Annotated in this window: 110 protein-coding genes and 1 pseudogene (2 of these 111 running past the window's edge); 35 read left to right on the top strand and 76 right to left on the bottom strand. The window is 63.5% G+C overall.

Annotated features, from left to right (window positions below; all coding sequences use genetic code 11):
- A protein-coding gene (locus ACK4FK_RS09950; protein ID WP_409744642.1) for a hemerythrin domain-containing protein crosses the window boundary here: on the bottom strand, positions 1-196 show its start. Its footprint begins 395 nt before the window's first position; 196 of the gene's 591 nt are visible here — the first part of the coding sequence; it begins with the start codon at positions 194-196; its stop codon lies beyond the left edge, outside the window.
- Positions 197-295: 99 nt separating this feature from the next.
- Entirely contained in the window at positions 296-508 is a 213-nt protein-coding gene (locus ACK4FK_RS09945) for a heavy-metal-associated domain-containing protein (RefSeq protein ID WP_409744639.1), read from the bottom strand.
- A gap of 203 nt (positions 509-711) precedes the next feature.
- On the opposite strand from ACK4FK_RS09945, the gene yajC reads away from it, so the two are divergent.
- From yajC to ACK4FK_RS09925, 4 genes are all read left to right on the top strand, one after another.
- Positions 712-1,062: a preprotein translocase subunit YajC gene (gene yajC, locus ACK4FK_RS09940; protein ID WP_409744637.1), complete on the top strand. Its 351-nt coding sequence runs from the start codon at positions 712-714 to the stop codon at positions 1,060-1,062.
- A gap of 77 nt (positions 1,063-1,139) precedes the next feature.
- Positions 1,140-2,759 carry a protein translocase subunit SecD gene (gene secD, locus ACK4FK_RS09935; RefSeq protein WP_409744634.1) on the top strand — a complete coding sequence of 540 codons (1,620 nt, stop codon included), beginning with the start codon at positions 1,140-1,142 and terminating at the stop codon, positions 2,757-2,759.
- Positions 2,760-2,771: 12 nt separating this feature from the next.
- Positions 2,772-3,728: a protein translocase subunit SecF gene (secF, locus tag ACK4FK_RS09930; protein WP_409744631.1), complete on the top strand. Its 957-nt coding sequence runs from the start codon at positions 2,772-2,774 to the stop codon at positions 3,726-3,728.
- Positions 3,729-3,742: 14 nt separating this feature from the next.
- Positions 3,743-4,117: an Mth938-like domain-containing protein gene (locus ACK4FK_RS09925; protein WP_409744628.1), complete on the top strand. Its 375-nt coding sequence runs from the start codon at positions 3,743-3,745 to the stop codon at positions 4,115-4,117.
- Between the two features lie 6 nt (positions 4,118-4,123).
- Here the strand turns inward: ACK4FK_RS09925 and ACK4FK_RS09920 are convergent, their stop codons facing one another.
- Positions 4,124-4,702 carry a urate hydroxylase PuuD gene (locus tag ACK4FK_RS09920; protein WP_409744625.1) on the bottom strand — a complete coding sequence of 193 codons (579 nt, stop codon included), beginning with the start codon at positions 4,700-4,702 and terminating at the stop codon, positions 4,124-4,126.
- 218 nt (positions 4,703-4,920) lie between these two features.
- On the opposite strand from ACK4FK_RS09920, the gene ACK4FK_RS09915 reads away from it, so the two are divergent.
- The gene (locus ACK4FK_RS09915; protein ID WP_409744622.1) at positions 4,921-5,748 is read left to right on the top strand and encodes a phytoene/squalene synthase family protein; all 828 of its coding nucleotides are present in this window, start codon (positions 4,921-4,923) and stop codon (positions 5,746-5,748) included.
- On the opposite strand, the gene trmFO is transcribed toward ACK4FK_RS09915, so the two are convergent.
- The 4 genes from trmFO to uvrA are packed head-to-tail and all read right to left on the bottom strand — an operon-like array spanning position 5,745 to position 11,008.
- A complete protein-coding gene (gene trmFO, locus ACK4FK_RS09910; protein ID WP_409744619.1) occupies positions 5,745-7,115 on the bottom strand; it encodes a methylenetetrahydrofolate--tRNA-(uracil(54)-C(5))-methyltransferase (FADH(2)-oxidizing) TrmFO in 1,371 nt (456 codons plus the stop codon). The genes ACK4FK_RS09915 and trmFO overlap by 4 nt on opposite strands.
- Positions 7,102-7,641 carry a regulatory protein RecX gene (locus ACK4FK_RS09905; RefSeq protein ID WP_409744616.1) on the bottom strand — a complete coding sequence of 180 codons (540 nt, stop codon included), beginning with the start codon at positions 7,639-7,641 and terminating at the stop codon, positions 7,102-7,104. The genes trmFO and ACK4FK_RS09905 overlap by 14 nt, the downstream gene beginning before the upstream one ends.
- Positions 7,642-7,691: 50 nt before the next feature.
- Positions 7,692-8,096 carry a GlcG/HbpS family heme-binding protein gene (locus ACK4FK_RS09900; protein WP_409744613.1) on the bottom strand — a complete coding sequence of 135 codons (405 nt, stop codon included), beginning with the start codon at positions 8,094-8,096 and terminating at the stop codon, positions 7,692-7,694.
- Positions 8,097-8,119: 23 nt separating this feature from the next.
- Positions 8,120-11,008 (bottom strand): excinuclease ABC subunit UvrA, encoded by a 2,889-nt coding sequence (uvrA, locus tag ACK4FK_RS09895; protein WP_409744610.1) that lies wholly within the window; start codon positions 11,006-11,008, stop codon positions 8,120-8,122.
- A gap of 111 nt (positions 11,009-11,119) precedes the next feature.
- Between uvrA and ssb the strand changes: the two genes are divergently transcribed.
- Positions 11,120-11,629, top strand: a complete 510-nt coding sequence (gene ssb, locus ACK4FK_RS09890; RefSeq protein ID WP_409744607.1) for a single-stranded DNA-binding protein — start codon at positions 11,120-11,122, stop codon at positions 11,627-11,629.
- Positions 11,630-11,704: 75 nt separating this feature from the next.
- Here the strand turns inward: ssb and ACK4FK_RS09885 are convergent, their stop codons facing one another.
- The 10 genes from ACK4FK_RS09885 to ACK4FK_RS09840 form a co-directional block, all read right to left on the bottom strand.
- On the bottom strand, positions 11,705-12,121 hold the full coding sequence (locus ACK4FK_RS09885) for a hypothetical protein (RefSeq protein WP_409744604.1): 417 nt from the start codon (positions 12,119-12,121) through the stop codon (positions 11,705-11,707).
- 8 nt (positions 12,122-12,129) lie between these two features.
- Positions 12,130-12,441: a hypothetical protein gene (locus ACK4FK_RS09880; RefSeq protein ID WP_409744602.1), complete on the bottom strand. Its 312-nt coding sequence runs from the start codon at positions 12,439-12,441 to the stop codon at positions 12,130-12,132.
- A 28-nt stretch (positions 12,442-12,469) separates the two neighbouring features.
- Complete coding sequence (locus tag ACK4FK_RS09875; RefSeq protein ID WP_409745017.1) at positions 12,470-12,691, bottom strand: CsbD family protein; 222 nt, start codon at positions 12,689-12,691, stop codon at positions 12,470-12,472.
- Positions 12,692-12,780: 89 nt separating this feature from the next.
- On the bottom strand, positions 12,781-12,999 hold the full coding sequence (locus tag ACK4FK_RS09870; protein WP_409745016.1) for a CsbD family protein: 219 nt from the start codon (positions 12,997-12,999) through the stop codon (positions 12,781-12,783).
- A gap of 298 nt (positions 13,000-13,297) precedes the next feature.
- On the bottom strand, positions 13,298-14,119 hold the full coding sequence (mazG, locus tag ACK4FK_RS09865) for a nucleoside triphosphate pyrophosphohydrolase (protein ID WP_409744599.1): 822 nt from the start codon (positions 14,117-14,119) through the stop codon (positions 13,298-13,300).
- An 81-nt stretch (positions 14,120-14,200) separates the two neighbouring features.
- Positions 14,201-14,845, bottom strand: a complete 645-nt coding sequence (locus ACK4FK_RS09860) for a phosphoribosyltransferase (RefSeq protein WP_409744596.1) — start codon at positions 14,843-14,845, stop codon at positions 14,201-14,203.
- Complete coding sequence (locus ACK4FK_RS09855) at positions 14,832-15,470, bottom strand: dienelactone hydrolase family protein (RefSeq protein ID WP_409744593.1); 639 nt, start codon at positions 15,468-15,470, stop codon at positions 14,832-14,834. The genes ACK4FK_RS09860 and ACK4FK_RS09855 overlap by 14 nt, the downstream gene beginning before the upstream one ends.
- A 117-nt stretch (positions 15,471-15,587) precedes the next feature.
- Complete coding sequence (locus ACK4FK_RS09850) at positions 15,588-17,450, bottom strand: ABC transporter ATP-binding protein/permease (protein WP_409744590.1); 1,863 nt, start codon at positions 17,448-17,450, stop codon at positions 15,588-15,590.
- A gap of 11 nt (positions 17,451-17,461) precedes the next feature.
- Entirely contained in the window at positions 17,462-18,415 is a 954-nt protein-coding gene (gene glk / locus ACK4FK_RS09845) for a glucokinase (RefSeq protein WP_409744587.1), read from the bottom strand.
- Entirely contained in the window at positions 18,412-19,755 is a 1,344-nt protein-coding gene (locus ACK4FK_RS09840; protein WP_409744584.1) for a GH1 family beta-glucosidase, read from the bottom strand. Before ACK4FK_RS09840 ends, glk begins: the two co-directional genes overlap by 4 nt.
- A 206-nt stretch (positions 19,756-19,961) precedes the next feature.
- On the opposite strand from ACK4FK_RS09840, the gene ACK4FK_RS09835 reads away from it, so the two are divergent.
- Positions 19,962-20,912 (top strand): hypothetical protein, encoded by a 951-nt coding sequence (locus ACK4FK_RS09835; RefSeq protein ID WP_409744582.1) that lies wholly within the window; start codon positions 19,962-19,964, stop codon positions 20,910-20,912.
- Between the two features lie 59 nt (positions 20,913-20,971).
- On the opposite strand, the gene ACK4FK_RS09830 is transcribed toward ACK4FK_RS09835, so the two are convergent.
- Positions 20,972-21,880, bottom strand: coding sequence for a LysR family transcriptional regulator (locus ACK4FK_RS09830; protein ID WP_409744579.1), 909 nt, complete (start codon positions 21,878-21,880; stop codon positions 20,972-20,974).
- A gap of 113 nt (positions 21,881-21,993) precedes the next feature.
- Between ACK4FK_RS09830 and ACK4FK_RS09825 the strand changes: the two genes are divergently transcribed.
- Entirely contained in the window at positions 21,994-24,141 is a 2,148-nt protein-coding gene (locus tag ACK4FK_RS09825) for a malate synthase G (protein WP_409744576.1), read from the top strand.
- Positions 24,142-24,261: 120 nt separating this feature from the next.
- On the opposite strand, the gene ACK4FK_RS09820 is transcribed toward ACK4FK_RS09825, so the two are convergent.
- The 13 genes from ACK4FK_RS09820 to ACK4FK_RS09760 all read right to left on the bottom strand — a co-directional run bounded on the left by ACK4FK_RS09820 (position 24,262) and on the right by ACK4FK_RS09760 (position 37,758).
- Entirely contained in the window at positions 24,262-25,356 is a 1,095-nt protein-coding gene (locus ACK4FK_RS09820; protein WP_409744573.1) for a DUF1513 domain-containing protein, read from the bottom strand.
- A 1-nt stretch (position 25,357) separates the two neighbouring features.
- Complete coding sequence (locus tag ACK4FK_RS09815) at positions 25,358-26,437, bottom strand: imelysin family protein (RefSeq protein ID WP_409744570.1); 1,080 nt, start codon at positions 26,435-26,437, stop codon at positions 25,358-25,360.
- 13 nt (positions 26,438-26,450) lie between these two features.
- Positions 26,451-27,905 (bottom strand): di-heme oxidoredictase family protein, encoded by a 1,455-nt coding sequence (locus tag ACK4FK_RS09810; RefSeq protein WP_409744567.1) that lies wholly within the window; start codon positions 27,903-27,905, stop codon positions 26,451-26,453.
- Positions 27,877-29,154, bottom strand: a complete 1,278-nt coding sequence (locus tag ACK4FK_RS09805) for an imelysin family protein (RefSeq protein WP_409744564.1) — start codon at positions 29,152-29,154, stop codon at positions 27,877-27,879. Before ACK4FK_RS09805 ends, ACK4FK_RS09810 begins: the two co-directional genes overlap by 29 nt.
- Before the next feature lie 23 nt (positions 29,155-29,177).
- Positions 29,178-29,945, bottom strand: coding sequence for an energy transducer TonB (locus ACK4FK_RS09800; RefSeq protein WP_409744561.1), 768 nt, complete (start codon positions 29,943-29,945; stop codon positions 29,178-29,180).
- A gap of 5 nt (positions 29,946-29,950) precedes the next feature.
- Positions 29,951-30,415 carry an ExbD/TolR family protein gene (locus ACK4FK_RS09795; protein ID WP_409744558.1) on the bottom strand — a complete coding sequence of 155 codons (465 nt, stop codon included), beginning with the start codon at positions 30,413-30,415 and terminating at the stop codon, positions 29,951-29,953.
- Positions 30,416-30,423: 8 nt separating this feature from the next.
- The gene (locus ACK4FK_RS09790; protein ID WP_409744555.1) at positions 30,424-31,119 is read right to left on the bottom strand and encodes a MotA/TolQ/ExbB proton channel family protein; all 696 of its coding nucleotides are present in this window, start codon (positions 31,117-31,119) and stop codon (positions 30,424-30,426) included.
- 128 nt (positions 31,120-31,247) lie between these two features.
- Positions 31,248-32,225 carry a mitochondrial fission ELM1 family protein gene (locus tag ACK4FK_RS09785; RefSeq protein WP_409744552.1) on the bottom strand — a complete coding sequence of 326 codons (978 nt, stop codon included), beginning with the start codon at positions 32,223-32,225 and terminating at the stop codon, positions 31,248-31,250.
- A complete protein-coding gene (locus ACK4FK_RS09780) occupies positions 32,219-32,974 on the bottom strand; it encodes an MBL fold metallo-hydrolase (protein ID WP_409744550.1) in 756 nt (251 codons plus the stop codon). Before ACK4FK_RS09780 ends, ACK4FK_RS09785 begins: the two co-directional genes overlap by 7 nt.
- Before the next feature lie 9 nt (positions 32,975-32,983).
- Complete coding sequence (locus tag ACK4FK_RS09775; RefSeq protein ID WP_409744547.1) at positions 32,984-33,793, bottom strand: TatD family hydrolase; 810 nt, start codon at positions 33,791-33,793, stop codon at positions 32,984-32,986.
- A 1-nt stretch (position 33,794) separates the two neighbouring features.
- Positions 33,795-35,348, bottom strand: coding sequence for a methionine--tRNA ligase (metG, locus tag ACK4FK_RS09770; protein WP_409744545.1), 1,554 nt, complete (start codon positions 35,346-35,348; stop codon positions 33,795-33,797).
- Positions 35,349-35,401: 53 nt separating this feature from the next.
- The gene (locus ACK4FK_RS09765) at positions 35,402-37,213 is read right to left on the bottom strand and encodes a tetratricopeptide repeat protein (RefSeq protein WP_409744542.1); all 1,812 of its coding nucleotides are present in this window, start codon (positions 37,211-37,213) and stop codon (positions 35,402-35,404) included.
- Positions 37,210-37,758 (bottom strand): hypothetical protein, encoded by a 549-nt coding sequence (locus ACK4FK_RS09760; RefSeq protein ID WP_409744540.1) that lies wholly within the window; start codon positions 37,756-37,758, stop codon positions 37,210-37,212. Before ACK4FK_RS09760 ends, ACK4FK_RS09765 begins: the two co-directional genes overlap by 4 nt.
- 74 nt (positions 37,759-37,832) lie before the next feature.
- Between ACK4FK_RS09760 and ACK4FK_RS09755 the strand changes: the two genes are divergently transcribed.
- The 6 genes from ACK4FK_RS09755 (at position 37,833) to chrA (ending at position 44,208) form a co-directional block, all read left to right on the top strand.
- Positions 37,833-38,843: an aspartate carbamoyltransferase catalytic subunit gene (locus tag ACK4FK_RS09755; RefSeq protein WP_409744537.1), complete on the top strand. Its 1,011-nt coding sequence runs from the start codon at positions 37,833-37,835 to the stop codon at positions 38,841-38,843.
- A gap of 12 nt (positions 38,844-38,855) precedes the next feature.
- The gene (gene pyrC / locus ACK4FK_RS09750; RefSeq protein ID WP_409744535.1) at positions 38,856-40,160 is read left to right on the top strand and encodes a dihydroorotase; all 1,305 of its coding nucleotides are present in this window, start codon (positions 38,856-38,858) and stop codon (positions 40,158-40,160) included.
- Positions 40,161-40,163: 3 nt separating this feature from the next.
- On the top strand, positions 40,164-40,808 hold the full coding sequence (gene plsY, locus ACK4FK_RS09745) for a glycerol-3-phosphate 1-O-acyltransferase PlsY (protein WP_409744532.1): 645 nt from the start codon (positions 40,164-40,166) through the stop codon (positions 40,806-40,808).
- On the top strand, positions 40,780-41,898 hold the full coding sequence (gene dprA, locus ACK4FK_RS09740) for a DNA-processing protein DprA (protein WP_409744529.1): 1,119 nt from the start codon (positions 40,780-40,782) through the stop codon (positions 41,896-41,898). Before plsY ends, dprA begins: the two co-directional genes overlap by 29 nt.
- Positions 41,899-42,040: 142 nt before the next feature.
- Complete coding sequence (locus ACK4FK_RS09735; RefSeq protein WP_409744525.1) at positions 42,041-42,865, top strand: chromate resistance protein ChrB domain-containing protein; 825 nt, start codon at positions 42,041-42,043, stop codon at positions 42,863-42,865.
- 17 nt (positions 42,866-42,882) lie between these two features.
- Positions 42,883-44,208, top strand: a complete 1,326-nt coding sequence (gene chrA / locus ACK4FK_RS09730) for a chromate efflux transporter (protein ID WP_409744522.1) — start codon at positions 42,883-42,885, stop codon at positions 44,206-44,208.
- A 51-nt stretch (positions 44,209-44,259) separates the two neighbouring features.
- Here the strand turns inward: chrA and ACK4FK_RS09725 are convergent, their stop codons facing one another.
- Positions 44,260-45,693, bottom strand: coding sequence for an NAD-dependent succinate-semialdehyde dehydrogenase (locus ACK4FK_RS09725; RefSeq protein WP_409744519.1), 1,434 nt, complete (start codon positions 45,691-45,693; stop codon positions 44,260-44,262).
- 89 nt (positions 45,694-45,782) lie between these two features.
- Positions 45,783-46,445 carry a 2OG-Fe(II) oxygenase gene (locus ACK4FK_RS09720; RefSeq protein WP_409744516.1) on the bottom strand — a complete coding sequence of 221 codons (663 nt, stop codon included), beginning with the start codon at positions 46,443-46,445 and terminating at the stop codon, positions 45,783-45,785.
- 88 nt (positions 46,446-46,533) lie between these two features.
- Between ACK4FK_RS09720 and ACK4FK_RS09715 the strand changes: the two genes are divergently transcribed.
- Positions 46,534-47,475 (top strand): ATP-binding protein, encoded by a 942-nt coding sequence (locus ACK4FK_RS09715; protein WP_409744513.1) that lies wholly within the window; start codon positions 46,534-46,536, stop codon positions 47,473-47,475.
- Between the two features lie 3 nt (positions 47,476-47,478).
- Here the strand turns inward: ACK4FK_RS09715 and ACK4FK_RS09710 are convergent, their stop codons facing one another.
- The 14 genes and pseudogenes from ACK4FK_RS09710 to argS all read right to left on the bottom strand — a co-directional run bounded on the left by ACK4FK_RS09710 (position 47,479) and on the right by argS (position 60,637).
- Entirely contained in the window at positions 47,479-48,702 is a 1,224-nt protein-coding gene (locus ACK4FK_RS09710; protein WP_409744511.1) for a peptidoglycan DD-metalloendopeptidase family protein, read from the bottom strand.
- A 55-nt stretch (positions 48,703-48,757) separates the two neighbouring features.
- Positions 48,758-49,407 (bottom strand): annotated as a pseudogene (locus tag ACK4FK_RS09705) (protein-L-isoaspartate(D-aspartate) O-methyltransferase).
- A 37-nt stretch (positions 49,408-49,444) separates the two neighbouring features.
- Entirely contained in the window at positions 49,445-50,200 is a 756-nt protein-coding gene (gene surE, locus ACK4FK_RS09700; RefSeq protein WP_409744508.1) for a 5'/3'-nucleotidase SurE, read from the bottom strand.
- Positions 50,200-51,486, bottom strand: a complete 1,287-nt coding sequence (serS, locus tag ACK4FK_RS09695; RefSeq protein WP_409744505.1) for a serine--tRNA ligase — start codon at positions 51,484-51,486, stop codon at positions 50,200-50,202. The genes surE and serS overlap by 1 nt, the downstream gene beginning before the upstream one ends.
- Positions 51,487-51,498: 12 nt before the next feature.
- Positions 51,499-52,347 (bottom strand): twin-arginine translocase subunit TatC, encoded by an 849-nt coding sequence (gene tatC, locus ACK4FK_RS09690; RefSeq protein WP_409744502.1) that lies wholly within the window; start codon positions 52,345-52,347, stop codon positions 51,499-51,501.
- Positions 52,344-52,751 carry a Sec-independent protein translocase protein TatB gene (gene tatB, locus ACK4FK_RS09685; RefSeq protein WP_409744499.1) on the bottom strand — a complete coding sequence of 136 codons (408 nt, stop codon included), beginning with the start codon at positions 52,749-52,751 and terminating at the stop codon, positions 52,344-52,346. Before tatB ends, tatC begins: the two co-directional genes overlap by 4 nt.
- A 62-nt stretch (positions 52,752-52,813) precedes the next feature.
- On the bottom strand, positions 52,814-53,080 hold the full coding sequence (locus ACK4FK_RS09680) for a twin-arginine translocase TatA/TatE family subunit (protein WP_409744496.1): 267 nt from the start codon (positions 53,078-53,080) through the stop codon (positions 52,814-52,816).
- Positions 53,081-53,208: 128 nt separating this feature from the next.
- Positions 53,209-54,261, bottom strand: a complete 1,053-nt coding sequence (locus ACK4FK_RS09675; protein WP_409744492.1) for an ABC transporter ATP-binding protein — start codon at positions 54,259-54,261, stop codon at positions 53,209-53,211.
- Complete coding sequence (gene scpB / locus ACK4FK_RS09670) at positions 54,254-55,339, bottom strand: SMC-Scp complex subunit ScpB (RefSeq protein WP_409744490.1); 1,086 nt, start codon at positions 55,337-55,339, stop codon at positions 54,254-54,256. Before scpB ends, ACK4FK_RS09675 begins: the two co-directional genes overlap by 8 nt.
- A 6-nt stretch (positions 55,340-55,345) precedes the next feature.
- Entirely contained in the window at positions 55,346-56,218 is an 873-nt protein-coding gene (locus ACK4FK_RS09665; protein WP_409744487.1) for a segregation and condensation protein A, read from the bottom strand.
- Positions 56,219-56,248: 30 nt separating this feature from the next.
- Complete coding sequence (locus ACK4FK_RS09660) at positions 56,249-56,944, bottom strand: site-2 protease family protein (protein ID WP_409744485.1); 696 nt, start codon at positions 56,942-56,944, stop codon at positions 56,249-56,251.
- A 1-nt stretch (position 56,945) separates the two neighbouring features.
- A complete protein-coding gene (nagZ, locus tag ACK4FK_RS09655; protein WP_409744482.1) occupies positions 56,946-57,995 on the bottom strand; it encodes a beta-N-acetylhexosaminidase in 1,050 nt (349 codons plus the stop codon).
- A 1-nt stretch (position 57,996) separates the two neighbouring features.
- Positions 57,997-58,881 carry an SPOR domain-containing protein gene (locus tag ACK4FK_RS09650; protein WP_409744479.1) on the bottom strand — a complete coding sequence of 295 codons (885 nt, stop codon included), beginning with the start codon at positions 58,879-58,881 and terminating at the stop codon, positions 57,997-57,999.
- 4 nt (positions 58,882-58,885) lie between these two features.
- Complete coding sequence (argS, locus tag ACK4FK_RS09645; protein WP_409744476.1) at positions 58,886-60,637, bottom strand: arginine--tRNA ligase; 1,752 nt, start codon at positions 60,635-60,637, stop codon at positions 58,886-58,888.
- 292 nt (positions 60,638-60,929) lie between these two features.
- On the opposite strand from argS, the gene erpA reads away from it, so the two are divergent.
- The 3 genes from erpA to xth are packed head-to-tail and all read left to right on the top strand — an operon-like array spanning position 60,930 to position 62,630.
- A complete protein-coding gene (erpA, locus tag ACK4FK_RS09640; RefSeq protein ID WP_409744474.1) occupies positions 60,930-61,250 on the top strand; it encodes an iron-sulfur cluster insertion protein ErpA in 321 nt (106 codons plus the stop codon).
- A 46-nt stretch (positions 61,251-61,296) separates the two neighbouring features.
- Positions 61,297-61,842 (top strand): cysteine hydrolase family protein, encoded by a 546-nt coding sequence (locus tag ACK4FK_RS09635; RefSeq protein ID WP_409744471.1) that lies wholly within the window; start codon positions 61,297-61,299, stop codon positions 61,840-61,842.
- Between the two features lie 20 nt (positions 61,843-61,862).
- Positions 61,863-62,630 (top strand): exodeoxyribonuclease III, encoded by a 768-nt coding sequence (xth, locus tag ACK4FK_RS09630; protein WP_409744469.1) that lies wholly within the window; start codon positions 61,863-61,865, stop codon positions 62,628-62,630.
- On the opposite strand, the gene recQ is transcribed toward xth, so the two are convergent.
- The 3 genes from recQ to ACK4FK_RS09615 form a co-directional block, all read right to left on the bottom strand.
- Positions 62,627-64,477 (bottom strand): DNA helicase RecQ, encoded by a 1,851-nt coding sequence (recQ, locus tag ACK4FK_RS09625; protein ID WP_409744466.1) that lies wholly within the window; start codon positions 64,475-64,477, stop codon positions 62,627-62,629. The genes xth and recQ overlap by 4 nt on opposite strands.
- Before the next feature lie 66 nt (positions 64,478-64,543).
- Positions 64,544-65,221, bottom strand: a complete 678-nt coding sequence (locus ACK4FK_RS09620; protein WP_409744463.1) for a glutathione S-transferase family protein — start codon at positions 65,219-65,221, stop codon at positions 64,544-64,546.
- A 91-nt stretch (positions 65,222-65,312) separates the two neighbouring features.
- Positions 65,313-65,744 carry a hypothetical protein gene (locus ACK4FK_RS09615; RefSeq protein WP_409745022.1) on the bottom strand — a complete coding sequence of 144 codons (432 nt, stop codon included), beginning with the start codon at positions 65,742-65,744 and terminating at the stop codon, positions 65,313-65,315.
- On the opposite strand from ACK4FK_RS09615, the gene ACK4FK_RS09610 reads away from it, so the two are divergent.
- Entirely contained in the window at positions 65,631-67,250 is a 1,620-nt protein-coding gene (locus ACK4FK_RS09610; RefSeq protein ID WP_409745015.1) for an ATP-binding protein, read from the top strand. The genes ACK4FK_RS09615 and ACK4FK_RS09610 overlap by 114 nt on opposite strands.
- Before the next feature lie 135 nt (positions 67,251-67,385).
- Here ACK4FK_RS09610 and ACK4FK_RS09605 read toward each other — a convergent pair whose 3' ends face one another.
- Positions 67,386-67,853 carry a nuclear transport factor 2 family protein gene (locus tag ACK4FK_RS09605; protein WP_409744460.1) on the bottom strand — a complete coding sequence of 156 codons (468 nt, stop codon included), beginning with the start codon at positions 67,851-67,853 and terminating at the stop codon, positions 67,386-67,388.
- 80 nt (positions 67,854-67,933) lie between these two features.
- Positions 67,934-68,779 (bottom strand): helix-turn-helix domain-containing protein, encoded by an 846-nt coding sequence (locus ACK4FK_RS09600; RefSeq protein WP_409744457.1) that lies wholly within the window; start codon positions 68,777-68,779, stop codon positions 67,934-67,936.
- Positions 68,780-68,975: 196 nt separating this feature from the next.
- On the opposite strand from ACK4FK_RS09600, the gene katG reads away from it, so the two are divergent.
- Positions 68,976-71,135, top strand: coding sequence for a catalase/peroxidase HPI (gene katG, locus ACK4FK_RS09595; RefSeq protein ID WP_409744454.1), 2,160 nt, complete (start codon positions 68,976-68,978; stop codon positions 71,133-71,135).
- A gap of 65 nt (positions 71,136-71,200) precedes the next feature.
- On the opposite strand, the gene ACK4FK_RS09590 is transcribed toward katG, so the two are convergent.
- The 6 genes from ACK4FK_RS09590 to ilvD form a co-directional block, all read right to left on the bottom strand.
- Positions 71,201-72,403 (bottom strand): MFS transporter, encoded by a 1,203-nt coding sequence (locus ACK4FK_RS09590; RefSeq protein ID WP_409744451.1) that lies wholly within the window; start codon positions 72,401-72,403, stop codon positions 71,201-71,203.
- 379 nt (positions 72,404-72,782) lie between these two features.
- Entirely contained in the window at positions 72,783-73,340 is a 558-nt protein-coding gene (locus ACK4FK_RS09585) for a hypothetical protein (protein ID WP_409744448.1), read from the bottom strand.
- 184 nt (positions 73,341-73,524) lie between these two features.
- Positions 73,525-75,078 carry a P-loop ATPase, Sll1717 family gene (locus ACK4FK_RS09580; protein ID WP_409744445.1) on the bottom strand — a complete coding sequence of 518 codons (1,554 nt, stop codon included), beginning with the start codon at positions 75,076-75,078 and terminating at the stop codon, positions 73,525-73,527.
- Between the two features lie 61 nt (positions 75,079-75,139).
- Complete coding sequence (locus ACK4FK_RS09575) at positions 75,140-76,141, bottom strand: fatty acid desaturase family protein (protein WP_409744443.1); 1,002 nt, start codon at positions 76,139-76,141, stop codon at positions 75,140-75,142.
- Between the two features lie 564 nt (positions 76,142-76,705).
- The gene (locus tag ACK4FK_RS09570; protein WP_409744440.1) at positions 76,706-78,223 is read right to left on the bottom strand and encodes a M81 family metallopeptidase; all 1,518 of its coding nucleotides are present in this window, start codon (positions 78,221-78,223) and stop codon (positions 76,706-76,708) included.
- A 127-nt stretch (positions 78,224-78,350) separates the two neighbouring features.
- Positions 78,351-80,075: a dihydroxy-acid dehydratase gene (gene ilvD, locus ACK4FK_RS09565; RefSeq protein WP_409745014.1), complete on the bottom strand. Its 1,725-nt coding sequence runs from the start codon at positions 80,073-80,075 to the stop codon at positions 78,351-78,353.
- Positions 80,076-80,264: 189 nt separating this feature from the next.
- On the opposite strand from ilvD, the gene ACK4FK_RS09560 reads away from it, so the two are divergent.
- Both ACK4FK_RS09560 and ACK4FK_RS09555 read left to right on the top strand, forming a co-directional pair.
- Positions 80,265-80,627 (top strand): hypothetical protein, encoded by a 363-nt coding sequence (locus ACK4FK_RS09560; protein ID WP_409744437.1) that lies wholly within the window; start codon positions 80,265-80,267, stop codon positions 80,625-80,627.
- 61 nt (positions 80,628-80,688) lie between these two features.
- Positions 80,689-81,609 (top strand): AEC family transporter, encoded by a 921-nt coding sequence (locus ACK4FK_RS09555; RefSeq protein WP_409744434.1) that lies wholly within the window; start codon positions 80,689-80,691, stop codon positions 81,607-81,609.
- 5 nt (positions 81,610-81,614) lie between these two features.
- On the opposite strand, the gene era is transcribed toward ACK4FK_RS09555, so the two are convergent.
- From era to folK, 9 genes are all read right to left on the bottom strand, one after another.
- Positions 81,615-82,541 (bottom strand): GTPase Era, encoded by a 927-nt coding sequence (era, locus tag ACK4FK_RS09550; RefSeq protein WP_409744431.1) that lies wholly within the window; start codon positions 82,539-82,541, stop codon positions 81,615-81,617.
- Positions 82,538-83,287, bottom strand: coding sequence for a ribonuclease III (gene rnc / locus ACK4FK_RS09545; RefSeq protein ID WP_409744428.1), 750 nt, complete (start codon positions 83,285-83,287; stop codon positions 82,538-82,540). The genes era and rnc overlap by 4 nt, the downstream gene beginning before the upstream one ends.
- Positions 83,288-83,294: 7 nt before the next feature.
- The gene (gene lepB / locus ACK4FK_RS09540; RefSeq protein WP_409744425.1) at positions 83,295-84,086 is read right to left on the bottom strand and encodes a signal peptidase I; all 792 of its coding nucleotides are present in this window, start codon (positions 84,084-84,086) and stop codon (positions 83,295-83,297) included.
- A 45-nt stretch (positions 84,087-84,131) separates the two neighbouring features.
- Positions 84,132-84,590 carry a holo-ACP synthase gene (acpS, locus tag ACK4FK_RS09535; protein WP_409744422.1) on the bottom strand — a complete coding sequence of 153 codons (459 nt, stop codon included), beginning with the start codon at positions 84,588-84,590 and terminating at the stop codon, positions 84,132-84,134.
- A gap of 11 nt (positions 84,591-84,601) precedes the next feature.
- Complete coding sequence (locus ACK4FK_RS09530; protein ID WP_409744419.1) at positions 84,602-85,354, bottom strand: pyridoxine 5'-phosphate synthase; 753 nt, start codon at positions 85,352-85,354, stop codon at positions 84,602-84,604.
- 21 nt (positions 85,355-85,375) lie between these two features.
- On the bottom strand, positions 85,376-85,963 hold the full coding sequence (pyrE, locus tag ACK4FK_RS09525; protein ID WP_409744417.1) for an orotate phosphoribosyltransferase: 588 nt from the start codon (positions 85,961-85,963) through the stop codon (positions 85,376-85,378).
- 26 nt (positions 85,964-85,989) lie between these two features.
- Positions 85,990-88,161: a RelA/SpoT family protein gene (locus ACK4FK_RS09520; protein WP_409744414.1), complete on the bottom strand. Its 2,172-nt coding sequence runs from the start codon at positions 88,159-88,161 to the stop codon at positions 85,990-85,992.
- A gap of 133 nt (positions 88,162-88,294) precedes the next feature.
- The gene (rpoZ, locus tag ACK4FK_RS09515) at positions 88,295-88,681 is read right to left on the bottom strand and encodes a DNA-directed RNA polymerase subunit omega (RefSeq protein ID WP_409744410.1); all 387 of its coding nucleotides are present in this window, start codon (positions 88,679-88,681) and stop codon (positions 88,295-88,297) included.
- A 113-nt stretch (positions 88,682-88,794) separates the two neighbouring features.
- Positions 88,795-89,307 (bottom strand): 2-amino-4-hydroxy-6-hydroxymethyldihydropteridine diphosphokinase, encoded by a 513-nt coding sequence (gene folK, locus ACK4FK_RS09510; protein ID WP_409744407.1) that lies wholly within the window; start codon positions 89,305-89,307, stop codon positions 88,795-88,797.
- Positions 89,308-89,404: 97 nt separating this feature from the next.
- Here folK and ACK4FK_RS09505 point away from each other — a divergent pair, with 97 nt between their 5' ends.
- Both ACK4FK_RS09505 and ACK4FK_RS09500 read left to right on the top strand, forming a co-directional pair.
- Positions 89,405-90,070: an NYN domain-containing protein gene (locus tag ACK4FK_RS09505; RefSeq protein ID WP_409744404.1), complete on the top strand. Its 666-nt coding sequence runs from the start codon at positions 89,405-89,407 to the stop codon at positions 90,068-90,070.
- Between the two features lie 17 nt (positions 90,071-90,087).
- Positions 90,088-90,726 carry a uracil-DNA glycosylase gene (locus ACK4FK_RS09500; RefSeq protein ID WP_409744401.1) on the top strand — a complete coding sequence of 213 codons (639 nt, stop codon included), beginning with the start codon at positions 90,088-90,090 and terminating at the stop codon, positions 90,724-90,726.
- Between the two features lie 20 nt (positions 90,727-90,746).
- Here the strand turns inward: ACK4FK_RS09500 and ACK4FK_RS09495 are convergent, their stop codons facing one another.
- The gene (locus tag ACK4FK_RS09495) at positions 90,747-92,330 is read right to left on the bottom strand and encodes an ABC transporter substrate-binding protein (RefSeq protein ID WP_409744398.1); all 1,584 of its coding nucleotides are present in this window, start codon (positions 92,328-92,330) and stop codon (positions 90,747-90,749) included.
- A gap of 70 nt (positions 92,331-92,400) precedes the next feature.
- On the opposite strand from ACK4FK_RS09495, the gene ACK4FK_RS09490 reads away from it, so the two are divergent.
- A complete protein-coding gene (locus tag ACK4FK_RS09490; protein WP_409744396.1) occupies positions 92,401-93,954 on the top strand; it encodes a M81 family metallopeptidase in 1,554 nt (517 codons plus the stop codon).
- A gap of 7 nt (positions 93,955-93,961) precedes the next feature.
- Here ACK4FK_RS09490 and ACK4FK_RS09485 read toward each other — a convergent pair whose 3' ends face one another.
- The 3 genes from ACK4FK_RS09485 to dapA are packed head-to-tail and all read right to left on the bottom strand — an operon-like array spanning position 93,962 to position 96,053.
- Positions 93,962-94,633, bottom strand: coding sequence for a sulfite oxidase-like oxidoreductase (locus ACK4FK_RS09485; protein ID WP_409744393.1), 672 nt, complete (start codon positions 94,631-94,633; stop codon positions 93,962-93,964).
- A gap of 25 nt (positions 94,634-94,658) precedes the next feature.
- Positions 94,659-95,126 carry an SsrA-binding protein SmpB gene (gene smpB / locus ACK4FK_RS09480; protein WP_409744391.1) on the bottom strand — a complete coding sequence of 156 codons (468 nt, stop codon included), beginning with the start codon at positions 95,124-95,126 and terminating at the stop codon, positions 94,659-94,661.
- A 6-nt stretch (positions 95,127-95,132) separates the two neighbouring features.
- Positions 95,133-96,053, bottom strand: coding sequence for a 4-hydroxy-tetrahydrodipicolinate synthase (dapA, locus tag ACK4FK_RS09475; RefSeq protein WP_409744387.1), 921 nt, complete (start codon positions 96,051-96,053; stop codon positions 95,133-95,135).
- 141 nt (positions 96,054-96,194) lie between these two features.
- Here dapA and ACK4FK_RS09470 point away from each other — a divergent pair, with 141 nt between their 5' ends.
- From ACK4FK_RS09470 to pcaF, 5 genes are read left to right on the top strand one after another with little or no spacing between them, the layout of a single operon-like run.
- Positions 96,195-98,360, top strand: coding sequence for a transglycosylase SLT domain-containing protein (locus ACK4FK_RS09470; RefSeq protein WP_409744383.1), 2,166 nt, complete (start codon positions 96,195-96,197; stop codon positions 98,358-98,360).
- Positions 98,344-99,048: a haloacid dehalogenase type II gene (locus ACK4FK_RS09465; protein ID WP_409744380.1), complete on the top strand. Its 705-nt coding sequence runs from the start codon at positions 98,344-98,346 to the stop codon at positions 99,046-99,048. Before ACK4FK_RS09470 ends, ACK4FK_RS09465 begins: the two co-directional genes overlap by 17 nt.
- On the top strand, positions 99,045-99,911 hold the full coding sequence (locus ACK4FK_RS09460) for an alpha/beta fold hydrolase (RefSeq protein ID WP_409744377.1): 867 nt from the start codon (positions 99,045-99,047) through the stop codon (positions 99,909-99,911). The genes ACK4FK_RS09465 and ACK4FK_RS09460 overlap by 4 nt, the downstream gene beginning before the upstream one ends.
- Before the next feature lie 55 nt (positions 99,912-99,966).
- Positions 99,967-100,974 carry a threonine/serine dehydratase gene (locus ACK4FK_RS09455; protein WP_409744375.1) on the top strand — a complete coding sequence of 336 codons (1,008 nt, stop codon included), beginning with the start codon at positions 99,967-99,969 and terminating at the stop codon, positions 100,972-100,974.
- A gap of 56 nt (positions 100,975-101,030) precedes the next feature.
- Positions 101,031-102,233 carry a 3-oxoadipyl-CoA thiolase gene (gene pcaF, locus ACK4FK_RS09450; protein WP_409744372.1) on the top strand — a complete coding sequence of 401 codons (1,203 nt, stop codon included), beginning with the start codon at positions 101,031-101,033 and terminating at the stop codon, positions 102,231-102,233.
- Positions 102,234-102,288: 55 nt separating this feature from the next.
- Here pcaF and ACK4FK_RS09445 read toward each other — a convergent pair whose 3' ends face one another.
- Entirely contained in the window at positions 102,289-104,157 is a 1,869-nt protein-coding gene (locus ACK4FK_RS09445; RefSeq protein ID WP_409744370.1) for a methyl-accepting chemotaxis protein, read from the bottom strand.
- A 328-nt stretch (positions 104,158-104,485) separates the two neighbouring features.
- Between ACK4FK_RS09445 and ACK4FK_RS09440 the strand changes: the two genes are divergently transcribed.
- The 3 genes from ACK4FK_RS09440 (at position 104,486) to ACK4FK_RS09430 (ending at position 107,436) form a co-directional block, all read left to right on the top strand.
- Positions 104,486-106,510, top strand: coding sequence for a PhoX family protein (locus ACK4FK_RS09440; RefSeq protein WP_409744367.1), 2,025 nt, complete (start codon positions 104,486-104,488; stop codon positions 106,508-106,510).
- Positions 106,511-106,646: 136 nt separating this feature from the next.
- Positions 106,647-107,153, top strand: coding sequence for a hypothetical protein (locus ACK4FK_RS09435; protein ID WP_409744364.1), 507 nt, complete (start codon positions 106,647-106,649; stop codon positions 107,151-107,153).
- Positions 107,154-107,214: 61 nt separating this feature from the next.
- A complete protein-coding gene (locus ACK4FK_RS09430; protein WP_409744362.1) occupies positions 107,215-107,436 on the top strand; it encodes a hypothetical protein in 222 nt (73 codons plus the stop codon).
- 1 nt (position 107,437) lies between these two features.
- On the opposite strand, the gene ACK4FK_RS09425 is transcribed toward ACK4FK_RS09430, so the two are convergent.
- The 4 genes from ACK4FK_RS09425 to ACK4FK_RS09410 all read right to left on the bottom strand — a co-directional run bounded on the left by ACK4FK_RS09425 (position 107,438) and on the right by ACK4FK_RS09410 (position 112,342).
- The gene (locus ACK4FK_RS09425; protein ID WP_409744359.1) at positions 107,438-108,418 is read right to left on the bottom strand and encodes a pentapeptide repeat-containing protein; all 981 of its coding nucleotides are present in this window, start codon (positions 108,416-108,418) and stop codon (positions 107,438-107,440) included.
- Between the two features lie 92 nt (positions 108,419-108,510).
- Positions 108,511-109,041: a gamma carbonic anhydrase family protein gene (locus ACK4FK_RS09420; protein WP_409744356.1), complete on the bottom strand. Its 531-nt coding sequence runs from the start codon at positions 109,039-109,041 to the stop codon at positions 108,511-108,513.
- Positions 109,038-110,078 carry an N-acetyl-gamma-glutamyl-phosphate reductase gene (argC, locus tag ACK4FK_RS09415; protein WP_409745013.1) on the bottom strand — a complete coding sequence of 347 codons (1,041 nt, stop codon included), beginning with the start codon at positions 110,076-110,078 and terminating at the stop codon, positions 109,038-109,040. Before argC ends, ACK4FK_RS09420 begins: the two co-directional genes overlap by 4 nt.
- 80 nt (positions 110,079-110,158) lie before the next feature.
- Positions 110,159-112,342 carry a methyl-accepting chemotaxis protein gene (locus ACK4FK_RS09410; protein ID WP_409744354.1) on the bottom strand — a complete coding sequence of 728 codons (2,184 nt, stop codon included), beginning with the start codon at positions 112,340-112,342 and terminating at the stop codon, positions 110,159-110,161.
- Positions 112,343-112,698: 356 nt separating this feature from the next.
- Between ACK4FK_RS09410 and ACK4FK_RS09405 the strand changes: the two genes are divergently transcribed.
- Together ACK4FK_RS09405 and trpD are read left to right on the top strand one after the other, a co-directional pair.
- The gene (locus ACK4FK_RS09405) at positions 112,699-113,310 is read left to right on the top strand and encodes an anthranilate synthase component II (RefSeq protein ID WP_409744351.1); all 612 of its coding nucleotides are present in this window, start codon (positions 112,699-112,701) and stop codon (positions 113,308-113,310) included.
- A protein-coding gene (gene trpD, locus ACK4FK_RS09400) for an anthranilate phosphoribosyltransferase (protein WP_409744348.1) crosses the window boundary here: on the top strand, positions 113,307-113,342 show its start. 1,029 nt of this gene lie beyond the right edge of the window; only the first 36 of its 1,065 coding nucleotides appear in the window; its start codon is at positions 113,307-113,309; its stop codon lies off the right edge, out of view. Before ACK4FK_RS09405 ends, trpD begins: the two co-directional genes overlap by 4 nt.

Below are 113,342 nucleotides of genomic sequence, written 5' to 3'. Positions count from 1 at the left end.
GAAAGAGATACTGGTCTTCCTTCGGGTGATGGAAACGGTCGGGAAATTCATCGATGTAAGTCAGCATGGCGAGCAGCAGCCCGAAATCAGGCTTTCCGCCCTGTCTGCCCAGGCTATCAACGATGCTCAGCAATCCATGCAGAACGGCAGCCAGGCTGCGGTGTTCGGCGCGAATGATGGCGATGGCCTCCTGCATATCTGCCTCCTGCTGATGATGCAGGTCAGAATGCCACCGAAGGCTGCTGCAGCCTTGATCTGGCTCAAAAAAACCGAGCTTCCCAGGGGAGGCGGATGACTAGGGGCGGGCGCTTTCCAGAACGCCGTAACCAGCATCCCGGATGGCATTGCGAACATCGGCCTGACGGTCCGGCGGCAGGCTCTTGAAGCGGACCTGCTTGCGGATGAGATCAACCTCGAATGCGACGCCGGGAGCAGCGTTGCTGATCGCATTGCTGATGGCCCGTTTGCAGGCCTCGCAACTCATGCCCTCGATGGTCAGGATATGCATGGTCGTAATTATAGGTTCCAGGGTGGCCGCCGGCTACTGCCAGCGCTGCGGCCTGAGGTCGCAGATATTTGAAATATATAAGCTTTCTTGCCATGCCCCGCACTGCCTGGAGGGGCGTAGATACTTGCAATCCGACCGCCCGCCGCTATAGTCCCCCTCTCGCGCCGGGCGACCGGCAAACCAATCAATACAGGGAGCCTTTCATGCTGATTTCCGAGGCCTACGCGCAGGCTGCCGGCGGCACCACCGACATGCTGACCTCGCTGCTGCCGCTGGTCCTGATCTTCGTCGTCTTTTATTTCCTGCTGATTCGCCCCCAGCAGAAAAAGATGAAAGAGCACAAGGCCATGATCGAAGCGGTCCGCCGCGGCGATGTGGTTACCACTTCGGGTGGCATCATCGGCAAGGTTGCCAAGGTGCAGGAAGATGGCGTCGTGCAGATCGAAATCGCTGAAGGCGTCAAGGTAAAGGTCGTCAAGGGAACCATCGCCGAGGTTCGCTCCAAGGGCGGTGATGTGGAGGACGAAGAGAAGTCCGAAACCAAGGCCGGCTGATCGCCTGAGTTGCGGGTGGCCAGCGTACCGTCTGCCATCCGCAGCCAGAGGCGTCATTCAGTGATGGGTTTGACCCGATGATGTATTTCGCGCCGTGGAAGATTGTACTGATCGCCGTGCTCTGCATAGCGAGTGTGATCTTCAGCATCCCCAGTTTCTTTCCTGCCGCTCAGGTCGCGACGTGGCCGAACTGGCTGCCGAAACGCCAGATCAGCCTGGGTCTCGATCTGCGCGGCGGCGCGCATCTTCTGCTCGAGGTGGATACCGGCGTTGTGCTACGCGAGCGGCTTGAAGCCGTCGTCGAGGGCGCACGCAACGAACTGCGTCAGGCGCGCATCGGCTATACCAATCTGGGCGTATCGGGCAACAACGGCGTAGCCTTGCGGCTGCGCGACCCTGCCCAGGGCGAACAGGCGCGGCAACTGCTCGCCAAACTGGGCAATCCCGTGCAGAGCACGGCGGGGCTCGGTTTCGGCGCAACCCAAACCGACCTGCAGATCAACGTCGCTGCCGATGGTCAGATTCGGATGACGCTGTCAGAGGCGGCACTGCAGGAGCGGGCGCGGTCCGCTGTCACTCAATCCATCGAGATTGTGCGGCGGCGCATTGATCAGACCGGCGTCGCCGAACCTACGATTCAGCGGCAGGGCAATGATCGCATCCTGGTTCAGTTGCCTGGTGTGGACGACCCCGAGCGTATCAAGCGTCTGCTGGGCACCACCGCCAAGCTGACATTCCGGATGGTCGACACCAATGCCGATCCCAACATGCCCCCGCCGCCCGGCGCGGAAATCCTGGAGGGCGACAAGCCCCGCACAGCAAACGCTCCGGTCGAACGCTATGTGGTGAAACGCAAGGTCGAAGTCGCCGGCGACAATCTGATCGATGCCCAGGCCGGCTATGACCAGCGCAGCGGTCAGCCGATCGTTTCGTTCCGTTTCGATACCACCGGCGGTAAGCGGTTTGCCGAGATCACTCAGCAATCCGTCGGTCTGCCATTTGCCATTGTGCTCGACAACAAGGTCTTGAGCGCCCCGGTGATTCGCGAACCGATCCTTGGCGGGTCGGGCCAGATCAGCGGCAATTTCAGCGTGACCGAGGCCAACGATCTGGCCGTGCTGCTGCGTGCCGGTGCGCTGCCCGCACCGCTGAAGGTGGTGGAAGAACGCACGGTTGGTCCCGACCTTGGTGAGGATTCGATTCGGGCCGGCCTGATCTCCATCGGTGTAGCCGCCGTTCTGGTGGTGATCTACATGGTCCTGGCTTATGGCTTGTTCGGGTTGTTCGCTGATATCGCCCTGCTGGTCAACTTGATCATGACATTGGCGGCCATGTCCTTGCTGCAGGCCACACTGACCCTGCCCGGTATTGCGGGTTTGCTGCTGACGCTTGGCATGTCGGTGGATGCCAACGTGCTGATCAATGAGCGAATCCGTGAGGAGACCAAACTTGGCAAGTCTCCGATTGCGGCGATGCAGGCCGGTTTCAGTCGGGCCTTCAGCACGATCTTTGACGCCAACGTGACAACCTTGATCAAGATGGCGTTGCTATACGCGCTGGGCTCCGGCACGGTTAAGGGGTTTGCCGTAACCATTTCGATCGGCATCCTGACATCGATGTTCACGGCGACCGTGCTGGTACGCCTGATGATGGTGACCTGGCTGCGCCAGCGCCGCCCGGCTCTACTGCCGGTCTGAGGAGGCGAAGCCATGTACAAACTCCGCCTGATCCCTGATCACACCAACTATCCGTTCATGAAAGGCCGCATCATCGGCCTTGCCATGTCGGCCTTCCTCAGTGTGGTCTCCGTCATCCTGTTTTTCTATCCCGGCCTGAATTACGGTATCGATTTCAAGGGCGGCATCGTCATCGAGGCGCGGCTGCAGCAGCCAGCGGATTTTCCGGCCCTGCGGTCGTTGATCGGTGGCCTTGATCTTGGCCATGCAGCTCTTCAGCAGTTTGGCTCGCCAAACGACGTGCTGATCCGTCTGGAGCGTCAAGGCAGCGAGGATTCTGCTGCACAACGTGCCGCGGACAAGGTGCGAGCAAGTCTTACCCAGGCCTATCCAGGTACCGAAATCCGCCGTGTTGAAGCGGTTGGCGCTTCTGTTTCCGAAGGCCTGTTCCGCGATGGCATGCTGGCAATGGGCCTGGCGATGATCGCCATGCTGATCTACATCTGGTTCCGGTTTGAATGGCAGTTCGGCATTGGTGCGATCGCGACATTGGTGCTCGATGTCACCAAGACGATTGGGTTCTACGTTATCACCGATATCCAGTTCAACCTGGTCGCCATTGCCGCTGTTCTTACGATCATGGGTTTTTCGGTGAACGATAAAGTCGTGGTCTATGACCGCGTGCGTGAGAACCTACGCAAGTACAAATCTCTGCCGCTGCGCGATCTGATCGACAAAAGCATTAATGAAACCCTGAACCGTACCGTGAACACCTCATTGACGGTGTTTCTGTCGACCCTGCCGCTGGCACTGTTCGGCGGCGAGGCGGTGCGCGATTTCGCCATCGTGCTGCTGTTCGGCATCGTGCTTGCCACGTCATCGTCGATCTTTATCGCGGCGCCGATTCTGCTGTTCCTGGGCGAAAACCGGCTGCGCCGTGGCAAACCCGACGAACAACCCGAGGCCAAGGCCGCGGCCCAGCGGCCGTAACCGAAGACGCCGGCATGGATTTATTGCCGCGCATTCCGGCCGATCGGCAGGTGATCAATGCCTATGGCGATGGCGGTTTCCGTATTTCCGGACGGCACTGGACCCAGCCCGTGCTGGTGTTTCCCGGTCAGAGTCTGCCCTGGGACATTGCCGGCATCAGCGAGTTGAGCGTCGAGTCGCTGGAGCCAGCCTTCGGCATGGAGCCGTCTGTGGAACTCCTGCTGATCGGCTGCGGCCCCAGCATGGTTTTCATAGATAAGGCCCTGCGGGCCGACATTCGTGCCCGAGGGCTGGTAATCGAGGCTCTGGATACCGGCGCGGCCTGCCGCACCTATAATCTGCTGATGGGGGAAGGGCGGCGGGTGGCCGCCGCCCTCATCCCGGTCTAGGCGGTCTTACCAGGCGCCGCCATTCTGCTGCGCCACCATGCAATACAGCATCGGAACCGACAGAACGAAGTTCGTGCGCGAGGCCAGCATGGCGAAGCGCGCTGCCTTGGCCTTGGCCGCGTCGTCGGCCGGCACGATGCCCAGCGCCTTCTTCTGGTTCGGCCAGATCACGAACCAGACATTGGCGGCCATGAACAGGCCGAGATACATGCCGATGCCGATGGTGCGGGCGCCTTCCTGCAGCATGAAGGCCTGGTGGCCATAACCGTTCAGGACCGACAGGACAAGACCGGTGACGACGGTGGCCAGGGCTGCCCAGCGGAACCAGAACAGGGCTTCAGGGGCGATGAACTTGCCGACCGCCGGCTTAAGCTCGGCAGGAATCTTCGGCATTGTCGGTATCTGGACGAAATTGAAATACCAAAGCAGGCCGATCCACAGGATACCGGACAGCACATGCAGCCAGCGGAAGAAGAAGCTGAGGAATGCAGCGTCGAAACTGCGATGGACGAGGAAGAACAGGATCAGCGCCAGGACAACGCCTGCGCCCAGGGCCTTGTAGAGGTTTTCGAGAATCTTTGCCATGATGCGGCTCCTTACCGGTGTTTATGGTTCTCGCGATTGATCATGCTGACGTATCCGGCGCAGAAGCTGCACATCGCATAGAGGGGACCTCGGGGCAATGCGACTCTGGCGGCCTGCGCGCAATGACACTGCGATTCTCATGCTTGCGATTCGCTCGCAGAGGCTATCATAAATACTCGTAGCGACAAGCGATCTTACTCAGCCCAACCAGCCCTGGCATGACCGAATCGCCCGACCAGTACTGCGAAAAGGAATTGCGGCGCGTCGATCCCGACCGCTGGTTGACCGCCTTGTTTGCGCCGGATTCGAAACGGCCGGGATTGCTCGCCGTCTATGCCTTCAACAGCGAAATCGCGCGGGCGCGGGAAGCGGTCAGCCAGCCGATGATCGGCCAGATCCGCCTGCAATGGTGGCGCGAGGCATGGGACGGGATATGGGCCGGGCGGCCACGCAACCACCCGGTGGTGCTGGCCCTGCATGCCCATTGTCGGGATCTGGATCGGCACGGCATCCTCACCCTGATCGATGCCCGCGAAACCGATATGGCCGACACCCCGCCGGCTGATATGGCTGCGCTGGCCCAGTATGCCGAGGCCAGTTCTGCTCCGCTGATGCAACTGGCCGCGCAGCAGCTCGGCGCCGCCTTGCCGCCCGATCTGGCTCGCAACGCCGGAATCGCCTATGCGCTGACCGGCCTTCTGCGCGCGACCCCGCATCTGTCGGCGCAGCAGCGCGTGATGCTGCCGGCAGGCGTGCTGGCCGCACATGGCCTGATGCCGGAAGACCTGTACCAGCGCGAAGTGGGCGCCGATCTGGCTGCCGCTATGGCCGAGATCGCCGACCAGGCGGAGCGCCACCTGCTAGCGGCGCGGCGACAAAGAGTGCCGCGACAGGCCTTGCCGGCCATGCTGCCCGCCACGCTGGCGGGGCTGCACCTGAGGGCGCTTGCGCAGCATCGCTTCGATGTCGCAGCGGCGGAAGCAGCCGTCCGTCCGTTGCGTCGCCAGATGGCCTTGCTCTGGGCTTCGCTGCGCGGCAGTTTCTAGGCAGCCGCGGCAGTCTTCCCGTTCAGCCACTGGGCCAGATCGGCCAGGGCACGACGGCTCAAGAAGCGTTTGCGCTCATCCTTGCGCACGTCGGCGGGCGGAGGCGGAAACAGGCCAAAATTCACATTCATCGGCTGGAAGTGCTTGGCGTCGGTCCCGCCGGTCAGGTGGCTGTGCAGGGCGCCGAGCGCCGTGGTCGGCGGCGGCGGCACCTGTTCCCGGCCCAGGCGCTGGGCGGCGGCCATGCGACCGGCAAGCAGGCCGATGGCCGTGCTCTCGACATAGCCTTCCACGCCGGTAACCTGGCCGGCGAAACGCAGGCTCGGCATCGCCTTCAGCCTTAGCTGGACATCCAGCAGCTTGGGCGAGTTGAGGAAGGTATTGCGGTGGATGCCGCCCAGCCGGGCGAACTGCGCATTCTCGAGGCCAGGGATCATGCGGAAAATCCTTACCTGCTCGGCATGCTTCATCTTGGTCTGGAAGCCGACCATGTTGTAGAGCGTGCCCAGCTTGTTGTCCTGTCGCAACTGCACCACGGCATAGGGCTTGCGGCCGGTACGAGGGTCGATCAGCCCGACCGGCTTCATCGGACCGAAGGTCAGTGTGCGCGGTCCGCGTTCTGCCATAACCTCGATCGGGAGGCAGCCCTCGAAATAGGGCGTGTTCTTTTCCCAGTCCTTGAATTCGGTTTTCTCGGCGGCCAGCAGGGCGGCGTGAAATTCAAGGTAGTTGGGCTTCTCGAAGGGGCAGTTGATGTAGTCGGCACCTTCGCCCTGTTCGCCGCTGCCGCCCGGGCCGACCTTGTCGTAGCGCGACTGGAACCAGGCCTTGTCCATGTCGATGCTGTCTTTGTAGACGATGGGCGCAATGGCATCGAAGAAAGCCAGGCTCTGCTCGCCGGTCAGGGCCCGGATCGCCTCGGCCAGGGGCGGCGAGGTGAGGGGGCCGGTGGCGACCACCACATTGTCCCATTCGGCCGGCGGCAGGCCGGATATTTCCTCGCGGCGCAGCTCGATCAGCGCTTCGGCCTCGATGGCCTTCTGCACCTCGGAAGAGAACACATCGCGGTCGACGGCCAGCGCGCCGCCGGCCGGCACCTTGGCGATGTCGGCCGCCTGCATGATCAGCGAGTTGCAGCGCCGCAGCTCCTCGTGCAGCAGGCCCACGGCATTGGTCTCCGCATCATCGGAGCGAAAGGAATTCGAGCAGACCAGCTCGGCCAGCCCATCACCCTGATGGGCGTCGGTTTTTCGCACCGGCCGCATCTCGTGCAGCACCACGGGTACTCCCAGGCGCGCCACCTGCCAGGCGGCTTCCGAACCGGCCAGGCCGCCCCCGATAATGTGGATCGGTTTAATCTGCGTCATGAAGCATCTCCTCAAGCGCGGCGACGCTGTCGGCGCTCAACACTTTCATCGCCACAGCCTGGCTGAAACCCCGGCGGGCCAGCGCGCCGAGATCCTTCTGCCGCATGTCGCGACGTTGCTGCGGATCGCTACGATACGGCCCCAACTTTCGTTTGCGGGCAAATGCGGCCGCGGCCGGCAAGTCGGAGACCGGTGTGGTCGATTCCGCTTCCAGCCGCTCCAGCGCGGCCGCGACATCATCTTTGTTCACGCCCTTCACCGCCAGAGCCTGCCGAATGCGGCCGAGCGACTTGCCTTCGGCATAGAGCCTCCGCACGCGGCTTTCGGCATAGGTACGGTCGTTCAGCAGGTTGCTGCGCTGCAGTTTGGCGATCAGTTCGGCAACCCAGCCTGCCGCTTCCTCGCCACTTGGCGCGCCATGCGCCTCGATGGAACGCCGGATCTTGCGATCCAGCACCCGGCGGAGATTCTCCGCCGAGCTGCTGTAGCGTTCGAGGTAAAACAGCGCGGCGCGTTCCAGATACACTGGCGTGATCTTTTTGGGCTGGCCGCGCGGCATGGGAAGAGGGCGAAAAATCAGCCCAGCAGGGCGGCGATGCCGGCCTGCGCGACCTGGGCGTCTTCCGACGATTTCACGCCAGATACACCCACGCCGCCAACGCAGATGCCATCCACCATGATCGGCTCGCCACCTTCCAGCAGCACAAGGTCAGGCACAGACAGGAAGGCATTGCGGCCGTTGCCGACGATCTCTTCCAGTGCCTTGGTCGGGCGGCGGGCGTAAGAGGCCGCCTTGGCCTTGCCCTGGCTGATCCAGGTCGACTGGATGGGGGCGCCGTCCAGGCGCTGGAAATGCAGCAGATGGCCGCCATCATCGGTGATGGCGATGCTGACCTTCCAGCCGTTCTTCTTGGCCTCGGCCTCGGCGGCTGCGGCGATTGTCTGGACGTCCTCGAGGGTCAGCGCCTTACGCGTAATCATGGAATCAAAGTCCTTTCCTTAGTTTATGCCGCCGCATCGCGGCGGGTTTTCTTCTGGGGCGGGGCGATGCGCTGCGCTGCCGGTTTCAGATATTCCTTCAGATACTGGCCGGTATAGCTTTCCTTCACCTTGGCCACATCCTCCGGCGTGCCCTGGGCCACCACGCGGCCACCGCCGCTGCCGCCCTCGGGGCCCATGTCTACGATCCAGTCCGCCGTCTTTATCACTTCGAGATTGTGCTCGATCACGATCATGGTGTTGCCGGAATCCACCAGTTCGTGCAGCACTTCGAGCAGCTTGCGCACATCCTCGAAATGCAGGCCCGTAGTGGGCTCGTCGAGGATGTAGAGCGTGCGGCCGGTGGCGCGCTTGGAGAGTTCCTTGGCCAGCTTCACGCGCTGGGCTTCGCCGCCCGAGAGCGTGGTTGCCGATTGGCCGATCTTGATATACCCGAGTCCGACGCGGTTCAGGGTCTCCAGCTTCTCGCGAATGGTCGGCACGGCCTTGAAGAACTCGACGCCGTCTTCCACCGTCATATCCAGTACATCGGCGATCGACTTGTCGCGGTAATGGATTTCCAGTGTTTCGCGATTGTAGCGCTTGCCCTTGCAGACATCGCACTGCACGTAGACGTCGGGCAGGAAGTGCATCTCGATCTTGATCAGGCCGTCGCCCTGGCAGGCCTCGCAGCGGCCACCCTTGACGTTGAACGAGAAACGGCCCGGTGCATAGCCACGCGCCTTCGCCTCGGGCAGGCCGGCGAACCAGTCGCGGATCGGGCCGAAGGCACCGGTATAGGTGGCCGGGTTGGAACGCGGGGTGCGGCCGATTGGCGACTGGTCGATATCAACAATCTTGTCGATCCACTCCATGCCTTCGATGCGGTCGTGAAGGCCGGGGATCTCGCGGCTGTTGTTCAGCTTGCGCGACACGGCCTTGAACAGCGTCTCGATGGTCAGCGTCGATTTGCCGCCGCCGGACACACCGGTCACGCAGGTGAAGATGCCAAGCGGGAACTCGACCGAAATATTCTGCAGGTTGTTGGCTTTGGCGCCAACCACCTTTAATTGCTTGTTGGCCACACGCTTGCGCCGCTGTTTCGGCACGGCCACAAATTTTGCGCCAGTCAGATACTGCCCGGTGACCGACTTCTTTGTTGCCATGATCTCGTCTGGGGTGCCCTGGGCGATGATCTCGCCGCCATGCACGCCGGCGGCGGGGCCCATGTCGATCACGTGATCGGCAGTACGGATTGCCTCCTCGTCATGCTCCACCACCAGCACGGTGTTGCCGATGTCGCGCAGGTGTACCAGGGTTTCGAGCAGCTTGGCATTGTCGCGCTGATGCAGACCGATGGAGGGTTCATCCAGCACATACAGCACGCCGGTCAGGCCTGAGCCGATCTGCGAGGCAAGACGGATGCGCTGGCTTTCGCCGCCCGACAGAGTACCGGAAGCCCGCGACATGGAGAGATAGTCGAGCCCGACATTAACCAGAAATCCAAGACGGTCGTTGATTTCCTTCAGGATGCGCGCGGCGATGTCTTTTTCCTTGGGCTTCAGCTTTTTGGTCAGGTCAAGGAACCATTGCCTGGCCTCGGCGATCGAGAATTCGCAGACCTGGCCGATATTCAGGCCGCCGACCTTCACAGCCAATGCCTCGGCCTTGAGGCGGTAACCGCCACAGGTCTCGCAAGCGGTCTGCGACTGATAGCGCGACAGCTCCTCGCGGATCATGTCGGACTCGGTCTCGCGCCAGCGCCGCTCAAGATTCGGCAGCACGCCCTCGAAGGGGCGTTTCACCGTGTAGGTGCGCATGCCGTCGTCATAGGTGATCGGCACGATATCCTCGCCCGAACCGTGCAGGATGGCATTGCGGGTCTTGGCCGGCAGGTCTTTCCACTTGGTCGCCAGTGAGAATTTGTAGAACTTGGCCAAGCCTTCCAGCGTCTGCAGGTAATAAGGCGACGGCGTGGCGGCGCGCGACCACGGCACGATGGCTCCATCACGCAACGTCACCGACTCGTCGGGCACCACCATGGCCGGATCGAAATACATCTTCGAACCGAGGCCGTCGCAGGTGGGGCAGGCGCCATGCGGGCTGTTGAACGAGAACAGCCGCGGCTCGATTTCCTCGATGGTGAAACCGGAAACCGGGCAGGCGAACTTTGCCGAGAAGATGGTGCGTTCGTCTTTGTCGGCATTCTCGGCAAAGGCGATGCCATCAGCGAGGTTCAGCGCGGTCTCGATGGAATCGGCCAGGCGTGTCTGGATGCCGTCGCGCACCACCACACGGTCGACCACCACCTCGATATCGTGCTTCAGCTTCTTGTTCAGCGCCGGCACTTCGGCGATCTCATGCAGCTTGCCGTCCACCTTCACGCGCTGGAATCCGCGCTTCTGCAGGTCCTGCAGCTCTTTTTTGTATTCTCCCTTGCGCCCACGCACGATGGGGGCGAGCAGATAGAGTCGCGTGCCTTCCGGCATGGCCATCACGCGGTCGACCATCTGGCTGACCGTCTGGCTCTCGATCGGCAGGCCGGTGGCCGGCGAATAGGGCACACCGACGCGGGCGTAGAGCAGGCGCAGGTAATCGTAGATCTCGGTGACGGTCCCCACCGTGGAACGCGGGTTCTTCGAGGTTGTTTTCTGCTCGATCGAGATTGCCGGGCTGAGGCCGTCGATATGGTCCACGTCGGGCTTTTGCATCAGTTCCAGGAACTGGCGGGCATAGGCCGACAGGGATTCGACATAGCGCCGCTGGCCCTCCGCATAGATCGTGTCGAAGGCCAGCGATGACTTGCCCGAGCCGGACAGGCCGGTCAGGACCACCAGCTTGTCGCGGGGGATGTCGACATCGACATTCTTGAGATTGTGTTCGCGGGCACCGCGGACCGAAATGAACTTCTGCATGGTTTGCGCCGAGTCTGTGGGGGGCCGAATATTGCGCTTTTCAGGACAGTTCTTCACTATACGCCATTCGCATGATATAAGATCACTTCGTGAACGGATAGGGGTTAAGATATGGCTGGCAGCGTTAACAAGGTGATCCTGGTCGGAAATCTAGGGCGCGATCCGGAGATCCGTAGCATGCAGTCCGGCGAAGAGATCGCCCAGCTTTCGATTGCCACCTCGGAAACCTGGCGCGATAAGGCCTCGGGCGAGCGCAAGGAACGCACCGAATGGCATAGAGTCGTGATTTTCAACGAAAATCTGGTCAAGGTGGCCAAGCAGTTCCTGAAAAAGGGCTCCAAGGTCTACATCGAGGGCTCGCTCCAGACCCGGAAATGGACCGACAAGGATGGCCAGGAGAAATACACCACCGAGATCGTGCTGCAGCGCTTCCGCGGCGAGCTGACCATGCTGGATGGCCGGGGCGAGGGCGGCGGTGGCGGCTCCTACGGCGGGGGCGACGACTATGCCGGCGGCGGGTCATCGGGTGGATTCGGCGGGGGCGGCTCCAGTGGCGGCCGGTCTTCCGGCGGCGGTTCGCCCGCGCGTCGCGACGACCTGGACGATGAGATTCCGTTCTGAGCGGCCCAATACGGCACGCAAACCAGACACAGAAAAGGCGCAGATTGCGATCTGCGCCTTTTCCATTTTCGGGGGCTAGCGCCGCAGAAGCGAGGCCAGCAACACCCCGAGCCCCGCGGCGACGCCAACCGCCGCCAATGGGTGTTCTTTCGCCACGGGCTCGACCTGGCGCCGCAGCAAGTCCATCTCATCCTGCAGGCCGCGGCCGGGCCAGAATTGCCAGATCAAAATGGCGATCCCGCTCAGCGGGACGATCAAGCCGATCAGGGTGCCACCGGCCGCCAGTGCCGCCCAGGCGGGCATCATGCTGGCGCCGTAGGCCAGGAACAGCGACCAGCCGAATAGCATGAAGGCGGCAAACAGCGCGGCGCAGGCAATGCTGAGCATACCGGCCATGACAGCAATCCGCTGCCGCTGCCGGCGGGATGCAACCGCCTGCACCCCACCCAGCAGCAGTCTTGGCAACAGGCCAGGTAACAGGGTGGCCAGCATGTGCGGTACTATTTCCGCAACAGCAGCGTGAGCGCGGCGCCGGCGGCAAACGCTGCCAGCAGACTGCTGCCCGGATGTTCCTTCACCGTTTCCTCGACGCGGCCAAGGGCTTCGCGCCCCCGGTCTTTCCAGTCTCCGGCCAGCGACTGGATGCGGTTTTGCAGTTCCGACAATTCGGCCTCCGCCAGCGCGGTGCCATCTTTCTTGGCGCGGGAAATCAGCACGCCAAGCTGGGTGCCGATATCGGATACCTGTTCGCGCAGTTCGGCCAGATCGGCTTCCGCCGCCGCGGCGTTAGCTTGGCGTGTAATGCGTGGCATGATCTTCACTCCTCGAACCGGATCGGATTCAGTGACTGCGCTCGGCGCGGGCAAGGTCATTTAACCAGTCGGCCACCTGCCGCTCGGCCTGATCGGTGATGATGCCGTAGCGTTCCTGGATTTTGCCGACCAGCTGTTCGCGCCGGCCCTTGATCACGGCGATGTCGTCATCGGTCAGTTCGCCCCAGCGCTCCTGGGCCTTGCCGGAAAACTGTTTCCAGTTCCCCGCAATACGATCCCAGGAGGGCAGGGCAGCTTTGACATTCGCTTCGACGCGCTTGGTGGTATCGGCCATGACTGAAATCTCCTTTGTCATATCTGAGGTATGGAAGGCTGCGGTTACCTGGAATGGGTTTTTTCCCACTCCTCGACCTGCTTCTCGGCCTCGTTCTTGGCGATGCCGTAGCGCTCCTGGATCTTGCCGACCAGTTCCTGGCGCTTGCCGTTGATGACCGTGATGTCGTTGTCGGTCAGCTTGCCCCAACGCTGCTTCACCTTACCGGCGAACTGGTTCCAGTTGCCTTCCACCTGATCCCAGGTGCCGCTGGCGGCATACACGGCGGTCGGCGGAGCGGCAGCCAGCAAGGCAACAGCAGAAGCGGCGGCGATGGCGATCTTGCGCATATAAACTCTCCTTTGACTGGAAATGTTGGACGTGGGGGAAACCCGCTGCGGCATTTATGGTTCCCTGATCATTTTCGGGAACTTTCCACGTCTTAGCCTGTCGGCATTGCCGTGCTGCGGCATGCCTGCGGGTGTTCAGAGGATGGTGGCTGGTTGTGGCCCATGCATGGTGATGCCGGGGCCATTCCGGGGCGAGGATGTGGCGGAAATGCGGCCGCTGTCGCGGCGTTGGTCAGGTCTTTTTTTCCTGCCGTTTTGCCTCGTCCCAGGCGGCGTCCATGGTGGCGAGATTGCAGTCGTCCAGGCGCTTGCCATCCGCATGCAGGATGTTTTCCATCGCCGTGAAACGACGCTCGAATTTCCGGTTGGCAGCGCGCAGACACGCTTCGGGATCGAGTTTGAGGTGGCGCGCCAGATTGGCGACCACAAAGAGAAAATCGCCAAACTCTTCTGCGGTCGTCTGCGCGGTGCCGGACTCGATCTCGTGCTCCAGTTCCTGCAATTCCTCTTTGATCTTGTCGATCACAGGGCGTTTGTCGGGCCAGTCGAAGCCCACACGGGCGGCACGATTCTGTAGTTTCACGGCGCGCAGGAGGGCCGGCAGACCTGACGTCACGCCGGCCAGGACGGGAGACACATTGTCCTGCGAACTTCCGGCCTTGGCAGCGCGTTCGGCGGCCTTGATGCTTTCCCAGTTCGTGCTGACGGTTTCCGGATGGTCGGCGGCAACATCGCCGAAGACATGTGGATGCCGGCGAACCATCTTTTCGCTGATGCCGGCAGCCACGTCGGCAAAGGAGAAATGGCCCGATTCTTCGGCCATGCGACTGTGGAATACCACCTGCAGCAACAGATCGCCCAGCTCGTCCTTCAGGCCGACCATGTCGTTGCGGGCGATGGCATCCTCCACCTCATAGGCTTCCTCGATCGTGTAGGGCGCAATGGTGGCGAAGGTCTGCTCCAGGTCCCAGGGGCAGCCGCCATCGGGATCGCGCAGCCTGGCCATGATGGCCAGCAGCTCAGCCAGGCTGGAAAGGTCAGGAGTGGCAGGCATCGGATCGCACCGGGTCGACAGTCATCTGGGCATCAAAGATGCGATCAGGGGCCATCCGGCGCAAGCCCGCAGGCTGTGAATCTAGGCCCATGCCATGGCGGATTTCAGCAGTTTGATCACCTGCTCATCCGATATCTGCGGGAATTCGCGGTAATGGGCGCCGACGGCATAGAAATCCGCAGGCGTTTCCAGGCATACGACATGGTCGGCCAGATTCTCGAATTCTTTCAGTGTCGACGGCGCGGCGACCGGAATCGCCAGGATAATGGTTTTTGGCCGCGCTGCCCGCAGCAGAATCAATGCGGCCTTGGCCGTGGCGCCGGTCGCGATGCCGTCATCCACAACGATCACGGTGCGATCCTTCACATCGGGATGCGACTGACCAACAGCGTAACGCAGGCGGCGCCGCTCGATCTCAGCGAGTTCGCGTTTGGCGGCGGCTTGCAGATATTCATCGTCGACTTTCAGGCTGTCGGCGACATCGCGGTTCACCACCAGCCGAGGTTCCTTGCCATCGGCGACGGCGGCCACGGCAAGCTCGGCATGATGCGGTGCCCCGATCTTGCGGACCAGCAGCAGATCGAGCGGCGCCTGCAGAGCCTGAGCCACTTCAAAGGCAACCGGCACGCCGCCGCGCGGCAAAGCCAGCACCAGCGGCTTCTCATCCTTGTACCCCAGCAGGCATTTTGCCAGCTTCTCTCCTGCCTCGCTCCTATCCAGAAACATCCGCGACCTCGCTTTGCAGGAGATGATGGCTGAACCAGACGCTGGCATGGCCGATTACATGTCCGATTGCCCCTGGCTCCTCAAACAGGTGCGTCGCTCCGGGGATGACCTGCAGTCTGGTCTGGCAGCGCATGTGCGCCATGGCTTGGCGGTTCAGCGCAAGCACATCGCGATCAAGGCTGCCGACGATCAGCAGGGTCGGTGCCGTCACGCGCGACAGCGCCGCGCCGGCCAGATCGGGACGGCCGCCGCGACTGACGATGGCGCCGACCTGGCTATCGGGTTGCGCGGCCGCCACCAATGCGGCAGCCGCACCGGTGCTGGCGCCGAAATAGCCGATGCGGGGTGCCAGGCGCTCCATTCGCAGGCCGAGCCAATGCGTGGCCATGGTCAGACGCTCGGCCAGCAGTTCGATGTCGAAGATGTTGTCGCGGCTCGTGGCCTCGTTCTCTGCAAGCAGGTCGAACAGCAGCGTCCCGAAGCAGGCCTGCTGCAAAGCAGCCGCGACAAGTTTGTTGCGGGGGCTGTGCCGGCTGCTGCCGCTGCCATGGGCGAAGATGATGACGGCGCGACATCCGGCAGGCAGGGCAAGCATCCCCTCCAGGCCAAATGGCGGAATGGCCACCAATTCTTCCGAATACTGCCCCTGCGGTTTTCTCCCTTGAGTCATCCGCGCTATCCGCCGGTGTTGACTGTCGGTTCCGCTTATAGCGGCAGCCAGGATCTTGCACCTTGATCTGGATCAGCCCTCACCAAATCCGGCACGGATCAGGTCGATTAGCCGGCCGATGCGATTGGCCATGCTTATGCCTGGCTTTTGCAGCTCGGCCATCGTCGGCTCCGCCGGTTTTTCCTGCAGCAGAACCATGCCGGCTTCGGACCGCTGTAACTGCAGATGACGCGTGAAGAAGCCGTTCTGGCTGGGGTGATGCCCCACTGCCAGGACCGTGGCATCAGGCAGCAAATCGCCCAAAGCATGCAGCAGGGCGAGTTCGGATTTCTCGTCCACGCCGTCGGTTGCCTGGTCGATCAGGATCCAGGCGGGACGATGCAGCAGCAGGCGGGCGAAGCCGATGCGCTGCAACTCGCCCACCCCCAGGGTCTGACTCCATTCGGATTCATTGTCGAGTTGGGGCAGCAGATATTCAAGGCCGACACGTCCCAGGATATCGGCCAACGCAGAATCGTTCACGCCGGCCGGGGCCTCGGGATAGAGCAGGGCATGGCGCAGGCTGCCAGGCGGCATATAGGGCCGCTGCGGCAGCAATGCCAGCGGTTCGGCCGGCACCTCGATGCGGCCGCTGCCCCAGGGCCATACACCGGCCACTGCCTTGCACAGAATGGCGGCGGCATGCTGATCGCCGGTAAAGAGAACACGTTCGCCTTTTTGTATTTCAAGCGATAGCCCGGTCGCCAGGATGCGCTGGTCCGGTTCCGCCAGCGTTACATCGTGAAGAGTGAGAACTGCAGAAGCGGAGGGAACAATAGCAATATTCTGTCCGCTCCTGTCTGTAATGGATCGACCCTCTGCTTGCGTTACCGACTTGTGCAGTTCGAGTACGCGCTCTGCCGATGCCCGCAACTCGGCCAGTCGGGGGAAATTATCGATTGGCCAGGAAAGCGCGGCAGTCGCCTGCTGGAAGGCCTGGGCCGTCTGCATCAGGCCGCCAAGTGTGATCTCGCCCAGAAGATAGCGCGGCGTGCTGACCAGGATCGGAAAAACGGCTGCCAGCGTGCTGTAGGCGGACGTGAACAGGATCAGCCGGCGCAATCCCTCGGTTTGTTTCTGCCAGGCAACGGCAACCGGGGCGAACAGTCGCAGCAGAAAGCCGCGTTCATCGGCTTCTCCGTGGGCGATCGCAATCGCTTCGGCATTCTCGCGGCTGCGCCCCAGGGCGTAACGCAGGTCGGCCTCCACGGTCTGGCGTCGGTCGGCGGCGCTGACCAGGGCGCGGCCGATGAACATGGCGAGCGCCGAGCCGATACCGGAATAAAGGAAGGCCAGCCACACCATGTGTCCCGGCAGATTGAAATCCAGCCCTATGTCCTGCAGGGGAATCGTGCCTGACAGTCCCCAGAGGATGCCGATGAAGCTGACCAACAGAAGTAGGCAGTAGGTCAGCGAGTGAAACAGATCGACGGCTGCCTCGGTCGCGATCCGGATATCCTCGGCGATACGCCCGTCTGGGTTGCTGTGGTTGCCGGGGATCATGGCCAACCGGAATTGCCGGCCATCCTGCATCCATTCATTCACCAGCCGGTTCGTCAGCCATTCCCGCCAGCCCAGTTGCAGCCTGCGCTTCAAATGCAGATGTACGGCATTTACGGCCATCGTGCCCAGCACGATCATGACGAACACGATCACCTGCTGCATGAAGCCTTCCATCGAACGCCGCTCCAGGGCATCGAACAGATCGGCATTCCAGAGATTGAGGCGAATGGCCAACAGAACCTGCGCCACAGCCAGCACGACGATTGCGACCAGCAGGAACCACGCGGTCCAGCGTTCTGGGCCGCACCAGTAGGGACGGGCCAGATGAAGGAAGTCCGATGTCAGCCCGAGGGAGGATGCATGCGGCTTATCGGCTGGTTGCGAGGGCGGCACTGCGCGAATCCTCAGATATGCCGGGCAGCGATCATCGCCTGCAGTCCCAGAATGGCAGGTTCGGGGTGCAGGATGGCGAAGGCCGGCACAGGTGCAAGATAATCGTGAAATCGTCCTTTCGCTTCGAAACGCATGCGGAAATCCGAAGCCCGCAGCAGGTCCAGCATGCGCGGCAGGATGCCACCGGCCAGATAAACGCCGCCGCGGGCGCCGAATGCCAGAGCCAGATCGCCGGCAAAACCACCGAGCAGGGAACAGAACAGCTCGATTGCGAGGCGACACATCTCGCAGCGGCCTTCCCGCGCGCTGATAACGATCTCGGCTGCCGTATGCTCGGCGACCTTCCTGCCCATCGCTTCCGTCAGGGCGGCATGCAGATTTTCCAGCCCGGGACCGGAGAGTGCGCGCTCAGCCGAGACATGGCCGAAGCGGTTGCGCAGTCTGGCGATCACGGCGTCCTGCTGGGCATCTTGACCGGCAAGCGTCATATGTCCGGCCTCGCCGGCAATCACCATCTCGCCCTCCGCGGTCGGTACGACGGCGGCGACGCCAAGTCCGGTGCCCGGACCACAAACCACACGGACACCGCCAAGTGGCGGCGATGAACCTCCGATCTGCACGAGATCGCTGGCGGATAGCCGCGACAAAGACCAGGCCGTGGCGGCGAAATCGTTCACCAGATGCACCCTGGGCACACCCAGATGATGCCCAAGGGCGGCCGCATCCAAGTGCCAGCCCGCATTCGTCATCACCACGCGGTTGTCCCGCACCGGGCCGGCAACGGCCAGCGCCATGGCATCCGGCCTCGATGACCCGGATTTTTCAAGATGATCGGCGATGGCATCAGCCAGACCCTGATATTCGGCGCGGGGCAGGACGGTGAGGGGGGAAGTCTCTTCTCCTGCCATCCACGCAAAACGCAGATTGGTCCCGCCGATATCTCCAAGCAGGATCCTGTCGCTCATGACGGGCCTGCATTTCGGGTTGTGGTTTCACGCGCGATGCGGTCGGCATACCAGTGCGCCGAGGCTTTCGGAATGCGGCGCAGGGTTGGGTAATCCACATAGACCAATCCGAAACGGTCGCCATAGCCGGCGCCCCATTCGAAATTATCCAGCAGAGACCATACGAAGTAACCCCGCACATCGGCGCCCGCGTCAATCGCGCTCTGCATCGCGCCGATATAGGCATTCAGGTAGTCAATGCGGTGCTGATCCTTCACGTCGCCCGCATGATCGAGCTGGTCGCGGCCGCCGGTGCCATTCTCCGTGACATAGATTGGCAGGCGATAACGTTTCGATGCCTCCAGCAGAATATCGCGAAAAGCCTCGGGTTGTACCTGCCAGCCGATCTCTGATTGCGGCATGCCGGCCGGTGGACCTGCCCAAGTATACCCCAGCGGCGCGGTCTTGTCGCCGCGCGCATAGATCGGCGAGTAGTGGTTGATGCCGAGCCAGTCGAGAGGCCGGCAGATGCGGGCCATGTCGCCTGGTACGATCTGCGGCGCCAGTTCGTCGGCGAGGGTTCTCGGGTAATAGCCCAGGATCTGCGGATCTGGAAATGCCTGGTTCCAGTGCATGTGCAGGCGGGCGGCAGCGGCCAGGTCCTCCAGCGCGGCCGATGCCGGCAGGCATGGCTGCATGTTATGGATTACGCCGATGCTGGCGTCCGATACGCCGGACCGCAGCGCATCGACGGCCGCTCCATGCGCAAGATTGACATGATGGATCGCCTTCCGATGTGCATCGGCATCGGTGACCCCGGGCGGCTGCCAGCCGAACCCGAAGCCGAACAGGGCGAAGACACCAGGTTCGTTGAATGTTGCGAAACGCTTTACACGGTCGCCATAGCGTCGCGCCACCAGTGTGGCGTAATCGGCAAACCATCCGGCGGCGTCGCGGCTGAGCCAGCCACCCTCGTCATCCAGCGCCTGCGGAAGATCCCAATGATACAGGCAGAGCCAGGGCTCGATCCCGGCCGTCAGAAGGCTGTCGATCAACCGGTCGTAGAAGGCGGCGCCGGCTTCGTTGAAATGGCCGCGCCCCGTTGGGAGCAGGCGCGGCCAGGCCACCGAGAAACGATAGGCCTTCACGCCCAGATCGCGCATCAGCGCGATGTCCTCGGGAAAGCGATGGTAGTGATCGCAGGCGATGTCGCCGGTATCGCCATTGGCGATCCGTCCTTTTTGTTGGCAGAAGGTGTCCCAGATGCTGGGGCCGCGGCCATCGGATTTGGCAGCCCCCTCGATCTGGTAGGACGAGGTCGATACGCCCCAGATGAATGTTTCGGCTGGTTTGCGATTCATTGATCTGGCCCTTCTGCGCCGGCACCGGATTCGGCTAGGCTGCGGTCATGGGAGAGACCGTAGCCGAAATATCGGACGGCCGGCTGCAGGTTTTGCTGCGGGCCGCGGCGCCGCTGACCCTGCACACACCGGAATTCCCCCGCACGGATGCCAACTGCGCCGTTCTGAGCGATGCCAGCGGGATGCAGGTTTTCTTTTCGCATTACGTGCCGCGCGGCCATACTTACCGACGGCTTTTCGCCACCGGCCTGCAGGATGGGCGCACCCCGCAGGTCGTGCGCTGGATCGACGATCCCGACCCGACGGTCGGTAAATGGATAGAAGGCGTTTGGCGCGATCCCAAGACAGGCCGGTTGTATGGCTGGTATCACGCCGAAGAGATATTCGAAGGACCGCCGAGGCTCTTTCTGCCGCATATCGGCGCCGTCGTGTCGGACGACGACGGGTTGTCCTGGCGCTTTTTGGGCGAGGTGTTGCGTGCGCCGGCCGAATTGACCGATATGACATACCGCAATGGCTTCCTGGCCGGCGGTTATGGCGATTTCTGCGTCGTTCCGGACCGGGCAGGGCAGTATTTCTATCTCGCATTCTCCAGTTACATCTCGGATGAAGCGGCGCAGGGTATCGCCATGGCACGCTTTCCAGTGGCGATGCGCGACAATCCAGCGGCAGCTCTGGAACTGTGGAGCGGCTCGGGATGGGCTGCCGCTCCGAAGCGGCTGCCGACGCCGATCTGGCCGGTACAGCGCGGCTGGCGACATCTCGACCCCGATTCTTTCTGGGGGCCGGCTATTCATTACAATAGCCAGCTCGATGCCTTCGTGATGCTGCTGAACCATACTGCCGGCGGAGACCACAACATCCTCCAGGAAGGCATCTATGTTTCGGTGACCAGAACACTGGACAATCCCGCATCCTGGAGTCCGCCCATGCGTCTTGTCGCCGGCGGCGCCTGGTATCCGCAGGCTATTGGTCTGGCTGCAGGCTGCGGCGACGGTTTCATCGATGGGCCTGCCCGTTTCTTCATGGCCGGGTATTCCGCCTGGGATATCGAATTCGCTTTGACCATGGACCCTGGATGCAAAAACCGCGTTTTGGAAGCAACCAAGCCCTTGTTCTACAGCCTGTTCGGCAATCGTCACGCGGCGCCATGGTGAATTCATAACCCGATCCGGACGGATCGGATTTGATTCTGGTCAATCGCCATATCCGGGCTTCATGCCGGCAGGGTCAGGTCACGATCCCAGGGCGGCTCCGGACCATACAGTTCCTGCAGATAGGTAACGAACGCACGGACCGCCGCCGGCACGAACTTGGCTGGCGGATAAACGGCGTAGATGGCGACATCGCTGGCGCCGGGATGCTCCGGCATCACCACGCGCAGGCGGCCGGCGCGCAGATCGGGGCCGATATCCCATGTCGAACGCAGGGCGATGCCCATGCCGGCAAGCGCCAGCTCGCGGACCACCTCGCTGGAATTCGTCCGTACGATGCTCTCGCCGGAGACTATCACTGGGCCATTGCGACCCTGCAGCCGCCAGGGCAGTTGCGCCGCTGCGGCCAGCAGGGAATGGCGGTTCAGTTCGCTCAATTTCTGCGGGGTGCCATGCCGGTCCAGATAGTCCGGACTCGCGCACAGCACCCGCCGGTTCGGCGCCAACTTCAGGCCAGTCAGGCCGTTGCCGATGGCGGGCGCGATACGGATGGCTAGGTCGATGCGCTCGGCCAGCAGGTCGACATAGGCATCCGACAGGTCAATATCGAGCTTCAGGCGCGGCCAACGCTCGAGGAAGCGTTTCAGGTGCGGTGCGACATGCATGCGGCCGAAGGAGGTGGGAGCGGTGATGCGCATCCGGCCGGCCGGCGCACCATCCGCGGCACTGACCAGGCTTTCCGCTTCGCGCGACGCGGCCAGGATATCGACCACCCGTTCGTAAAACCGCTGTCCCGCCTCGGTGGTGGTCAGTTTTCGTGTTGTCCGATGCAGCAGGCGGGCCCCCAGCCGCTCCTCAAGGCGGGCGATGCGCTTGGACACCATGGCCGGCGAAAGCCCCATGCTGCGTCCGGCTGCAGCCAGGCTGCCTGTCTCGATCACCCTGGCATAAAGCTCGTATTCGCGGTCCATGCCATTATTTCCCATATGGAACGACTGTTTTCAATTCTTTTCACCTACAGAATGAATGACGAGGCTGTTATGGTTGCCTTTATTGAGTCGCCAGCAGAATCCCGGGAAACGTCATGAGCAAAACCACAGAACGCGCCGGCCTGACGGTGGCCGAAACCCTGGTCCGTTTCATCGAAGACAAGGCGTTGCCCGGCACCGGCCTTGATCCGAACGATTTCTGGGCCGGCATGGCAGGCATCTTCGCCCGCTTCACCCCGGAAAACCGGGCTCTGCTGACCAAGCGCGACGACCTGCAGGCAAAGATCGACGCCTGGCACATCGCCCAGCGTGGCAAGCCACATGATACAGCGGCCTATGAGGCTTTCCTGCGCGAGATCGGCTACCTCGTTCCCGAACCGGCACCGTTCAAGGTTGGCACGACGAAAGTGGACGATGAAATCGCCCGCATGGCTGGGCCTCAGCTGGTGGTGCCGGTCCTGAATGCCCGGTTCCTGCTGAATGCCGCAAACGCACGCTGGGGCAGCCTGTACGATGCCTATTACGGCACGGATGCGATCCCACACGATCCGAATGAGAAGAAAGGCTATGACCCGGCGCGCGGCGCCAAGGTGATCGCGAAAGCGAAAGCCTTCCTCGATCAGGCCGCACCGCTGGCTTCGGGCAGCCATGCCGATGTGAAGGGCTGGTCGGTGCGGGATGGCAGACTGTCGCCGGCGCTCAAGGATGCTGCGGCTTTTGTCGGCTATCGCGGCGATGCGGCCAACCCCAGTGCCGTGCTGCTGAAGCATAACGGCCTGCATATCGAACTGGTGATCGACCGCAATCATCCGGTCGGGAAGGGCGATCCGGCCGGCATGGCCGATGTGGTTCTGGAGGCCGCGCTCACCACCATCGTCGACCTGGAGGATTCGGTGGCGGCCGTTGACGCCGATGACAAGGTCGAGGCCTACGCCAACTGGCTTGGCCTGATGCAGGGTGATCTCAGCGCCACCTTCGAAAAGGGCGGCCGCAGCATGACGCGCGCATTGGAACCGGATCGCGAATATACCGCGCCCGACGGCGGCAAGCTGGTGCTGCCGGGCCGCAGCCTGCTGTTCGTGCGCAATGTGGGGCATCTGATGACCACCCCGGCGATCCGTCTGCCCGATGGCTCGGAAGCGCCGGAGGGTATCCTGGACGGCATTGTCACCAGCCTGATTGCCATGCACGACCTCAAACGGCGCGGACGTTTCATCAACAGCCGCGCCGGCTCGGTCTACATCGTGAAGCCGAAGATGCATGGGCCGGAAGAGGCGGGCTTCACCAACCGCCTGTTCGATGCCATCGAGGACATGCTGGGTCTGGCACGCCATACCGTGAAGGTCGGCGTGATGGATGAAGAGCGCCGCACCTCGGCGAATCTTGCTGCCTGTATCCATGCGGTGAAGGATCGTATCGTCTTCATCAATACCGGGTTCCTGGACCGTACTGGCGATGAGATGCATACCTCGATGCAGGCGGGTCCGATGGTGCGCAAGGCCGACATGAAGGCCTGCGCCTGGATCAAAGCCTATGAGGAGCGGAATGTGGCCATCGGCCTGGCCTGCGGCCTGTCGGGCAAGGCGCAGATCGGCAAGGGCATGTGGGCCGCGCCAGACCGTATGGCCGACATGCTGGAACAGAAGATCGGGCATCCCAGAACCGGCGCCAACACCGCCTGGGTGCCGAGTCCGACGGCGGCGACCCTGCACGCCACGCATTACCATGTGGTGGACGTCTTCGCCCGTCAGGCCGAAGTGGCCAGACAGCCGGTGCCGCCGCTGGCCGCGCTGCTGACCATTCCGCTGGCCACTGGGCAGAATTTCTCCGAGCAGGATGTGCGCGACGAACTCGACAACAATGCCCAGGGCATCCTGGGATATGTGGTGCGCTGGGTGGATCAGGGCATCGGCTGCTCGAAGGTACCCGATATCCACGATATCGGGCTTATGGAAGATCGTGCGACGCTGCGGATCTCGTCGCAGCACATGGCCAACTGGCTGCTGCACAGGGTTTGCTCCGCCGAGCAGGTGGATGCCGCTTTCCGGCGTATGGCCGCCAAGGTGGACTCCCAGAATGCCGGCGACGCCGCCTATAGGCCGATGGCGACCGATCCCGACAACAGTCTGGCCTATCAGGCGGCGCGGGCACTGGTCTTCGAGGGCGTACGGCAACCCAACGGCTACACCGAACCGCTGCTGCATGCTTTCCGTGCCCGAGTGAAGGCGAAGGCCGGGGGCTGAAGTCGGGACCCGTAAAGGGCCGACCGGCGTGCTTGCCGGCTGGCCTTTTATAGAAACTCGATAATCGGATAATGTATATTATGGAAAATATAGATACCTGATGTTTCAGTATGTTAATGGCTAAACAGCCATCATGTGGTTGTCCCACAGATGGCTGCCGGCTTCTGGCAGAGTCGTAACACGGCCAGCCTGCCAGGCAGCGATCCGTCCCAGTCCGTTGCTGACGATAAAGCCTGCGCCATCCGGTTCTGCTGCCACGCCACAAACATCATCCATCTCCGCCGCCGCCAGATGACGCTCGGCCTCCATGTCCCATACCAGCATCCGCTTGCCACGCGGACTGGTCACGGCCAGCAGCCGGCCGTCGCCGCTCATGGCCGCGCTGCCACAATACTGCCGCAGGCCGCGCCGCTGCTCCGGCGGTATCGCCAGGAACCGCAGGCCCGCCGGATCGTCCGGGCCGCCATGCCAGGACACCAGCGGCACGTCATCGGTTTCGGGGCCCTCGTACTGCATGGCAATCGCGACACGGCCGCGCCGGTCGATGGTGATATGGCGGATGCTGAGCTGCCGCAGTTCATGAGCCGGCCGCACCTGCCGGATCAGCCGGCCGGTCGCAACATCCAGATAGGCCAGCGATGGGGCCATGTCGGGGATATTCAGCTTCAGCCTGGGCATGCCCGCCAGCATCAGGATGCCGCCATTGGCCACCGCCAGCGTGCGGCCATCCGGCATGAGGCGCACCTCGTGCGGGTCCAGGCCATGGGTCGGATATTCGCCGATCCGGCGATAGCCGTCCGTGCCGTCGTAGATGCCAAGGACGCCTTCGCCGGTTGAGCCGATCGCTTCCGTGGCGAACAGCAGGCGACCGTCGGACGTGAATGCGCCATGGCCACAGAAGCTGCGATCCTCAGCAGCGGCAATGCGTCGCAATTCCCGGCCGTCCTTCGCGTCAAACACGACGGCATATGCGCCGGGGCGCCGCGAGAATGCCACGGCTGCATTGCGACTGCGTGCAAAGCTGTGGCCGCGTCCGGGCAGCGGCAGGCTGTAATGGATCCGACCGGCCGCATCGAAAGCCGCCACGCCGAAACCGGCCTTGCCGCCAAAGGCATTCACATACAGTTGCCTGGATTCCGCCCGGGCCTTGCCGGGAAGCAAGACCGAGGTCGCTAGCAGGCCGAGTGCGGTACGTCGAGAAACGGCAAGACGCATGTCAGTCGCCATCCAGCGCGTTGAAGCCGACCGGAATCTGCAAGGCCTCAGGCAGGCGCTGCATCAGCAGCCCTTTCAGAGCCAGCATGTCGGCCGCAAGTTTCTCGATGTGCTTGCGGCCTTCGATTTCCTGAATGGCTCGTTCCAGTGGCATTTGCAGCGCCGACGCCGACACGGCTGCACGCGCCAGGCTGTCGCGCAGGGCTGCGTCCAGCGCCTTGTCGACCACCTGCGGCGCAAAGGCGGCTACATAGAGATCGGTAGCCGCCGCCAGATTTTGCCGAATGTTGCGCAACGACCGCTCGCTGCGCCAGGACTCAGCGAGCCGGGGCCGCGCATCGTCGACCGAAGCCCCCAATGGCCGCGCAAGCTTGTGATCAGCCGCGAATTCGATGGCCGTGTACAGGCTCTTGAACAGATCTAGCGTAGCGTCCTGCGCGTCGCGATAACGTGGATTGGCACCCTGCCCCGGATTCAGCATCATCGCGGCGAAGCCCGTATTCGGAGCGCGCCACTCCTGCCGAGCCTCACGTGCCATCCTGGCCAGATTTTCGGATATGGCCACGACATAGCCACAGCGAAAAGCGGCATCCGGTGCATCCTGCAGCTTCTTCACATCGTCGCCGAAGACCATCCGCTCCAGTGCCGGAAGGCCCTGAACCGCCACGCTGCCATGGCCGAGAGTGTCCGCATCCAGAGAGCTGCTGGCATGTTTGGCGATCAGCTCGGCCATCTGCTTACCGATGGTGTTGCGTGGATCGGGCCAGAAGGCAAAGCGCTGGCTGCGGAAAAACAGATCGATCGGCCCGAAACGGATATGCTGGATATCCTGCCAAGCATCGGCCGCATCGTGATAGGCCTGCCGCAAAGCGTCGATTTTCCGCTCCGCCGCTGGCGTGGCGCAGAAGGTTCTTGCCATGGTCTCGAGCCTGGACGTGGCATCCGCCAGCGCGTCGTAGCGCGGCAGAACATGACGCTCGATGGCGTTGCGATTGATGACGGCGTAAGCCTCGGGCTCCAGCGCCTGCGCTGGTGCCTGCAGGAACAGAGAGAGGATAAGTGCAATTCCGGCGATGCGCATCCCAGGCTCCGGGTTACAGCGAATTGATGAAGGCCAGAAGGTCGGCACGATCCTGCCGGCTCATGCCGGCCACGCGGTCGCGCGCGGACTGCGCCTCGCCACCATGCCACAGGATGGCCTCCAGCACGCCACGGGCGCGGCCGTCATGCAGCATGAAATCGTGGCCGCTTACCGTTCGGGTCAGGCCGATGCCCCAGAGCGGTGCGGTGCGCCAATGCCGGCCGCTGGCTCGGCCTTCCGGCCGATTGTCGGCCAGCCCCTCGCCCATGTCGTGCAGCAGCAGGTCGGTGTAGGGCCATATGGTCTGGTCCGATTGTTCTGGATGCGCCGGATCGACGCTCGTCCTGAATTGCGGCACGTGGCAGCTTGCGCAGCCCGCGGCGGCAAACAGCGCCTGGCCGCGCCGCACGGCTGGATCGTCTGGCTTGCGGCGTGCCGGTACAGCCAGATTGCGCGCATAGAACACCGTCAATTCGAACATCTGCCGCGGCACCTCTATGCCCTCGCCCTCATCGTCGCCATTGGGCGCGCTGAGGCAGGCATGCTGGCCGCTCGTGCATTCGCCATGCGAAGCTGCGGGCAGCAGCGGCGTAGACAGGCCAAGATCGCCAGCAAAAGCCTCCGCCGTCTGGTCGGCCACGGTGGCGGAACCGGCCTTCCAGCCGAACCGACCGAGCATGGGTTTGCCATGGATGTGGCTCCAAACCCGGTTGGGCAGCCCGGCGATACCGTCGCGGTCGGCATCCTCCGGGTCGGCATGGCGCAGGATATCGGCTTCCGGGATCATCTCCAGCAAACCCAGGCCGATCATCTGCGGGGTGACGCGCGGCGAGATCATGGCCTGCGGATGCAACGGCCCGTAATTCAGATCGGCAATGGCATAGCTTGGCTTGCGCAGCGTGACGGTCTCGCCCTCTGCGAGTTGCACCTTCACATCGCTGTACTGGATTTCCATGCGGCCCTCGGCCAGCAATCCCTGCACGGAGAAGTTCTGCAACTGCGCACCATAAGTCGGCTCTGGCGTCACATTGCGCAGGAATTTGTCCAGCGCCTGTCGGTCGGCATCGGTCTGCGGCGGGATGCTCAGCCGCAGGAACATCGTCACGGCGGGCTCGTCGCCCGCAGGCGGACGGCCACGGCCGTCCTTCAGGTGGCAGGACTGACAGGAGCGCGCGTTATACAGCGGCCCGAGCCCGTCCGATGACGTGGTGGAACTCGGCGAGGAGGCCCAGAGCTTGCGAAAAATGCCGTCGCCGATCCTGAAATCAAGCTGGCGCTCAAACCGCATGTTTGCGGAAGGATGGGAAAAGATCGAACTGTTCAGCGGCTTGTTCACCGTGGCTTCGCCGCCGGGACGGCGTTCATCTGCCCGGCTTTGATCTGCCTTGGCCGGCTGCGCCAGCACTGTCGCAAGGACGACAATGCTGGCCGCGAGATGATTACTTCTTGCCGACTTTGTCAGGCGCATCGAGGCTGTCCGAACCTTCAAAGGTCGCCTTCAGTTTCAGCGCGGCCAGTACGCGCTCCAATGTCTTTGTCTGGTCGGTCAGCCGGTCGATGCCGGCCTGTATCATGGCGTTACCCTCAGCATTGCCTTCACCGACCATCTGATCGTAGGCTTCCTTGGCTTCAGCACGTCGCTTGATCGCATCGAAGGCCTCCATGGTTGCCTTCAGTTTCGCCCGCATCTCGGTATCGAGGTCCGGTGCCGCAGCGCGCACCAGATGGGTCAGGCCCTGCCCCTTCACCACATTGCCATTGATGCGCCTGTATTCGCCGCCATAGACATTCAGCATGCCAAGCACATCGTAGTAATGGGCATTGTGGGTATTATCGGAGAAGCAGTCATGTTCCTCCTCAGGGTCGTGCAGCAGGAGGCCCAGTTTCATGCGCTCGCCGGCCAGCTCGCCATATGAAAGGCTGCCCAGACCGGTCACGATCGCCGCGATACCGGCATCCAGGCCTTTCTCGGTCAGCGCTTTGCGTGCCGCGCCTTCGGGCTGCCACTGCCTGGCCATCCAGCCAAGGTCGTCGACCAGCATCTGTGTTGCCACCGTCAGATACTGGGCGCGGCGGTCGCAGTTGCCATTAGTGCAGCCCTGCTTCGCAAAGTCGGTCCAGGGCCGGTTGCCCGCGCCTGCAGCGGTGCCGTTCAGATCCTGGCCCCACAGCAGAAACTCGATGGCGTGATAGCCGGTGGCGACATTGGCCTCCACGCCACCCACCTCATGCAGCTTGCGCAACAATTTCCAGTCGATCTTCGCTGCGTCCAGAACCTTGCCGCCGAACTTGACCTGCTTGTTCGCGATCACGTTGGCCGTGTAGAGCGGGTTCTCATCGGATTCTTCGCCATAACGCCCGGCATCGACGTAGTCGATCAGGCCTTCGTCCAACGGCCAGGCATTCACGCGGCCCTCCCACTCATCGACAATCGGATTGCCGAAGCGATACACCTCGCTCTGCATGTATGGCACGCGGGCCGCGATCCAGGCTTCGCGGGCCGCTTTCAGCGTTGCTTCCGAAGGCGCCGCCACCAGAGCCGCCACGGCCTTCTGCAGGTTACGGGCAGTAACCAGCGAATCCTCATAGATCGCCTGCGCGATGTCGCCGTAGGTCTTGATCACCCCGGCCTTGATGTCGTCTTTGGCCACGGCTGGCGCTGTTGCGCCAAAAAGCAGCCCGAACATGACGGTAAGGGCGAGAGCAAGACGGTGCATAACGATTTTTCCTTTGTACAGACTCATTTCAGGAAGAACTGGATCGGTACGACGACATCCAGACTGTCCTTGCCCAATGTCGCCGGGATCGGCGGCAGCGGCGATGCCTTGGCGATCATCCGCTCTACGGCGTCATCGAGCGTATCGTGCCCGGAACTGCGTTCGATGCGATGCCGTATGACGCGACCGTGCCCGTCGATGGTGAAGCGCAGATGCGCAACGCCTTCCATGCGTCGTAATTGGGCACGGCGCGGATACTCTTTGTGTCGCTCCAGCCACGCCAGCAGCGCGGCATAGTAACTGGCCTCGGCATTCGGATTGACCGTCACGCGCGGCGCTGCCATCACCGGCCCGGGTGGAGCCGTCGGCGCGGCAGCGATCTGTAGCTTCTCGGGCACCGGTTCGGCTGCGGGCGCAGCGGGCTCCACTGGGGCCTTTACCTGTTCCGCCTGGGGCTTCGGCGGCTGCGGTTTCGGCGGCCGCTGCACCAGCGGCTTGGGCTTGGGCGGTGGCGCCGGCTCGACATCCGGCGCGGCCGACGTGGAGGTGATCGGTTCGGGTTCTCTGATCGGCTCCGGTGGTGGCGGCGGGGGAGCATGATCTGCCAGCGGCTGCGGTGGAGGCGACGCATCCATCGGCGGAGCGCTGGCCATCAGCAGCACCTCTACGCCCTGGAATTTCTCCTCGGCAACGATGGGCTTGGTGAAAAACGGCAGGCCGAACAGCAGCGCCGATGCCACGGCCACATGGGCCGCTATCGACACCGTCCAGGATGAAACCTGCGTCTTCATGGCATTCATCGCGCCGGTGCGGCGGCGGCCGGTTTACCGGCACCTTCAGCCACCAGGGAAATCTTGCCATAACCGGCCTGGCCAACCAGGCTCATCAGGTCCATGACGCGGCCATATTCCAGTGACTTGTCTCCGCGGACATATACAACGGTGTCAGGCTCGGACTGGCGCATGTCGCTCAGCACGCGCACTAGGTCGCCCTCTTCCACCGCTTCCTTGCGGATGAACAGCTTGCCATCCTTGTCCATGCTGATGACCAGCGGTTCCTTCGGCGGCGTTACCTTCACTGCCGTGGTCTTGGGCAGTTGCAGCGGCACGCCAACCATCATCAGCGGTGCGGCGACCATAAAGATGATCAGCAGCACCAGCATGACATCCACGAACGGGGTCACATTGATGTCGGCCAGCGGCTTGTAATTGGCGAAATCGTCGTTCTCGAAACCGCCGCCGCCGATGGGTGAAATCGCCATGACTGCCTCTACTGCCCGGCTTCGGCGTGGCTGCGCGTTGCATGCGTGCTGCTGCCGCGCGCGAACTGGCGAGCCGCTTCGGAAATTGCGGCATTGAAGCGCTGCGCCAGCCGGCCGAGGTCGGTGCTCAGCTTGTTATAGGCAATTACCGCCGGGATGGCCGCCACCAGCCCCAGTGCCGTGGCGAACAGGGCCTCGGCAATGCCCGGCGCCACGACGGCCAGGCTGGTGTCATTCGAGCCGGCAATCGCCGTGAAGCTGTTCATGATGCCCCAGACCGTGCCGAACAGGCCGACGAATGGGGCCGCCGACCCCACCGTGGCAAGGAATGGCAGGCCCGGCTCGATCTGCCGCAACTGCTGCGCCATGGCCTGGCGCATCGCCATTTCCAGCCTGGCGCGGAAATCATGCCGGCTTTCGCCAATATCCTGACCGTCGCGTTTTTCGCGCGCGGCTGCGGCAAGGATGGCCCCCTGCAGGGCATCGAGCGCGGTTTTGCCGCCCGAAGCCAGCAGCGCATCGGCTTTCACCGCCGACTCGAAAGCCGTCGCCGCGCGGCGCGCGCGGCTGAATTTTGCCATCTTCTCGATCACGATGGCCCAGCAGGCGACGGAGGTGATCACCAGCATGGCCATTACGATCTGGACGACCGGATCGGCATTGAGGATCATCGCCATGAAGGAAAATTCATGGTTCATCAGCATGTTACTCCAATTAAGGCCATATCTGCGTATGGCTGCGTGCCCGGGGACTCAGCTATTAATAATGAGAAACGCTCGCAAAATAAAGCGGTGCGGCCAAAATTTGTTATATTATAACAGAAAAGAAAAGATCAGATCCAGCCCAGACGCTGGCGGACGTCCTGCGCGATATGGTCCATGTCATCCAGGCGCCGCGTGTCCCACTGCATCAGGCGGCCGTCGAACCACTGGATCAGGCCCTGTTGCAGCAGGCTTTCGAAAAACGCGTCGAAGCGCTTCGACTGCCCGGGAAGCTTCGCCACCAGTACCGGCTTTCCCGTCGAGCAGGCCTCGGAAATCATCGACACGGAGTCGCAGGTCACCACGATCGCATCGGCCAGACCAAGAAAGCCGAAATACGGATTGGGTCCCTTCCCGTCCCATAATACGGCGGGCAGGCTGGCGAGGCCTCCGCGCAGGATGTTGGTCTCCGCCTCGCCGCTGCGGCGAGAGATCGTGGCCATGATGCCGCAGCCCGAGCGCTCACACATGTTGCGCAACTGGGCGACGAAGTTGTGCATCCAGTCTTCGTCCAGCGTGTAATAGCGGTTGTTGCCGCCGACCAGAACCGCGACACGAGGGTGCGGCAGGTGCGCATGCTCCTGACGGATCGCCTCGGCACCGGTTTCCAGTTTCAGCCGCGTCACGCGGTGCAGTGCGCCTTTCGATACCAAAACATTCGGGCCGCGCGCGCGATCATGTTCGGGCACAACCAGCAGATTCCAGTGGCGCGTAGACGCCTTGGGATCCTGGATGTGGATCAGGATAGTACGGCCGCCGCTGGCCTTTTTTACGGCCAGGGCCCAAAGCGCCGATTTACGGCCGCAGGTGATCAGCACGTCCGGCCAGGGCTGGTCGCCAAACAGGGCACGGCTGTCGGGCGTCAGCGCGTCCAGGCTGGCGAAAGCCGGATGCATCGGCGCCCAGGTATAGGGCCAGCGATACTCCACCTCGAAACTCTGCGGCAGGCCAAAACCGCCGCCGTTGAACAGGGCTTCGGCCAGGCCAAGGGCCTGGTTCAGCATGCCCACGGCGCCCTTCTGCGACACCGCCCATATCGATTTCAGCATTCCAGCACCATGCCGTCATACGCCGGTTCCACGCCGGGCGGCAGTTCGCTTTTCAGTTTATTGTAATCGAGATCTATATGCATGTTGGTCAGCACCGCGCGCTGCGGTTTCACCCGCGCGATCCAATCCAGTGTCTGCGCCACATGGCTGTGAGTCGGATGCGGGGTGTAACGCATCGCGTCGACGATCCAGAGCCTCACGCCGGCCAATGCCGCAAAAGCATCATCATCCAGGCCGACGACATCGTTGGAATAGGCCATATCCCCGAAACGGAAGCCGAGAGAATCGATGTTGCCATGCCGCTGGCGGATCGGCGTCACGTCGATATCGCCCACGGTAAACGGTCCATCGATCAGACGCGGTTCGATGATGGGTGGATAACCATCGCCGGCCTTCTCGAAGCAGTATCCGAACTTGCGTTGCAGACGCTCATGGGTGAAGGCATCGGCATAACCCGGCACGCGCTGGCGCGAGGTATAGGCCAGGATGCGCAGGTCATCCAGGCCATGGGTCTGATCGGCGTGATCGTGGGTCCAGGCCACGGCACTCACCCAGGATATCCCGTTGGCCAGAAACTGGCTGCGCAGGTCAGGGCTGGTGTCGATCAGCAGCCTGGTATCGCCGTGTTCGACCACAATGGAACAACGGCTGCGCCGGTTTTTCGGTTCGGCCGGATCGCATGCGCCCCAATCGCCATCGATGCGGGGAACGCCGGCGGACGTACCGCAGCCCAGGATGATCGCGCGCATCGGCTGGCGTCAGGCCGCGCGGCGGTCGATCAGCGCCGCCCGAGGCACCTTGTCGAACAGGCGCAGGAAATTCGCCGTGGTCGCCTCGGTCAGCTCGGCGATGCCGATCTGCTTCAGCTTGGCAAGGAAGGCTACTGTATGCACCACGAAGGAAGGTTCGTTGCGCTTGCCGCGCAGCGGCACCGGCGCCAGATACGGCGCATCGGTTTCCACCAGCAGGTTCTGCAGCGGCAGAACCTGCGCCGAATGCTGCACCTCGCGCGCCTTGTTGAAGGTCAGGATACCCGAGAACGAGACCATCATGTCATGCGTCACGGCCAGTTCGGCCAGGGCATGGCCCGACGAAAAACAGTGCAGCAGGCCCTTGAATTTACCCTTCGCCATTTCGGATTCGATGATGGCGGCGGTGTCCTCGTCGGCATCGCGGGTGTGGATCACCACAGGCAGGCCGGTTTCGCGCGCCGCCTGGATATGCGCCAGGAAGCATTTTTTCTGCGCTTCGCGGTCGCTGTGCTCGTAGAAATAATCCAGTCCGGTCTCTCCGATGCCGACAACCTTCGGGTGTGCTGCCAGTTCAATCAGTTTCGCCGCGGCGACGTCCACATGGTCATCGGCCTCATGCGGATGGATGCCGACGGTGCAATAGACATCGGGATAGGATTCAGCCACCTCCAGCACGCGGTCGAACTGGTCCAACCGCGTCGAGATGGTCAGCATCAGACCAACCCCGGCCTGGCGCGCGCGCTGGATGATCGCATCCCGCTCTTCGGCGAAGTCCGGGAAATCAAGGTGGCAGTGGCTGTCGATCAGCAGGGCCATATCAGGCGCCCTCCTTGGCCTCGACATGGCGCGGGAACACGCCCTGCGGTGCGGGTAGCGGCGTACCAGCCCGCAAACGGCCCGGCTCGCCCAGGTGGACAAAGCCGCGCGCGGCCTCCGAGACACCGAGCTGATCCAGCATCTTTGCTGCGGAGTTGGGCATGATCGCCTGCGCCAGGATGGCGAGCTGGCGGATCGCTTCCAGCAGGGTCCACAACACGGTCTCCATGCGCGCCGGATCGGTCTTGCGCAGGGTCCAGGGCGCCGCCACATCTATATACTTGTTGGCGGCGTCCACCAGATCGAACCAGTGTTGCAGAGCCGTGTGAATGGCCTGGTCGTCGAGCGCCACGCGCATGCGGTCGATCAGACTGTCGGCCTCGGCCAGCAGGGTCTCGTCCATCTCGGTCAGCGGGCCCGGCTTCGGCACGGCGGCATTGGTGTTCTTGGCGCAGAAGCTGAGGGTGCGCTGCGCCAGATTGCCGAACCCATTGGCCAGTTCGCTGTTGATGCGGCTGACGATGGCAGCACGGCGAAAATCGCCGTCATTGCCGAACGGCACTTCCCGCATCAGGAAATAGCGTGTCTGCTCCAGCCCGAATTCCTCGATCAGCGCAAGCGGATCGATCACGTTGCCGAGCGACTTGGAAATCTTCTGCCCCTCGTTGGTCCACCAGCCATGGGCAAAAACGCGCTTGGGCGGCGCCAGGTCGGCGGCCATCAGGAAAGCCGGCCAGTACACGGCGTGGAAACGCAGGATGTCCTTGCCCACCATATGCAGGTCGGCCGGCCAGAACTTTTTGTAGGCATCGCTTGCCGTGTCGGGATAGCCGGCGGCGGTGATGTAGTTGGTCAGCGCGTCGAACCACACATACATCACATGGGCCTCGTCGCCCGGCACCGGGATACCCCACTTGAAGGTCGTGCGCGACACGGAAAGATCCTTCAGGCCGCCCTTCACGAAGCTGATCACCTCGTTACGGCGGCTGGCCGGTAGGATGAACCCGGGATTCTCCTCATAGAATTTCAGCAGCTTCTCGCCCCAGGCCGAAAGCTTGAAGAAATACGAAGGCTCCTTCACCCATTCCACGGGAGCGCCGGTCGGTGCCAGTTTCTGGCCATTCGGGCCGTCCTGCAGTTCGTCTTCCTGATAGAAGGCTTCGTCGCGCACGGCGTACCAGCCTTCATAATGGCCCAGGTAGATGTTGCCCGACGCGGCCACTTTCTCCCACAGGGCCTGCACCGACTTCACGTGGCGCGGCTCGGTGGTGCGGATGAAATCGTCGTTGGAGAAGTTCATCGCCGCGGCCAGATCGCGGAAGCTCTGACTCACCCTGTCGCAGAAAGCCTGCGGATCGACGCCGGCGGTATCGGCGGCCTTCTCCACCTTCTGGCCATGTTCGTCCGTGCCGGTGAGGAACATCACATCATAGCCGTCCAGCCGCTTGAAGCGCGCCAACACGTCGCAGGCCAGCGAGGTGTAGGCGTGTCCGATATGCGGCTTGTCGTTGACGTAGTAGATCGGCGTGGTGATGTAATAGGTTTTGCGGGTCATGGGCCTAAACTAGGGTCAAGGCGCCGGCGATGCCAGCGGCGGGCCCTGTGCTATCACCTGGAAGCTGTTTTTTCCAGCGATTCCAGGCTGTTTGCCACGCTTTGCAGCAGTCCGGGCCAGTCCCCGGTTATGCCCGGGCGAAAAATCCGCATCCGCGGATACCAAGGCGTGCCTTCGCCCGCCCCCATCAGGTAGAAAAACCGGCTCTTGCCTTCGGGCGCCAGCAGCCAGACGGCCTGCCCCAGCGCGCCGGCCAGATGGGCCGTCACATTCGAAACGGTCAGCACGAGGTCCAGCGCCTCGATCTGCGCCGCCAACCCGTCCAGATCGTTCTGCGCGTCGATGGCCGGGTCGTGGATGTAGCGGTCGCCCAGCATCGCCTTCAGCGTGGCATGCTCGGTCTCGGTCGCCCCGTATTGCAGATTGACGAAACGGCAACCGGGCAGTTCGGCCAGCGGCGCCAGGGCTTCGGGATTGATGGATTTGGCCGCACCCAGCGTAGGGTTGGCGCTGCGCCACGACAATCCGACCAGAGTTTCCCCGCCGCGGCGATAGCGGGACGACAGTTCGGCGGCCCGCGCGGTATCGGCCCGGAGATACGCTTTGCCGGGCGGCGCCCCACGAGGCAGGTTGCCCAGCGGCAGATGAGCGTCGAGCCGGGCGGCCAGCAACGCCGGATCGGCCTGCGGCTGTTCAGCAGCAAGCTGCAACTGCGGGAAGCTGCGTTGCAGGAGCGGGATCAGACGCGGATCGGTCTCCAGGGTCACCGTGCCGTTCCCGGCGGTCAGCAGTTCCGGCAGGAATTGCAGGAACAGCAACCGATCGCCCAGCCCCTGCTCGCCCCAGACCAGCAGGTTCCGCGGCAGTTCACCTTCGCCGGACCATTCCGGCCAGGGCCAGCTCCTGTGCGGCAGGGGCGGTTCGGCCTTGCGCCAGCGCCAGCGATAGGACAGCCAGCCATTCACGAAATCGCCCTGGGCCAGGGCGGCAAGAGCATAGTTCCATTGCGCCTCGGCATCCTGCGGTCGGCGGGACAAGGCCTCGCGGTACGCCACGATCGCCGCCGGCAGGGCACCCTGCACATGCAGCGCCTGGGCCTGTGCCAGCCAGGCATCGGGATGGCCCTGCGATATTTGCACCGCCTGCCGCGCCAGTTCGAGTGCGGCAGCGCCCTGCCCGATCTCGCGGAGCGAAGCTGATTTGTTGATCAGCGCCAGGGCATAATTCGGCCGCAGGCGCAGGGCCTGCTCGAAACGTTCCAGTGCCGCAACATGATCGCCCTGCGCAGCCAGAAGGCCGCCGAGGTTGTTGTGACACTCCGGGGCCTGCGGCGCCAGGTTCAGCGCGCGGTTGGCCGCGGCCAGTGCGGCGGGCAGGTCGCCCAGCCGGCGCAGGCAATCGCCGAGCTGCAGCCAGGCGCCGGCATGATCCGCCCGGATCGCCAGCAACTGGCGATAACCGCCGGCCGCCATTTCCCAGGCACCGGCCAGACGCTGGGATTCCGACCACAGATACAGCGCCTCGATATCGTTCGGGGCCAACTGGCGCGCGGTTTCCGCCGCCTCGCGGGCCGGCACCACCTGGCCCGCTGCCAGAAGGCACTCGGTATAGCTCAACCAAAGCCCCGCTTCGCCCGGCGCCCTGTCCAGGGCATGGCGCAGCAGCGGTGCCGCCTCGGCAGACCGCCCCACCTGCATCAGCAGGCGCGCCAGCAAGTTGGTGGCATCCAGCGTCTCAGGCGCGGCAGCCAGAACGGCACGATAGAGCTTTTCCGCCTGGACCAGGTCGCCGCGGCGATGCGCATCCAGCCCGGCCTGCAATTGCTCCAGCGCGGCCGGGTCCATCTGCCGCCCCGTCTTGCTCATGTGTCGAAACGGAAGTCAGGCACGTCGACGCAGCGATCCAGCATATGCTTGATGCGCTGCTCGACCTCATCGTAGAGCGCGCCCATATTCTCCGGGATCAGTTGCGGCGGCACATTGGGCAGGATGTCGCGGCGGAACTCGGCCAGCACATCCTGCTGCATCAGGAACACGGCCTGGGCAAAGAAGTTGATCATGCCGCGCCGGTCCAGCACGGTCAGGTAGGCGCCGATGCCGCGCAGCAGCGCGTGAAAGGCGCGTACTTTCACCGCCGTCACTTCATGCAGGATCGGCTCGCGGGTGGCTGGCGGCATGTCCTCCAGCTTGCTTTCGATCACGTCGCAGAAGGAGAGGAATTCCTGCACCCGACGGAAAGCGTCGGCGTACTCGGCAAAGCCGACCAGGACGGCCCTTTCGTACAGGTCGGTGGTGATCGCCTGCACGTCCTGCGCCCGGCCGTTAAGAACCTGCAGCAGGCGCACGGCCTGGCTGGCAGTCGTGTCGGTGGACACGAGATCGATCTGGTTCTGGCGATAATCCTGCACCATGGTGCCGAGCAGAGCAGAAAATGGTTAATGGTTTCGTTGCTGGCGGGCCGCGATTTCTGTATGATGATTCGTCAATGCCAGCCAGTCGCGCCGCCAAAACCGCCGAACAGCCCGGTCACGGGTCGCCGGTTCCGTTTCCCCACCGCCATCTCCTTGGAATCGAAGGCCTTTCCGCCCAGGATATCGAAATCCTGCTGAACCGGTCCGACTATTATGTCGATCTCAACCGGGCGGTGGAAAAGAAGCAGTCCAGCCTGCGCGGCCGCACCATCATCAACCTGTTTTTCGAGAATTCCACCCGCACCCGCACCTCGTTCGAACTGGCGGGCAAGCGACTCGGGGCAGACGTCATCAACATGTCGGTCGCCACCTCCTCGGTGAAAAAGGGCGAGACCCTGATCGACACCGCGATCACGCTCAATGCCATGCATCCCGATCTGCTGGTGGTGCGGCACCAGGATTCCGGTGCGGTGGCCCAGCTGGCGCAGAAGGTCGGTTGCGGCGTCATCAACGGCGGCGACGGCAGCCACGAGCATCCCACCCAGGCCCTGCTCGACGCCCTGACCATCCGCCGCCGCAAGGGCCGGCTGGATGGCCTGCTGGTCGCCATCTGCGGCGACATCCTGCACAGCCGGGTGGCGCGCTCCAATATCCACCTGCTGAATGCCATGGGCGCCCGCGTGCGCTTGATCGCGCCGCCCACCCTGCTGCCGGCCTATGCCGACCGGTTGGGGGCCGAGGTCTATCACGACATGCGCAAGGGCCTAACCGACGTCGACATCGTGATGATGCTGCGCCTGCAGATGGAACGCTTCCACGGCTCCTTCGTGCCCTCCACGCGCGAGTACTTCCATTTCTACGGCCTCGATCATGAAAAGCTGGCCTTCGCCAAGCCCGATGCGCTGATCATGCATCCTGGCCCGATGAATCGCGGCATCGAGATCGACACCGAAGTGGCCGACGACATCCACCGCAGCGTGATCCACGAGCAGGTCGAAATGGGCGTCGCCGTCCGCATGGCCTGCCTGGAACTTCTGGCCCAGCATCTGCCGAACTGGCGCGGCACCACGCCGCCGGGAAGCTGAAGATTTAAAGCCATGGCCCGACGCCGTACGCTCTACAAGAACGCGCGCCTGCTCGATCCCTCTTCCGGGCTCGACGTGAATGGTGCCCTGCTGACCGAGGGCGACAGGATCCTCGATCTCGGCCCCAAGCTGGCCAGCGGCAGCTTCGCCGGCGACACCGAGGTGATCGACTGCCAGGGCCATTGCCTCTCGCCCGGCCTGATCGACATGCATGTCTGGCTGCGCGAACCCGGCGCCGAGCATCAGGAAACCATTGCCACCGGCGCACGCGCCGCGGCGGCTGGCGGCGTGACCACCATGGTGGCAATGCCCAATACCGACCCGGTGATCGACGAGGTCGCGCTGGTGGAATTCGTTGCCCGCCGCGCCGCCGATACCGCGGTGGTGCGCATCCTGCCCGCGGCCGCCGTCACCAAGGGCACCAAGGGCGAGGAAATGACCGAACTCGGCCTACTGGCGCAGGCCGGTGCGGTTGCCTTCACCGACGGCGAGAAGCCCGTTGCCTCCGCGCGTCTTATGCGGCGGGCGCTGTCATACGCCACGACCTTCGACCTGCTGCTGATGCAGCATTGCGAGGATCCGTCGCTGGCCAAGGGCGGCGCGATGAACGAGGGCGAGATCGCCGCGCGGCTGGGCCTGGCCGGCATTCCCGCCGTGGCCGAGACGATCATGCTGGAGCGCGACCTGCGCCTGCTCGAGGTCACTGGCGGTCGGCTGCATGCCGCACATCTCTCGACGGCGGAATCGCTGGATGCCGTTCGCCGCGCCAAACAGCGCGGCCTGCGCATCACCGCCGGCGCCGCGCCGCATAACTTCGCACTGAACGAACTCGATGTCGGCGACTACCGCACCTTTGCCAAGGTCAAACCACCCCTGCGGCTGGAAAGCGACCGCAAGGCCGTGGTCGATGCCATCGCCGACGGCACCATCGACGTGATCTCGTCGGCCCATGCGCCGCAGGATCCCGAAAGCAAGCGCCTGCCCTTTGCCCAGGCCGAATTCGGCATCATAGGGCTGGAGACGCTGCTGGCATTGACGCTGGAACTCTACCACAACGGTTCCGTGCCCCTGCTCAAGCTGCTGGCCTGCCTCACCTGCAATCCGGCCCGCCTGCTCAAGCTGCCAAGCGGCCGCCTGGCGCCGGGCGCACCGGCCGACCTGCTGCTGTTCGATCCCGACACGCCCTGGCGCATCGACGAAAAGAAATTCCGCTCCAAGGCCAAGAATTCGCCCTATGACGGCCGTCGGGTGCAGGGCCATGCGCTGCGGACCGTCGTGGGCGGCGAAACCGTCTTCCAGCGCAAGCGCGAAAGCTGACGCATGATCGATCCCGCACTCTGGGTGCATGAACCGCCCTATTACCTGGCGGCTGCCGTGCTGGGCTACATGCTGGGCGCCATCCCCTTCGGCCTGGTGCTGACGCGGCTCAGCGGCATGGGCGATATCCGCAAGATCGGCTCGGGCAATATCGGCGCCACCAATGTGCTGCGCACCGGCCGCAAGGATCTGGCCGCACTCACCCTGCTGCTGGATGGCGGCAAGGGCACGGCGGCGGCTTTGATCGGTGCGCGCTATGGCCTCGACGTCATGCTGGTGGCCGCCTTCGCGGCCTTCATCGGCCATCTGTTTCCGGTCTGGTTGAAATTCAACGGCGGCAAGGGCGTCGCCACCTTCCTCGGTGTGCTGCTGGGTGCGGCCTGGCCGGTGGGCGTGTTTGCCTGTGCCACCTGGCTCTTTGTGGCCTTCACCCTGCGCTATTCCTCCCTTTCGGCCCTGATCGCCGCCCTGCTCAGCCCGGTTTTTGCGTGGTTTATGGTTGGGCCGGAAATTGCGCTTCTGGCTGCGGCGATGGCCTTGCTGGTCTATATCCGCCATCACCAGAACATCGCCCGCTTGGCAAAGGGCGAGGAACCGAAGATCGGCCAGAAGAAAAAGGATGACGGCGCGCCCGCCGCTTCTGCCTGACTCTGAAAAGCGCGACTGGCTGCGGCTGATCCGCAGCGCGCATCTCGGCCCGGTCACCTTCCATCACATACTCCGGTATTACGGCAGCGCGGCCAACGCCATCGAACGCCTGCCCGAGATGGCCAAACGCGGCGGCGCGAAACGCCGGATCGAGCTGGCCGACCAGACATCCATCGATGCCGAACTGAAAGCGCTCAAAGCCTGTGGCGCAAAACTCGTGGCCTGGGGCGAACCCGGCTATCCCGTCGGACTGATGCAGCTTGACGATGCGCCGCCCCTGCTGGCGGCAAAAGGCGATCCGATGGTTTCGGAGACGGCCGGCATTGCCATCGTGGGCGCGCGCAACGCCTCCGCGATTGCCCAGCGCTTCACCCGCGACATCGCCGGCGAGCTTTGCCGCCAGGATTTCTGCATCGTCTCCGGCCTGGCGCGCGGCATCGACAAGGCCGCCCATGACGGCGCGCTGCAGGCCGACGGCAAGACCATGGCCTTCATCGGCACGGGCATCGACATGGCCTTCCCGCCCGAGAATGCCAAACTGCATGAACAGATTGCCGAACGTGGCGCGATCTTCGCCGAGATGCCGGCCGGCACGCCGCCGCTGGCGCAGAATTTTCCGCGCCGCAACCGCCTGATCTCGGGCGCCTCGCTCGGCGTGCTGGTGGTCGAAGCCGCGCTGAAATCCGGTTCGCTCATCACCGCGCGCATGGCGGCCGAACAGGGCCGCGAGGTGATGGCCGTGCCGGGCTCGCCGCTCGATCCGCGCTGCCATGGCAGCAACGACCTGATCCGCCAGGGTGCCACGCTGGTCGAGCGCGTGGACGACATCCTTGCGGTGATCGCGCCGCAGCGCCCGGTTGCCCCACAGGCCACGACACGCCCCGCTATATCGCCCGCGCCGATTGCCGATGACGATCTCGCCCACGCCCATGCCGAACTCGACCGCCTGCTATCGCCCAATCCGGTCGAGATCGACGACCTGATCCGCCTCAGCGGCCTGCCGTCGGCCACGATCCTCATGGTGCTGACTGAAAAGGAGCTGGCCGGCCGGGTCATGCGCCATCCCGGCGGCAAGGTATCGTCCAGTTAAAATCCGCTTGCCTTTTGCTGCGCCGGCGGTAGGTTTCCGCTCCATGGGGACAACGCGGACTCCCCATCAGATACCCTTTGGCAATCCGGTATCCAAGCGCCGCTACTGAACTTCACGCCCTGATTCCGCGTGACGAGGTAGCATGATGGATACCAATACACGTCCCTCCATTCCCCAATTCTCCATTTCGGTGGCAGAACTGGCGCGCGATATCGCCGCCGGCCGTTTCCCCTGCCTGCTCGATGTGCGGCGCGAAGAACGCTACGCCGAAGCCGATACCGTGATCCGCGGCGCGCGGCGGCGCCGGCCGGATCAGGTGGCGCTCTGGACAACTGACCTGCCGCGCGATCCCGAAATTGTCGTCTACTGCGTGCATGGCCATGAGGTCAGCCAGGGGGCCTGCGCGGCACTCCTCTCGCAGGGGCGGCGTGCGCGTTATCTCGTTGGCGGCATCGAAGCCTGGCGCGAGGCCGGCGGACCGCTGCAGGCCAAGCCACCGGCTGAACCAGGCCGCTGGATCACCCGCGAACGGCCCAAGATCGACCGCGTCGCCTGCCCCTGGCTGGTGCGCCGTTTCATCGATCCCGATGCGCGGTTCTTCTACGTGCCGTCCGATCAGGTCTTTGCCCGCGCGGAAGACTGGCAGGCGACGCCTTATGACATCCCTGGCGCGGCCTACAGCCATGACGGTGCGTTGTGCAGCTTCGATGCCTTCATCACCCGCCACGGCCTGCAGGACGATCCGGCGCTGCGACAACTGGCCGTCATCGTGCGGGGCGCCGATACCGGCCGGCCCGACCTGGCCCCGCAGGCAGCCGGCCTACTCGGTATCTCTCTTGGCCTGTCTGCGATGTGTCAGGACGATGACGCCCTGATGCTGGATCGCGGGATGCTGGTCTATGACGCCCTCTACGCCTGGTGCGCCTCGGCCTCGGCCGAACGTCATGGCTGGCCGCCGGCCGCCTGAAGGGTTAGAGATTGGGCATGAAAAACGAGAATCAAAGTGTCGGTCCCAGCTTCGGCGAAGCCTTCCGCATCTGGGCCAAGATTGGCCTGCTCAGCTTCGGCGGACCAGCCGGCCAGATCGCCATGATGCACCGCATCGTGGTGGATGAGAAGAAATGGGTCAGCGAGCCGCAATTCCTGCATGCGCTGAATTTCTGCATGCTGCTGCCCGGCCCCGAGGCGCAGCAGCTCGCCACCTATATCGGCTGGCTGCTGCATCGGGCGAAAGGCGGCGTAGCTGCCGGCCTGCTGTTCATCCTGCCGGGCCTGGCCGTGATCCTGGGCCTGAGCACCATCTATGTGCTGTGGCGCGACGTGCCGCTGGTGGATGGCGTGTTCTTCGGCCTGCAGGCCGCCGTGCTGGCCATCGTGATCGAGGCCGTGCAACGCATCGCCAAGCGCGCCATCAAGACGCGCTTCTTGCTGGGCGTCAGCGCACTGGCCTTCATCGGCATCTACGGCCTGCAGATTCCTTTCCCGCTGATCGTGCTGGGCGCCGCGCTGATCGGCTGGCTGGTTGGCCGCAGCCGGCCGAACTGGATCGTCGCTTCGGCAGTGAAGGACGACGCCGACGTGCTGCCCAGCGTGCCGCCAAGCTGGTCGCGCAACCTGATCGTCATCGCGATCTTCGGCCTGCTCTGGGCCGGGCCGCTGCTGTGGCTGTTTGCCACCCTGGGCGGCAGTCACGTCTTCAGCCAGATCGGCGTCTTCTTCAGCAAGATGGCCGTGGTAACCTTCGGCGGCGCCTATGCCGTGCTGGCCTATGTCGGGCAGCAGGCGGTGGAAGTGTATGGCTGGCTGAATGCCGAGGAGATGCTGCATGGCCTCGGCCTGGCCGAAACCACACCCGGTCCGCTGATCCTCGTGCTCACCTTCGTGGGCTACCTCGCCGGCTTCCGGCTCGGCGGCATCGATCCGCTGCTCGGCGGCCTGCTCGGCGGCGTGCTGGCCACCTGGGTCACCTTCGTGCCGTGCTTTTTGTGGATCTTTCTCGGCGCGCCGTATATCGAACGCATCCGCCATGTGCGCGCCTTAAGCCACGCCTTGGCCGCGATCACGGCGGCCGTGGTGGGCGTGATCCTCAACCTCGCCATCTGGTTCGGCCTGCATGTGCTGTTCAAGCGGATGGAGAGCGTGTCGCTCGGCCCGCTCAGCTGGGATGTGCCGGTGCTCTCCAGCCTCGATCCCTGGATGGCCCTGCTGTCGGCGGCGGCGATCATCGCCGTCTTCCGTTTCCATCTGGGGCTGGCCTGGCTGCTCGGTGGTGCGGCCGTGACCGGTATCGCGATCCGCTTCATCGCATAATGAAAAAGGGGGCCGCGAAGCCCCCTTCTCCATTCCGATATCGCGTAGGTCTTACAGACCGACCTGCGTGATGAACTTGGTGTTCAGATAAGCCTCGATGGCCTCCGAGCCGCCTTCCGAGCCGTAACCCGAATCCTTGATGCCGCCGAAGGGCACTTCCGGCAGGGCGAGGCCGTGATGGTTGATCGACACCATGCCGGACTCAAATGCCGCGCCGATGGCGGCCGCCGTCTTGGCCGACTTGGTATAGGCATAGGCCGCCAGACCGAAGGGCAGGCGGTTGGCCTCTGCCACCACGTCGTCGAACTTCGAGAAGGGCATGATCGGCGCCAGCGGGCCGAACGGCTCCTCGTTCATGATGCGCATGTCGGTGTTGATGCCGGTCAGCACGGTCGGCTCGAAGAAGTTGCCCTTGTTGCCGATGCGCTTGCCGCCGGTCTCGACCTTGGCGCCCTTGGAAACGGCATCGGCGACGAACATCTCCATCGCCTGCACGCGGCGGTCGTTGGCCAGCGGACCCATGCGGGTATCCTTGTCGAGGCCATCGCCCACCTTCAGCGACTTGGCGAAAGCCGTGAAGCCCTCGACAAACTTGCCGTAGACCGACTCATGCACCAGGAAACGCGTCGGCGAGACGCAGACCTGGCCGGCATTGCGGAACTTGTTGGCGCTCAGCACCTTCACGGCGGTGTCCACGTCGGCATCGTCGAACACGATGGCCGGGGCATGGCCGCCGAGTTCCATGGTGATGCGCTTCATGTGCTGGCCGGCCAGCATGGCGAGGTGTTTGCCCACCGGCGTCGAGCCGGTGAAGGTGATCTTGCGGATCACCGGATGCGGGATCAGGTATTCGCTGATCTCCGACGGCACGCCATACACCAGCTGGATCGCGCCGGCCGGCACGCCGGCATCGACATAGGCCTGCACCAGGGCAGCGCAGGAAGCCGGAGTCTCTTCCGGACCCTTCAGGATGATCGAGCAGCCGGCAGCCAGAGCGGCCGAGCATTTGCGCACCGCCTGATTGATCGGAAAATTCCACGGCGTGAAGGCGGCAACAGGACCGACCGGCTCCTTCACCACCAGCTGATACACGCCCTCGGCACGCGGCGGCACGATGCGGCCATAGGTGCGGCGCGCTTCCTCGGCGAACCAGTCCATGATGTCGCCGGCCAGCAGCGTCTCGCCCTTGGCCTCGATGAAGGGCTTGCCCTGCTCCAGCGACATGATCTTGCCGATGTCGTCGGCGCGGCCGCGGATGATGTCGGCCGCCTTGCGCAGCACCTTGTAGCGGTCGTAGGGCGAAACCTTCTTCCAGGCCTTGAAGCCCTTGTCGGCTGCGGCCAGCGCACGGTCCAGGTCGGCTTTTTCGGCATGCGCCACCTTGCCGATCTCTTCGCCGGTGGCGGGGTTCAATACGGGAATGGACTTGCCGCCGGCGCCCTTGGTCCAGGCGCCATCGATATACAGAGAAACTTCGGGGTACATGCTTCCTCCTCACCGCATCCGGGGACTGAAAAATCAGGCCCGGGATTATGGCGGAAAGGGTCTGTCCCGGCTAGGCGTTGGGGCCGCGTTCAAGCCGCCTGCACCGGCTGGTCCGGATAGGCCAGTTCGTGGCGGGCGCGCCATTCGGGGATCACGTAATTCACGATGATCGACCGGCGCACGCCCTTGATGTCGCGCGGCTCGAAACCGTGCCAGGTATCGTTGCCCGGCACGAAGATCAGGCCCTGATCGAAACCCGCCGGCGCGCGGCCCACCCGGCGTTTCTCGCTATCGTAGATATCCGTCCCCCAGTTCGGGCCATCCGCCGCGGTGGACAGGTAGACCAGCATGGTGAAGCGCTTGGCGCCGATATCGGTATGGGGCTCTAGCCAGAAACCGCCCTTGTCCTGGCAATACTCGATCCGCAGATAGCAGCCCTCCAGATCGGCGCCAGTGGCTTGCTGCAGTGCGGCAATCGTTTCCGGCGCCTGAAAGCAGGCCGCCATATCGCGGCAGACGGCATGGTCCGCCATCAGGTCCCCGGCGAAAAAGACCCGGCTTTCGTTATGGCTGTCGCGCTTGCCCTGCGTATCGTCGATCTCGGCCGGCCGGACCGGCAGGTCGACGATGGCAGCGGCTGATTCCAGCGGCAGGGCCTGCTTCAGCAGCCAGTGGCGATAGGGCCGATGCGGGGCCTCGGCAGCCTGCAGGCTGGCGAGAAAATGGCGGCGTATGGCGGCAGCTTCGGGCATGGCGGGCTTCCTTTTCCCGCAGCTTTACCCTGTCCGCCGGGCCGGGTATTGATCTGAAGCAAAGCACCCCCGACAAGGCGAAAAATCCATGCCGTCCCGTCCCAAGAAGACCACGAAAAAAAACCCCCGCCCCGCAGCCAAAGCCGCCGCGCAGCCGGCCGATGCCACCCTGCTGCTGCGCATCGCCGACGCGCTGGAACGCCTGGCTCCGCCGCGGGCGCCGGACTGGGACGAAAACGCCGCCGACGCCTTCGTGTGGCATGCCGAGCCGGCGCCGGGCTGGCTGGAGGCCGTGCCGCAGGTGAATGCCGTGACCATCGATCTGCTGCAGGGCGTGGACCGCGTGCGCGACATCCTGCTCGACAACACCACCCGCTTCGCCAGGGGGCTGCCCGCCAACAACGCGCTCTTGTGGGGGGCGCGCGGCATGGGCAAGTCGTCGCTGGTGAAGGCCGCCATCGGTGCGATCAATGGCAAGAAGACGCCAGGAAAGGTCGGGGCCCTGGCGCTTGTGGAAATCCATCGCGAGGACATTCCCTCGCTGCCCATGCTGCTCAAGCTGCTGCGCAGATCGAAACGGCGTTTTGTGCTGTTCTGCGATGACCTCTCGTTCGATGCGGAAGACCAGCATTACAAGTCGCTGAAGGCCGTTCTTGATGGCGGCATCGAAGGCCGGCCCGACAACGTGATCCTCTATGCCACCTCCAACCGCCGCCATCTGCTGCCGCGCGACATGATGGAGAACGAGCGCTCCACCGCGATCAATCCACATGAAGCCGTGGAAGAGAAGGTTTCGCTGTCCGACCGCTTCGGCCTCTGGCTCGGCTTCCACTCCTGCAGCCAGGAGGATTTCTTCGCCATGCTGGACGGCTACTGCAAAGCCTATGGCCTGAAGATCGACCAGAAGCAGCTGCGCGCCGAGGCCGTGGAATGGTCGATGACGCGCGGCGCGCGGTCGGGCCGCGTGGCCTGGCAGTTCATCCAGGATCTGGCCGGCCGGCTGGGCAAGCCGCTGAAGCCTGCGAAGTAAGGCTTACGCCACCGAGAGGAACTTGCCGGGATCCACCGCCTGGGTGCCCTTGCGGATTTCGAAATGCAGTTGCGGCTGGCTCACGCCGCCCGTGCTGCCCACCGTGCCGATCGCCTGGCCGCGCGTCACCTTCTGGCCCTTCTTCACCAGCATCTTGTCCAGATGGGCGTAGGCGGTCATCCAGCCATCGGCATGGCGCACCAGCAGCAGGTTGCCAAAGCCCTTCAGCTCGCTGCCGGCATAGACCACAACCCCGTTCTCGGCTGCGATCACCGGCGCGCCCGCGCGGGCGGCGATGTTGATGCCGTCATTATGCAGCCCGTCGGGCTTGGGCCCGAAGGTGGAGAGGATGCGGCCGCGCACCGGCCAGGAAAACGTGCGCCCCGAGCGCGGCGGCAATACGGCTTCCTGCTGCGGGGCGGCGGGCTCGGCTGCCGGTGGAACCGATGCAGGCGGCGCGCTGGCCGGCGGTGCGCTGGCCACCTGCGGATCGGCGGTCTCGGCCTGCGGCACGGTCTGGCCGCGCGCGGGCACGTTCGCTTCGGGCAATGGCTGCGGCGCGGCCTGCTCGGCCGGCTGCTGCGGCACCGGTGGCAGGCTGGACGAGGCCGGTTGCTCCTGCTGCGGTCCCTGCCCGGCCCCTGGAGACGTCGCGCCCGGAGGCGGCGGCAGGCTTTCGACCTGGAAACCGCGTGGCGCGGCCGCGGGCGCCGGCTGCGCTGCGGATGGCGCCGAGGCCACCGCATAGCCGCTTTGCGAGGGGATTCTCAGTTGCTGGCCGACGCTGATCGTGTAAGGCGGCTGCAGGTCGTTGCTCTGCGCCATGCTGTAGAGGTCGACGCCGTAGCTGCGCGAAATGCTGTACAGCGTCTCGCCCCGTTGCACGGCATGGAAGCGCCCGCCGGGCAACCGCAGGCGCTGGCCGGGCTGCAGCACATAGGGTGGCTGCAGGTTGTTGTCGTCGATCAGGGCGCGCACCGGACGGTTATGGCGCCGCGCCAGCGAATAGATCGTGTCGCCGGCCTGCACCGTCACGCTCTCGGATGCCGCGGCCGGCGGCGCCTGCATTGCCGCAGCCCCGGCCTGCGGGCTGGCGCCGCGAAATTCCACCGCCTGCGGCATTGGCGCGGGCCGATGGCCGAACACCACGGGCGCCGGCGGCTGCTGACCGCAGCCGGCCAGCAGACCGAGCGTCGCCAACACCACCAATGCCCGAATCCGTTGCATGGACGCGGAGTCTAAGCCCCTTCCCGGCCCGCGACAATGCAGGCCAACCAAGGTGTTACGCAGTTGTTACGATGATCGTCATTGCGGCGCCGGGCTGGCTTCGCGGGCGATTCCGGGCAACAGCGGCACGAACCGCACCGGCAGCAGGCGCTCCTCCTGCACCTCGTCGCCGTGCCGGGTGTAGCGGATCACATCCTGTTCCGTGCTCGTCACCGCCACCGGCGCCACCATGATGCCGCCCTCGGGCGAAAGCTGCGCGATCAGGGTATCGGGCCGCCGGTCGGCTGCGGCGGTCACCAGGATGCGGTCGAAGGGCGCCTGTTCGGGCCAGCCCTTGTTGCCGTCGCCCAGCCTGGTCACCACATTGGTGATCTGCAGGTCGTTCAGGCGTTTTTCCGCCGAAACCAGCAAAGAGCGATAGCGTTCGATGGTGTAGATGCGCCGCCCCAGCCTGGAGAGCACGGCGGTCTGGTAGCCCGAGCCGGTGCCGATCTCCAGCACCTTCATGCGGTCGCCCAGCTTCAGCATTTCGGTCATATACGCGACCACATAGGGCTGGCTGATCGTCTGGCCCTGTGTGATCGGCAGGGCAATGTTGTCGTAGGAATGCTTCAGGAACTGGTCGGCGACGAAGCGCTCGCGTGGCACGCGCTCGATGGCGGCCAGCACGCGGGTATCGGCGACGCCCTGGCGCCGCAATTCCATGATGAGCTGGATGACCCGGGGATCCACGTTAGGCAGGTCAGCGCAGCGCTGCCTTCAGCGCCTTCATGCTGGCGTCATGCGTCAGGTCGAGCTGCAGCGGCGTGACCGAGATCGCGCCATTCTCGGTGGCGCCAAGGTCGGTATGCCGCTTCGCCTTGCTTTTCTGGCGGCGGAAGCCGATCCAGTAATACGGCACGCCACGCGCATCCACACGCGCATCCAGCAGCAGATCGGTCAGGTCGCGCTGGCCCTGCGGCACCACTTCCACGCCGGTCACCTTGTCGGCGGTCACGTCGGGGAAGTTGATGTTGATCAGCGTGCCCTTGGGCCAGCCCGACTTGATCAGCTTTCTGATCACCTTCGGCGCGTGATGTTCGGCCGTGCTCCATTTAACCGGATGGCCGTGCTGGAAGCACTGGCTCATGGCAATCGAGGGCACGCCAAGCAGCGAACCTTCCATGGCCACGGCCACGGTGCCCGAATAGGTCACGTCCTCGCCCAGGTTGGCGCCGCGGTTGATGCCCGACAGCAGCAGGTCGGGTTTCTTGTCCTTGAAGATTTCGTGCATCGCCATCATGACGCAGTCGGTCGGCGTGCCGCGAACGGCATATTTGCGCGCGTTGATCTTGCGCAGGCGCAGCGGCAGAGTCAGGGTCAGCGAATGCGAGGCGCCCGACTGCTCGAATTCCGGCGCCACCACCCACACATCCTTCGACAGCGTCTTGGCGATCTTCTCCAGGATCTTCAGGCCCGGCGCATGGATGCCGTCGTCGTTGGAAACCAGAATACGCATCACTTCCCCGCCTTCTCTATTTTGCTCAGCCCGCCCATATAGGGCTTGAGCGCGTCCGGCACGCTGATGCTGCCATCCTCGTTCTGGTAATTCTCCATCACCGCGATCAGCGTGCGGCCCACGGCGAGGCCGGAGCCATTCAGCGTATGCACGAAGCGGGTCTGCTTCTCGCCCGGGGCGCGACAGCGGGCATTCATGCGCCGCGCCTGCCAGTCCCAGCAATTCGAGCAGGACGAGATTTCACGATACTGGTTCTGGCCCGGCAGCCAGACCTCGATGTCATAGGTCTTGCGCGCCGCACCGCCCATGTCGCCGGCACACAGCAGCATGGTGCGGAACGGCAGGTCCAGGCGCTTGAGCACCTCTTCCGCCGCGCCCGTCATGCGCTCATGCTCTTCCACCGACTTGTCGGGAGACACGATGCTGACCAGCTCCACCTTGTCGAACTGGTGCTGGCGGATCATGCCGCGCGTGTCGCGGCCGGCAGCACCCGCTTCCGAGCGGAAACAGGCCGTCAGCGCCGTGAAGCGCCAGGGCAGCTCGCTTTCGTCGATGATCAGGTCGCGGGCCAGGTTGGTCAGCGGCACTTCCGCCGTCGGAATCAGCCAATAACCCGTCGTGGTGCGAAACAGGTCGTCGCCGAATTTCGGCAGTTGTCCGGTGCCGAAGGCCGTGGCGTCGTTCACCAGCATCGGCGGCTGCATCTCGGTATAACCGAATTCGCTGGTATGCAGGTCGAGCATGAACTGCCCCAGCGCCCGTTCCAGCCGGGCGAGCTGGCTTTTCAGCACGGTGAAGCGCGCACCGGCCAGCTTCACGCCGGATGCGAAATCCATATAGCATAGCGCCTCGCCTAGGTCGAAATGTTCCTTGGGCTTGAAGCTGTAGGTCTTCGGCGCACCGGTGCGGCGCAGCTCGACATTGCCTTTCTCGTCCAGGCCGTCCGGCACGTCGTCGCCAGGCAGGTTCGGGATACGCGACAGCGCATCACTCAGCGCCGCCTCGTGATCCTTCTGCTCGGTTTCCAGCGCTGCAAGGCGGTCCTTCAACGCGGCCACCTCGGCCATCAGTTCGGCCGCGCGCGCCTCGTCCTTCTTGCCCTTGGCGATGCCGATTTCCTTCGACAGCGTATTGCGCCGGCCCTGCAATTCATCGAATTCGACCTGGGCGGCGCGGCGCTTTTTGTCCAGCTCGATCAGCGCCTGCGCCTGCGGCGCCACGCCACGGCGGGCAATCGCCCGGTCGAAGGCTTCCGGATTGTCCCGGATCGCTTTGATGTCATGCATGGTGAACTACCTTCAAGCGGCCGGCGACGGGCCGGCTTCGTCCTTTTCGGCCTGCTCGGCGGCGGCCTTTTCCTCGGCCTCGCGCTTGGCGCGGTCACGCTCGATCATCTTCACCGAAATGATGGAGATTTCGTAAAGCAGGATCAGCGGAATGGCCAGGCCGACCTGACTGATCACGTCGGGCGGCGTGACGATGGCGGCGAAGATGAACATGCCGACGATGGCGTATTTGCGCTTGGCCGCCAGCCCGGCCGAACTGGCGATGCCAACCTTGCCCAGCAGCGTCAGCAGCACCGGTAGCTCGAAGGCGATGCCGAAGGCGAAGATCAGCGTCATCACCAGCGACAGGTATTCGCTCACCTTGGTTTCGAGTTGAATCGGCAGGGTATCGTCGCCGCCCAGGGTCTCGAAACCGGCGAAGAACTTCAGGGCCAGCGGCATGATGAAGAAATAGACGAAGGCCCCGCCGATGGAGAACAGCACCGGGGTGGCCACCAGGAACGGCAGGAAGGCCTTCTTCTCGTGCTTGTAGAGGCCCGGCGCCACGAACATCCAGACCTGACTGGCGATGATCGGGAAGCTGATCAGCGCCGCAGCCCAGAAGGCCAGGCGGATCTGGGTGAAGAAGGCTTCCTGCGGCGCGGTGAAGATCATGCGCCGCCCCTCCATGCCGATCGCCTCGATCAGCGGGTGCATGAGGATGTTGTAGATCTGCGGCGCAAAGAAATAGCAGCCGATGAAGGCGATGAAGATCGCGCCAATGGAATACATCAGGCGATTGCGCAGCTCGATCAGGTGATCGAGCAGCGGCATGCGCGAGGCTTCGACCTCGTCTTCCGGCTTGGCTTTCGGCTCGCTCACGGTTTGGTCTCGGTCTTGGCCGGGGCGGCATCCGCAGGCTCGGGCGCGGCCGGTTCTACAGGCCCGGAGATGTCCTTGGAAACATCCATCTCCTTGGTCGCGTCCATGATCGCCTGGTTATGCTCGGCGAACTGCTTTTCCAGCGACCCGTCGGGGTCGAAGGTCTTCTTCACTTCGTTCTCGATGGAGAAATCGCTGACCTGCTTGGCCGCCTTGCGCAGGTCGTCCAGCTCGGCCTCGCGCACCATGTCGTCGAGGCCGCTCTGGAATTCGCGCGCCATCGAGCGCGCCTTCGCGGTCCACTGGCCAACCGTGCGCAGCACCTTGGGCAGGTCTTTCGGGCCGATGACGACCAGCGCCACCACCGCGATCACTCCGAGTTCCGACCAGGCAATGTCGAACATCGCCGCCTACGCTGCTTTCCGCTGCTCGTCCGCGCCGGTATGGCCGTCGCGGCGATCCATGATCAGTTCTGCGCGGTCTTGTCGGCCGGCTGGCCCACCGGGGCGCTGTTCGGGGCTGCGGTCCCGCCGGTCGGCTGGGCCTGCTGGTTGATCACCGGGGGCTGCTGGCCGGCGGCGGACTTGTCCTCGCCCTCTTCCTTCATGCCCTTGCGGAAATTCTTGATGCCCGAGGCGAGGTCGCCGGCCACCTTCGGCAGCTTGCCGGCGCCGAAGATGATCAGGATCACCAGCAGAACAATCAGCCAGTGCCAAAAACTGAACGTACCCATACCCTTATCTCCTCCTGCGGACCGCCCCGTCTGCGGGGCGGCGCCTGCCGATGCAAGGCGGCACTATGGCAGAGATAGCGCGCCGAAGGCAATCTTCCGCCCCCAATTTCGTGTGGTAGACGTCGGCCTCAGGTCGCCGGAAAAACGAAGCAGGACGACGGATTAAGTCCCAAATGCAGGGTCGTTCCCGCCGCCGGCAGCGCCCCGGCCGGCAGCCGGGCGGCAAAGCGCAGCGCGCCCGCGCTCACTTCCAGCCGGCGATAGGCGCCCAGGGCGGTCGCGCGCTCGACCCGCATCGCCAGCCCCGCGCCGTTTTCGCGCTCCTGCAGGGCCTCGGGGCGGAACATCACCAGCGCCTCGCTGCCCTCGCCCAGTCCTGCTGCCGGCAGGAAGCCGAAAGGCGTCTCGACCCGGCCACCGGTCACCCGCAGGCGGATTTCATTGGTCTCGCTCAGGAACCGCGCCACGAAAGGCGTGGTCGGCGCGGCATAGACGCGGTCCGGCGTGTCGACCTGCTCGATCCGGCCGGCCTGCATGATGGCGATGCGGTCGCCCATGCGCATCGCCTCTTCCGGATCATGCGTCACCAGCAGGGTCGCCGTGCCCGTCTGCTTCAGCACCTGCACCGTCTCGTCGCGGATCTGGTCGCGCAGCCGGCTGTCGAGGCTGGAGAAGGGTTCGTCCAGCAGCATCACGCGCGGCTCGGGCGCCATGGCGCGGGCCAGCGCCACGCGCTGCTGCTCGCCGCCGGAGAGGCGGTGCGGATAATTGTCGACATGTCCGCCCAGGCCAAGCCGCCCGGCCCAGTATTCGGCGCGTTTGCGCCGCTCGGCCGCCGGCAGACGGCCCAGCCCGAAGGCGATGTTGTCGGCCACGGTCAGATGCGGGAACAGGGCGTGGTCCTGGAAAACCATGCCGACATGGCGCTGCTCGGTGGGCACGCTGCGTCCAGATCCGGCCATGATCTCGCCGCCGATGCGCACCTCGCCCTGTTGCAGATCTTCCAGTCCGGCGGCCAGGCGCAAAGTGGTGGATTTGCCGCAGCCCGAGGGGCCGAGCAGGCCGAGTATCTCGCCGCGCGCCACTGTCAGGCTGACATTGTCCACCGCCAGGCGGGCGCCGTAGCGGTGACTCACGCCGGTCAGTACAAGCCCGGCCGCAGCCCCGGCCGTCTCAGGCATCGCCGTCGGACGCTTTCGCCTCGGCCTTCCTGGCGTCGGCCCCCTCGTCGACCAGCGGCTCCAGGAACTCGCGGCCGTCGTCGTCGTCGTCCAGCGGGTCTTCCGGCGCAGTGTCCAGTGCCTCGCCCGGCATCGGGATGCCGCCCGAGGCCGGCAGAGCCTCGAGCAGGCCCGAGGCACGCAGTTCCTCGATGCCCGGCAGGGCATCGGCGCTTTCCAGGCCGAAATGCACCAGGAACTCGTCGGTGATGCCATAGGTCACCGGGCGTCCCGGCACCCGGCGGCGGCCGCGTACCTTCACCCAGTTGGCTTCCATCAGCACGTCCAGCGTGCCGCGGCTGAGTGACACGCCGCGGATGTCTTCGATCTCGGCGCGGGTGCAGGGCTGATGATAGGCGATGATCGCCAGCGTCTCGATCGCGGCGCGCGACAGCTTGCGCTGCACCTGGCGATGCTCTTCCAGCATGTGCTGCAGGTCCGGCGCGGTCATGAAGGCCCAGCGCCCGGCCACTTTTTTCAGGTTCACGCCACGCGGACGGTACTGGTCTTCCAGTGCGGCCAGCACGGCCGGCACGCGGGTGCCTTTCGGCAGGCGTTTGCGCAGGGTGGCCTCGTCCAGCGGCTCGGCGGCGGCAAACAGCAAGGCCTCTGCCATGCGGATCGCAGCGGCAAAAGCGGCCTCGCGCTCCTCGTCGGTCTGCGCCGGCGCCGTCTCGTCATCGGCATCATCGTCTTCCGCGGCGGCTTCCGCCTTGCGGCGGCGCGACGGCGCGGCCGGCGGCGCCTCGGCTACGGCGTTATCCGCCTCATCATCGCCGTCGTCATCGTCGTCATCGTCATCGTCTTCATCTTCGTCGTCTTCGTCGAAGTCGTCATCGTCGTCCGAATCATCATCATCGTCGTCATCGGACTCGTCATCGCCGTCATCGTCATCGTCGTCGTCATCCGCATCGCGCTTGGGCGCGGGGGCAGAGGCCAGAATCTCGTCCTCCTCCTCGGCATTCCCCGGGGCGGCGGCGATCTCGATTTCATCCTCCAGCCGGTCTTCTCCGACCGGCAACGCGTCGTTCGACTGCATGACGTCTTACTCTTCCGGATTGGCAGCAGCCTCGGCCGGCATGTTGCCCTGGCCGCGGCGGATATAGATGGGACCGAAGGTCTGCACCTGTTTCAATTCGATCAGGCCCTGTTTGGCCATTTCGAGGCTGGCGTTGAACGTAGAGGCCAGCGCCGAGCGCACGGTGAACGGATCGTCCAGTTCGACCGGCAGGAAGGCCTGCAGGGTGGCCCAGTCGGGGATCTGGCCGATCATGTTGCGCAGCCGCGCCAGCGCCTCTTCCACCGACACGATGCGGCGGCGCGCCATTTTCATGGTCAGCACTTCCGACGAGCCCTTGGAGGCCCGGAATTCGGCATAGGCCTTGAGCAGTTCGTATAGCGTGGCGTTGTAGACCGATTTGCGGATGACCCGCACGCCCTCGGGCTTGCCGCGCAGGAACATGGCCAGGCCGACTTGGTCGCGGTTCAGAAGCTGGTCGGCGACACGGCGCATGGCCTCCAGTTTCTGGAGCTGCAGCGCCAGGCGGGCCGCCATGTCGGCGCCGGAAGGCTCGCCCTCCTTCTCCGGCTCGGGCACCAGCAGGCGCGACTTCAGGTAGGCCAGCCAGGCGGCCATCACCAGGTAGTCGGCGGCGATCTCGATGCGCACCTTGCGCAGCTCGGCGATGAAGGTCAGGTACTGCTCGGCCAGCGCCAGGATCGAGATTTTGCGCAGGTCCACCTTCTGCTCGCGCGCCAGCGTCAGCAGAACGTCGAGCGGGCCCTCGAAGACATCGAGACTGAGAACGAATTGCTCGCCGACCCGCACACCGTCCGGCCCCTCGGCCAGGCCATCGCGATGCGCCGGCTCGAAGGATTCGGCGGCGGAGGCAGCGGGAGTGTCGGCGGCTTCGGTCACGGGCCTCAGATCCAGGTTGGGCCGCGGTTGTTAGCCGCTATGCCCGGACAACTCAAGCAGGATATCCCGCAGGCCGGCGACGATCGGGGTGATCAGCTCGAACAACGGATTCCAGTCGGAGCCGAATTCGCGCGCCGCCAGCGGGACGACCAGCAGCAGAATCAGCAGGATGACCATGCCATAGGGTTCCAGCCGGGCCAAGGGTCGTGCCAGTGCCAGCGGCAGCCAGCCCACCGCCACCCTGCCCCCATCCAGCGGTGGCAGAGGTATCATATTAAAAACACACAATATCAGGTTGATTGCTATGGCATTTTCAAGGTTTGCGGCGATCCAGGCATCAGGCAGCCCGCCAAACAATGGCAGCATGTGGAACAGCAGCATGGCGGCATAGGCCTGGGCCAGGTTCACCCCCGGGCCCGCTATGGCCACCACGGCCATGTCGCGCCGCGGCGAAGGCAGCTTCCAGAAATCCACCGGCACCGGCTTGGCCCAGCCGAACAGGAACGGCGCCTTGAACAGCAGCAGCAGGCCAGGCACCACCACCGTCCCCATCGGATCGACATGCCGCAGCGGGTTGAAACTCACCCGCCCCATTCGCATGGCGGTATCGTCGCCCATCTTCCAGGCCACCCAGCCATGGGCTGCCTCGTGCAACGTGATCGCCAGCAGAGCGGGCAGAATCCAGGTGGAGGCCGCGAACAGGAAGCCGGCAATGTCGTCCAGCATGTCAGGCTGCGACCGGGGCCAGCAGTTGCGCCAGCCTGGCCCGGTCGGCCTGGTTGATATCCGCCGGCCTGGATGGCAGGCCAGCCCGGGCCATGTCCACGCGGCGGGCGGCGGCATCCGACATCGGCGGCAGCGCGGCGAACAGGGCCTGCATCTCGGGCAGGTCGCCCGAGCAATGCAGAACCAGATCGCAGCCGGCCCTCAGCGAGGCCAGGCCGGTTTCCGCCGGGCTGCCCTTCAGCGCCTTCATGGTCAGGTCGTCCGAGATCAGAACGCCGTCGAAGCCGATCTGGCCGCGGATCGTCCCGGCGATCACCGTCGGCGACAGCGTCGCCGGCAGCGTCGCATCCAGCGCGGTGTAGACGATATGGGCGGTCATCGCCCAGGGTTTGATCCCGGGTGCCTCGCGCAGGGCCACGAAGGGCGCGAAATCGCTGCGCTCCAGCGTGGCGCGGTCGGTATTCACCACCGGCAGGTCAAGATGGCTGTCGGTATGCGAGCGGCCATGGCCGGGGATATGCTTGATCACCGGCAATACACCGCTGTCGCTCAGGCCGCGCATCACGGCGCGGCCGATGGCGATGACCGTCTCGGCGTCGCGGCCATAGGCACGGTCGCCGATCACATCATGGGCGCCTTCCACGGGCAGGTCGGCCACCGGCGCGCAATCCACATCGATGCCCAGCGCGGCCAGTTCCGCGCCGATGGCGCGATAATTCAGATAGGCCGCCTCTTCGCCTGCCCTGCGGTCGCGGCCGTATAGCTGGCCGAACACCGCGCCGGCCGGAAATTTCGGCCAGTGCGGCGGCTTCAGGCGCGCCACGCGGCCGCCTTCCTGGTCGATCAGAACCGGCGCCAGCGGATTCCCGACCACGCCGCGAAAATCCGCGATCAGCGCCCTCACCTGCGCCGGGTTGTCGATGTTGCGTGCGAACAGGATCAGGCCCAGCGGCTTGCGCACGCCGAACAGCACGCGCTCCTCGGCCGTCAATTGCTGGCCGGCGCAGCCGACCACCACAGGCGCATAGGCGGCCCAGTCGGTCTGTGGCATGTCAGCGGCCGACAACGATGCAGCCCTGGTTCTTCGCCGCGAGCTGCTGACAGGCGGCCTGCGCCGCGTTGCGGTCCTTCAGCGGGCCGGCCTGCAGACGGATGAAGGTGCCTTTCCCCGCAAGTTCGACTTTTTCATACGACGGCTGCAGGCCGCCGAGGATGTCGGGGAATTTTTTCTGCAACTGGTTCCATGTGGCGGTCGCAGCCTGCTGGTCCTTCAGCGAGGCAAGCTGGATCTTCGCGCTGCCGCCTGGCGCAGCGGCCACGGTCGGGGCCGCTGCCGGCGCCGGTGCCGGCGTCGACGTTGGCGCGGTCGGTATCGGCGCGCGCGCGGCGGAAGCCGCAGGCGCGGCCGCGGGCTTGTCGTCGGTTTTCGGTGCAACGGGCTGCGGCGCGGCAGGTCCGCTCAGGGTCGATGGGCTTGGCGCATCGGTGCGGTTCGGCAGGGCGGCAGTCGACGGTGCCTGGTTGGGCACCGCATTCGGGGCCGGACGGTTGGGCACGGTAACGGCGGCTGTGCCGGGCTGCGTCGGCGCGGCAGAGGGCCGCTCGGGCGGCGGCAACAGCCGTTCAGTGCCCGGTGCGGCGGCCTGCTGGTTGCCGCCCAGCCGTTCGTAGATCTGCTTGTCCTGGTTGGGCACCTGCATGCCGCCGGGATTTTCCGGCGCGACTTTCGCCGGGCCCTGGTCGGCGCGGATCAGCGGCGGCGCGCCCGAGGCACCGCGCTTCACGCCCTGGTCATAGGCGAACCAGATGCCGATGCCGAAGGCCGCCACCGCGCCCAGCGCGATCGCCGCGGTGATGACCTTCTTCGGGCTGCCCGAAACCTGTTCCGGCTCGCTCGGGACGGGGCGCGAGCCCCGGTCGCTGCGCAGATCGCTCATACTCTCACCTCATCTCTTCGACAGGCGTCACGCCCATCACCGACAGTCCCGAGGCAATCACCAGCGCCACGGCGCGCAGCATGGCCAGCCGCGCCCGCGTCAGGGGCAGATCCTCGGGGATCAGGAATCGCACGCTGGTATCGTCGCGGCCCACATTCCACAGGCCATGGAAAGCCGCCGCCACATCCTGCAGGTAAAACGCCACACGATGCGGCTCATGCGCCTCGGCCGCGGACTCCACCAGCCGCGGCCATCCGGCCAGCAGCTTGACCAGCGCCAGTTCGGATGGATGCGACAGCCGCGTCATGTCGGCCTGGGCCAGGGCGCCATCCTCGGTGTCGATATCCGGCACTTCCGAAACGGCATTGCGCAGCACCGAGCAGATGCGCGCATGGGCATACTGCACATAGAAAACCGGATTGTCCTTCGACTGTTCCGTCACCTTCTTGAAGTCGAAATCGAGCTGCGCGTCGTTCTTGCGCGTCAGCATGATGAAGCGCACCACGTCCTTACCCACTTCATCCACCACATCGCGCAGCGTGACGAACGTGCCGGCCCGCTTCGACATTTTCACCGGCTGGCCGCCATCCAGCAGGTTCACCATCTGCACCAGCTTGACGTCCAGCTCGGCCTCGCCGTTCGACATGGCCTTTACGGCCGCCTTCATGCGCTTCACGTAGCCGCCATGGTCGGCGCCCCAGACGTCGATCATCTGTTTGAAGCCGCGCCGGTATTTGTCGTCGTGATAGGCGATGTCGGCGCCGAAATAGGTCCACGAGCCATCCGACTTCTTCAGCGGCCGGTCGGTCTCGTCGCCGAACTCGCTGGCCTTGAACAATTCCTGCGGCCGCGCCTCGTAGTCGTCGGGCGTCTTGCCCTTGGGCGGCTCCAGCACGCCAGTATAGATCAGGCCGCGCTGCTTCAGGCGGTCGAAGGCGCCCTGCACCGCGCCGCTGTCATGCAGCGCCTTTTCCGAGGTGAATACGGCATGATGGATGTTCAGCGCCGCGAGGTCGTCGCGGATCATCGCCATCATCGCCTCGGTGGCTTCCTTGCGGAACAGCGGCAGCCATTCGGAATCCGGCGCGGTCTTGTATTTGTCGCCGTATTTCTGCGCCAGCGCCGCGCCCAGCGGCTTCAGGTAGTCGCCCGGATACAGGCCTTCAGGGATCGTGATGCTCTCGCCCAAGGCCTCGCGGTAGCGCAGATGCGCCGAACGGGCCAGCACGTCCACCTGGGCGCCGGCATCGTTGATGTAGTATTCGCGCGCCACCTGGAAGCCCGCCTTGTCCAGCAGGGCGGCCAGCGCGTCGCCAAATACGGCGCCACGGCAATGACCCACATGCATCGGCCCGGTCGGATTGGCCGACACGTATTCCACGTTCACCGGCTCGCCCTGGCCGATATCGCTGTCGCCATAGGCCTTGCCGGCACGCAGGATCACCGCCACCTGCTGCTGCCAGTGTTCGGGCTTGAGGCGCAGGTTGATGAAGCCTGGACCGGCGATCTCGACAGCGGTGACGGCCGGATGGGCTTCCAGCAGGGGTTTCAGTTTTTCGGCCAGCGCGCGCGGCGCCATGCCGGCGGGCTTGCCCAGCACCATGGCGACGTTGGTCGCCAGGTCGCCATGGGCCGGATCGCGCGGCGGTTCGACCGCGATGGCAGACAGCGGCAGTTCGCCGGCCAGCACGCCCTGCTCGGACAGGCTGTGCACGGCGGCCATGATGGCGCGGCGGAAATCGGTGAAAACGTTCATTGCGGAAGGCTTTTCTGTAAATCCCAAAACGGGGCCAAAAATCGGGGCGGACACTACCGGCTGCCCCTTCCGGCCGCAACGCGCCCAAATGCCCGGCCCGAATACTGCGCCAATGAGATAATACCGGGCGAAATTGACTTCCGCGCCCGGGTCCCTAAATTGCTCTGGCAATGTGGCAAATTATTGGTAAACCGAGTGTAAACCCCCGATGAGCGACGCGACAGCCCAGACTGCTGGTCAGACGACCGCCCCCCAGACGGCCCCCCTTCCGGCCGCGACGGCGGATTCCGTGGTGACCCTGAGCGCCTCTGCCGCCCGCCGCATCCGCAAGGTGGCCGAATCGGAAGGTAATCCGGCGCTGGCCCTGCGCATCAGCGTCTCGGGCGGCGGCTGCTCAGGTTTCCAGTACAGCTTCAGCCTCGACGACGCCCCCACCGCCGACGACATGGTGATCGAACGCGACGGTGCCCGCCTGCTGGTGGATACCGTGTCGCTGGACTATCTGCGCGGCTCGGAGGTCGATTTCGTCGAAGACCTCTCCGGCGCTGGCTTCCGCATCGCCAACCCGCTGGCCCAGCAGAGCTGCGGCTGCGGCAATTCCTTCTCGGTCTGACATTTCCCGGCGCGGCATAACCCTGCCGCCGAACGCGGCCCTGCTGGTGATCGACCTGCAGTTGGCCATCGATGCGCCCTATCACGCCGCCGAGGGCCCCCGTAACAACCCGGACGCCGAAGACACCGTTGCCGCCCTTCTGGCGGCATGGCGCAAAACCGCACGGCCGGTCTTCCATGTCCGGCATGATTCCGTCCTGCCCGACTCTGCCTACCGGCCAGGCCAGCCGGGCAACGATTTCAAGCCGGCCGTGGCGCCGCTGGCCGGCGAGACCGTGATTCCAAAGCGCACCAACAGCGCCTTCATTGGCACCGGGCTGGAAGATCGCCTGCGTCAGGCCGGGATCGACACCCTGGCGATCGCCGGCGTCGTCACCAACAACTCGGTCGAGGCCACGGTCAGAATGGCCGGCAACCTCGGGTTCCGCACGCTCCTGGCCGAGGATGCCTGCTTCACCTTCGCCCGGCGCGACTGGCGCGGCGTGCTGCGCAGCGCCGAGGAGGTGCATGCCATGTCGCTGGCCAACCTGGATGGCGAATACTGCACCGTGGTGAAGGCGTCCGACCTTCTGGAGGCGGTCGCAAAAGCCTGACAATCGGCTAAGCTGCGGCCATGAGAATCGCCACCTGGAACGTCAACTCGATCAAGGCCCGCCTGGCCAACGTCACCGACTGGACGCGGGCAGCCAAACCCGACGTACTGCTGCTGCAGGAAATCAAATGCCAGGACGCCGACTTCCCGCGCCTGGAATTCGAGAGCCTCGGGTATCAGGTCCATACCCATGGGCAGAAAAGCTATAACGGCGTCGCGCTCCTGAGTCTTCAAAAGCCCGATGCCGTGCGCATCCGCCTGGATGGCGAGGATGCCGACGAACAGGCGCGCTACATCGAAGCCGACATCGCCGGCATGACAATCTGCGGCCTCTACCTTCCCAACGGCAATCCGCGCCCGGGCGAGAAATACGATTACAAGCTGCGCTGGATGGAGCGCCTGCATCAGCGCGCCGCAGCTCTGCTGGCGGCCGAGACCCCTTTTCTGATGGCCGGCGATTTCAACATCTGCCCCACCGATGTGGACGTGTTCGATCCCGTCGGTTTCGCCGAGGATGCGCTTTGTGCGCCCGACAGCCGCCGGGCTTGGCGCCGCCTGCTCAATCTGGGCCTGACCGAGGCCTGGCGCGCGCTGCATCCACGCGAGGTGGACTACAGCTTCTGGGATTATCAGGCCGGCTGCTGGCCGAAGAATAACGGCCTGCGTATCGACCATTTCCTGCTCTCGCCGCAACTGGCCGACCGGCTGGTGAGCTGCGAGATCGACCGCGAACCGCGCGGCCGGGAAAAGGCTTCTGACCACACACCGGTGATCTGCGAAATCGCCTAGTCCGCCGCCGCACCGGCCGGTTCCTCGTGGGCCAGCACCACGTCGAGGAAGGCCTGGCCGAAACGCTCCAGCTTGGCCTGGCCGATGCCGTGGATGTCGCTCATGCGCCACAGCGTGCGCGGCCGCTTTACGGCCAGTTCGATCAGCGTGCGGTCGGAAAAGATCACATAGGCCGGCTGCTGCAAGTCGCTGGCATACCGCCGGCGCAGGTCTTTCAGCGCCGACAGCAGCACCTGATCGGGGCCTGACAGCGCGATCTCGGCCGCCGAAGACCGCGCCTTCGTCGCGCTGCGTTTGCCGGCCTGCAGGCTTTCGCTGCGCAGTTCCACCCGCTGCTGGCCTTTCAGCACGGCGCGGCCGGCATCGGTGATGAACCAGCCGCCGTAGCCGGCAATATCCAGGTCGATCAAGCCCGCACCATAGATCTGGCGCAGGATCGAACGCCAGGCATTGGCATCGCGATCGCGGCCCACGCCAAAGGTGGGCAGCCGGTCATGCTCATGGCGCAGGATGGCATCGGTCGTATTGCCCAGCAGGATCTGCACGATGTGTTCGGTACCGAAACGCTGGCCGGTGCGCGCGATGGCCGACATCGCCTTCTGCGCCTCCACCGTGCCATCGAACCGCGCCACGCCGTCCTGGCACAGGTCGCAATTGCCGCAGGGCTCGCTCTCCTCGCCGAAATAGGCCAGCAATGTCTGCCGGCGGCAGCGCGGGCTTTCGCACAGCGCGATCAGCGCATTGAAGCGCTGGCGCTCGATGCGTTTGCGCTCGTCGGATGTTTCGCCCTCCTCGATCTGCAGGCGCCGCAGGCGCATGTCGTCGAGGCCATAGAGCGTCAGAGTCTCGGCCGGCAGGCCGTCGCGGCCAGCGCGTCCGATCTCCTGGTAATAGGCTTCCACGTTGCGCGGCAGGTCGGCATGGCACACATACCGCACGTCGGGCTTGTCGATGCCCATGCCAAACGCCACCGTCGCCACCATCACCACGCCGTCCTCGGCCAGGAAACGGTCTTGTGCGGCATCGCGGGCACGCGGCTCCATGCCGGCATGATAGGCGATGGCGTCATGCCCCATGGCCTGCAGGCCGGCGGCGAGTTCCTCGGTGCGTTTGCGCGAAGCGCAGTAGACGATGCCGCTTAAGCCACGCCTTGCGGCGATGAAATCGCCGATCTGCTTCTTCGCGCTGGATTTCGGCTGCATCATCAGATGCAGGTTGGGTCGGTCGAAGCTGCGGATGAATTCGCGCGGCCGCCGTTCGGTGCCGAACAGCTTGGCCACGATGTCGGCGCGTGTGGGCGCGTCGGCGGTCGCGGTCAGCGCGATGGTCGGGATATGGCCCAGCTCGGCGCGGATGCCGCCCAGCGCCAGATATTCCGGGCGGAAATCATGGCCCCATTGCGACACGCAATGCGCCTCGTCGATGGCCAGCAGCGACGCACCGGCATTGCGCAGCAGCGCCACGGTGTCGTCGCGCACCAGCCGCTCGGGCGCCACATACAGCAATCGCAGCGAACCGTCGCGCAGCCCGCGCAGCACGCGCTGACGCTCGGCCTCGTCCATGGCCGAATTCAGGCTGCCGGCGTTGACGCCGAACCCCTGCAACTGGCGCACCTGGTCGCGCATCAGCGCTATCAGCGGCGACACCACCACGGTCAGCCCGCCGCGCAGGATCGCCGGCAATTGATAGCACAGCGATTTGCCGCTGCCGGTCGGCATCACCGCCAGCACGTCCTCGTCGTTGAGCAACGCCTGCACGATCTCGGCCTGGCCGGCGCGGAAACGCTCGAAACCGAAGACGCTGTGCAGGGCGGCCTCGGCCGCGTCGAGGGAGGATGGAACGGTCACCGCCCAGAGCTACGCCCTGCCGCCGATTCGCGGCAAGGGGTGCGCACCCGTTTCGGCAGCCTATGCCTATTTCAGAAGTTCGTAGGGCCCGCCCTGCTCCAGCGCGCGGTGATAGGCCGGGCGGGCATGGATGCGGGCGAGGAAATCCTGGATCGGGCGGTATTCTGGCCGGTCGAGGCCGATGCGGCTGGCCGCCGCTTCCAGCGGAAAGCTCATCATGATGTCGGCGGCCGTGAAATTGCCGCCGGCGAACCAGCCGCCGCCCTTGCTGAGCGCATCGGCCCAGTATTCCATGTGGGTTTTCAGCTGCGGATCGGTCACGGTCTGCTGTGCCTTGGCCGCGATCTTGCCCACCAGAGGCCGCAGCAAAGCCGGCACGCCCTTGGGCATGCGCATGAATACCAGCTTCAGCAGCAGCAGCGGCATGGCCGAGCCTTCGGCGTAATGCAGCCAGTAGGTATAGGCGCCGCGGGCCGCAGCGCTGCGCGGCGGCGACAGGCGGTGGCCGGCGTCGTAGGTATCAAGCAGGTATTCGATGATCGCGCCGGTCTCGGCATAGACGTGGCCGTTATCCTCGATCACCGGCGACTTGCCCAGCGGGTGCACCTTCTGCAATTCGGCCGGCGCGCGCATGGTGGCCGGGTCGCGCTCGTAGCGCTTCACCGTATAGGGCAGGCCCAGCTCCTCCAGCAGCCAGAGCACGCGCTGGGAACGGGAATTGTTAAGGTGGTGAACGATAATCATATGCACACCAATGATTAGGGGAAGAACTCGCTTTTCGCAACAACAGCTTTCTGCCGGTACGGTCGGAAAGCAATGGCATCGCAGCTCAGACTTACCAGATATCGAACGAATTTTTTCCGATAACGTGAAAGATCTGGCCTTGCCAAACAGGCTGCACCGGACGACTTCTTAGAACCAGGGGTTGAGGAAACACGCGGCAATCATGAGTATCGGCGGACGGCTGAACCTCATAGCCTTGAGCATAGCGGTCGTCTCGGTACTGCTGATCGGCGGCATCGGGCTTGGTGCGATGCGCTATATGATCCGCATTCAGGAAGACGATCTGGCCGAGCGCGCCCGCATCCACCTCGATAATGCCGTCAGCACGCAAGCCATTGCCAATCAGACACTGGCCACCACGCTTGCCCGCCTGCCTATCATTCAAGAGCATTTTATCGCTGGCGATCGGCCTGGCCTGCTGGCCGAGCTGGGCGAAGCCTACAGCCATTTGCGCGATTTTGGCATAACCAACCTGCATCTTCATCGTGCGAACACCACCACGCTGGTTCGCCTGCACGCACCGTCGCAATATGACGACGACCTCAGCGCGATACGCCCCATGATACGGGAGGTTAATGACGACCTGAAACCACGGCGCGGGATAGAGGTCGGGGTCAACGGCATACCCATTCGTGGTGCCACACCCGTCATTACCGCGGATGGCCGGCATCTTGGCGCGCTGGAGGTCGGCTCCTTTCTCAACGATGCGTTCCTGCAGGATTTCGAGAAACCGGGCACCTCCTACAGCGTCTACTTCATCAAGGACGGACAACCGCTGCCGATCGCCAAGTCGGCCAAGACAACGGCTGCGGCATTTTCGGACTCCCAGATCATGCAACTGGCGAACGGCCAGCCCCCGCCAGTTCGGCGCAGCCAGACCGGGGAAAACCATTTCGTTTCCACCATGGCTCCGCTGACCAGTTTTGACGGTCGCACCATCGGCGCGGTGCAGATCGATATCGATACCACCGCCCTTGAAAAAACCTTTGACCGGGAGATCCAGTTTCTGCTGCTTGGTACGCTTGCGGTGCTGCTGCTGACCGGCCTCGCCGTAACGGCCGGCACCCGGCCGATCCTGCGCCGGATCGACCGGCTGATCGCCACCACCACCGCCATCGCCGAGGGCACGGCGATCATGGTGCCGATGCAGGATCGCCGGGACGAATTCGGCCGCTTCGCCCGCGCCATCGAGAAATTCCGCGTCAGCCAGGCCGAACTGTCGGAAGCCCGCGACCAGGCCCAGGCCGCCAGCATCGCCAAGTCGAACTTCCTCGCGGTGATGAGCCACGAGTTGCGTACGCCGCTGAACGCCATCATCGGCTTTACCGAGCTGATGCAGTTGCGTCGCGCGCAGAATCGCAGTTTCGGCGATCGCGAGACGGAATACATCAACGATATCCACAGCAGCGCCATGCATCTCATGGCGCTGGTCGAGGACGTACTGACCAACTCGGCCATCGACACCGGCGGCCTTAGCGTCAAGCTGGGGCCGACCAACCTGACCGTCGAAGTGGCCAACATCCTGCGCCTCCTCGAGCCGAAGGCCCGCCATATGGAGCAGAAGATCGAGGTCGATCTGGCCGAAGGCCTGCCGCCTGTGATGTCCGATCCGCGTGCCTTGCATCAGATCTGCCTGAACCTGATTTCCAATGCGATCAAGTTCACGCCACGCGGCGGCCGCATCGGCGTACGCGTTGCCATCGAGGATGCCGATTTCTGCGTCGAGGTCACCGATACCGGCCCTGGCATCGCCGCGCAGCACCTGATGCATGTGACCGAGGCCTTCTACCAGGCCGCTAGCGCCCAGGCGCGCAGCGCAGGCGGTGTCGGGCTTGGCCTGACCATCGCTCATCGCCTCGCCCGCATGCTCGGCGGCGACCTGAAGATCGTCAACCGGCCGGAGGCCGGCCTGTCGGTCTCGCTATACTGCCCCGCCCGTAGCCCCGAGGCCCGGGCCCTGCTGGAACAGTCGACGCAATCGGTGGCCTGACGGGACTCTCTCCAAGAGAAACGGGGCCGGACCGGGTGGCTTCAGGGCAGCCGTTGCCGCCGCCGGGGGAAGGGTCTTCCCGGCGACGCCCGGTTCGCGCATGGCTATCCGGCCCCGCCCCTCCCGGGGGAGTCTTCAAGCCGCGCCGCGCGCCGCCTCGTCGCTCACCAGCCTGCCATGCCGGTACTGCCGCACGATGGTGTCGTCGGGCGGATAATAGGCGGGCTGCAACGGGGTCATCTGCGCCTGCACGCAGCTCCACAAGCCACCATCGAGGAAATACGTGTCGGTATAGGCGGTCATGCCGGCCACCTCCTGGCCGTCGCGGATGCGCACGTATTTGGTCACCGCGCGCACCAGCGCGGTATCGCCGAATATGCTGATCTGTTCGTCGCGGTAATCCCAGTAGACGATCACGTTCGGATCGAAACCCGTCGCCCAGTAGTCGAGATACTCCTTCCGGCCCATCGGGCGCCCGTCGGGCATGATGCAGACGAAGCGCTCGTGGATGATGGCGCTGTGCGCCTTCACGTCATTGGTGACGAAGTTGTGGATGAACTTGGCATTCAGCGCGCGCAGCGCAGGCATCGGATTGTGGCGCATGGGGCTTCCCCTGGTTGACGATGCGCCACCCTGCCCCTTTGGCTGTCGCGCCGGCAATTACGCGCGATGTAAGTGCGCGCCTAGTCGAACACCGAGCGTTCAGGATCGGCGGCCAGGCGTTGCGCCCAGCGCGTCGTGGCCTCGTCGGCGGGGAAGAAGAACTCGATCTTCACCTGCTGCAGCGTCACGTCGCGCGGCATGGCGAACTGCGTGAGCGTGACGAAAAAGGCGACCTCGTTCACGCCCACGCGCAGGCGCAGCACGGCCATCGGACCCGCCCCCGCCTGTGCCGCCGCATCCCCGGCGCCGATCAGCTCGGGAATGCCCGGATAGGCCAGCAGGTCGGCGCGCAGCCCGGCGGCGGCGGCATTCAGGCCAATATTCGCCTCGCGCTGCAGCATCTGCAGGAAGGCGGCGATGAAATCCTCGCCGCCCAGCATGAAGCGCCGCATGCCGCCGGGATGGCACAGCGAATGCAGCGCGTTCACGGCCAGCTCCGGCGGCATGTCGTAGAGCGGCCGCAGCGCGCCGAACAGCCGCGCGGCGGCCGCATTGCGCAGCCGCACGCCCCAGCTTTCGTCCAGCACCAGGGCCGGATACGGCTCCTGATGTGCCAGCATGATGTCGAGCGCCTGGCGCGCCGGCGCCAGTTCGGGCGCGCCGAGGTCGCGCGCGGCATAAATCGGCGCGAAGCCGGCGGCCACCAGCAGGGCATTCTGCTCGGCCAGCGGCAGGCCCAGCACGCGCGCCAGCAGCACCACCATCTCGCGGCTGGGCGCCGAACGCCCGGTTTCGAGGAAACACAGATGCCGCGCCGAGATGCCGGCCTCGGTGGCCAGCCCAAGCTGGCTCAACCGGCGCAGGCCGCGCCAATGCTTGAGCAGGCCCGGAAAACCGGACGAAACAGGGCGGGTCATCTGGTTCATGACCTCACGCTAGGCCCCCGCCGCAGGCCCGGCAATGACTTCTGAGGTAAGCGTCGGCCTTCCATTTGATCGGATTAATCGATCATAATTACGATAATAATCAATTTCCCCCCGAAACAGCCCGGGCGTATCGTGGTTCCCGTCACGTCCGCTCGGCAACCCGCCGGCCGGACAACCGAAGACAGGAGAGACGTCCATGACTGGCACCATGACTGGCAAATGTCCCGTGATGCATGGCGGCGTCACCGCCGCGGGCACCACCGTCACCAACTGGTGGCCCAATGCGCTGAACCTCGACATCCTGCACCAGCACGATGCCAAGACCGATCCACTCGGCCCGGGCTTCGACTATCGCGCGGAACTGCGCAAGCTCGACGTCGCCGCCCTGAAGGCTGATCTGAAGGCGCTGATGACCGACAGCCAGGACTGGTGGCCGGCCGACTGGGGCCATTACGGCGGCCTGATGATCCGCATGGCCTGGCATGCCGCCGGCTCGTATCGCATGGCCGACGGCCGCGGCGGCGGCGGCACCGGCAACCAGCGCTTCGCCCCACTGAATTCCTGGCCCGACAACGCCAATCTCGACAAGGCGCGCCGCCTGCTCTGGCCGATCAAGAAGAAATACGGCAACCGCATCAGCTGGGCCGACCTGATCATCCTGGCCGGCACCATCGCCTATGAATCGATGGGCCTGAAGACCTTCGGCTTCGGCTTCGGCCGCGAAGATATCTGGCACCCCGAAAAGGACATCTACTGGGGCGCCGAGAAGGAATGGCTCGGCTCGGAGCGTTATGACGGCGACGACCGCCAGTCGCTGGCCAATCCGCTGGCCGCCGTGCAGATGGGCCTGATCTACGTCAACCCCGAAGGCGTCAACGGCAAACCCGATCCGCTGAAGACGGCCCACGATGTGCGCCTCACCTTCGCCCGCATGGCGATGAACGACGAGGAGACCGTGGCGCTCACCGCCGGCGGCCACACCGTCGGCAAGGCCCATGGCAACGGCGACGCTGCCAAGCTGGGCCCCAGCCCGGAAGACGGCCCGGTGGAAGACCAGGGCCTGGGCTGGCTGAACAAGAGCAGCCGCGGCGTCGGGCGCGACACCGTCACCAGCGGCCTGGAAGGCGCCTGGACCACGCATCCCACGCGCTGGGACAACGGCTATTTCAAACTGCTGCTCGGCTACGAGTGGGAGCTGAAGAAAAGCCCGGCCGGCGCCTGGCAGTGGCAGCCCATCGGCATCAAGGAAGAAGACATGCCGGTGGATGTGGAGGATCCGAGCATCCGCCGCATGCCGATCATGACCGATGCCGACATGGCCATGAAGATGGACCCGGCCTACCGGAAAATCTCCGAGCGCTTCGCTGCCGACCAGGCCTATTTCTCCGAGGTCTTCGCCCGCGCCTGGTTCAAGCTGACCCACCGCGACATGGGCCCGAAGGTGCGTTACCTCGGCCCCGACGTGCCCAAGGAAGACCTGATCTGGCAGGACCCGGTGCCGGTGGGCCCCACGCAGTATGACATCGGCCATGTGAAGGCGCGCATCGCCGCCAGCGGGCTGAGCATTGCCGAGCTGGTGACCACCGCCTGGGACAGCGCGCGCACCTTCCGCGGCTCCGACATGCGCGGCGGCGCCAATGGCGCGCGCATCCGGCTGGCCCCGCAGAAGGACTGGGCCGGCAACGAGCCCAAACGGCTGGCCAAGGTGCTGGGTGTGCTGGAGGGCATCGCGCGCGACAGCGGCGCCAGCATCGCCGACGTGATCGTGCTGGCCGGCAATGTCGGCATCGAGCAGGCCGCAAAGGCCGCCGGCATCCACAACGTAACGGTGCCCTTTGCGCCCGGCCGCGGCGACGCATCTGAGGCGATGACCGACGCGGACTCCTTCTCGGTGCTGGAGCCGATCCATGACGGCTACCGCAACTGGCTGAAAGAGGATTACGCCGTCAGCCCGGAAGAGCTGATGCTCGACCGCACCCAGCTCATGGGGCTGACCGCGCCGGAGATGACCGTGCTGGTCGGCGGCCTGCGTGTGCTGGGCGCCAACCATGGCGGCGCCAGACATGGCGTGTTCACCGACCGCGTCGGCGCGCTGACGAACGATTTCTTCGTCAACCTGACCGACATGGCCAACACCTGGAAGCCCGCGGGCAAAAATCTCTACGAGATCCGCGACCGCAAAACCGGCCAGGTGAAATGGACCGCCACGCGCGTGGACCTGGTGTTCGGCTCGAACTCCATCCTGCGCGCCTACTCGGAAGTCTATGCCCAGGACGACGCGAAGGAGAAATTCGTGCGCGACTTCGTCGCCGCCTGGACCAAGGTGATGAACGCCGACCGCTTCGACCTGCAGTAACTGAAGGCCAAACCACCCTCCCCGGCGGCCGCCAAAGCTGCCGGGGATTTTTATAGGCCCCCGCCTTACGCTTTCTGGCGTACCAGCCGCCACAGGCCGACCAGCCCCAGCACGGGCCCCGGCGCCAGCAGCCACACCACCGACGCGCCCATGGCGGGCAGCATATGCGTGGCGAGTGCGATGGCGGCCAGCGTGATGGCGAAGCCGATGGCATTCTGGATCGCCAGCGCGCTGCCCACGGCCTCGGGCGGACAGGCGCGGCCCGAGAGCGCGGAGAATTGCGGCGAGTCCGCCACCACCGCCACGCCCCAGACCACCAGCAACACCAGCAGCAGCGCCGGCGCGGCGCTCGCCGCCAGAAACGGATAGGCCACGCACAGCGCACCCGATGTGGCCAGCGCCAAAGCCGCCACCCGCGCGCTGCCCCAGCGTGCGCTGACCACACCGCCGAGGATGCAGCCCAGCGTGCCGGCGCCGATCACGGCAAAACTGAGGCGCGAGACATCCGCCGGCGCCAGCCCCGGCGCAGCCAGCAGGATCAGGAAGGGCGTGAGAGTCCAGAAGGCATAGAGCTCCCACATATGGCCGAAATAGCCCAAAGCGGCCGAGCGGAAATCGGGGATGCGGAAGGCGCTCAGCACCGCGCCGGGGCTTAAACGCCTTGCAACGGCGGGCCGCGCCAGATGCGGCCCGTCGCCCAGCCGCAGCACCATAAGGCCGCCCAGCAAAGCCAGCGCCGAAGCCGCCAGCATCGCCGCTTGCCACGGCACGCCCGCGCCTAATCCTCGAATGCCATGCGGCAACGCCGTGCCGAGCGTGAGCATGCCCACCAGCAAGGCCAGCGTGCCGCCGGCCGCCCCTTTGGTCCAGCCGATCACCAGCTTCATGCCCAGCGGATAGATGCCGGCAAGAGCCAGACCGACGATGAAGCGCAGGGCCAGGGCGGCGGCATAACTCTGCCACACCAGCAGGAAGGCGGCATTGGCGATGGCGCCCAGCACACAGCAGGCAAACACGATGCGGCTGGCGGCAAAGCGGTCGGCCAGGCCGCTCAGCGCCATGGCCAGCGTGCCGGCGATGAAGCCGGCCTGCACGGCATTGGTGAGCCAGCCGATATCGCGCGCCGACAACGACAGCAGAGCCTGCAACTCGAAGGCGGCGGCATTGGAGGAAAACCAGAGCGTGGTGCCGAGAAACTCGGCCACCACGATCAGGGCGATGGCGTATTTTGCCGATACGGGGGGCGAAGGCGGGCTGGAGTCGGTCACCGCAACAGCCTAGCACCCCGGGCCTGCCGCGCTACATCGCCGATTCTGGGACCGGATGACATTTGCGGGAGCGGCGACATGACAGAGACCAGCAAGACCGGCGCATCATTGCAGCGCAGAAGCGACCAGTCCGATGCCGCGATGCCAAGAACCGGATATGGTCCATGAGAGGCTGGGCCGCCACGCGCGCGGACCCGGCCCTCAGCTCCAATTTCGTGCTGCGCGCCTATATGGAAGTTTAGGCCCACGACGACGCGAAGGAGAAATTCGTGCGCGACTTCGTCACCGCCACGTTATGACCGTTGACACCACGAGAGGCCCAAAGCGCTGAAGTGCCTCGGGTTCTCTCAATATGGGGAGCCCTCGCCACAATGTGACATTATTTGTGGTATCCGAAAATTTCTTTCAGAATTGGTAGAACAATCTCTCCATATGCAGCATTGAAATCCTGATCCTCTTCGTCGCCTTGATATAAAGGTTCTTGCGAAAATTTCTCATGCTTCGCTTCGCGCCAACCACTATCTCGGCAAGTATTTTTAAAAACGTTTGAATTGTAGTAGTTCAAATGAACATGCGATTCTTTTATGAGCATTGGAGTGACTACATAAATGAGAACAGGAATACCTTTCCCGATAATTTCCTCGTATCGCTCATAAAATTTTGACCGCAATTCCGTTAACTTCGGGTTTGTAATAAACTTCGCCTCAACAAGAACTGCCTCCTTTTTGCCAACCACACCTTTCTTTCGATTCACTGGCGTATTGGCATAATTCTTTGAAACAAGGAAATCAGGCCATCGGTCGATATGATTCTTGAAATTTTTGAGATGAGCCCCTGTCGCACCTTTATATTCCAGCGTCAGATATAAGGGGGCGGTTTGCTCGATGCCGACGGGCTCGACGCGATAGCCCAAAGCTTCAAAATGAATCTTACACACTGTCTCTCCCAACCCGCCTTTAATGCGATTCTGGAGCCAATCCTATTGACGTGTTGTCCACATCCTGCTTCTCCACTCTGCAAAGCCATGACAAAGAAACGTACAAGTCCTACAACTCAACCTAGGATCAAGAGTTGCCAACTTGATTTAGGGATATCTTTAACGGCCCGAACCTGATCGACTGCTATTCCTGCTTGATGGATTTTAAAATTTCTTCCATCCCTTGATCGCCAGAGTCCGCTTCCGCTGCACCTACGGTAAAGCGTTTCAAACCAAACACCTCGATTAATCCAGGATGAATTCGGAAACGAACTGCCTGAGGGTCGAAGCGAGTCTTAGGTTCTTTGTATTTAAAAACATATTCAGATCCGCCATAGCCCCGACCGCCCGGTCGGTAGAATCCAATCAGAGAAAATTCATATAGCTCTTGTAAAATCGTCTTCGCAGTTTCTTTCTGCTGGAAATCAGAATTGGCGTCATACTGCTTTTCAAAATCTGCAAATGTGAACTGCCAAACACCAATAGCACGCAAGAGCTCCACCAACTTTTCATAGTGAGGTAGGTGCTTGTGAATTTCATCATCAAGCTCATTGATTAAATACCCGCTGTACTCTGTGCGGGCATTATGCAAATCAATATTTTCAAACATCCCGGCCGAAACACTCCGACCTTTCTCGCGGGCCTGATATTGGCGAAGAACCGAGTTTGTGAATTTAATAATATCTCGCGGCCGCAAATACGTTCTGTCTAGTATGTGCTGGTACTTACTCTGATGTCCTGGCATTTCCTTCGTTTCATCGAACACGTCGTTCCAAGTTGGGTTACCTCCCATAACAACTTTGAATCGCTTCTCCATTAATGATTTTAAAGTTTTATTCGTACGTGGAGTGTCCCACTCGATTAACGATAAGAAATTCTCCGTGATTTTATTTTTGTCCTCAAAGTGCAAAGTTTCATAGATATCGTCGCGAAGAAAAACGGCTACGAACAAGTTCTTCTTCGCATTTCTAGCCGCAATATTGATATCTCTTGCAGCTAGCAAAAGGCCTATCAACCGATTCTTATAGTCGTCAGAGGTAGGATCGAACCCCAAGTCTAATTGATCAAAGCATATGTAGTACTCATTATCCGGATTGAGACACTTAATTGCGCAGTCTAGCAGATTAGAATTTAGCTCCTGAACGATAGCTGGCAGTTCGTTCATCGGGACGTTTTCAGGAGAAATGCCAGCTTTTAATATCTTCCAGTCTAAATCGAAGTGTGGCTTTAACTTTAGCGTCTTCGAAGGGGTGAAAATCTGAGTAACGTCAGGATCCCGTGTTCCATAAGTATCAACAATAAATTTTTCTACCTTCACCATTAGATCCATAGACACTTGATCGAACGGCAAAGAGTGATCGTAATTTAGGATTATTTTTGAAGCCGTGAGCAGGATGAGATATTTCCAGCTATGTGTGAATTTGTCGAAATTTGGAATTCCTGCGCGAGCCTGTAAATCATGATGGTGCCACGGATAGTCCGAGAAAGTATGTCCAAAGCAAAAATAATTGGAGCGCTTGGTTGTCAGCATTCTTTTAAATATTGCGGTCTTTCCACTGCCCTTTTTACCAACTACTAAGAAACGTGAGCGATCCGTTACGCCGGTGAATGCCTCATGATCTTCAAAACATTCCAACAAGAGATCATCATTATCAGCATCAACCGCGCCGAATGTATCTACTTGAATGAGTGTTTTCACTACTCTGGCCCCCGCCCTTGATGACTAGTTAGTTTCCGAACATGAAGCGGGCGTGTCCATATCAAATATGAACTCGATTAGCGGCGCCTACATTATTATGCGGTCCATCACCCACCGCACTGGCCGCGAGCCGCAGCACCTCGGCGTAACTCCCCCGCAGTTCCATCCGCTCAGCATAACCCTTCGCCAGCATCATGCGATGGGCCTGGCGTAAGCGCCAGCAGGGCACAAACAGCAGCAGGTGATGTTCGAGATGGTAGTTCACCCAGAATGGCGCCAGCAGCAGGCGCGTGAGTGGCCCGGCATTGGTCGTGCGCGTGTTGCGCAAGCTGTCGTCGTTGTCGGGCACCATGGCATGTTCGGCGATGTTGCGGATGCGGCTGACGAGCTGATACCAGGTGGCGAGTGGCAGCAGCCATAAAGCCGGATAGAGCCACCAGTATCCCAGCGCGGTCAGCAGGCCGAGCAGCGCGAGGTTGACAAGCGCCGCGCCGACGAGGCCGCCCTTCTCAAGCCGTTCCCATCTCTGGCGCCAGCTTAAGCCCGCCTTGCCCCAGGTGAGCATCACCTGTTCGCGCCGGCGGGTGAGCGCCGTGCGGCCGGTGAGGTCGCGGAGAATCTTGCGGCGCAGGCTTGAGCGCGAAATCGGGAATGGCGCGGAGAGCACAAGGTCGGGGTCGTCTTCCTGCTGGGTGAATCTGTGATGCTTCAGGTGATAGGGCCGGTAGAGATGCAGGTCGGTGATCACCGGATACGCGCAGAGCCACTGGCCGGCCAGTTCGTTGAAGCGCCGCGTGCGGAACAGCAGGCCATGGGCGGCATCGTGCATCAGGATGGCGAGCCCCAACTGCCGCCCGCCGATCACCATCACGGCAACGACAAACGTCGCCGGGTTGGGCCAGGCGGCAAACAAAGCCATGGCCAGGCCGATCAGCCCCCAGGCACAAAGCACCAGCCAGGCGCCCATGAGATCGGAGCGCGCGCTCAGGCGCCGGATTTCATCGGCTGAGAAAATGTCGGTGGCTTTGACTGTATTGCCCGCTGCCGGCGCACCCTCGCCCACGCCCCGCTCCCTCGTGTTTTAGAGTCTTTGGGCGGAGTGTAACGCGATGCCAGACACGCGTCATGGCCGGACTTGATCCGGCCATCCACGTCCCTTCGTCTGGAAAGTCGTGGATGCCCGGCACAAGGCCGGGCATGACGAAGTGGAGGAATGAGGACGGGTGTATGCGGGCGGTGCCCCGCTTCCACTCACCCCACAACCGTCATGCTCGGGCTTGGCCCAGGCCCCACCACCCCTCAGTCGTCATGCCCGGCCTTGTGCCGGGCATCCACGTCTTAAAAAAGAACTCGTGGATGGCCGGGCCAAGCCCGGCCATGACGTAACTAGAGGAGTGCCCGCCCCCTTGATTCCGACCCCTCGTTCCCTACATGTTCTGACGGGTCGCGCGACAGCCGTCTCCCGGATTATGGAAAACGCCATTTACGCAGAATCAATACCTTACCTATGCAAAACCATCGCAAAACGATTCAAACCGCATCCGAAACCGCGCAGCGAGACCGCGAAACGGCGCGCGCCAGCACCATGCAGCACAGCACCGTGCAGCACAGCGCCGCGCAGCGCGGATTACGCGTTGGCGCGGCCGAGCGGGCTGAGCCGGATGCCCTTGCGCAGGCGGCGGTATGGCAGGGTCTCGGCGCGCTCCACGAAGGCGCCGGGGCTTTCCACGTTCAGGATCTCGTGGGCGATGTCGGTGAAGTCGCCGCGGAAATGCACGGTGCTTTTCAGGCCCACGATCTGCCGCTCGCCCGGCTCGATGCCTAAATGCCGGAACATCTCCTTGTCGGCCGCCTGCACGCGCACGGAGTTCAGCACCACATCCACGCTGCCCCCCGGCGTCTTGCAGGTCAGGCGCGCCATGGGGCCGAGCGCCATGCGCGTACCCTTGTAGAACGGCCCGGTGCAGAGGAACCTGCCGTCGTTGAGTGCTGAGACGGTGAAGCGGTTGCGATAGGGCCTGGCGCCGTCGAAGTAACGCCCGCCGACCTGCAGCTCGATCTCGGCGCCCTGCCCGGCCTGGTGCGCGATGCGGGCGGCTTCGGGGTCGAACAGCAGGCCCAGCGTGGCATCGGGCACACCCTGCTCGATCAGCGCGGCGAGCAGCCCGGTGGTGTCCGAGGTCGCGCCGGTGCCGGCATTGTCCTGCACGTCGGCCAGAACCACCGACTTGCGCGCGCCGCCCTGGATCAGCCGGCGCGCCCGCTCGATGGCATCCACCGGCGAGAGCAGGTTCAGTTTGAACTCGGCCTCGCGTTCGGTGATGTGGCGGGCCAGATCGTCGGCGGCCTTGTCGGCGGCCTCCTGGCTGTCGGCATAGGCCACGATGGTCGGGCCGCATTCAGCGATGTCGGCCGGGTGGAAGCCGGGCGAGAACGAGAGTGAGCTGACCGCGCCGCGCTCCATATTGCTTAAGTTTTCGTAGATGCTCTTGCACGGTTCCAGGAAGGTGCATTGCGCGGTGAGCGGGATGAGGAACGGCACGCGGCGCAGGGCCTTCGCCTGCTTCGGCCGTTCGCCGCTCAGGCGCTTTTCCAGTTGCCGCGCCACCCGGCCGCCGGTCACCGCCATGTCCAGATGCGGATAGGTGCGGTAGGCGACCAGCAGGTCGCTGTGCCGCACCATGGCATCGGTCACGTTGGCATGCAGGTCCAGGCTCACCATCACCGGCAGGTCGGGGCCTACAGTCGCGCGCACGCGGCGCAGCAATTCGCCCTCGCCGTCCTCATGGCTTTCGGCCACCATCGCGCCGTGCAGGTCCAGATAGACGGCGTCGATCCGGCCCTTCAGCCTCGATAGGCCGTCGGTGATTTTCTTGGCCACGAAGTCGAAGGCTTCGTCGGTGACATAGCTGCTCGGCTGCGCCGCCGCCCAGACGATGGGCTCCAGCGCCCAGCCCTTGGCCTTGGCCGAAGTGATGAAGCCGCCGATGGGAATGTTCATCGGCTCGAACACCTCGAAGATCGCCTTGCCCTCGGTCAGCGGCGGCCAGCCCTCGCCCTCGACGAACTTGTCCAGCGTCGCCTTCTGCGGCGCGAAGGTATTGGTCTCGTGCTGGAAGCCGGCAATGGCGATGGTATAGGTCATGGGGGGCTCGCTTGGTTTTTTCAACGCGTCATGGCCGGGCTTGGCCCGGCCATCCACGTTTTCCTTTTTTTAAAAAACTCGTGGATGCCCGGGCCAAGCCCGGGCATGACGATCAGGATTGAGGTCTTCAGATGTCCGCGTATTCGTGGGTCTCGGCCTTGCCGCCGGGATGGGTCACGGCGCCGTCATGGGCGTCGCCCACGGTCTGGGCGTATTTCCACAGCGCACCCGACTGGTAGTCGGTCTTGCGCGGCTTCCACTTCTTCTTCCGCGCCGCCATCTCCTTGGCCGAGACGTCGACACTTAAGATTCCCTTCACCGCGTCGATGGTGATGATGTCGCCGTTCTTGATCAGGCCGATCGGCCCGCCGACCGCCGCTTCCGGCCCGACATGGCCGACGCAGAAGCCGCGCGTGCCGCCCGAGAAACGACCGTCGGTGATCAGCGCCACCTTCTCGCCCATGCCCTGGCCATAGATGGCCGAGGTGGTGGAGAGCATCTCGCGCATGCCCGGGCCGCCCTTGGGGCCTTCGTAGCGGATGACGATCACGTCGCCTTCCTTGTACTTCTTGGCCTGCACGGCCTCGAAGGCGGCCTCCTCGCTGTCGAACACGCGGGCCGGGCCCACATGCTTCAGCCGCGCCATGCCCGCCACCTTCACGATGGCGCCGCGCGGGGCGAGGTTGCCCTTCAGGCCAACCACGCCGCCGGTCGGCGTGATCGGGTTGGTGATCGGGCGCACCACGTCCTGGTTCTTGGGGAATTTCACGCCCTTCAGGTTCTGCTCGATGGTCTTGCCGGTCACGGTCAGGCAGTCGCCGTGGATATAGCCGCCCTTGAACAGCTCGTTGATCACCACCTGCACGCCGCCGATCTCGTACATGTCCTTGGCGACATAACGCCCGCCGGGCTTGAGGTCGGCGATATAGGGCGTGGACTTGAAGATCTTGGCCACGTCGTCCAGATCGAACTTGATGCCGGCCTCATGCGCGATGGCGGGCAAATGCAGCGCGGCATTGGTCGAGCCGCCGGTGGCGGCCACAACGCGGGCGGCATTCTCCAGCGACTTGCGCGTGACGATGTCGCGCGGGCGGATGCCCAGCTTGATCAACTCCATGATCTGCTTGCCCGAGGCCTCGGCATACTGGTCGCGGGTCTCGTAGGGCGCCGGGGCCCCGGCCGAACCCGGAATGGCCAGGCCGATGGCTTCCGACACGCAGGCCATGGTGTTGGCGGTGAACTGGCCGCCGCAGGAGCCGGCCGAGGGGCAGGCCACGCATTCCAGCTCGTGCAGGTCCTTGGCGTTCATCTTGCCGGCGGCATGCTGGCCCACGGCCTCGAACACGTCCACCACGGTCACGTCGCGGCCGCGGAAGCGGCCGGGCAGGATCGAGCCGCCATACATGAAGATGGAGGGCACGTTCAGGCGCACCATAGCCATCATCAGGCCGGGCAGCGACTTGTCGCAGCCGGCCAGGCCCACCAGGGCGTCGTAGCAATGGCCGCGCACGGTCAGCTCGGTGGAATCCGCAATCGCCTCGCGGCTGACCAGCGACGACTTCATGCCCTGGTGGCCCATGGCGATGCCGTCGGTGACGGTGATGGTGGTGAATTCGCGTGGCGTGCCGCCGGCGGCCTTCACGCCCTTCTTCACCGCCTGCGCCTGGCGGCCCAGCGTGATGTTGCAGGGCGCGGCCTCGTTCCAGGTGGTGACCACGCCGACGAAGGGCTGGTTGATCTCGGCCTCTGTCAGGCCCATGGCGTAGTAATAGCTGCGGTGCGGGGCGCGCTCGGGGCCCACCGTCACATGCCGGCTCGGCAGATTGGACTTGTCGAATTTTCCGCCCTTCATCACGGCGCCCGTGCGCTTTTTCGCCGGGGCTTTCTTGGTCTTGGTGGTCATTGGCTGATCCCGTCCCTTGGCATGGTAAAAACCGGACACGGAGCATAGCCAGCGGGCCAGCGGCGGGCCAGAGCCTAGGGTTGAAGAAATTTACCGCTCTTTAAGATTTCTTAATGATCCTTTGACAAGGATCGCAGCATGGGCATGCAGGCCGAGATCGTCGTTCCCCGCTATGTCGTCCTCACCCGGATGGCCGATAGCTGGATTCCGCGCGCCTCGCTGAGTTCCGCCGACAGCGCCGAGGCCGAAGCCTTCCGCTGGCGCCGCATCTACGGCCCCGCCCGCACCCGCGTCGCCGAATACCTGATCCCCGAGCGGCCGGCGCCCGAAACTGCGGAAAGTCCGGTTTTGCCGGCAACCGCCCCGCGCCTGGCGCAGATCGCCGCCATCGCCCCGCCCATCGGCTGGTACGACGCCGCCCTGCGCGCGCTGGCGCTGTATCTGGGCTTCGGCTTCGCCAACCGCGCGATGGAACTGCTCATCCTCCTCGCCGCGCGCTAGTTTCGGGCTTCTTCCGCTTCCGGTAGACTCCGGGCAAAACCGCCGCCTCCCGAGTCCCGTCATGCTGTCCGTCGTTCTCGCCATCGTGCCCATCTTTCTGCTGATCGCCATCGGCGGCGCGATGAAACGCGGCAATTTCCCGGGCGACGCCTTCTGGCCGCTGGCCGACAAGGTCACCTATTTCATTTTCTTCCCGGCCTTGCTGGTCGACAACCTGAGCAGCGCCAAACTGGGCGATTTCGACCCCAGCGGCATGCTGGGCGCGCTGTTTGCCGCCCTGCTGCTGCAGGCCGGGCTGGTCTATGCGCTGCGGCCACTGGCCAAGGTGAACGGCCCGGGATTCACCTCGATCTTCCAGGGCGCGGTGCGCTTCAACACCTTCGTCGGCCTGGGCGCCGTGGCGGCGCTGGAAGGCGGCGCCGGCATCACGCTGTTTGCCGTGGCCATCGCCCTGGCGATCCCGACCATCAATGTGATGTGCGTGCTGACGCTGGCGCGTTACGGCGATCACGGCCAGAGCACCAGCTTCAGGGGCCAGGTGATGTTCCTGGTCAAGAACCCGCTGATCATCGCCTGCGTGACCGGCATTCTGATGAACGTGTCCGATCTTTCCCTGCCACGCGGCATCGAGCCGGTGTTCAAGATGCTGGGCAGCATGGCCGCCCCAATGGGTCTGCTGACCGTGGGTGCCGGGCTGCAATGGGAAGCGGCGAAGAACGCCGGACGCGCCGTGGGCATCGCCTGTGCGCTGAAGCTGATGGTTTATCCCGTGGTGCTATTCGGCCTCAGCCGGCTATGGGGCCTGGGTCCGCTGGAAACCAAGGTGCTGGTGCTGTGGGGCACCATGCCGACGGCCAGCGCCAGCTACATCCTTGCCCGCCAGATGGGCGGCGACGCGCCGATGGCGGCCGCCATCGTGACCGCCAGCACGCTGCTGGCCTTCGTGACCGTACCGCTGTTCATGCTGATGGTAGGCGTCTAGCCCGACTACTTTTTCGGAAAATCGAGACCCATGGCCTCGTAGCGCTCGGGGTCGTCGCCCCAGTCCTCGCGCACCTTGACGAACAGGAACAGGTGCACGCGGCGTTCGAACTGCTCTTCCATGATCTTGCGGGCGAAGGCGCCGATGCGCTTGATCATCTGGCCGCCCTCGCCCAGCACGATCTTCTTCTGCCCCTCGCGCTCGACATAGATCACCTGGTCGATGCGGGCGGAGCCATCCTTCTGGTCCTTCCAGTTCTCGGTCTCGACCGTGATCGCATAGGGCAGTTCGTCATGCAGGCTGCGATAGACCTGTTCGCGGGTGATCTCGGCGGCCAGGAAACGCATCGGCACATCGGCCAACTGATCCTCCGGATAGAGCCACGGACCCTCCGGCATGCGGCCGGCAAGGTCGCGCAGAACATCGTCGACCCCAGTGCCCTTCTCTGCCGAAATCATGAAGGTGCGTTCGAACGGGAACGCATCGTTCACGGCTTTGGCCAGGCCGAGCAGCTTTTCGCGCGGGACTGCGTCCACCTTGTTCAGCGCCAGCAGGACATGCCCGCGCTTGCGCTCCTTGAGTGCATCGACGATCGCCCGGCTCTCATCGTCGAAGCCGCGTTCCGCATCGACCAAAAGCAGCACGGCATCGGCATCGTCCACGCCGCTCCAGGCCGCGTTCACCATGGCGCGGTCAAGCCGACGTTTCGGCGTGAAGATGCCTGGCGTGTCGAGGAAGATCACCTGCGCATCGCCCTGCACGGCAATGGCGGTGATACGCGCCCGCGTGGTCTGCACCTTCTTGGAGACGATCGAAACCTTCGCGCCGACCAAACGGTTCAGCAACGTGGACTTGCCGGCATTCGGCGCGCCAATGATGGCGACATAGCCGCAATGCGGCGCCGCCGGGGTACTGGAACTGGCTTCGCTCATTTCTTTCCGTTCTCAAGCCGGCCCAACAGGCGACCGGCCGCTTCCTGTTCGGCGGCGCGCTTCGACCCGCCCTGTCCGCTTTCGGGCTCGCCGCTGCCCAGCCGGACTGCCACGGTGAACAGCGGCTCGTGCGGCGGACCTTCCTGGCTGACCACATCGTATTTCGGCGCCGACATGCCGCGCGCCGCAGCCCATTCCTGCAAAGCCGTTTTCGGATCCTTCGCCGCGCCGCCGGTGACTTCATCCAGCATGGGGATCATATAGCGCCGCACGAATTTCTCGGCCACCTTAAGGCCACCATCCAGGTAGAGAGCCGCCACCACGGCCTCGCAGGCATCGGCCAGGATGGCCGGTTTGCCGGCGCCGCCGGAATCGCGTTCCGAACGCGAGAGCTGTATGAAATCCCCCAGACCCAGAGACTGCGCGAAGCGCGCCAGGCTGTCCTGCTTGACCAGCGCGTTGTAACGCAGGGCCAGTTCGCCGGCCTCGGCCTGCGGGAAACGTTCAGCCAGCAGCGTTGCCACCACCAGGCCCAGCACGCGGTCGCCAATGAATTCGAGGCGATTATAATCGCGCGTCAGCGATGTATCGGCCGCCGCTTTCTGCCGCGCCGATTTGGCTCGGCTACGGCGTGGATTGGCGGAAGGATGCACCAGCGCCTCTTCCAGCAGCTTGGGATCGGCAAACTTGTGGCCGAGCGTCTGCTGCAATGTCTCGAGCGAAGATTTCCGGGAGTCTGCCGTCACGCCCGCCTCAGTCGATGCCCGTGAACATCCGGTTCCAGCGCAGGGCGCTGAACCACGTCCACGGCTTCAACAGCGAGGCCGAGGGTTCGATCGAAATCCAGCGCACCTCCGCGCGGCCGATCAGGTGATCCGCCGGCACATAGCCGACGCCACCGATCTCAAGCGCCACCCGGCTGTCCTGAGAATTGTCGCGGTTATCGCCCATCATGAAATAATGCCCTGGCGGCACGGTGTAGACGCCGGTATTGTCGCTGGAACTGTAGGCATAAAGGTCCAGCGTACGATAGGTGACGGCAGGATTCCGGCCATCGCCGGGGAGAGTCTCTTCCCATTGCTGGTTGCGCTCAACCAGATTGCCGAAGCGGTCGCGACGTTCAAAATCCTCGACCCGGCGCCGCTTCACCGCTTCTCCGTTCAGGAACAGCATGCCTTCACGCATCTGGATGCGGTCGCCGGGCAGGCCTACCACACGTTTGATGTAGTCAACTGACGGATCATGCGGCCAGCGGAACACAACCACGTCGCCGCGCTTGGGTTCGGAGCCCAGGATGCGACCCTCGAACAGCGGCGGGCTGAACAGCAGGGAATACTTGCTGTAGCCATAGGCGTATTTCGAGACGAAGACATAATCGCCGACCAGCAGGGTGGGCAGCATGGACTCGGACGGGATGTGGAATGGCTCGTAAGCGACGGTGCGGATGCCAAGGGCGATCAGCACGGCATAAACCAGGGTGCGGAGGCTGTCCCAGAGTTCTCCGCCACGCGTTTTCGGCTTAGCCACCGCCTGCTCCTGATTCATATAAATCAATCCCTTATGACCGTTTTTACCCCCGGCCGGGGTGCATCAAGCCGGCAACCGGCCGGCAAAGTCAAGCGTTGGGTCCGGTCGGCAATCCGGGGGTAATATCGGTCTGGCGGTGATGATGACAATGGCCTGGGCGAGCGGCGGTTCGTCGGTCAGGGAGACGTCGATCTGGGCCTCGTGGCCGGGCGGCAGCAGGCTCTGGAGCCGGAGCAGGGCCCCGCCGGTCAGGGCCATGGAAGGTTTGCCACTGCGCAGGTTCACCACACCCATGTCCCGCCAGAACACCCCCTTGCGAAAGCCGGTGCCCAGTGCCTTGGAACAGGCCTCCTTGGCGGCGAAACGCTTGGCGTAGGATTCGATCCGGGTACGCTGGCGACGCTCGGATCGCGCTTTCTCGACCGGCGTAAAGATACGGTCGAGAAAGCGGTCGCCGAAGCGCTCGATGGTCCGCTCGATACGGCGGATGTCGATCAGGTCTGAACCAAGGCCGATGATCATCGTGCCATCACTCAAGCCGTGCGGCCGGTGACGCCACGCGCATCGTTCATCAGGGCCCGCATGCGGCGTATCGCGCTGTCGAGGCCGCTGAAGATCGCCTCGCCGATCAGGAAATGGCCGATATTGAGTTCAACGATGGTCGGGATCGCCGCGACAGGCACCACCGTATCGAAACTCAGGCCGTGCCCGGCATGGCATTCCAGACCGATGGCCTCGGCATGGGCCGCTGCCTTCCTGATGCGCTGCAATTCGGCAGCCTGTGCTTCGCCCTCGGTCTCGCAATAACGGCCCGTATGGAGTTCCACGACCGGTGCACCAAGCTTTTTTGCGGCATCGAGCTGACGTTCGGATGGCTCGATGAACAAGGAAACGCGACTGCCGGCGGCCGACAGCTTATCGATCATCGGCGCCAGATGATCGAACTGGCCGACGGCATCGAGACCGCCCTCGGTGGTGCGCTCCTCGCGGCGCTCGGGCACGATGCAGCAGGCATGCGGCCGGTGGCGCAGCGCAATCGCCAGCATCTCTTCGGTGGCGGCCATTTCGAGATTCAGAGGCAGGTCGATCTCGGCCATCAGCCGGTCGATATCGCTGTCCGAGATGTGACGGCGGTCTTCGCGCAGATGGGCAGTGATGCCATCAGCGCCCGCAGCCGCAGCCTGCTTGGCAGCACGCACCGGATCGGGATGGCGTCCGCCACGCGCGTTGCGGATGGTGGCGACGTGATCGATGTTTACGCCCAGACGCAGGATACGTGCAGTCATCGTCGCCCTCTCCTCAGCCAATCAGGTCAACCCGCGCGAACCGGGCTTTATGGCTGGAATCTTCTGCAGTTCCGGCGGCAGTTCGTCATCGCGGTAGGCCGGCACCTTGAAACCGCAGAGCGCAAAAAGCGGGACACCGAGATCGACTTCGCCGTCAGACCGATCGACGATGCAAGAGGCTGCCACAGTAACGCCGCCATTAGCCGTGATGCAATCGATGCATTCGCGGCTGGATTTTCCTGTGGTGACGACATCCTCAGCCATCAGCACGCGGGCTCCCTTCGGAATATCGAAGCCGCGGCGCAGGGCGAATTTCCCATCGACCCGCTCGGTGAAGATGGCGGGCACACCAAGCTGGCGGGCCAGTTCATAACCCACGACCACGCCGCCCATGGCCGGCGAGCAGACGAGGTCAACCGGCTTGGGGCCCAGCTTGGCGCGGATCGCATCGGCCAATGCCCTGCACAGCGCTTCGGCGCGCTCGGGGTGCATCAGCACACGGGCCGACTGCATGTAGACCGGGCTGTGCAGGCCGGATGTGAGCAGGAAATGGCCTTCTAGCAGCGCACCGGATTCCCGGTAATGCCGTAGCACGTCGTCGCGATTCATGATCCCCCGTCTATCTTCATATTGCATCATCCCTTGGCGCGCTCCACCGAACTGATGCTCGGCGTGGCGCGCAAGGCAGCGATGATGTTGGTCAGGTGTTTCACGTCGCGCACCTCGATATCGACGAACATCTCGAAGAATTCGGGGCTGCGATTGGTGATCTTGAGGTTGGTGATGTTACCCTTGTGCTTGGCGATCACGGTGGTGACGGCACTGAGCGCGCCGGGTTCGTTGTTGATCACCAGGCTGACCCTGCCGACATGACCAAGAGCCTTATCGCCATCCGATGGCGCATCCCACGCCAGATCGAGCCAGCGCTCGGGTTGTTCTGCGAACTGCTCCAACGCATCGCAGTCGATGGTGTGAATCGTAACGCCCTTGCCCGTGGTCACGATGCCCACGATGCGGTCGCCAGGCAGCGGGTGGCAGCAGCCGGCAAAATGCATCGCCATACCGGGAATCAGGCCGCGGATCGGGATCCCGCCGCCCTTGCCGTGATCGGTGCGGTGCGACCGGGGGAGCGGCGGCGCCTTCTCGGCCTCGTCCTGCTTCTGGCCCGGGAAGACGATGTTCAGCACCTGGCGCGCGGTGATGTTACCCTCACCGACGCCAACGAAGACATCATCCGCCGAACGCAGCTTCAGCACCTTCACCGCTGGTTCCAGGGCTTTTTCCGAAGCGGTGGCATCATGCTCGCGGAACGCCTTGACCAGGATCGCCTTGCCCAGTTCGTGATACTGGCCACGCTGCTGCTGGCGGATAAAGCGGTTGATGCAGGACTTGGCGCGGCCTGACTTGACGAAATTCAGCCAGGTCGGGTTCGGGGCCGGCACCTTGGAGCGCAGGATCTCCACCTGATCACCGTTGCGCAGCACCGTGCGCAACGGCACCACGCGGCCATTCACCTTGGCCCCAACGGCGGTATCACCCACATCGGAATGCACGGCGTAGGCGAAATCGACCACAGTGGCATCACGCGGCAGGGCAATCAGGTCGCCCTTGGGCGTGAAGCAGAAGACCTGGTCCTGGAACATGTTGAGCTTGGTATGCTCAAGGAATTCTTCCGGATCGGAGGTCTGCTCCAGGATCTCCAGCAACTCGCGCAGCCAGCGGTATTGGCGCGCCTCGGCTTCCGGCGCGGCCTGACCGTTCTGCTTGTACTGCCAATGCGCCGCCACGCCCAGGTCGGCTATGTCGTGCATTTCCTGGGTGCGGATCTGGATTTCGATACGCTTGTTCTCCGGGCCGATCACCGTGGTGTGCAGACTGCGATAGCCGTTCTGCTTCGGCGTGGAGATGTAATCCTTGAAGCGGCCAGGCACCGAAGGCCAAGTTTGGTGCGCGATGCCAAGCGCGTGATAACAGGCGGCAAGATCGCGCACCACGATGCGGAAAGCCATGATGTCGGAGAGTTGCTCGAACGCAATGTTCTTGCGCTGCATTTTCTCCCAGATGGAGAAAGGCCGCTTCTCGCGCCCCGATACCCAGGCCTCGATACCGTTTTCCGCCAGCGTCCGCTTCAGCTTGTCGCTGATGCGGTCGACCAGGCTGCCGCCCTCGTTACGCAACTGATCCAGTCGCGCGATGATAGAGGCACGCGCATCGCCATTCAGTTCCGCAAAAGCCAGATCTTCCAACTCTTCCTTCAGATCCTGCATGCCGATGCGATCGGCCAGCGGGACGAAGATTTCCATGGTCTCCTTGGCGATGCGCCGGCGCTTGTCGGGGGTCTTGATGAAATGCAGCGTGCGCATGTTGTGCAGCCGGTCGGCCAGCTTGACCAGAAGCACGCGGATGTCGTTCGACATCGCCAGTAGCAGCTTGCGGAAATTCTCGGCCTGACGGGTGCGGTCGGATTGCAGTTCGATGCGCGAAAGCTTTGTGACGCCGTCTACCAGGCGCAGCACATCGCGACCGAAATTCTTCTCGATCTCGTCTGGCGTTGCGACGGTATCTTCGAGCGTATCGTGCAGCAGGCCGGTGGCAATGGCCGTGCTGTCCAGTTTCATGCCGGCCAGGATGCCGGCCACCTCGACGGGATGCGAAAAATACGGGTCGCCCGAGGCGCGCTTCTGCGCCCCGTGGGCTTTCATGGAGAATACGTAGGCACGGTTCAGCAGGTCCTCATCCGCCGCGGGATCGTAGGCGAGGACCTTCTCTAACAGCTCAACCTGGCGCATGACACGCGGACGCATCATCCCTGCCCCGTTCTCCGCCTCCGGCAAACGGTTGTACATAAACAGTAATTTTGATCGAAAAACCGGCGGGGACAAGCCCGCCGGCAGCAGAATTCGGGGAAATCAGCCCTGCGCTAGGCGCAGGGCGTCTGGATCAGGCCTCGTCGGCCTCGTCGGCCGCTTCGGGGCCTTCGTCGGCATCGGCTTCGTCGATCGACATACCCTCGGCAAGATCTTCGTTGTCCTGCTGCACGCCGGCCCACTCGCCGGACTGCATCAGGGCGGCCATGTTGTCCTCTTCCGGCTCGTCGACCTCGACATGCTTCTGCATGCCGCCGATCATGCGCTGACGCAGGCCTTCGATATCCACCGTTTCATCGGCGATTTCGCGCAGGGCAACCACCGGATTCTTGTCGTTGTCGCGATCCAGCGTCAGCGAGGCACCCGAAGAGATGGCACGGGCGCGCTGGGCGGCCAGCAGGACCAGCTCGAAACGGTTCGGGATCTTGATGACGCAATCTTCAACGGTGACGCGGGCCATGGTCTACCCTCGGTAAAATCGGCAGCGAAAGGCGGGAGCGCGCTTATTAAGGGCGATTCCCGGCGGTTGCAAGCCTTTATACAAGCAGAAAACGGACCCGAATCCCAAGAAAATCATTCTAACCTGTTGATTTTTATTGGATTTACTCCGGCAATCAGGGCATCTATCGCGACCCCGGTAACCGGATGACGCCAGTCCGGGGCGATTTCGCGCAGGGGCAGCAGGACGAACAGACGGTCCTGCATGCGGGGATGCGGCAGGAGCGGCCCGCCGCCCTCGCCGCTCATGCTCAGGCCGCGGTAGTCGATCAGGTCGAGGTCCAGCACGCGGGCCTCCCAGCGGGTCTGGCGCAGCCGGCCGAAGGCTTCCTCGACACGATGCAGCCTTTCCAGCAGCGCGGCTGGCGCCAGGCCGGTTCGGATCTCGATAACGCCGTTGACGAAGTCCGGCTGCTCCGAAACCGGCTGTGCCTCGGACTGCCACCATGAGGAGCGTTTCAGAATCCGAACACCCTCGCGGGCGAGAAACTGCACGGCAGCCTCAAGTGTCGCGCGTGGCGCACCATGCACCTCACTCGGGAGATTGGCGCCCAAGGCGATAAAGATGCCGGATCGATCTGTTGCCATAACTTTATTCTTGCCTTAGGCCTGTCCCCGAAGCACAAAGGGTTACATACGACGTTACAGTCATTGCACCGAAGTCTATAACAGCAAGGAATAGATCATGAAGTTCTATACTCAGGAGCGCGTCGCGCTCTTCATCGATGGCGCCAACTTATATTCCGCAGCGCGCAGCCTCGGCTTTGAAATCGACTACCGCCGCCTGCTCGAAAGCTTCCGCAAGGAATCGCATCTCGTCCGCGCCTTCTATTACACGGCACTGGTCGAGGATCAGGAATACTCGCCGCTTCGTCCCCTGATCGACTGGCTGGACTATAACGGATTCACCATGGTGACCAAGCCGGCCAAGGAATACACCGATGCCATGGGCCGCCGGAAGGTAAAAGGCAACATGGATATCGAACTGGCCATCGATGTGATGGAGATGGCGCCGCATATCGATCATGTCGTGCTGTTTTCCGGCGATGGCGATTTCCGCCGGCTGGTGGAGGCCGTGCAGCGCAAGGGCGTGCGCGTCAGCGTGGTCAGTTCCACCAAGACACAGCCGCCGATGGTGGCCGACGAATTGCGCCGTCAGGCCGATACCTTCATCGAGCTGCAGGACCTGATGCCCAAAATCATGCGCGATCAGGCCGCCCGCGATCAGTCGCGCACCGCCGGCGTCCATGCCACGTTGCGCACGGGTTCAAGCGCCCCGTCGAGCCCGGCCCAGGCGATGGACGATTTCGACGAGATCGACACGGCCGATCCGCGCAAGCACCTGCGCTGATCGACCGCCAGCCATCGATGCGTACCGTCATCCAGCCGGACCATGATTGTCCGCTTTGTCCGCGGCTGCTGGATTTTCGCACCGCCAACCGTAAGGCTTTTCCAAGCTTCTTCAACGGTCCGGTGCCATCCTGGGGCGATGGCGATCCTGCCCTGCTGGTGGTCGGCCTGGCTCCCGGCCTGAAGGGGGCCAACCGCACGGGGCGGCCCTTCACCGGCGATTATGCCGGCGACCTGCTATACAGCACGCTGATCAAATACGGCTTTGCCAAGGGCGCATTCAAGGCCGATCCGAATGACGGGCTGCAGCTCGTGCGCTGCCGCATCACCAATGCGGTAAAATGCGTGCCGCCGGAAAACAAGCCGACGCCGGCAGAAACAAAAATCTGCCGCAGCAGCTTTCTGGCACATGAAATCGCGGCGCTTGGCAACCTCAAGGCCATTCTGGCGCTTGGGCAGATCGCCCATATCGCCGTTCTGGATACGCTGAAGGTGAAGCGCGCCTCCGCGCCTTTCGGCCATGGTTCGGAACACCGGATGCCGAACGGCGCGATCCTGTTCTCCAGCTATCACTGTTCGCGCTACAATACCAACACCGGCCGCCTGACCGAGGCGATGTTCCACGCGGTGTTCGAGCGGATCGCCGCCGCCGTCTAGCCAGCGGCGGCGCCACGCCATCAGGCCTTCGGCTTCATCATCAGGGCGTTGAACCGGCGCTCGGGACGCGGGGTGATGGTGATTTCCCGCTTGCTGGCCATCTCGGCATTGGGATGGAAGACGGGGATGATCGCCTGGGCCTCGATCGACATCTCGATGGCCTGCTGCACGAGCTGCTTGCGCTTGACCGGATCCATTTCCGTCTGCGCTTTCTCGACAACCGTATCAATGGCTGGATCCGAGAACTTGGTCCGGTTGGCCGTGCCATAGCCGCCGCCGGGCGTATGCACCAGCACGCGTGGGCCGATGGAGGCATCCTCCGAGCCATACTGCGCCATGAAGGCGGAATATTCCTGCTTCGTCGCCTGGCTGAAAAACACCGTACCCGGCAGGGCCTCGACATGGACCTGCAGGCCAATGCGCGTCCAGGCCTGGCCAACCGCCTGGGCGATATCCTTGTCCTTGGGATAGCGGTCGTTCGTGGCATGCAGCGTGATCTTGAAACCGTTCTCGTAACCGGCTTCCTTCAGCAGCGCCTTGGCCCGGTCCAGATCGACCGCCTCCACTTTCAGCTTGGGGCTGGTGCCCTCGAACCGCGCCGGCAGAAACTGCGAGGCCGGCTCGCCCGATTTGTCGAGAATGCGGTCGACGATCAGCTGCCGGTTTATCGCCAGCGACAGGGCGCGGCGCACCCGGCGGTCTTTCAGCGGGTTGCCTTTCAGCGGTGGCTGTCCGTCCTTGGCCGAGATGAACGGGCTTTCATCGCGCACGGCATCCATGGCGATGTACTGCACGGTTGCGGCGGTGCCGCTAGCGGTGGTGAAACGCTTGTCCTCGCGAATGCGCGGCAGATCGATGGTCGGGATCTCGTCGATGGCATCGAGATCTCCCGACAGCAGCCCGGCGATACGGCCGGCATCGCTCTTGATCACCCGCTCGGTGACCCGCGCCCAGGGCTGCGCCGGCCCCCAGTATAGCGGGTTGCGATCCAGCACCAGATACTGGCTGTTCACCCACTCCGCCACCTTGTAGGGGCCGGTGCCGATGGCGGCCGTGCCGGAATTGAAATCCGCCGTGCTCGCGCCGACGAATTTCTTGGAGATGATGAATACGCGGGCCAGATCGTTGGGCAGGCTTGGGGTCGGCGCGTCGGTCCGGAAACGGATGCGGTGATCGCTCAGCTTTTCGCTGGACACAATGGCTCGCGTAAAGAAAGTGAAGGGATTCGGGCTATTCGGCACCTTCGGCACGCGTTCCAGCGTTGCGATCACGTCATCTGCCGTGAAGGGCGACCCATCGTGAAATTTCACATTCTGCCGCAGATCGAATTCCCACGTCTTGTCGTCGATACTGCGCCATGCCGTGGCCAGAGCGGGGCGCAGACGAAGCTGTTCGTCATAGGACAGCAGGGCGTCGAATATGGTGCTATGCGACGAGCCCTGCGGAAAGCCATTGAAGAAATGAGGATCGAGCGTATTCAGTTCCAGCTTGGTGCCGATCCGAAGCTGCAAAGCGGTCTGCGCGGAGCCCCGCGAGGCAAAACCGCCTGATGCCAGAGCCACAAAGCTTCCGCCCATGAACAGGCGCCGCGATACGATCATCATCCCCTCAATCCTTTTCATATGAGTCCATCCCCGCCATTATTGGGCGTCGCAGGGAGTCGGGTGTCAACACATGATGCGGTCTGAAACCATAACGTCCGGTAATACGCCTTCCAGAACGCCGCGCATCGCGGTGGGCGGATTCATGCTGGAAAGCAACGGACATGCGCCGGTTTCCACCCGCGAGGAGTTTGCTGCCAACGTTCTGCTGGAGGGCGAAGCGCTGCTCGCCGACCTGGCCAGCGCCAATCCGCGTTGTCCGACCACCCTGACCGGATTCACTGCTGCCATGAACGCCGATGGCCCATGGGACTGCGTTCCCCTGATCATGGCGGCCGTGGGCGCGTCGGGACCGGTCGAGCAGTCCTTTTTCGACTGGGTGATCGAACGCCTGCGCCTGCATCTGCGCAATGCCGGACCGCTGGATGGCGTTTTCCTGTCGCAGCATGGCGCCGCAACCGCTACCGGCGACATCGACCCTGATGGCACTGTCTTTCGCGCGGTGCGCGAGATCGTCGGGCCGGACGTGCCGGTCGTTGCCACGCTTGACCTGCATGCCAATGTCAGCCAGGCCATGGTGGATGCCGCCGACGTGCTGGTTGCCTATCGTTGCAATCCGCATACCGACATGCCGGACCGCGGCGCCGACTGCGCCCGTCACCTGCGCGCCATGCTGGCTGGAATGAAGCCGCATGCCGCTTTCGTCAAGCTGCCGTTCATCCCCCCTTCCACCAGCCAGAACACCAAATCGGGACCTTATGCCGATGTCATCGCATACGGTCAGTCGCGGGTCGGGAACGGCGTGATCGACGTTTCGGTGTCCTCGGGATTCACCCTGGGCGACACCCCGAAGAACGGCATGTCGGTGATCGCCACTGCGACGGACCCTGCCAGGGCCAGCGCCGTAGCCCGCGAGGTGGCCGTCTATGCCTGGTCGCAACGCCGGCGCTTCATCGCCAACCTTGCGCCGCTAGCAGAGGCGACGGCCATGGCACAGGCCTGCGGCACCGATACGGGCAGGCCGGCATTGCTGTTCGCGGATGTGGCCGACAATCCGGGCGGCGGCGGTCGCGGCAATACTGCCTATATCCTTTCTGCTTTTCACAAGGCCGGCGTAAAGGGCTGCGCCATCGGTCCGGTCTTCGATCCGGAACTGACGGCCGAGGCGCATCGGCTGGGCATGGGGGCCACTTTCGAGGCCCGGTTCAATCGCAGCGAAACCACCACCTTCTCCGAAGCCTTCACGGCACCCGGCAAAGTGGTTGCGCTCAGCGATGGCCGTTTTGTCGGCCGACGCGGCATGGCCGCAGGCCGCACCCTGAATGTCGGCCCTTCTGCGGTGATCGCGGTTGGTGGCATCCAGGTGGTGGTGACCACCATACGGCACCAGGCGCTGGACCCGATGTATTTCGAAAGCTTCGGGATCGATATCGGCAGACTGCGCAGTCTGGTGGTCAAGTCGCGCGGCCATTTCCGCGCTGCTTTCGATGAGTTCTTTCCGGATGATCGCATCATCGAGGTGGACGTACCCGGCCTGACCACGCCGGTATTGCAGAACGTGCCCTGGCGCCAGGTGCCGCGTCCGATCTATCCACTCGATCCGGATATGGAATGGTCGCCGGACTGAACCTGGATCAACCGTAGCGTTCTTCCTTCCAGGGATCGCCAGTATTGTGATAACCGCGCACTTCCCAGTAGCCGGGTGCTTCGCGGTCCAGGAAGGCGATATGCTTGATCCATTTCGCCGACTTCCAGAAATAGAATTTCGGCATCACAATGCGCACGGGTCCGCCATGCTCGCGCGTCAGCGGTGCACCTTCCCAGGAATGTGCCAGCAACACGTCGGACGCAGAAAACATCTCGAGCGTCACGTTCGTGGCATAGCCATCGTAGGATTGGAATACGATATGACGCGCATCGGGATGCGGCTTTACCAGCTTGAGGAAATCAGTCGCCAGCACGCCGCTCCACCGGTTGTCATACCGCGACCAGGCGGTGACGCAATGGATGTCAGATACGGTGTCGGTCTGCGGCAGGTCGAGAAAATCATTCCAGGTCAGCTTGACCGGGTTTCGCACCAGCCCACCGACAGTCAGCTGCCAGCGATCAAGCAGGATGTTCGGCTGCACGCCCAGATCAAGCACCGGCCAGTCGCGCACCAGCCTCTGACCCGGCGGCAGGCGCCGCTGGTTCGGCGCCGAGGTTTCGCCGGTCAGCAGGCGGCCATCTTTCGCCCATTGCTGCTTGGAGGCGATCAGCTTGTCCTTGATCTGGCCGAGCAGGCCCGGCTTGTACTCGTCGCTCATCGCTGCCTCCCGAAGGGTTCCGCGATCACTCCCTGCCCTTGTTTCGCATCAAGCGTTGCTTTTCGCGATCCCAATCGCGGGATTTCTCGGTCTCGCGCTTGTCGTGCAGTTTTTTGCCTCGGGCAAGCGCGATCTTGACCTTGGCCCTGCCACGCTCGTTGAAATATATGCTCAAGGGAACCAAAGTCACGCCGCCACGTTTCAGGGCGCCGATCAACTTGTCGATTTCCTTGTGCTTTAGCAGCAGTTTGCGCTGTCGCCGCGGCTCATGATTGAAGCGGTTCGCTCCGGCATATTCCGGGATATGCGAATTGATCAGCCATATCTCGCCGCCCTGCTCCGCCGCATAGGCATCCTGGATACTGGCGCGTCCGCCGCGCAGGCTTTTCACCTCCGATCCGACCAGCACGATGCCGGCATCGAAAGTGTCGTCCAGATGATAATCGAAACGCGCACGGCGGTTATCGGCCACCGTGCGCGGTTGCTGGGCCATGAAGGGTTACTTCTTCTTTTTCTTCGCCGTCGCCTTGCCAGCCTTCTGCTTTGGACCGACTAGGCCTAGCTGCTTGACCAGCGCCTTGACGCGATCAGTGGTCGCCTTGCTGGGGGGCACCATTGGCATGCGCAACTCGGCAGAGCAGATGCCCAGCAATTCGGCTGCATACTTCACCGGACCGGGGCTGGTCTCGGCGAACAATGCCTTGTGCAGCGGCATCAGCTTTTCCTGGATCGCCAGCGCCTTGGCCTGATCGCCGGCCAGGCTGGCCTCCTGCATCTGCGAGACCAGCTTTGGCGCGATGTTGCCGGTAACGGAAATACAGCCGGTGCCACCATGGGCGTTGAAGGCGATCGCGGTCGTGTCGTCGCCGTCGAGCTGGCAGAATTTCGGGCCCGAGGCGATGCGCTGCAGCAGCGGACGCTCGATATTGCCGGTGGCATCCTTCACGCCACGGATGCGCGGCAGCTTGGACAAAGCCGCCATGGTCTCCACCGACATGTCGATCACGCAGCGGGGCGGGATGTTGTAGATGAAGATCGGGATTTTCGTGGCGTCGTGAATGGCCTTGTAATGGGCATACAGGCCAGCCTGTGTCGGCTTGTTGTAATACGGCGTCACGATCAGGGCGGCATCGGCGCCGGCTTCCTGGGCATGCCTGGTCAGCTCGATCGCTTCGTCGGTCGAATTGGAACCCGTGCCGGCCATGACCGGAACACGGCCATGCGCGGCCTCGATGCAGATCTCGACCACACGCTTGTGCTCGTCATGGCTCAGGGTGGGGGATTCGCCGGTGGTGCCGACCGGCACCAGGCCATGCGTGCCCTGGGCAATCTGCCACTCGACGAAGTCGCCGAATGCTTTCTCGTCCACCTTCCCCTTCCGGAACGGGGTGATCAGTGCGACGAACGAGCCCTTGAACATGATGGTTCCTTTACCTTTGCGCGTTACGAAATGGATCAGACGCGACCTTACCCGCGCCGGCAGGCGCCATCAAGGGCAAGCCGCGCTTTTGCCCGGCCGCGCAGCCTGTTATCATGTGTTTGGATTTACGGAAGATTCGCCGTGTCGCAGCATTGTATCGATTGTCCCTCCCGGCGCTGGCGCCAGCCGTTCGGCCTGGCATTGCTGGCCGGTCTTGCGTTGTGCTGGGTGCTGCCGGCCGAGGCCAGCCAGCCGACCCCGGAAACCAAGCCGGCGGCCGAATTGATATCCACCACCACTTCTGCCCCGCTGCCCGCCAGCAAGCCCCGGCGCGGCACCCCTCCGGCACGGCCGGAGCAGACCCAGCTCCCGGCCCAGCAGACCCTGCTGAGCGCGGCGGACCGCGAGATTGGCCGCAAGGCCATGCAGGAAGCCGAGGCCGGACGTTTCGACGCCGCCAGGCGCATCGCGGCGACGGCCCGCGATCCCCTGATCCCGCAACTGGTGCGCTGGCTCTGGCTTCAGGCCCCCAATAGCGGCGCCTCCTTCGAGGAGATTGCCAGCTTCATCGACAGCAAACCTGACTGGCCGGCGCGTGAAGCCCTGCTGCGCCGGGCCGAAGAGGCCATGAACGGCTCGACCGGGGATGGCCGTGTCATCGCCTGGTTCGATGCCCATCCGCCGGAAACCGGCCTGGGGCTGCTGCGGCTGGGCGAGGCGTTGCTGCGGCTGGGCCGCGAGGCCGATGCCTTTCCGGTGATGCGGCGGGCCTGGGTAGATGGCAACCTTGCGCTGCGGGATGAAAAAACACTCTGGACCGAATTCGGCAGCCGCTTCTCGAATGCCGACAATGCAGCCCGCACGGACCGCCTTTTGTGGGACGGCAACATCGAGGCAGCGCGCCGGATGCTGCCGAGGCTGGACAGCGACTCCCGGCGCCTGGCAGAAGCCCGCATCGCACTGGCCGGCAATGTTGCCGGGGCCGAAAAGCTGGTTGCCGGGCTGCCGGCCCATCTGCGCGAAGACGGTGGCCTGGCCTATGACCGGCTGCGCTGGCAGCGCAAGCGGGGCATGGACGAAGGGGTGGAGACTTTGCTCCACAACGCGCCGGACGATCTGGGCCGGGCGGAGAAATGGTGGACCGAGCGGCATCTCCGCGCCCGCAAGGCCATGGCCGAAGGCCGCATCTCGGAAGCCTACCGGCTGGCGGCCGGCCACGGGCTGAAGGATGGCAGCGCGCTCGCCGAGGCCGAGTGGCTGGCCGGCTGGATCGCGCTGCGCCTGCTGCAGGAGCCGCAGGCCGCACTGAAGCATTTCAGCAAACTGCAGGACAGCGTGCGCTATCCCGTCAGCCTGTCACGGGCCGGCTATTGGCTCGGACGCACCCATGACGCCCTGGGCAACGCGGATCTGGCGCGGCGCTCTTACGAGGATGCGGCGCGGCACAGCACCACCTTCTACGGCCAGCTCGCGGCCCATGTCATCGACCCAGGGGCGCCCCTCAACCTTCCCGACACGACACAGCCCGGCGCGGAAGTCGCCCGGCATTTCGAGCGTCGCGAAGTGGTGCGCGCCGCCCGCCTGCTGGTCGAACTGGACCAGGAAGATCGCCTGCGCCCGTTCATCCTGCGGCTGGTCCATACCGCCGACACGCCGGAGGAGCACAAGCTGGTGGCCCAGTTGGCGCGGAACCTGCGGCGCGTGGACCTGGCCGTGATGGCAAGCAAACGCTCGGCGCGCCAGAACATCATCCTGGTGCGCGAGAGCTATCCGCTCGTTGAACCGATGCTCCATGTCCGTCAGCCGGAAACCGCCCTGGTGCTGGCCCTGTCGCGCCAGGAGAGCGAGTTCAACCAGTTCGCCGTGTCGCCGGCAGGTGCGCGCGGCCTGATGCAGCTTATGCCCGCCACGGCCCAGGGCGTGGCCAAGGAGATCAAGGCCGGCTATCAGCTTACCAGCCTCACCAACGATGCTGGCTACAACGTGCGGCTGGGAACGCACTACCTGAACGGCCTATTGCAGAACTGGAGTAACAACTACGTCCTGGCCCTGGCGGCCTATAACGCCGGCGAAGGCCGAGTGCGCCGCTGGATCCGAGATTGGGGCGATCCGCGCCTGTCGCATGTCGACGTAATCGACTGGATCGAGCTGATCCCCTTCACCGAGACCCGGAACTATGTCCAGCGGGTGCTGGAAGGGGTTCAGATATATCGCGCTCTGCTGGGCAGCAAGCCGGCCAACCTGGATCGTATGTATGTCGACATGCGCGGCACGGCGCAGCAGGCCTGCAATGGCGGCGATTGCTGAAGTGGCGCGGCCTGCCGCGGCGATCAGGGCCTGCATATTCGATGCCTACGGCACCCTGTTCGATGTGAATGCCGCCGCCCGCGCCATGGCCGGCGAACTCGGCGCCGACTGGCAGCCGCTGGCCAACGCCTGGCGCAGCAAGCAACTCAACTATTCCTGGCTGCGCAGCCTGATGGGGGCGCATGCCGATTTCTGGCAGGTCACCGCGGATGCACTGGACTTCGCGCTGGATGAACGCGGACTGAACCGGCCCGACCTGCGCCGGCGTCTGCTCGACCTGTATTATAACCTGGCCTGCTATCCGGAAGTGCCAGACATGCTGCGACGGCTCAAGCAGGCGGGGCTGATCACGGGCATTCTTTCCAACGGTGCGCCAGCGATGTTGCAGGCTGCCTGCGCATCCTCGGGTATCGCCGGCCTGATCGACCACTGCATGTCGGTGGAGGAAGTCGGCATCTACAAGCCCGATCCCCGCGTCTACCGCCTGGTCACCGAGCGATTGAATCTGCCGGCCCAGGCCGTTGCTTTCCACAGCAGCAACGGTTGGGACATCCACGCCGGAAAACGCGCCGGTTTCTATGCGATCTGGATCAACCGTACGGGCCAGCCCGCGGAACGCCTGCCCAACCCGCCCGACGTCACGCTCGACAGCCTGGACGACGTTCCGGCAATCCTCGGAGCGGCATGAGCGCCGACGGCTTCACCGAGCGCTATTTCCATGCGCAGGACGATCTTCGCCTGTATTTTCGCGACTACGGCCCCCGTAACGCTGCCCGCCTGCCCCTGCTCTGCCTGCCCGGCCTTACCCGCAACGCCAGGGACTTCCACGACTTCGCCATGCGGCAGGCCCAGGACCGGCGCGTGATCTGTTTCGATTTCCGCGGCCGGGGCCGTTCGGCCTATGACCCGACCCCGTCGAACTACCAGCCGACGGTTTACCTGAGCGACCTGCAGCACTTGCTGGCCGTGACACATCTGCATCGCGTGATCGTGCTGGGAACGTCGATGGGCGGGATCATGGCCATGGCGATGGCGGCCGCGATGCCGACCGTACTGGCCGGCGTGATACTCAACGATGTCGGGCCTGATGTGAGCGAAGTTGGCCGTCAGCGCATCGCCGGCTACATCGGCAATCCGGTTCATGCCCCCGACCATCAAACCGCCATGGCAATCCTGCGGAAGACCTATGGACCAGCCTATCCGAAACTGGACGATGCAGGTTGGATGCGGATCACGCGGGCGACCTTTACCGAGGATACCGCACGCGGCGGCCTGCGGCTGGATTACGACCTGAACATTGCCGTGGCCCTGCGCGAGCAGGCCAAACAGCCCCTGCCCGATCTCTGGCCACTGTTTCGCGGCTTGCGCCATGTGCCGGTGCTGGCCCTGCGCGGGACGCTATCGGATATCCTGACGGCCGAAACCCTGATCCGCATGAAACGGGAGCATGCCGGCATGGCGACCGTTACCGTGCCGGACGTTGGCCATGTGCCGCAACTGGACGAACCAGAAGCAGCGACGGCGATCGATGCCTTTCTTGCCGGGCTGTAGAGCCGTGCCTGCCATGCTATAAACCGTCCCTGTCCAGAGTCCGGAGACCATCGTCATGAACGCCCCAGCCAAACTGCCGCCACTGCCCACCGTGGGCGATGTCGAGGACGCCGCCAAATGTCTGCGGGGTATCGCCGTGCAGACGCCGCTGCTGGAAAACCGCTTCCTGAATGAAAAGCTCGGCGGCCGGCTGCTGATCAAGGCCGAGCCGCTGCAGGTAACCGGGTCATTCAAATTCCGCGGCGCCTACAACCGGATCAGCCGCCTGGATGCCGAAGAACGCAAGCGCGGTATCGTCGCTTTCTCGTCCGGCAATCATGCCCAGGCTGCAGCCTGGGCCGCCAGACTGTGCAACACCCCCGCCGTGATCGTGATGCCGAGCGACGCGCCGGCGATCAAGATCGCCAATACCCGCGCCTATGGCGCCGAAGTCGTTCTCTACGACCGATACAAGGAGGACCGGGAAGCCATCGGCCGCCGCTACTGCGATGAACGCGGCATGACACTGGTGCCGCCGTTCAATGATCCCTTCATCATCGCCGGTCAGGGCACCATCGGTCTGGAAATCGCCGCGCAATGCGCCGAACGCGATATCGTGCCCGATGCGGTGCTGGCGCCGGCCTCAGGCGGCGGTCTGATCTCGGGCATTGCCCTTGCCATCAAGGATCGGCTTCCCCCCACCGAGGTCTATTGCGCCGAACCCGATCAGTTCGACGACATCGATCTGTCCCTTAAGGCCGGAAAGATCATGAGCCATGCCGGCAAGGGCAATACTTTCTGCGATGCCCTGATGGCTCCGCATCCGGGCGATATCACTTTCGGCGTGATGAGCGCCTGCCTTAACGGCGCCGTCTCGGCCACCGATGTCGAAGTGGAAACCGCCATGGCCACTGCCTTCCACTATTTCAAGCTGGTGATCGAGCCGGGCGGTGCCGCGGCGCTGGCCAGCGTTCTGAATGGCAGAGTGACGTGCGCTAACCGCACGGTAATCGCGGTGGCATCGGGCGGAAATGTTGACTCGTCGCTCTACTCCGCCATCATCAGCCGCACGCCGCCGGTTTGAGCAGAATCAGAGCCGCGGCCCGTTCCACTCGGCCGAGAGACCTTAGGGAGAGACACATGACCGAGGCATTCATCTGCGACGCCATACGCACGCCCGTTGGACGTTACGGTGGCGCTCTGTCCGGCGTAAGGGCCGACGACCTGGGCGCAGTACCGATCAAGGCCCTGATGCAACGCAACCCCGCCGTCGACTGGGGTGCCGTCGATGACGTGATTTTTGGCTGCGCCAACCAGGCCGGCGAGGACAATCGCAACGTCGCTCGCATGGCTCTGTTGCTGGCCGGCCTGCCAGAGAAAGTACCCGGCGCCACGGTGAACCGTCTCTGCGGTTCCGGCCTGGAAGCCGCCAGCGCAGCCGCACGTGGCGTTAAGACCGGCGAACTTGATCTGACCATTGCCGGCGGCGTGGAGAGCATGAGCCGCGCACCATTCGTGATGGCAAAAGCTGAAAGTGCATTTTCGCGCACGGTCGACATCCACGACACCACCATCGGCTGGCGTTTCGTCAACAAGCTGATGAAGCAGAAATATGGCGTCGATTCCATGCCGGAAACGGCCGAGAATGTCGCCGAGCAATTTGGCATCAGCCGCGCCGACCAGGACGCCTTCGCCCTGCGCAGCCAGCAGCGCGCGCTGAATGCCATTAAGCTGGGATTGTTTGAAGCCGAGATCACGTCGGTAACGATCCCCAGTCGCAAAGGCGATCCGGTGGTCGTGGACAGGGACGAGCATCCACGCGACACCTCCATTGAGGCTCTGGCCAAATTGCCCACGCCGTTCCGCCAGGGCGGCACGGTCACGGCCGGGAATGCTTCGGGCGTGAACGACGGCGCGGCCGCCCTGATCATCGCTTCGGAATCGGCGGCAAAGAAACACGGCCTGACGCCGCGTGGACGTATTGTAGCCACGGCCACTGCCGGCGTGCCACCCCGCATCATGGGCATCGGTCCGGTCCCAGCCACGGAAAAGGTACTGGCGAAGGCAGGCCTTAGCATCCGCGACATGGATGTGATCGAATTGAACGAGGCCTTTGCCGCCCAGGCCCTGGCCGTACTGCGCGAACTGAAAGTCCCAGATGATGCGACCTACGTGAACCCGAATGGCGGCGCCATCGCCATCGGCCACCCGCTCGGCATGAGCGGCGCGCGATTGATCACCACGGCGCTGAATCATCTGGAACGGACCGGCGGCCGCTATGGCCTGTGCACCATGTGCATCGGTGTCGGCCAGGGCATTGCGATGGTGATCGAGCGGGTCTGACCGGACCCCAAAAGAAAAGAAAAAAGGCGGGTACCGACCCGCCTTTTTTTGTGCTTCAGATCTTGTAACCGATACGAAAACCGCCCCAGTGCCGCCCCTGGATTATGATCGGGGCGGACATGTCCTTCATCAGCACGAAAACACCGCCGCCCATGTCGCGCCGGTAGCATTGCAGCAGATAGTGCTTTTCATTGCGGCCGCAGGCCAGTCCGACCGGATCGTTGAAGATACGGCGATTGCGCGAGTTCGCGGCATTCCACACCGGATCGCTGCCCTGCGGCTGGCAGTATTTGAGGTTATGCGTCGGCAGGAACCCGTTACGGTCGACGGCTGCGCAGAAGGCGATGGATGCATTCGATTCCAGCAGCGGTTCCTGGATCTTCGGCAGATGCGTATCGGTGAATTTGACGAAACGCGTCATGAACTGCTGCGGATTGGTGCCCTTGATGGGCGCATAATTCTCGTCGAAGAAATCCTCCATGCTCATCTCGCCGCGCGCGATGGCGTCTTCAAACATAGCGCTGATCTCGGCCGCAGCCCGCTTGGCAGCCAACAGGAAGGGTCGATCGGCGGTAGTGGTGACAAACCCGATCTGTGTTGCCAGGTTGGCCACTTGCTGGTCGATATCCTGAATGGCAGCGCCAGTACGCTGTACAACGGATAGATAGCCGCGAGTTGCCGCATTCATGTCGGTGATGGCATGCGTCACGCCATTGACGCGGCTGGACTGATCCGTACTGGCCTGCTCGATTTCGCCGAGTTGCTGACCCATCGAATCAATCGCCTCGACGATGCGGTTCAGCACCGTTCCAGTCTCGCTGACCAGCGTAACGCCAGATTTTACCTTGTCGTCGGATTGCTTGATGATGGCGCCGATGTCTTTCGATGCATTGGCGGAACGCTGGGCGAGCGCGCGCACTTCCTGCGCGACGACGGCAAACCCCTTCCCGGCTTCGCCGGCGCGGGCAGCCTCCACGCTGGCATTCAGTGCGAGGAGGTTGGTCTGGAACGCGATTTCGTTGATCAGCGAGGTGATTTCCGAGATGCGGTGAGACATCTCGGCCATCTCGTTCATCGCATCAATCGAGCGGCGCACAACCTGTACGCCACTCTGGGCAGCCGCGCGCGCTTCGTCGGCGCGCTGGTTGGCGCGCTTGGCAGCAGCTTCATTGGCGCGGGCGGCCTCGCTAAGAGACGCCGCGTCGGCCGCCGTACGATCCAGGCTGGTGGATTGCGCCTCGGCGCTTTCCGCCAGCCCCTTGGCTTCGCGGGTCAGTTGCACCGTTGCGGCCGAGATTGTGTTGGCTGCCTGAACGATGGTGCCGATCACATTACCAAGACGTTCGATGGCCTGTTCAACGCCATTGTGCATGACCGCGAAATCGCCGCCGCGGCTGTTCGGGATCCCTTCCGACAGATCACCTTCCGCCATGCGGGCAAACAGGTCTTTGAGATCGCCGACAACCGAATCCAGGGTCTCGGCCATGCCGTTGAAATGTTCGGCCAGACGGTGCGCGGCTTCCTCGCCATCATGGTCGGAAACCCGCTGGTGAAGGACACCTTTGCCGATCGAGCCGCAAAGCGCAGCCATTTCATCCAGAACGGCGGTATCGGCCCGGCGGATGCGGTCGAGTTCCGCTTCCAGCTCGGCAATGCGGTCATCCAGTGCCTGGCGCCGCTTCTCGTCCTCGTTCCACTGGCCAGCCAGTTGCCTGATCTGAGCCGGCAGATTCTCGCCAACCGCAAATTTGGGAAAATTATCCAGCGCCTTCAGTAAATTAGATTGACCTGCCGAGAGCGAGGCCACAAAGACGACGCCGATCACGAGCACAACAACAGCCGCCACCAAACCGTATTCGGCGCCGGCCATACCGCTCCCGCTGGCGCTCCACATCCATCCGGCCGCCAGAACGAGCAATGCCAAGATTGCCAATCCAAGCCGAAGCCCCATTGGCAGGCTGGTCAGAACTCGCATACTCCCTCCCCCGGTACATTACGCTACATCATCAGTACTCTGCGCGATTTGTTTTCAAGTCTTTTCGATCATACCGCGCTTTCGAGAGTTTAACGCAAACACCGGGACCTTGTGGAAGAGAGGGTTGTCAACTTTCTATACCGTTCCACACGACTTTAGTCGAAAGACGCGGTCCAAAATGTACCTCAAGTTGCGGAATTTGCTTCATCATCCCGTCATATAGCGGCGGTACGCATCTGTGTCGGACGAATCAGAGCCGTCCTATCAGGAGACCCGCATGACCAGCCCCACCTTCGACGGCCGCAGCCGGAGCGAAGCATTTGAAGACTCCCAGGATATTGGCATCAACGATAGCCCCAACCCCACCATTTCCGAGGTAGTGCGACAGCGCTATGGCCGCCGTGACGTACTGAAGGGCCTGCTGGCCGGCAGTGCAGCCGGCATCGCCCTGGGCAGCGGACTACCGTTGGCGGCCTCCGCCGCCGCTCAGAATTCTCCCCGGGCCTCCACTGGAGGCTTCACTTTCACAGAAATCTCCCATGGCGTCGATGGCCGCCATCATGTCGCCCCGGGTTACGATGCGGATATCCTGATCCGGTGGGGCGATCCCGTCACCTCCGATGCGCCGGCCTTCAATGTGCGCGCGCAAAGCGCTGCCGCGCAGGCCAAGCAGTTCGGCTACAACAACGATTTCATCGGCTACATGCCCTTGCCGCTCGGGAGCCGGAACTCAGACCGCGGCCTGCTGTTCGTGAACCACGAATATACCAGCGAGGAAGTGATGTTCCCCGGCATCGGCCGCCAGGACAGCAAGGACAAGCTGTTCAAGGATATGACCAGGCCATTGGTGGAAATAGAGATGGCGGCCCATGGCGCCAGCATTATCGAAGTCCAGAAGAATGCCGACGGAAAATGGAGCCTGGTCGGCGGCAGCCCCTATGCCCGCCGCATCGATGCTCTCAGCAGCGTCTGCGAGATAACCGGCCCCGCCGCCGGCCATGCCCGCCTGAAGACCAAGGCCGATCCGAGCGGGCGCCGCGTCATCGGCATGCTGAACAACTGCGCCGGCGGATTGACCCCCTGGGGCACGGTCCTGACGGCGGAAGAAAATTTCCATGGTTATTTTGGCGGCAAACTGGAAGCCGGACACCCTGAGGAGCGCAACCACAAGCGATATGAGGTGCCAGGCAACTGGTATAACTGGGGCCAGTATTACGACCGTTTCGACGTGGCCAAAGAGCCGAACGAGGCAAACCGTTTCGGATGGATGGTCGAGGTCGATCCCTACGACCCCAGATCAGTCCCCAAAAAACGCACGGCGCTGGGCCGCTTCAAGCATGAAGGCGCTGCTGTCGTGCTGAACAGCGACGGGCGCGTGGTGCTGTATTCCGGTGACGATGAGCGCTTTGAATATGTTTACAAGTTTGTCACGGCGAAGCGGTTCAATCCGAATGATCGCAGGGCAAACCTGAATCTGCTCGACGAGGGAACGTTGTATGTTGCGCGATACAACGCGGATGGCTCGGCGGACTGGCTGCCGCTGGTGCATGGCCAGGGCCCGCTCACGGCTGCCAATGGCTTCAACAGCCAGGCCGATATCCTGATCGAGACCCGCCGGGCCGCAGATCTGCTCGGCGCGACCAAGATGGACAGGCCGGAGGATATCGAGGCCCATCCTGCCAATGGCCGCGTCTACGTGATGCTGACCAACAACACCCGCCGCAAGGCTGATCAGGTGGATGCCGCCAATCCGCGGGCCTCGAACGAGTGGGGCCAGGTGGTGGAAATGCAGGTCTCCAATGGGGACCATGCGGGCGCCAAGTGCCAGTGGACGCTCCTGCTGCAGGCCGGCAATCCGGCGGATCCCAGGGTGGCTGGCAAATTCCATCCCGCCACCAGCAAAAACGGCTGGTTTGCCTGTCCCGATAATGCCGCCATCGACCCCCAGGGCCGGCTTTGGATCACGACCGATCAGGGCGAAGCCTGGGAAAAGGCCAGCGGCACGGCGGATGGCGTGTGGGCCGTCGAAACCGAAGGGCCAAACCGCGGCCTGTCCAAGATGTTCTTCCGGGTTCCTGTTGGGGCCGAAATGTGCGGCCCATGCTTTACTCCGGACGGCAAGACGCTCTTTGTTGCGGTGCAGCATCCCGCAACCGATGGAGGCGAGAAGTTCACCAAGAGCGGAAAAGGCTCGACCTTCGAAGATCCAGCCACCCGCTGGCCCGATTTTCTGCCTGACATGCCGCCTCGTCCCTCCGTCGTCGTCATCACCAAGACGGACGGCGGCCTGATCGGGTCGTGATCATGCCTTCCGGCCGGCCGGCTCATCCTGGCCGGCCGGGACGGGCATATACAGGCCAGCGAGAGACCGATATAACCGCTTCTGCCCGCCCAGCGGGAATACTCAGTCTGCCAAAAGGCGGACAGGTCGTAGAGCGATGGCCAAGGGACTCAACAAGCCGCGTTTCATCAAGGCGCCGCAGGATCTGCGTCAGAAGGCGGTGAATTTCACCACTGGCCTGGAACTGACGCTGACCGATGACGTTCGCGCCAAGATCGACTCCGTCATCGCCGACAATGCCGACGAGTTCTCCAAGGAAATCCTGAACAACCTGCGGGAAATGCGGATTCAGGTTAAGGCGGCGGAAGACGATCCGCTGTCGCGGATTTTCATCATGGAAACCATCTCCGAGCTGGCCTTCGACATCAAGGGAATGGGAGGCACCTTCGGTTATCCGCTGCTGAGCCAGCTGGCCAAATCGCTGAAGGACTTCATCGCCAAGCTGGGCATTCCAAACGAGGCCCAGCTCGAGGTGATCAGCATCCATATCGACGCCATGTATGTCGTTCTGGCCCAGGGCATCCATAAGCCCTCGGCGAAAATGGAAAAGGACTTGCTGGAAAACCTGCGGGCGGCGGTGGACAAGGTGAAGGACATGGCCTGACCATTCCATCCGGCGCCTGCCAATTACCTTTCGCTAACCTTTTGCCGTCAGTCTGCCTTCCATGAATTCCGATGCTGAAATCTGGCGCGCCGCGCGCGATCTGATCGCCGATTATGGTCCGCGTCGGGCCGAAACCCATGCCACCAAGGTTCTGGCAGAGATGACCCTGGGCGGAGATTTTGCCGGCACGCTGGTCTGGCGACGCATCCTTCGCGCGGTAAAGGGCTTGAATGCCGGGGACGACAAATCCGCCGGCGCCGGTCTGCCGCAGCGGCGGCGCTGACCTAGTTCTTCCTGTCGTTCAGCACCACAGGCAGTCCGCGCGCACCCTCGATAAGCGCGCCCCGGAAATCCGCATCCGTCATGTTGGTATACATCAGGTTGGCATCGCGCAGGTCGGAACAGATCAACCTGGCGCCATGCAGGTTGGCATTCGAGAGATTGGCCGCGCGCAGATCGGCACCGTTCAGATTTGCCTGAGCCAGATGCATGCGTGACAGATACCAGCCAGCCATGATCGCACGGCGTCCGGTGTGACCGTCCGACTCGATCCAGGCCTGATGATCGCGGAGAACCTGCTCGACCACCTCGGGCGAGATTTCCTGTGGCAGCTTGGCGCCGGTGCCCTGCAATTCGCGCAGCATGTCTGGAGGAAAATCCGCCAGATTGAAATTGGCATCATGCAGCTTGGCGTTCTTGAACTGCACCTTATGCAGCGTGGAATACGAGAAGTCGGCGCCTTCCAGGTCAGCATTATCGAGGATGGCACCGTCAAGAATGGCGCCCACGAAAGAGGCGCCCAACAGCTTGGCCTGGGTCAGGTTGGTATTGTGCAATGTGGTGTCTTTCAGAGACACCACTCCGCCCTTGCCATGCGGCGGAACCGGAGGATCGGTCATCGGCCGCATGTCGGCGTTCTCAAAGCGCGTGCCCTTCAGGATCGCCCGCGACAGGTCGGCGCCACGCAGATTGGCCCAGATGAAACGCGAATTCGTGAGGTCGGCGCCGGAAAAGTCGCAGCCCGTCAATACGGCCTGGCTGAAATCGGAATTGCGGAGGTCGGCGCAATAGAAGCGGCAGCTGCGGAACACGGTGCGCTGCAGGTTCATGCCGACCAGTTTGATACCGGTGAGATCGGCGCCCACGAGGGTGAGCTGCTTGCCGCGCGTGAGCTTGCCCAGTTTACCGGACAGGAACTCGCCATGGGCCTTGATCTGATCGTAGAGATCATCCGGCCAGGGGGCATGGGTGGCGCCGCTGCTCATGTCTCCATCCACTGCACGCCCCACAATGAAACCGAGGCGCATTCATCCTTGCACTAAATGTGTGAGGCTAGCGGCTGTAATTCAAGAAAGTCTTAACGAGTCGTTGCCAGCTGGGCCCGATAGGTCGCGGCCAGGCGGGCGTAATGAGCCGCTGTTTCCCGGATATTCCGCAATTCATCCGTATCGAGACGACGCATCAGCCTGGCCGGCCGGCCGGCCCAAAGCTCGCCAGCAGCAATCCGCTTGCCCGGCGTCAGCAGGGCCCCAGCGGCCAGCATGCCTTCGCCCTCGATGACACAGCCATCCATTACCGTGGCCTGCATGCCGACAAAGGAATGATCTTCCAGGATGCATCCATGGATCAGGGCCATATGGCCTACCGTTACGCCGGAGCCGATCACGGTGCCGAATTTCGCCCGCGTGACATGCACGACGGAGCCGTCCTGGATATTGGTGTCGGCTCCCACCCGGATGCTGTTCACGTCGCCGCGCAGGACGCAGCCAAACCAGATCGAACTGCGGGCGCCGATCTCGGTGTCGCCGATCACGGTCGCATTCGGCGCGACGAAGGCATCCGGCGCAATCACCGGATGCCGGTCGCCGAAAGGCAGCACCCAGCTCACGGGAACAGGGCGATCTGATCCAGGCCCATGGTTTCCGGAAGGCCGTACATAACGTTGAAATTCTGTACGGCCTGGCCACTGGCACCCTTCATCAGGTTGTCAATGACCGAAAAGAGCATTGCGCGGCCCTTCACCCGATCCGCGAACACGCCGATATGGCAGGCATTGGTGCCACGCACATGCCGCGTCTGCGGTGCCACGCCCTGGGATGTGACCTGGACGAAGGGCTCGTCTGCATAGCGCTGCAACAGAGTCGCCCGCAGATCGTCGGCCGTGACGCCGGGCTTGAGCTTCACATAGATGCTCGACAGCATACCCCGGTTCATCGGCATCAGGTGCGGGGTGAAATTGACCACGATCGGCCGGCCGACGGTCTCGGACAGGATCTGCTCGATCTCGGGGCCATGCCGATGCGAACCAATGCCATAGGCATGGGTGCCTTCCGCCGCCTCGCAATACAGCGACCCTTCCTTGAGCGCCCGACCCGCGCCTGACACGCCGGATTTGGCGTCGATCACGATATCGTCGGGATCGATCTGGCCAGCGGCCAGAAGCGGCATCAGCGGCAGCTGGGCCGAGGTGGGGTAGCAGCCCGGGTTGGCCACCAGCCGGGCCCTGGCCACATCCGAGCGATACATCTCGGTCAGGCCATAGACCGCCTCTTCCTGAAGCTTTGGTGCCCGGTGCTCATGACCGTACCATTTGGCGTACTCCGCCAGATCCCGTAGCCGGAAATCAGCCGACAGGTCGACGATCTTCAGATGCGTGGGCAGGCCCGCGATCACTTCCTGGGTGGTGCCGTGCGGCAGGGCGCAGAACACGGCATCCACGCCGCTCCAGTCGACCTCCTGGATGGTCACCAGCTTGGGCAGTCCCATGCCCAGGAATTGCGGGAAGACCGTTTCGATCCCCTCGCCGGCTTTCCGGTCGGCGGTCAGGGCGACCACGCGGACGCGCGGGTGGCGCAGCAGGACGCGGAGAAGCTCCGCCCCCGTGTAACCGCTGGCACCCAAAATCGCGACCCTGATGGCGTCCATGGCCATACCGACCTCCTGAAAAACAATGCCGGATGGGTATAACGCGCCGCGCCGGCCGGTCAAACGCTAAATTGTCACCCTCAGACGCGGAATTGTCCCACTAAATCCGCCAGTTCCTGGGCCTGCCGGGCCATGGCCTGGGCCGAGGCGGTAGTCTGTTCCACCAGGGCGCCGTTACGCTGGGTCATCTCGTCCATATTCGAGACGGCAGTGTTAACCTCATCTAGGCCGACAGCCTGCTCCCGGCTGGCCGAGGCGATTTCTCCCACAATATCCGCCACCTTTTTCACAGCTGTGACGATTTCGCTCAGGCTCGTACCGGTCTGGTTCACCAGCGCCGCCCCGGTTTTGACCTGGGCATTCGATTCCAGGATCAGCGACTTGATTTCCTTGGAGGCATCGGCGGAACGCTGCGCCAGGGCGCGCACCTCCTGCGCCACCACGGCAAAGCCCTTGCCGGCCTCGCCGGCGCGCGCCGCCTCCACGCTGGCATTCAGCGCCAGCAGGTTGGTCTGGAAGGCGATCTCGTCGATCAGTCCCACGATGTCGGAAATCTTGCGCGCACTGCCCTCGATCTGTGTCACCGCCTGTACGGCATCCCGCACAACGCTGCCCCCTTCCTCGGCGCGCGATCTGGCGGCGGCGGCCAACTGGTTGGCGGCCTCGGCATTATCGGCATTCTGCTTCACGGTTGACGTGATCTCGTGCATCGATGCCGCTGTCTGCTCCAGGCTCGCGGCCTGCTGCTCGGTACGCTGGGCCAGATCGTTGCTGCCGGTCGATATTTCGGCCGCGGCATCGCGCACCGTGGCAGCGGCGGACGTCACCTGCCCCACGATCTGCGATAACTGCTGGGCCGTGGTATTGGCGTCCTGCTTCAGCCGCTCGAAAACACCGGCATAGTCGGCATCGATCCGATGGGTGAAATCACCGCGCGCCATTGCACCCAGCGCCTGCCCAAGGCTCGCAAAAACCTCGTCTACCGTTTTCAGCAGCCCGTTCATCCTGTCACCGAGGCGGGCCATCATGCCATCGAGATTTGCGGTGTCGATGCGCACCGAAAGATCTCCATCCGCTGCCGCGCCTACAACCTCGCCGACCGCACGATCCAGAAGCTGTTCCTGCTGTCGCCGCTGCTCTTCCGCGGTTTGCCGATTTTTCTCCACTTCGCGCTGCAACTGCTCGTTCTGCAGACCGTTTTCTTTAAATATCTGGACGGCGCGCGCCATATCGCCAATTTCGTCCTGCCTGTCCCTGTCCCGGACCTCAGTATCCCATTCCCGGTTGGCCAGCCGCCCCATGCTGCCAGTCAGAGCCGTCAATGGCGCGGCGACCCGTCGCCCGATATAGAGCCACCCCACCATGGACGCGGCGACCAAACTGGCAATCGCGACCAGAATCAGGATCAGCTTGCCACCTTCGCTCGTCTTTTTCGCGCCAATGGTGGCATCCTCCATGCCCTGATTGGCCGTGCTGACAGCCAGTGCGGTTGCAGCGCCAAGCCGTTCTGCGGCTTGACGGCTTGCCTGTAGCATGCGTCGGGCCTGATCCATGGCCGAGATTTCCTGCTCGCGCAGGCTGATCAGGCCGATCCCCGGGCTGCCAAAATCGAGGATGGCTGTCGCAACTTTTGCAAGGTCGGGATTTTTTTGAATCTTCTCGATATCGGCGAGACTATCTTCCACCTTGCGCGCCGCCAGCTCATATCGGTTACTGATTTTCTCGATCTCACTGGCACTGGCGCTCTGCGCTCCGACCGCCAGCAACCCGACCACGTTGTTTACCTCGGCAATCAGCTTGCTGGTGCCCTGGACCATCCGCAATTCAACATTCGCTAATCGCGTGAACGTCTGGCCGATCTTTGCAGAGTCACCAGACGAGGCAGCGGAATTCATGCCGAGCGTAAGTTCAAACACGGCATCGTCAACCATGGGAGCCGCCACCTGGAGAAAGGCCGCATGTGCGGTTGCCAGCTTGCCGGTTTCCTCGATCAGGAATTGCGACGTACGGATGCGGGCATCCACCACCTGGCGAAGCTGCGCGATACTGCCCAGCAACGCGGCCGTCTCCTTCTGGATAACCTGAACCTGTTCGCCCGACATGGTTGCCGCAACCACGGCCAAGGTGGCCTGGATCCGGTCCTGCTTCTGCTTGATGCCTTCGGACAGCACCTGGATTTCACGTTCTGTCTGGGCGGAAATCAGGTCCGGCGCCACACCGGCCAGATTTGCAACCAGCTCGGCAAGACTGAGCGAGGCCGTCACGGCCACCACCCCCTCATCCGTTACGGTTACGATGGCCTTGTCGAGCCGAGACATGGCAAACCAGCCGGCAGCAGCCGAGACCAAGGCGAAAGACGCGATCGCGCCGACGGCGACGTAAAGCCGCTGCCTGATTCCCATGCGGACGGTTGGGCCGGGTTTCCCTTGCAGCCAAGGCAAAGCCATAACGAATCCCCCCTATAAATATTTCTTCCATGGATTGTTCTGCTATTTGCCGTCGGCCGCAATACCATGATTTTATGACGTTTTTTGTCCTGGGATATACTATTAATACGGGTATTGCCGCGCCTGTCGTCCCTTTGGCGGCTTATGATAAAGTAGCGATCTGAGGATCGGGCATGCTGGTATTAATCGATAACTACGACAGCTTTACGTGGAATCTGGTTCACTATTTCGGGCAGGTAGGGGCTGACGTCCGTGTCTTCCGGAATGACGAAACCGATCCCGATTCAATCATGGCCCTCAAGCCGGAGGGGATCGTCCTCTCTCCTGGCCCCTGCGATCCGGATCGGGCCGGAATCTGTCTGCCGATGATCACCAAGGCCGCCGTGGCAAAACTTCCGCTTTTCGGCGTATGCCTGGGCCATCAGGCCATCGGGCAGGCCTTCGGAGGCAAGGTCGTCCGCGCTCCCCTGCCTTTGCATGGCAAGATGAGCCGCATCCACCATACAGGCGATAGCGTATTTGCAGGCCTGCCACAGGATTTCCTCGCCACGCGGTATCATTCCCTGGCCGTCGACCCGGCCACGCTGCCCAACAGCCTTACAGTCACCGCCCGCTCCGAGGATGGGGTCATCATGGGACTGGCCCATCGCGACCTGCCGATCCATGGCGTGCAGTTCCACCCGGAGAGCATCGCCTCCGAACACGGCCTTGCGATGCTGGCCAATTTCGTGCGCTATTGCGGCCTTCCGGTGAACGAGACAGCGGTGCGCGGACAGGCGGCATGAGCGCGGATGTAACAGAATTCAAGCGGCTGCTT

Origin of the sequence: Ferrovibrio sp. (assembly GCF_046297895.1) — a bacterium.
In the GTDB taxonomy this organism is placed as follows: domain Bacteria; phylum Pseudomonadota; class Alphaproteobacteria; order Ferrovibrionales; family Ferrovibrionaceae; genus Ferrovibrio.
The sequence above is the reverse complement of the archived record's forward strand: the minus strand, read 5'-3'. Positions and strand labels throughout refer to the sequence as shown.

Bases quoted from the DNA above. Each gene is read 5' to 3' on its own strand.
- ACK4FK_RS09555 (WP_409744434.1), top strand. From the start codon at position 80,689: ATGCTGTCCGTCGTTCTCGCCATCGTGCCCATCTTTCTGCTGATCGCC.
- katG (WP_409744454.1), top strand. From the start codon at position 68,976: ATGACTGGCACCATGACTGGCAAATGTCCCGTGATGCATGGCGGCGTC.
- ACK4FK_RS09530 (WP_409744419.1), bottom strand. From the start codon at position 85,354: ATGACTGCACGTATCCTGCGTCTGGGCGTAAACATCGATCACGTCGCC.
- ACK4FK_RS09520 (WP_409744414.1), bottom strand. From the start codon at position 88,161: ATGATGCGTCCGCGTGTCATGCGCCAGGTTGAGCTGTTAGAGAAGGTC.
- smpB (WP_409744391.1), bottom strand. From the start codon at position 95,126: ATGGCCCAGCAACCGCGCACGGTGGCCGATAACCGCCGTGCGCGTTTC.
- ACK4FK_RS09460 (WP_409744377.1), top strand. From the start codon at position 99,045: ATGAGCGCCGACGGCTTCACCGAGCGCTATTTCCATGCGCAGGACGAT.
- ACK4FK_RS09810 (WP_409744567.1), bottom strand. From the start codon at position 27,905: ATGCGCCTGACAAAGTCGGCAAGAAGTAATCATCTCGCGGCCAGCATT.
- ACK4FK_RS09495 (WP_409744398.1), bottom strand. From the start codon at position 92,330: ATGATGATCGTATCGCGGCGCCTGTTCATGGGCGGAAGCTTTGTGGCT.
- pcaF (WP_409744372.1), top strand. From the start codon at position 101,031: ATGACCGAGGCATTCATCTGCGACGCCATACGCACGCCCGTTGGACGT.
- surE (WP_409744508.1), bottom strand. From the start codon at position 50,200: ATGCGTATTCTGGTTTCCAACGACGACGGCATCCATGCGCCGGGCCTG.
- ACK4FK_RS09800 (WP_409744561.1), bottom strand. From the start codon at position 29,945: ATGAAGACGCAGGTTTCATCCTGGACGGTGTCGATAGCGGCCCATGTG.
- mazG (WP_409744599.1), bottom strand. From the start codon at position 14,119: ATGCCTGCCACTCCTGACCTTTCCAGCCTGGCTGAGCTGCTGGCCATC.
- ACK4FK_RS09715 (WP_409744513.1), top strand. From the start codon at position 46,534: ATGCCGTCCCGTCCCAAGAAGACCACGAAAAAAAACCCCCGCCCCGCA.
- ACK4FK_RS09775 (WP_409744547.1), bottom strand. From the start codon at position 33,793: ATGGCCCTGCTGATCGACAGCCACTGCCACCTTGATTTCCCGGACTTC.
- pyrC (WP_409744535.1), top strand. From the start codon at position 38,856: ATGGCCCGACGCCGTACGCTCTACAAGAACGCGCGCCTGCTCGATCCC.
- chrA (WP_409744522.1), top strand. From the start codon at position 42,883: ATGAAAAACGAGAATCAAAGTGTCGGTCCCAGCTTCGGCGAAGCCTTC.
- ACK4FK_RS09615 (WP_409745022.1), bottom strand. From the start codon at position 65,744: ATGAAGATGCAGGTTGGTTATGCCAAAATCGCGCAAATGGCTGTAGGC.
- ACK4FK_RS09820 (WP_409744573.1), bottom strand. From the start codon at position 25,356: ATGCGTCTTGCCGTTTCTCGACGTACCGCACTCGGCCTGCTAGCGACC.
- ACK4FK_RS09920 (WP_409744625.1), bottom strand. From the start codon at position 4,702: ATGGCAAAGATTCTCGAAAACCTCTACAAGGCCCTGGGCGCAGGCGTT.
- ilvD (WP_409745014.1), bottom strand. From the start codon at position 80,075: ATGAAGGGCGGAAAATTCGACAAGTCCAATCTGCCGAGCCGGCATGTG.
- lepB (WP_409744425.1), bottom strand. From the start codon at position 84,086: ATGAATCAGGAGCAGGCGGTGGCTAAGCCGAAAACGCGTGGCGGAGAA.
- ACK4FK_RS09455 (WP_409744375.1), top strand. From the start codon at position 99,967: ATGAACGCCCCAGCCAAACTGCCGCCACTGCCCACCGTGGGCGATGTC.
- ACK4FK_RS09500 (WP_409744401.1), top strand. From the start codon at position 90,088: ATGCGTACCGTCATCCAGCCGGACCATGATTGTCCGCTTTGTCCGCGG.
- folK (WP_409744407.1), bottom strand. From the start codon at position 89,307: ATGGCAACAGATCGATCCGGCATCTTTATCGCCTTGGGCGCCAATCTC.
- ACK4FK_RS09805 (WP_409744564.1), bottom strand. From the start codon at position 29,154: ATGCACCGTCTTGCTCTCGCCCTTACCGTCATGTTCGGGCTGCTTTTT.
- pyrE (WP_409744417.1), bottom strand. From the start codon at position 85,963: ATGAATCGCGACGACGTGCTACGGCATTACCGGGAATCCGGTGCGCTG.
- ACK4FK_RS09570 (WP_409744440.1), bottom strand. From the start codon at position 78,223: ATGACCTATACCATCGCCATTGCCGGCTTCCAGCACGAGACCAATACC.
- ACK4FK_RS09885 (WP_409744604.1), bottom strand. From the start codon at position 12,121: ATGCTGGCCACCCTGTTACCTGGCCTGTTGCCAAGACTGCTGCTGGGT.
- era (WP_409744431.1), bottom strand. From the start codon at position 82,541: ATGAGCGAAGCCAGTTCCAGTACCCCGGCGGCGCCGCATTGCGGCTAT.
- ACK4FK_RS09405 (WP_409744351.1), top strand. From the start codon at position 112,699: ATGCTGGTATTAATCGATAACTACGACAGCTTTACGTGGAATCTGGTT.
- ACK4FK_RS09600 (WP_409744457.1), bottom strand. From the start codon at position 68,779: ATGAACCAGATGACCCGCCCTGTTTCGTCCGGTTTTCCGGGCCTGCTC.
- secF (WP_409744631.1), top strand. From the start codon at position 2,772: ATGTACAAACTCCGCCTGATCCCTGATCACACCAACTATCCGTTCATG.
- ACK4FK_RS09945 (WP_409744639.1), bottom strand. From the start codon at position 508: ATGCATATCCTGACCATCGAGGGCATGAGTTGCGAGGCCTGCAAACGG.
- tatB (WP_409744499.1), bottom strand. From the start codon at position 52,751: ATGTTCGACATTGCCTGGTCGGAACTCGGAGTGATCGCGGTGGTGGCG.
- ACK4FK_RS09675 (WP_409744492.1), bottom strand. From the start codon at position 54,261: ATGCCTGAGACGGCCGGGGCTGCGGCCGGGCTTGTACTGACCGGCGTG.
- ACK4FK_RS09490 (WP_409744396.1), top strand. From the start codon at position 92,401: ATGATGCGGTCTGAAACCATAACGTCCGGTAATACGCCTTCCAGAACG.
- ACK4FK_RS09900 (WP_409744613.1), bottom strand. From the start codon at position 8,096: ATGATTACGCGTAAGGCGCTGACCCTCGAGGACGTCCAGACAATCGCC.
- dapA (WP_409744387.1), bottom strand. From the start codon at position 96,053: ATGTTCAAGGGCTCGTTCGTCGCACTGATCACCCCGTTCCGGAAGGGG.
- ACK4FK_RS09735 (WP_409744525.1), top strand. From the start codon at position 42,041: ATGATGGATACCAATACACGTCCCTCCATTCCCCAATTCTCCATTTCG.
- acpS (WP_409744422.1), bottom strand. From the start codon at position 84,590: ATGATCATCGGCCTTGGTTCAGACCTGATCGACATCCGCCGTATCGAG.
- ACK4FK_RS09915 (WP_409744622.1), top strand. From the start codon at position 4,921: ATGACCGAATCGCCCGACCAGTACTGCGAAAAGGAATTGCGGCGCGTC.
- ACK4FK_RS09425 (WP_409744359.1), bottom strand. From the start codon at position 108,418: ATGAGCAGCGGCGCCACCCATGCCCCCTGGCCGGATGATCTCTACGAT.
- plsY (WP_409744532.1), top strand. From the start codon at position 40,164: ATGATCGATCCCGCACTCTGGGTGCATGAACCGCCCTATTACCTGGCG.
- scpB (WP_409744490.1), bottom strand. From the start codon at position 55,339: ATGCAGTCGAACGACGCGTTGCCGGTCGGAGAAGACCGGCTGGAGGAT.
- ACK4FK_RS09560 (WP_409744437.1), top strand. From the start codon at position 80,265: ATGGGCATGCAGGCCGAGATCGTCGTTCCCCGCTATGTCGTCCTCACC.
- ACK4FK_RS09780 (WP_409744550.1), bottom strand. From the start codon at position 32,974: ATGCGCGCGATCATCCTGGGCTGCGGTACGTCCGCCGGCGTTCCCCGC.
- ACK4FK_RS09860 (WP_409744596.1), bottom strand. From the start codon at position 14,845: ATGTTTCTGGATAGGAGCGAGGCAGGAGAGAAGCTGGCAAAATGCCTG.
- trmFO (WP_409744619.1), bottom strand. From the start codon at position 7,115: ATGACGCAGATTAAACCGATCCACATTATCGGGGGCGGCCTGGCCGGT.
- ACK4FK_RS09605 (WP_409744460.1), bottom strand. From the start codon at position 67,853: ATGCGCCACAATCCGATGCCTGCGCTGCGCGCGCTGAATGCCAAGTTC.
- argC (WP_409745013.1), bottom strand. From the start codon at position 110,078: ATGGACGCCATCAGGGTCGCGATTTTGGGTGCCAGCGGTTACACGGGG.
- ACK4FK_RS09825 (WP_409744576.1), top strand. From the start codon at position 21,994: ATGAGCAAAACCACAGAACGCGCCGGCCTGACGGTGGCCGAAACCCTG.
- ACK4FK_RS09435 (WP_409744364.1), top strand. From the start codon at position 106,647: ATGGCCAAGGGACTCAACAAGCCGCGTTTCATCAAGGCGCCGCAGGAT.
- ACK4FK_RS09755 (WP_409744537.1), top strand. From the start codon at position 37,833: ATGCCAGCCAGTCGCGCCGCCAAAACCGCCGAACAGCCCGGTCACGGG.
- ACK4FK_RS09505 (WP_409744404.1), top strand. From the start codon at position 89,405: ATGAAGTTCTATACTCAGGAGCGCGTCGCGCTCTTCATCGATGGCGCC.
- nagZ (WP_409744482.1), bottom strand. From the start codon at position 57,995: ATGCCACAGACCGACTGGGCCGCCTATGCGCCTGTGGTGGTCGGCTGC.
- ACK4FK_RS09485 (WP_409744393.1), bottom strand. From the start codon at position 94,633: ATGAGCGACGAGTACAAGCCGGGCCTGCTCGGCCAGATCAAGGACAAG.
- ACK4FK_RS09785 (WP_409744552.1), bottom strand. From the start codon at position 32,225: ATGCTGAAATCGATATGGGCGGTGTCGCAGAAGGGCGCCGTGGGCATG.
- yajC (WP_409744637.1), top strand. From the start codon at position 712: ATGCTGATTTCCGAGGCCTACGCGCAGGCTGCCGGCGGCACCACCGAC.
- ACK4FK_RS09765 (WP_409744542.1), bottom strand. From the start codon at position 37,213: ATGAGCAAGACGGGGCGGCAGATGGACCCGGCCGCGCTGGAGCAATTG.
- argS (WP_409744476.1), bottom strand. From the start codon at position 60,637: ATGAACGTTTTCACCGATTTCCGCCGCGCCATCATGGCCGCCGTGCAC.
- ACK4FK_RS09815 (WP_409744570.1), bottom strand. From the start codon at position 26,437: ATGCGCATCGCCGGAATTGCACTTATCCTCTCTCTGTTCCTGCAGGCA.
- ACK4FK_RS09720 (WP_409744516.1), bottom strand. From the start codon at position 46,445: ATGCCCGAAGCTGCCGCCATACGCCGCCATTTTCTCGCCAGCCTGCAG.
- ACK4FK_RS09660 (WP_409744485.1), bottom strand. From the start codon at position 56,944: ATGCTGGACGACATTGCCGGCTTCCTGTTCGCGGCCTCCACCTGGATT.
- ACK4FK_RS09710 (WP_409744511.1), bottom strand. From the start codon at position 48,702: ATGCAACGGATTCGGGCATTGGTGGTGTTGGCGACGCTCGGTCTGCTG.
- ACK4FK_RS09880 (WP_409744602.1), bottom strand. From the start codon at position 12,441: ATGCCACGCATTACACGCCAAGCTAACGCCGCGGCGGCGGAAGCCGAT.
- ACK4FK_RS09725 (WP_409744519.1), bottom strand. From the start codon at position 45,693: ATGTACCCCGAAGTTTCTCTGTATATCGATGGCGCCTGGACCAAGGGC.
- ACK4FK_RS09465 (WP_409744380.1), top strand. From the start codon at position 98,344: ATGGCGGCGATTGCTGAAGTGGCGCGGCCTGCCGCGGCGATCAGGGCC.
- dprA (WP_409744529.1), top strand. From the start codon at position 40,780: ATGACGGCGCGCCCGCCGCTTCTGCCTGACTCTGAAAAGCGCGACTGG.
- metG (WP_409744545.1), bottom strand. From the start codon at position 35,348: ATGACCCGCAAAACCTATTACATCACCACGCCGATCTACTACGTCAAC.
- ACK4FK_RS09430 (WP_409744362.1), top strand. From the start codon at position 107,215: ATGAATTCCGATGCTGAAATCTGGCGCGCCGCGCGCGATCTGATCGCC.
- ssb (WP_409744607.1), top strand. From the start codon at position 11,120: ATGGCTGGCAGCGTTAACAAGGTGATCCTGGTCGGAAATCTAGGGCGC.
- ACK4FK_RS09650 (WP_409744479.1), bottom strand. From the start codon at position 58,881: ATGAGCGATCTGCGCAGCGACCGGGGCTCGCGCCCCGTCCCGAGCGAG.
- ACK4FK_RS09795 (WP_409744558.1), bottom strand. From the start codon at position 30,415: ATGGCGATTTCACCCATCGGCGGCGGCGGTTTCGAGAACGACGATTTC.
- uvrA (WP_409744610.1), bottom strand. From the start codon at position 11,008: ATGCAGAAGTTCATTTCGGTCCGCGGTGCCCGCGAACACAATCTCAAG.
- ACK4FK_RS09440 (WP_409744367.1), top strand. From the start codon at position 104,486: ATGACCAGCCCCACCTTCGACGGCCGCAGCCGGAGCGAAGCATTTGAA.
- rpoZ (WP_409744410.1), bottom strand. From the start codon at position 88,681: ATGGCCCGCGTCACCGTTGAAGATTGCGTCATCAAGATCCCGAACCGT.
- ACK4FK_RS09620 (WP_409744463.1), bottom strand. From the start codon at position 65,221: ATGATTATCGTTCACCACCTTAACAATTCCCGTTCCCAGCGCGTGCTC.
- serS (WP_409744505.1), bottom strand. From the start codon at position 51,486: ATGCATGACATCAAAGCGATCCGGGACAATCCGGAAGCCTTCGACCGG.
- ACK4FK_RS09680 (WP_409744496.1), bottom strand. From the start codon at position 53,080: ATGGGTACGTTCAGTTTTTGGCACTGGCTGATTGTTCTGCTGGTGATC.
- secD (WP_409744634.1), top strand. From the start codon at position 1,140: ATGATGTATTTCGCGCCGTGGAAGATTGTACTGATCGCCGTGCTCTGC.
- glk (WP_409744587.1), bottom strand. From the start codon at position 18,415: ATGAGCGACAGGATCCTGCTTGGAGATATCGGCGGGACCAATCTGCGT.
- ACK4FK_RS09925 (WP_409744628.1), top strand. From the start codon at position 3,743: ATGGATTTATTGCCGCGCATTCCGGCCGATCGGCAGGTGATCAATGCC.
- ACK4FK_RS09760 (WP_409744540.1), bottom strand. From the start codon at position 37,758: ATGGTGCAGGATTATCGCCAGAACCAGATCGATCTCGTGTCCACCGAC.
- ACK4FK_RS09790 (WP_409744555.1), bottom strand. From the start codon at position 31,119: ATGCTGATGAACCATGAATTTTCCTTCATGGCGATGATCCTCAATGCC.
- ACK4FK_RS09840 (WP_409744584.1), bottom strand. From the start codon at position 19,755: ATGAATCGCAAACCAGCCGAAACATTCATCTGGGGCGTATCGACCTCG.
- ACK4FK_RS09830 (WP_409744579.1), bottom strand. From the start codon at position 21,880: ATGGACCGCGAATACGAGCTTTATGCCAGGGTGATCGAGACAGGCAGC.
- xth (WP_409744469.1), top strand. From the start codon at position 61,863: ATGAGAATCGCCACCTGGAACGTCAACTCGATCAAGGCCCGCCTGGCC.